78 protein-coding genes, 1 pseudogene and 1 riboswitch are annotated in these 81,867 nt (G+C 70.6%); of the genes and pseudogenes, 46 read left to right on the top strand and 33 right to left on the bottom strand.

All coding sequences use genetic code 11. The annotated features are described in order from the left end of the window. Positions 1-72 precede the first annotated feature (72 nt). On the bottom strand, positions 73-1,089 hold the full coding sequence (locus tag ACFE76_RS05220) for a glycerophosphodiester phosphodiesterase (protein ID WP_375430685.1): 1,017 nt from the start codon (positions 1,087-1,089) through the stop codon (positions 73-75). Between the two features lie 229 nt (positions 1,090-1,318). Here ACFE76_RS05220 and ACFE76_RS05215 point away from each other — a divergent pair, with 229 nt between their 5' ends. Beyond that, positions 1,319-1,708 (top strand): hypothetical protein, encoded by a 390-nt coding sequence (locus ACFE76_RS05215; protein WP_375430684.1) that lies wholly within the window; start codon positions 1,319-1,321, stop codon positions 1,706-1,708. 86 nt (positions 1,709-1,794) lie between these two features. On the opposite strand, the gene ACFE76_RS05210 is transcribed toward ACFE76_RS05215, so the two are convergent. Beyond that, positions 1,795-2,589, bottom strand: a complete 795-nt coding sequence (locus tag ACFE76_RS05210) for a putative protein N(5)-glutamine methyltransferase (RefSeq protein ID WP_375430683.1) — start codon at positions 2,587-2,589, stop codon at positions 1,795-1,797. Between the two features lie 186 nt (positions 2,590-2,775). On the opposite strand from ACFE76_RS05210, the gene ACFE76_RS05205 reads away from it, so the two are divergent. Genes ACFE76_RS05205 through ACFE76_RS05180 form a run of 6 tightly spaced genes read left to right on the top strand, consistent with a single transcriptional unit; the run spans position 2,776 to position 10,549 of the window. Next, positions 2,776-2,865 (top strand): potassium-transporting ATPase subunit F, encoded by a 90-nt coding sequence (locus tag ACFE76_RS05205; RefSeq protein ID WP_375430682.1) that lies wholly within the window; start codon positions 2,776-2,778, stop codon positions 2,863-2,865. Continuing rightward, positions 2,865-4,526 carry a potassium-transporting ATPase subunit KdpA gene (gene kdpA, locus ACFE76_RS05200; protein ID WP_375430681.1) on the top strand — a complete coding sequence of 554 codons (1,662 nt, stop codon included), beginning with the start codon at positions 2,865-2,867 and terminating at the stop codon, positions 4,524-4,526. Before ACFE76_RS05205 ends, kdpA begins: the two co-directional genes overlap by 1 nt. Then, positions 4,523-6,622: a potassium-transporting ATPase subunit KdpB gene (gene kdpB, locus ACFE76_RS05195; RefSeq protein WP_375430680.1), complete on the top strand. Its 2,100-nt coding sequence runs from the start codon at positions 4,523-4,525 to the stop codon at positions 6,620-6,622. The genes kdpA and kdpB overlap by 4 nt, the downstream gene beginning before the upstream one ends. A gap of 2 nt (positions 6,623-6,624) precedes the next feature. Beyond that, positions 6,625-7,194 (top strand): potassium-transporting ATPase subunit KdpC, encoded by a 570-nt coding sequence (gene kdpC / locus ACFE76_RS05190; protein ID WP_375430679.1) that lies wholly within the window; start codon positions 6,625-6,627, stop codon positions 7,192-7,194. A gap of 14 nt (positions 7,195-7,208) precedes the next feature. Further along, positions 7,209-9,872, top strand: coding sequence for a DUF4118 domain-containing protein (locus tag ACFE76_RS05185; RefSeq protein WP_375430678.1), 2,664 nt, complete (start codon positions 7,209-7,211; stop codon positions 9,870-9,872). Beyond that, entirely contained in the window at positions 9,869-10,549 is a 681-nt protein-coding gene (locus ACFE76_RS05180) for a response regulator (RefSeq protein ID WP_375430677.1), read from the top strand. Before ACFE76_RS05185 ends, ACFE76_RS05180 begins: the two co-directional genes overlap by 4 nt. A 258-nt stretch (positions 10,550-10,807) precedes the next feature. Here the strand turns inward: ACFE76_RS05180 and ACFE76_RS05175 are convergent, their stop codons facing one another. From ACFE76_RS05175 to ACFE76_RS05160, 4 genes are all read right to left on the bottom strand, one after another. After that, positions 10,808-11,464: a class I SAM-dependent methyltransferase gene (locus ACFE76_RS05175; protein ID WP_375430676.1), complete on the bottom strand. Its 657-nt coding sequence runs from the start codon at positions 11,462-11,464 to the stop codon at positions 10,808-10,810. Then, positions 11,461-12,183, bottom strand: coding sequence for an anti-sigma factor domain-containing protein (locus ACFE76_RS05170; RefSeq protein WP_375430675.1), 723 nt, complete (start codon positions 12,181-12,183; stop codon positions 11,461-11,463). The genes ACFE76_RS05175 and ACFE76_RS05170 overlap by 4 nt, the downstream gene beginning before the upstream one ends. Further along, on the bottom strand, positions 12,180-12,764 hold the full coding sequence (locus tag ACFE76_RS05165) for an RNA polymerase sigma factor (RefSeq protein ID WP_375430674.1): 585 nt from the start codon (positions 12,762-12,764) through the stop codon (positions 12,180-12,182). The genes ACFE76_RS05170 and ACFE76_RS05165 overlap by 4 nt, the downstream gene beginning before the upstream one ends. Before the next feature lie 146 nt (positions 12,765-12,910). Then, the gene (locus ACFE76_RS05160; RefSeq protein WP_375430673.1) at positions 12,911-13,561 is read right to left on the bottom strand and encodes a fasciclin domain-containing protein; all 651 of its coding nucleotides are present in this window, start codon (positions 13,559-13,561) and stop codon (positions 12,911-12,913) included. Positions 13,562-13,728: 167 nt separating this feature from the next. On the opposite strand from ACFE76_RS05160, the gene ACFE76_RS05155 reads away from it, so the two are divergent. Both ACFE76_RS05155 and ACFE76_RS05150 read left to right on the top strand, forming a co-directional pair. Beyond that, entirely contained in the window at positions 13,729-14,547 is an 819-nt protein-coding gene (locus ACFE76_RS05155; protein WP_375430672.1) for a DUF4397 domain-containing protein, read from the top strand. A 4-nt stretch (positions 14,548-14,551) separates the two neighbouring features. Continuing rightward, positions 14,552-15,304, top strand: coding sequence for a class F sortase (locus ACFE76_RS05150; RefSeq protein WP_375430671.1), 753 nt, complete (start codon positions 14,552-14,554; stop codon positions 15,302-15,304). Positions 15,305-15,330: 26 nt separating this feature from the next. Here the strand turns inward: ACFE76_RS05150 and ACFE76_RS05145 are convergent, their stop codons facing one another. After that, positions 15,331-16,323, bottom strand: a complete 993-nt coding sequence (locus ACFE76_RS05145; RefSeq protein WP_375430670.1) for an SDR family oxidoreductase — start codon at positions 16,321-16,323, stop codon at positions 15,331-15,333. Between the two features lie 142 nt (positions 16,324-16,465). Here ACFE76_RS05145 and ACFE76_RS05140 point away from each other — a divergent pair, with 142 nt between their 5' ends. Continuing rightward, a complete protein-coding gene (locus tag ACFE76_RS05140) occupies positions 16,466-16,924 on the top strand; it encodes a hypothetical protein (protein ID WP_375430669.1) in 459 nt (152 codons plus the stop codon). A 73-nt stretch (positions 16,925-16,997) separates the two neighbouring features. Here the strand turns inward: ACFE76_RS05140 and ACFE76_RS05135 are convergent, their stop codons facing one another. Beyond that, positions 16,998-17,165 carry an Rv0909 family putative TA system antitoxin gene (locus tag ACFE76_RS05135; protein ID WP_375430668.1) on the bottom strand — a complete coding sequence of 56 codons (168 nt, stop codon included), beginning with the start codon at positions 17,163-17,165 and terminating at the stop codon, positions 16,998-17,000. 194 nt (positions 17,166-17,359) lie between these two features. Between ACFE76_RS05135 and ACFE76_RS05130 the strand changes: the two genes are divergently transcribed. Both ACFE76_RS05130 and ACFE76_RS05125 read left to right on the top strand, forming a co-directional pair. Further along, positions 17,360-17,761: a hypothetical protein gene (locus tag ACFE76_RS05130; RefSeq protein ID WP_375430667.1), complete on the top strand. Its 402-nt coding sequence runs from the start codon at positions 17,360-17,362 to the stop codon at positions 17,759-17,761. A gap of 344 nt (positions 17,762-18,105) precedes the next feature. Then, on the top strand, positions 18,106-18,390 hold the full coding sequence (locus ACFE76_RS05125) for a DUF1540 domain-containing protein (protein ID WP_375430666.1): 285 nt from the start codon (positions 18,106-18,108) through the stop codon (positions 18,388-18,390). 28 nt (positions 18,391-18,418) lie between these two features. Here the strand turns inward: ACFE76_RS05125 and ACFE76_RS05120 are convergent, their stop codons facing one another. From ACFE76_RS05120 to ACFE76_RS05080, 9 genes are all read right to left on the bottom strand, one after another. Next, entirely contained in the window at positions 18,419-18,625 is a 207-nt protein-coding gene (locus ACFE76_RS05120; protein WP_375430665.1) for a hypothetical protein, read from the bottom strand. Between the two features lie 200 nt (positions 18,626-18,825). After that, positions 18,826-20,214: a mannitol dehydrogenase family protein gene (locus ACFE76_RS05115; protein WP_375430664.1), complete on the bottom strand. Its 1,389-nt coding sequence runs from the start codon at positions 20,212-20,214 to the stop codon at positions 18,826-18,828. Beyond that, complete coding sequence (locus ACFE76_RS05110; RefSeq protein WP_375430663.1) at positions 20,211-20,378, bottom strand: hypothetical protein; 168 nt, start codon at positions 20,376-20,378, stop codon at positions 20,211-20,213. Before ACFE76_RS05110 ends, ACFE76_RS05115 begins: the two co-directional genes overlap by 4 nt. Positions 20,379-20,582: 204 nt before the next feature. Continuing rightward, positions 20,583-21,911, bottom strand: a complete 1,329-nt coding sequence (locus tag ACFE76_RS05105; protein ID WP_375430662.1) for a lactate racemase domain-containing protein — start codon at positions 21,909-21,911, stop codon at positions 20,583-20,585. Between the two features lie 295 nt (positions 21,912-22,206). Continuing rightward, entirely contained in the window at positions 22,207-22,698 is a 492-nt protein-coding gene (locus tag ACFE76_RS05100) for a hypothetical protein (RefSeq protein ID WP_375430661.1), read from the bottom strand. Between the two features lie 119 nt (positions 22,699-22,817). Continuing rightward, a complete protein-coding gene (locus ACFE76_RS05095; protein ID WP_375430660.1) occupies positions 22,818-23,177 on the bottom strand; it encodes a universal stress protein in 360 nt (119 codons plus the stop codon). Between the two features lie 76 nt (positions 23,178-23,253). After that, positions 23,254-24,579 carry an MFS transporter gene (locus ACFE76_RS05090; RefSeq protein WP_375430659.1) on the bottom strand — a complete coding sequence of 442 codons (1,326 nt, stop codon included), beginning with the start codon at positions 24,577-24,579 and terminating at the stop codon, positions 23,254-23,256. Positions 24,580-24,884: 305 nt separating this feature from the next. Continuing rightward, complete coding sequence (locus ACFE76_RS05085; RefSeq protein WP_375430658.1) at positions 24,885-26,225, bottom strand: GAF domain-containing protein; 1,341 nt, start codon at positions 26,223-26,225, stop codon at positions 24,885-24,887. Positions 26,226-26,339: 114 nt separating this feature from the next. Further along, positions 26,340-26,798 (bottom strand): MarR family winged helix-turn-helix transcriptional regulator, encoded by a 459-nt coding sequence (locus ACFE76_RS05080; protein ID WP_375430657.1) that lies wholly within the window; start codon positions 26,796-26,798, stop codon positions 26,340-26,342. Between the two features lie 318 nt (positions 26,799-27,116). Between ACFE76_RS05080 and ACFE76_RS05075 the strand changes: the two genes are divergently transcribed. The 9 genes from ACFE76_RS05075 to ACFE76_RS05035 all read left to right on the top strand — a co-directional run bounded on the left by ACFE76_RS05075 (position 27,117) and on the right by ACFE76_RS05035 (position 36,536). Further along, on the top strand, positions 27,117-27,785 hold the full coding sequence (locus tag ACFE76_RS05075; RefSeq protein WP_375430656.1) for an RraA family protein: 669 nt from the start codon (positions 27,117-27,119) through the stop codon (positions 27,783-27,785). Further along, positions 27,782-28,978, top strand: coding sequence for a PLP-dependent aminotransferase family protein (locus ACFE76_RS05070; protein ID WP_375430655.1), 1,197 nt, complete (start codon positions 27,782-27,784; stop codon positions 28,976-28,978). Before ACFE76_RS05075 ends, ACFE76_RS05070 begins: the two co-directional genes overlap by 4 nt. Beyond that, entirely contained in the window at positions 28,975-29,916 is a 942-nt protein-coding gene (locus tag ACFE76_RS05065) for a DMT family transporter (RefSeq protein ID WP_375430689.1), read from the top strand. The genes ACFE76_RS05070 and ACFE76_RS05065 overlap by 4 nt, the downstream gene beginning before the upstream one ends. 87 nt (positions 29,917-30,003) lie before the next feature. Then, positions 30,004-30,279, top strand: coding sequence for a hypothetical protein (locus ACFE76_RS05060; RefSeq protein ID WP_375430654.1), 276 nt, complete (start codon positions 30,004-30,006; stop codon positions 30,277-30,279). Between the two features lie 72 nt (positions 30,280-30,351). Continuing rightward, on the top strand, positions 30,352-33,423 hold the full coding sequence (locus ACFE76_RS05055; protein ID WP_375430653.1) for a BTAD domain-containing putative transcriptional regulator: 3,072 nt from the start codon (positions 30,352-30,354) through the stop codon (positions 33,421-33,423). Between the two features lie 189 nt (positions 33,424-33,612). Beyond that, positions 33,613-34,386, top strand: a complete 774-nt coding sequence (locus ACFE76_RS05050; protein WP_375430652.1) for a hypothetical protein — start codon at positions 33,613-33,615, stop codon at positions 34,384-34,386. 128 nt (positions 34,387-34,514) lie between these two features. After that, positions 34,515-35,039, top strand: a complete 525-nt coding sequence (locus tag ACFE76_RS05045) for a hypothetical protein (protein ID WP_375430651.1) — start codon at positions 34,515-34,517, stop codon at positions 35,037-35,039. Beyond that, positions 35,032-35,784, top strand: coding sequence for a hypothetical protein (locus tag ACFE76_RS05040; protein ID WP_375430650.1), 753 nt, complete (start codon positions 35,032-35,034; stop codon positions 35,782-35,784). Before ACFE76_RS05045 ends, ACFE76_RS05040 begins: the two co-directional genes overlap by 8 nt. 458 nt (positions 35,785-36,242) lie before the next feature. Next, a complete protein-coding gene (locus ACFE76_RS05035; protein ID WP_375430649.1) occupies positions 36,243-36,536 on the top strand; it encodes a hypothetical protein in 294 nt (97 codons plus the stop codon). Between the two features lie 958 nt (positions 36,537-37,494). On the opposite strand, the gene ACFE76_RS05030 is transcribed toward ACFE76_RS05035, so the two are convergent. The 3 genes from ACFE76_RS05030 to ACFE76_RS05020 are packed head-to-tail and all read right to left on the bottom strand — an operon-like array spanning position 37,495 to position 42,016. Next, positions 37,495-38,610 (bottom strand): IPT/TIG domain-containing protein, encoded by a 1,116-nt coding sequence (locus ACFE76_RS05030; RefSeq protein WP_375430648.1) that lies wholly within the window; start codon positions 38,608-38,610, stop codon positions 37,495-37,497. A gap of 43 nt (positions 38,611-38,653) precedes the next feature. Continuing rightward, entirely contained in the window at positions 38,654-40,162 is a 1,509-nt protein-coding gene (locus ACFE76_RS05025; RefSeq protein ID WP_375430647.1) for a hypothetical protein, read from the bottom strand. A 12-nt stretch (positions 40,163-40,174) separates the two neighbouring features. Continuing rightward, complete coding sequence (locus ACFE76_RS05020) at positions 40,175-42,016, bottom strand: hypothetical protein (RefSeq protein ID WP_375430646.1); 1,842 nt, start codon at positions 42,014-42,016, stop codon at positions 40,175-40,177. A gap of 188 nt (positions 42,017-42,204) precedes the next feature. On the opposite strand from ACFE76_RS05020, the gene ACFE76_RS05015 reads away from it, so the two are divergent. From ACFE76_RS05015 to ACFE76_RS05005, 3 genes and pseudogenes are all read left to right on the top strand, one after another. Beyond that, positions 42,205-42,579 (top strand): hypothetical protein, encoded by a 375-nt coding sequence (locus ACFE76_RS05015; protein ID WP_375430645.1) that lies wholly within the window; start codon positions 42,205-42,207, stop codon positions 42,577-42,579. A gap of 99 nt (positions 42,580-42,678) precedes the next feature. Next, on the top strand, positions 42,679-42,996 hold the full coding sequence (locus ACFE76_RS05010) for a peptidoglycan-binding protein (protein WP_375430644.1): 318 nt from the start codon (positions 42,679-42,681) through the stop codon (positions 42,994-42,996). 28 nt (positions 42,997-43,024) lie between these two features. Continuing rightward, a pseudogene (locus ACFE76_RS05005) lies at positions 43,025-43,230 on the top strand (IS256 family transposase); the annotation flags it as partial. A gap of 115 nt (positions 43,231-43,345) precedes the next feature. Here ACFE76_RS05005 and ACFE76_RS05000 read toward each other — a convergent pair. From ACFE76_RS05000 to ACFE76_RS04965, 8 genes are all read right to left on the bottom strand, one after another. After that, positions 43,346-44,362, bottom strand: coding sequence for an alcohol dehydrogenase catalytic domain-containing protein (locus tag ACFE76_RS05000; protein WP_375430643.1), 1,017 nt, complete (start codon positions 44,360-44,362; stop codon positions 43,346-43,348). Beyond that, a complete protein-coding gene (locus ACFE76_RS04995) occupies positions 44,359-45,237 on the bottom strand; it encodes a carbohydrate ABC transporter permease (protein ID WP_375430642.1) in 879 nt (292 codons plus the stop codon). The genes ACFE76_RS05000 and ACFE76_RS04995 overlap by 4 nt, the downstream gene beginning before the upstream one ends. After that, a complete protein-coding gene (locus ACFE76_RS04990; RefSeq protein WP_375430641.1) occupies positions 45,234-46,199 on the bottom strand; it encodes a carbohydrate ABC transporter permease in 966 nt (321 codons plus the stop codon). Before ACFE76_RS04990 ends, ACFE76_RS04995 begins: the two co-directional genes overlap by 4 nt. A gap of 76 nt (positions 46,200-46,275) precedes the next feature. After that, positions 46,276-47,685, bottom strand: a complete 1,410-nt coding sequence (locus ACFE76_RS04985; RefSeq protein WP_375430640.1) for an ABC transporter substrate-binding protein — start codon at positions 47,683-47,685, stop codon at positions 46,276-46,278. 103 nt (positions 47,686-47,788) lie between these two features. Continuing rightward, positions 47,789-48,829 (bottom strand): tagatose 1,6-diphosphate aldolase, encoded by a 1,041-nt coding sequence (locus tag ACFE76_RS04980; RefSeq protein ID WP_375430639.1) that lies wholly within the window; start codon positions 48,827-48,829, stop codon positions 47,789-47,791. Next, positions 48,826-49,755 carry a PfkB family carbohydrate kinase gene (locus tag ACFE76_RS04975; protein WP_375430638.1) on the bottom strand — a complete coding sequence of 310 codons (930 nt, stop codon included), beginning with the start codon at positions 49,753-49,755 and terminating at the stop codon, positions 48,826-48,828. The genes ACFE76_RS04980 and ACFE76_RS04975 overlap by 4 nt, the downstream gene beginning before the upstream one ends. Positions 49,756-49,759: 4 nt before the next feature. Beyond that, positions 49,760-51,217 (bottom strand): aldehyde dehydrogenase family protein, encoded by a 1,458-nt coding sequence (locus ACFE76_RS04970; RefSeq protein WP_375430637.1) that lies wholly within the window; start codon positions 51,215-51,217, stop codon positions 49,760-49,762. Further along, positions 51,214-52,410, bottom strand: coding sequence for a mandelate racemase/muconate lactonizing enzyme family protein (locus ACFE76_RS04965; protein WP_375430636.1), 1,197 nt, complete (start codon positions 52,408-52,410; stop codon positions 51,214-51,216). The genes ACFE76_RS04970 and ACFE76_RS04965 overlap by 4 nt, the downstream gene beginning before the upstream one ends. 416 nt (positions 52,411-52,826) lie before the next feature. Between ACFE76_RS04965 and ACFE76_RS04960 the strand changes: the two genes are divergently transcribed. Beyond that, complete coding sequence (locus ACFE76_RS04960; RefSeq protein ID WP_375430635.1) at positions 52,827-53,525, top strand: FadR/GntR family transcriptional regulator; 699 nt, start codon at positions 52,827-52,829, stop codon at positions 53,523-53,525. 8 nt (positions 53,526-53,533) lie between these two features. Further along, a complete protein-coding gene (locus tag ACFE76_RS04955) occupies positions 53,534-54,238 on the top strand; it encodes an alpha/beta fold hydrolase (protein WP_375430634.1) in 705 nt (234 codons plus the stop codon). Positions 54,239-54,450: 212 nt separating this feature from the next. Here ACFE76_RS04955 and ACFE76_RS04950 read toward each other — a convergent pair whose 3' ends face one another. The 4 genes from ACFE76_RS04950 to ACFE76_RS04935 all read right to left on the bottom strand — a co-directional run bounded on the left by ACFE76_RS04950 (position 54,451) and on the right by ACFE76_RS04935 (position 58,146). Further along, positions 54,451-55,317 (bottom strand): TauD/TfdA dioxygenase family protein, encoded by an 867-nt coding sequence (locus ACFE76_RS04950; protein ID WP_375430633.1) that lies wholly within the window; start codon positions 55,315-55,317, stop codon positions 54,451-54,453. Between the two features lie 18 nt (positions 55,318-55,335). Then, on the bottom strand, positions 55,336-56,145 hold the full coding sequence (locus tag ACFE76_RS04945; RefSeq protein ID WP_375430632.1) for an ABC transporter ATP-binding protein: 810 nt from the start codon (positions 56,143-56,145) through the stop codon (positions 55,336-55,338). Then, positions 56,132-57,175 (bottom strand): ABC transporter substrate-binding protein, encoded by a 1,044-nt coding sequence (locus tag ACFE76_RS04940; protein ID WP_375430631.1) that lies wholly within the window; start codon positions 57,173-57,175, stop codon positions 56,132-56,134. Before ACFE76_RS04940 ends, ACFE76_RS04945 begins: the two co-directional genes overlap by 14 nt. A gap of 62 nt (positions 57,176-57,237) precedes the next feature. Continuing rightward, a complete protein-coding gene (locus ACFE76_RS04935; RefSeq protein ID WP_375430630.1) occupies positions 57,238-58,146 on the bottom strand; it encodes an ABC transporter permease in 909 nt (302 codons plus the stop codon). Positions 58,147-58,349: 203 nt separating this feature from the next. Continuing rightward, a riboswitch (SAM riboswitch) is annotated at positions 58,350-58,464 on the bottom strand. A gap of 120 nt (positions 58,465-58,584) precedes the next feature. Between ACFE76_RS04935 and ACFE76_RS04930 the strand changes: the two genes are divergently transcribed. The 11 genes from ACFE76_RS04930 to ACFE76_RS04880 all read left to right on the top strand — a co-directional run bounded on the left by ACFE76_RS04930 (position 58,585) and on the right by ACFE76_RS04880 (position 71,949). Then, positions 58,585-59,724 (top strand): LLM class flavin-dependent oxidoreductase, encoded by a 1,140-nt coding sequence (locus ACFE76_RS04930; RefSeq protein ID WP_375430629.1) that lies wholly within the window; start codon positions 58,585-58,587, stop codon positions 59,722-59,724. Positions 59,725-59,849: 125 nt separating this feature from the next. Continuing rightward, the gene (locus ACFE76_RS04925; protein WP_375430628.1) at positions 59,850-61,178 is read left to right on the top strand and encodes an MFS transporter; all 1,329 of its coding nucleotides are present in this window, start codon (positions 59,850-59,852) and stop codon (positions 61,176-61,178) included. Then, positions 61,175-62,623 carry a pyridoxal phosphate-dependent decarboxylase family protein gene (locus ACFE76_RS04920; protein WP_375430627.1) on the top strand — a complete coding sequence of 483 codons (1,449 nt, stop codon included), beginning with the start codon at positions 61,175-61,177 and terminating at the stop codon, positions 62,621-62,623. The genes ACFE76_RS04925 and ACFE76_RS04920 overlap by 4 nt, the downstream gene beginning before the upstream one ends. A 222-nt stretch (positions 62,624-62,845) precedes the next feature. Next, positions 62,846-63,739, top strand: a complete 894-nt coding sequence (locus tag ACFE76_RS04915) for a hypothetical protein (RefSeq protein ID WP_375430626.1) — start codon at positions 62,846-62,848, stop codon at positions 63,737-63,739. Between the two features lie 510 nt (positions 63,740-64,249). After that, on the top strand, positions 64,250-64,873 hold the full coding sequence (locus ACFE76_RS04910) for a GntR family transcriptional regulator (RefSeq protein ID WP_375430625.1): 624 nt from the start codon (positions 64,250-64,252) through the stop codon (positions 64,871-64,873). A 493-nt stretch (positions 64,874-65,366) separates the two neighbouring features. Continuing rightward, positions 65,367-67,049 carry an ABC transporter substrate-binding protein gene (locus ACFE76_RS04905; RefSeq protein ID WP_375430624.1) on the top strand — a complete coding sequence of 561 codons (1,683 nt, stop codon included), beginning with the start codon at positions 65,367-65,369 and terminating at the stop codon, positions 67,047-67,049. Continuing rightward, the gene (locus ACFE76_RS04900; protein ID WP_375430623.1) at positions 67,046-67,954 is read left to right on the top strand and encodes an ABC transporter permease; all 909 of its coding nucleotides are present in this window, start codon (positions 67,046-67,048) and stop codon (positions 67,952-67,954) included. Before ACFE76_RS04905 ends, ACFE76_RS04900 begins: the two co-directional genes overlap by 4 nt. Next, complete coding sequence (locus ACFE76_RS04895; RefSeq protein ID WP_375430622.1) at positions 67,951-68,949, top strand: ABC transporter permease; 999 nt, start codon at positions 67,951-67,953, stop codon at positions 68,947-68,949. The genes ACFE76_RS04900 and ACFE76_RS04895 overlap by 4 nt, the downstream gene beginning before the upstream one ends. Next, positions 68,946-70,025 (top strand): ABC transporter ATP-binding protein, encoded by a 1,080-nt coding sequence (locus ACFE76_RS04890; RefSeq protein ID WP_375430621.1) that lies wholly within the window; start codon positions 68,946-68,948, stop codon positions 70,023-70,025. Before ACFE76_RS04895 ends, ACFE76_RS04890 begins: the two co-directional genes overlap by 4 nt. Next, a complete protein-coding gene (locus tag ACFE76_RS04885; protein WP_375430620.1) occupies positions 70,025-71,026 on the top strand; it encodes an ABC transporter ATP-binding protein in 1,002 nt (333 codons plus the stop codon). The genes ACFE76_RS04890 and ACFE76_RS04885 overlap by 1 nt, the downstream gene beginning before the upstream one ends. Positions 71,027-71,139: 113 nt before the next feature. Continuing rightward, positions 71,140-71,949 (top strand): phytanoyl-CoA dioxygenase family protein, encoded by an 810-nt coding sequence (locus ACFE76_RS04880; RefSeq protein WP_375430619.1) that lies wholly within the window; start codon positions 71,140-71,142, stop codon positions 71,947-71,949. A 52-nt stretch (positions 71,950-72,001) separates the two neighbouring features. Here the strand turns inward: ACFE76_RS04880 and ACFE76_RS04875 are convergent, their stop codons facing one another. Further along, positions 72,002-74,209, bottom strand: a complete 2,208-nt coding sequence (locus ACFE76_RS04875) for a glycoside hydrolase family 36 protein (protein ID WP_375430618.1) — start codon at positions 74,207-74,209, stop codon at positions 72,002-72,004. Positions 74,210-74,332: 123 nt separating this feature from the next. Between ACFE76_RS04875 and ACFE76_RS04870 the strand changes: the two genes are divergently transcribed. From ACFE76_RS04870 to ACFE76_RS04830, 9 genes are all read left to right on the top strand, one after another. Then, on the top strand, positions 74,333-75,175 hold the full coding sequence (locus tag ACFE76_RS04870) for a helix-turn-helix domain-containing protein (RefSeq protein WP_375430617.1): 843 nt from the start codon (positions 74,333-74,335) through the stop codon (positions 75,173-75,175). 92 nt (positions 75,176-75,267) lie between these two features. Beyond that, complete coding sequence (locus ACFE76_RS04865; protein WP_375430616.1) at positions 75,268-75,480, top strand: hypothetical protein; 213 nt, start codon at positions 75,268-75,270, stop codon at positions 75,478-75,480. 88 nt (positions 75,481-75,568) lie between these two features. Beyond that, positions 75,569-76,615: a galactitol-1-phosphate 5-dehydrogenase gene (locus ACFE76_RS04860; protein ID WP_375430615.1), complete on the top strand. Its 1,047-nt coding sequence runs from the start codon at positions 75,569-75,571 to the stop codon at positions 76,613-76,615. A 2-nt stretch (positions 76,616-76,617) separates the two neighbouring features. Then, a complete protein-coding gene (locus tag ACFE76_RS04855) occupies positions 76,618-78,141 on the top strand; it encodes a ribulokinase (protein ID WP_375430614.1) in 1,524 nt (507 codons plus the stop codon). Between the two features lie 11 nt (positions 78,142-78,152). Continuing rightward, positions 78,153-79,091, top strand: coding sequence for a sugar-binding transcriptional regulator (locus ACFE76_RS04850; protein WP_375430613.1), 939 nt, complete (start codon positions 78,153-78,155; stop codon positions 79,089-79,091). Between the two features lie 52 nt (positions 79,092-79,143). After that, positions 79,144-79,836, top strand: coding sequence for a deoxyribose-phosphate aldolase (deoC, locus tag ACFE76_RS04845; RefSeq protein ID WP_375430612.1), 693 nt, complete (start codon positions 79,144-79,146; stop codon positions 79,834-79,836). Between the two features lie 122 nt (positions 79,837-79,958). Next, positions 79,959-80,159: a hypothetical protein gene (locus tag ACFE76_RS04840; protein WP_375430611.1), complete on the top strand. Its 201-nt coding sequence runs from the start codon at positions 79,959-79,961 to the stop codon at positions 80,157-80,159. After that, a complete protein-coding gene (locus ACFE76_RS04835) occupies positions 80,156-80,569 on the top strand; it encodes a type II toxin-antitoxin system VapC family toxin (protein WP_375430610.1) in 414 nt (137 codons plus the stop codon). Before ACFE76_RS04840 ends, ACFE76_RS04835 begins: the two co-directional genes overlap by 4 nt. Before the next feature lie 48 nt (positions 80,570-80,617). Then, on the top strand, positions 80,618-81,679 hold the full coding sequence (locus ACFE76_RS04830; RefSeq protein WP_375430609.1) for a Rieske 2Fe-2S domain-containing protein: 1,062 nt from the start codon (positions 80,618-80,620) through the stop codon (positions 81,677-81,679). Positions 81,680-81,867: the final 188 nt, after the last annotated feature.

Genomic DNA, 81,867 nt, shown 5'->3' with positions numbered 1-81,867 from the left:
CGGCAAAACCCGCCCGACCATGATCAACAACCACCCCATGAAAGATGCGGGCTAGTAGTAGCCGCGAGCGGCTCAGCCGACGAGGCGGAGAGCCGGCTGCCGGACGACGCGACCACGGGCGAGCTCGCCAAGGTCGGGGTTGTCGGTGAAGAAGGTGTCCATCCCCGCAGCCAGGTAGGCCGCCAGCTCACCGGGCAGGTCGCCCGCCGCGTACGGGTCGGTGCTGCTGCGGAACTGCGCCGGCAGGAACTGGTTCTCGCGCCGGAAGGTCCAGCCGCAGACCTCGAGCCCGACGAGGTGCGCCTGCCGGGTGAGCGGGGTCGGCGCCAGCAACCGGCCGGTCGCGTCACGGGGGATGATCAGGTCCTTGTCGACGCCGAGGATCTCGGCGTAGCCGGCGACCTGCCGCAGCCCGGCCGGGCTGACCAGGTCGGCGTAACGGCGCGGGTCGCCCGTGCTCTGCAGGTCGTACGGCGCCCCGGTGCTCTCGATCAGCTGGACGAGCGGGATCGAGGTCTGTCGGCTCAGCCAGCGCAGGTTGGTGGTCTCGAAGCTCTGGATCATGGCCGGGTCGTTCCGGTCGATGAAGCCGGCCGCCGCGAGCTCGTCGAGCAGCCCGGGCTCCAGCGACAGCCCGAGAGACGCGAAGTAGGACGGGTGCTTGGTCTCGGGGCAGATACCGACCCGGCGGCCGTCGGTGGTCCGCGACGTCGCCGCCAGTGCCGCCACCTCCCGCAGGGTCGGGATCTGGTGCACCCGGTCGTGCTCGGTGTTGGCCGGGCGGGCCAGCGGCAGCCGTTCGAGCGCCCGCAGCGTCCGCAGCTCGGCGAGGGTGAAGTCCTCGGTGAACCAGCCGGTCCGAGGCTCGCCGTCGATCAGCTTGGTGGCCCGGCGCGTGGCGAACTCCGGGTGCTCGGCGACGTCGGTGGTCGCGCTGATCTCGTTCTCGTGCCGGGCGACCAGCTCACCGTCGGCGGTGGCCACGATGTCGGGCTCGATGTAGTCGGCGCCCTGGGCGATCGCCAGCTCGTAGGCCGCGAGCGTGTGCTCAGGCCGATAGCCGCTGGCGCCACGGTGAGCGATGAGCACGGGAGGACGGACCAGTCCGGACCTGGCCGCCCAAGACGGGCGCGGGAAGAGCATGGCCCCATGGAAGGCGCTGCTGACGGCGTCGGGGTGGCTCGCGGCGCACCGTTCGGCGACCAGTGGGTGAACGTTTCACCTCGGCCGACGTCTCCTGCCGTTTACCTGTCTATGTCACGATTCGGTCATGAACGTTCAGCCTGACCGCCCGAGGCGGCGCTCCGCGCCGACTCGGGTGTTAGGACCGGCAGCGGTCCGCTGGAACGACTACATCGGGACGGCCGCGGCCGACGACGCCGACGCTCTGATAGAGCGGCCGAGCCTTTACGAGCTGGCCGGGGTCGACCGGGGACGGTTCACGATCGTGGGCATCGACCTGACCATCTGGGAGACCGCCACCACGGTGCAGGTGTACGCGGTCGACCGGGTCGCCCACCAGCTCGAGTCCCACGCCGACATCGAGGAGCTGGGCCGCAGCCAGGGCGAGATCCCGGTGGTCGAGTTCGGCATTCCCAGCCAGCAGGTCGAGGAGTTCCTGAGCGACGCCTTCAAGCGGATCTCGCTACGGCTGATCGCCCGCGGAGTCCGCGAGCACCAGCTCGTGGTCACCGACGAGAACGCCTGACCGGTTCGACCGGCCCGACGAGCCGAACGTGACCGCCGCCGCGGCTCCGCTGTTCACGGTCGTCGTCGCGATGGCGGTGCTGCTGGTCATCGCTCCGGGCCTGCGCCTCGGCTGAACCCGACCACGACGGTCGCCTCGAGCTCGTCGTCCCGGCGGACCTCGGGCTGCAGGCCCGCGAGCCGGACCGCCGACTCGGCCGCGTCGAGCTGACGTTCGCTGCACTCCAACAGCAGCGCGCCGGAGGGAGCCAGCCAGTCGGGCGCGCCGTTGATCACCCGGCGCAGCACGTCCAGCCCGTCGTCGCCTCCGTCCAGCGCGACCGTGGGTTCGTGGTCGCGGGCCTCGGCGGGCATCAGCGCGATGGCGCCACGGGGCACGTACGGAGCGTTGGCCACCAGCACGTCGACCCGGCCGCGCAGCCGGGCCGGTAGCGGGTCGTAGAGGTCGCCAGCCAGCACCGGGGCGCGACCCCGGAGGTTGTCCGCCGCGCACGCCACTGCCGCCGGCTCCAGCTCGGCCGCGGTCAGGTCGAGGTGGGGGAAGGCAGCCAGCAGCACCAGGCTGATCGCGCCCGAGCCGCAGCACAGCTCCACCACGGTGGACCCGGCCCGGGAGCAGGCCACGGCCTCGCGGGCGAGCAGCTCGGTCCGCCGCCGGGGCACGAAGACGCCGGGACTCAGCGGGACCCGCAGGCCACCGAACGCCGCCCAGCCCAGTACCTGCTCCAGCGGCAGTCCGTCGTCCGCCCGCTGCCGCACCAGCCGTTCGAGTGCTGCGGCCGAGTCGGCCGCCTCGGTCAGCAGCACCGCCTCCTCCTCCGCGTACACGCAGCCGGCCGCCCGCAGCCGGGCGACCAGCGCAGACTCGCGCGGGCTGGGCACCGGCTCACGATAGACCGCTGAGGGATGATCCGCCCGAGGGCCGTCCGACCCTGGGCGGCCCGTGACCGGGTGTGCGGAGCATCCCTCAGCGGTTCGACCTCGGTTCCCCGTCAAGACCCCGTCAAGACGCGGCAAGACGGTGTCAAGACCTCGCCTCAACCACTTCGCAGGATCTGTGATGGTCGCATGACTTTGCTGTCCGTCGGCCTGCTGATCGCAGTTGCCGTCCTCGTGGTCTACCTGCTGGTGACCCTCATCTATCCGGAGCGCTTCTGATGGGCGACACCGCCGCGGGGCTGTTGACCATCCTCGCCCTGCTCCTGCTGCTCGCCCTGGCGTACGTGCCGCTCGGTGACTACATGGCCTCCGTGCTCACCCCGACCCGGCACAACCGGGCCGAGCGTCTCACCTATCGGCTGATCGGGGTCAACCCGGACGGCCAGCAGAACGCCCGCAGCTACATCCTGGCTCTGCTCGCCTTCTCGGTCGTCTCGATCGTGGTGCTGTTCGCGATCCTGGTCGGCCAAGCGGCGCTGCCGTTCAGCCGCGGGCTGCCCGGGATGCCCTGGAGCATGGCTCTGAACACCGCGATCTCCTTCGTCACGAACACGAACTGGCAGTCATACTCCGGCGAGTCCACCCTTGGCTACACCGCTCAGATGGCCGGCCTGGCCGTGCAGAACTTCACCTCGGCGGCCGTCGGGATCGCCGTGGCTGCGGCCCTGATCCGGGGCTTTCTCGCCAAGCGGACCGGCGAGCTCGGCAACTTCTGGGTCGACCTGACCCGCATCACGTTCCGCATCCTGCTGCCGCTCTCGGTCGTCGCCGCCGTCATCCTGCTGGCCGGTGGGGTCATCCAGAACTTCGCCCCCGACCACACCTTCACCACCATCGCCGGCGGCAGCCAGACCCTGCCCGGCGGTCCGGTCGCGAGCCAGGAGGCGATCAAGGAGCTCGGAACCAACGGGGGTGGCTTCTTCAACGCCAACTCCGCGCACCCGTTCGAGAACCCCAACCCGGTCACCACCCTCCTGGAGATCTTTCTCCTGATGCTGATCCCGGTCTCCCTGACCCGGACGCTCGGCACCATGCTCGGCAACCGTCGTCAAGGCAGCGCGGTGCTCGCCGCGATGGCCGTGCTGTGGGGGGTGGCTCTCACCGTGACCACCTGGGCCGAGGTGGGCGGCCACGGTCAGTCCGCACAGGCAGCGGGTGCGGCGATGGAGGGTAAGGAGACCTCGATCGGCATCTGGGCCAGTACCCTGTTCGCGGTCAGCACCACCGGCACCTCGACTGGGGCCATCAACGCCCAGCACGACTCCCTCACCCCGGCGGGTGGGGGCACCGTGCTCGTGCACATGCTGCTCGGGGAGATCTCGCCCGGGGGGACGGGTTCGGGAATCTACGGAATCCTCGTGGTGGCGGTCCTGGCCACCTTCGTCGCCGGCCTGATGGTCGGTCGGACCCCGGAGATCCTGGGCAAGAAGATCGGTGCCCGGGAGATGACCTTCGTCGCCCTGTACGTGCTGGCCACACCGGCTCTGGTCCTGCTGGGGACCGGCGTCGCGATGGCGCTCTCGAGCACACCGGACGCGATGAACAACTCAGGCGCTCACGGCTTCAGCGAGGTCTTCTACGCCTACGCCTCGGCCGCCAACAACAACGGCAGCGCGTTCGCGGGAATCACTGTCACCTCGACCTTCTTCCAGCTCACCCTCGGGGCCGCCATCCTGTTCGGTCGGCTGCTGCCCATCGTGCTGGTGCTCGGCCTCGCCGGGTCACTGGCCAGGTCCGGCCAGGTGCCGGTGACGTCTGGGACCCTGCCGACCACCACACCGCTCTTCGTCACCTTGCTCGTGGGCGTCATCCTGCTCGTCACGGGTTTGACCTTCTTCCCCGGGCTCGCGCTCGGGCCGATCGCCGAGGCACTGTCATGACCCAACCCACCTCCACGCAGACCCCTTCCGAGCCGGTCACGACCGGTTCGTCGGCGCTGGACGCGCCGGCACGCCGCTCCGGGCGACCCGGCTCGGACGGGGTCTCCCTCCGCGGCCAGCTCAGTGCTGCCCTGCCGGAGGCGTTCCGCAAGCTCGCCCCCCAGCACCTCTACCGCAGCCCGGTGATGCTGATCGTCTGGGTCGGCTCGATCTTCACCACCATCGCCGCTGTCGTGGACCCGAGCGTCTTCGCGGTCGGCATCGCGATCTGGCTCTGGCTGACCGTGCTCTTCGCCAACCTGGCCGAAGCCGTAGCCGAACGTCGCGGTCGCGCTCAGGCCGCGTCGCTGCGCGCCACCCGGACCGACACCACGGCCCGCCGGCTCGATGAGGCAGGCGCCGAGACGGAGGTCCCGAGCACCCAGCTCAAGGTCGGTGACCGGGTCCGGGTCACGGCCGGGCAGCTGATCCCCGGCGACGGGGACGTGGTCGAGGGGGTCGCCAGCGTCGACGAGTCGGCGATCACCGGGGAGTCCGCCCCGGTCATCCGCGAGGCGGGAGGCGACCGGTCCGCGGTCACCGGTGGGACGACGGTCCTCTCCGACGAGATCGTCGTCCAGATCACCGCCGCAGCCGGTGAGAGCTTCCTGGACAAGATGATCGCCCTGGTCGAGGGTGCGGAGCGACGCAAGACCCCGAACGAGGTCGCCCTGTCGATCCTGCTGTCGAGCCTGACCATCATCTTCCTGCTCGCGGTAGCGACACTGCAGCCGATCGCGACCTACTCGGGGCAGCGGCAGTCCCTCGTGGTGCTGATCGCGCTGCTGGTCTGCCTGATCCCGACCACCATCGGCGCTCTCCTCAGCGCCATCGGCATCGCCGGCATGGACCGGCTGGTGCAGGCGAACGTCCTGGCCATGTCGGGTCGCGCCGTCGAGGCGGCCGGTGACGTGAGCACGTTGCTGCTGGACAAGACCGGGACCATCACCTACGGCAACCGCCGGGCGTCGGCCTTCGTGCCGATGGCGGGAGTCGACGCTGCCGTCCTCCGCGACGCCGCCCGCTGGTCGAGCCTGGCCGACCAGACCCCGGAGGGTCGGTCGGTCGTCGAGCTCGCGCTCGACCAAGGGTCTGACGACCACGAGCTGCCCAACGGAGCGACCTACATCGCCTTCAGCGCTCAGACCCGGATGTCGGGTATCGACGTGGGGGGGCGGCAGATCCGCAAGGGCGCCGGATCGGCCATCTCGGCCTGGGCCGGCGTCACGACGCCCGGCCTCGCCGAAGCGGTCGACGAGATCTCCCGCACCGGTGGCACCCCTCTCGTCGTCGCGGAGCGGCACGGTGAGGATTCCCGGGTGCTGGGAGTCATCCACCTCAAGGACGTCGTCAAGCCCGACATCAGGGAACGTTTCGCCGAGCTGCGGGCGATGGGGATCCGTACGGTGATGATCACCGGCGACAACCCTCGGACTGCGGCGGCCATCGCCGCCGAGGCCGGCGTGGACGACTTCCTCGCCGAGGCGACGCCGGAGGACAAGCTGGCGTTGATCAAGGCCGAGCAGAGCGGCGGCCGGATGGTCGCCATGACCGGCGACGGCACGAACGACGCACCGGCGCTCGCGGCGGCCGACGTCGGCGTGGCCATGAACTCCGGCACGGCCGCAGCCAAGGAGGCCGGCAACATGGTCGACCTCGACTCGGACCCGACGAAGCTGATCAAGGTCGTGGAGATCGGCAAGCAGCTGTTGATCACCCGCGGTGCGCTGACCACCTTCTCCATCGCCAACGACATCGCCAAGTACTTCGCGATCATCCCGGCCATGTTCGTCATGGTCTACCCCGGGCTGCAGACGTTGAACATCATGCGGCTGAGCTCGCCGTCCTCGGCGATTCTCTCGGCCGTGATCTTCAACGCCCTGGTCATCGTGGCCCTGATCCCGCTCGCCCTCCGCGGCGTCCGCTACCGGCCCGCGGCCGCTGGTGCGGTGCTCCGTCGGAACCTCTTGATCTACGGCGTCGGAGGCATCATCGTCCCCTTCATCGGCATCAAGATCATCGACCTGCTCATCTCTCTCATCCCTGGAATCGGCTGATCATGAACTTCTTTCGTCAGGCCCTCACCGGCCTCCGCGTCCTCGTCGTGATGACGGTGGTGGTCGGGATCGCCTACCCCGTCGTGATCTGGGGAGTCGGCCAGATCGCCTTCAAGCAGCAGGCCGAGGGCTCGCTGATCACCAACGGCGGCGCCGTCGTGGGGTCAACCCTGATCGGTCAGACCTTCGCCGAAGACCAGTGGTTCGCCTCCCGGCCCTCAGCGGGCGACTACGACGCCCTCGCCAGCGCCGGCACCAACGCCGGACCGTCCGACACCGACCTGCTGGCCGAGATCGACAAGCGCCGCCAGGACATCGCGGCCCGGGAGGGCGTCGCTCCCAGCGACGTCCCCCCGGACGCGGTGACCACGTCGGCGTCCGGGCTCGACGCGTACATCTCCCCCGAGTACGCGCGGATCCAGGAGGCGCGGGTGGCGCGGGTCCGCAAGCTCGACCCGGCGAAGGTGGCGTCGTTGGTCGCCGCAGCCAGCTCGGGCCGCTCGCTCGGCTTCCTGGGTGAACCCCGGGTCAACGTGGTGAAGCTCAACGCGTCGCTGGCTGCGGCTGGCTGAGGCACACTGTGGGCATGGCAGGTGGTCAGCTCCGGGTGTATTTGGGGGCCGCACCCGGGGTGGGCAAGACCTTTGCCATGCTCGACGAGGGCCACCGGCGGCTCAAGCGCGGTACAGACGTCGTGGTCGGGTTCGTCGAGACCCACGGCCGAGCCCGGACGGTCGAGGCCGTCCAAGACCTCGAGCTCCTCCCCCGTCAGCTGATCTCCTACCGCGGCGTCGAGACCACGGAGATGGATCTGGCGGCCCTGCTCGCCCGTCGGCCCGAGGTGGCCCTGGTCGACGAGCTCGCCCACACCAACGCCTACGACGAGGACTACCTCGCTCGTCATCCGGAGGCGAACCCCAAGCGCTGGCAGGACGTCCAGGCTCTGCTCGACGCCGGGATCGACGTCATCACGACCGTGAACGTGCAGCACCTGGAGTCGCTCAACGACGTGGTCGAGTCGATCACCGGCATCCGCCAGACCGAGACGGTGCCGGACGCGTTCGTCCGGGCCGCGACGACGGTCGAGCTGGTCGACATGAGCCCGCAGGCGTTGCAACGGCGGATGGCTCACGGCAACATCTACGCCGCGGACAAGATCGACCACGCCCTCACCCACTACTTCCGGGAGGGCAACCTCGCGGCGCTGCGTGAGCTCGCGCTGCTCTGGCTCGCAGACCGGGTCGACGAGGGCCTGGACCGCTACCGCGTGGCGCACGGGATCGACGCCACCTGGGCGACCCGCGAACGGGTGGTGGTGGCGGTGTCGGGCGCCGAGGAGTCGGTGGCCCTGATGCGCCGCGCCGCCCGGATCGCGTCCCGGACCGCAGGCGGTGAGTGGCAGGCGGTCTACGTGACCCGCCGCGACGGGCTGAGCGGGGTCACGGCCGTCCAGCTGGAAAAGCTGCGCGCCAAGACCGTCGAGCTGGGCGGTACCTTCCACGCCGTCGTCGCTGCCGACGTGGCTGAGGGGCTGCTGGACTTCGCCCGGGGGGTCAACGCGACCCAGGTGCTGCTCGGGGCCAGCCGCCGGAGCCGGGTCGCCACCTTGCTGCGACCCGGTGTGGGCGAGACCGTGATCGCCGACTCCGGCGACATCGACATCCACGTGGTCACCCACGCCTACGCCCGACGTGGGGCCGGGTCGGGCCGTCGTCGGGCGCGGGTGAGCCGCCGCCGGCTGCTGGCGGGCTACCTGCTGGCGGTGCTAGGTACCGTCGCCCTGGCCGGCGGGCTCGCACTGACCCGCGACCTGCACGGGCTACCGACCGAGTCGATGCTCTTCATGGCGCTGGTCGTCGCGACGGCGCTGGTCGGCGGACTGTGGCCGGCGGTGACCGCAGCGGTCTGCGGCGGGCTGGCCCTCAACTACTTCTTCGTCGACCCGACCGGCACGCTGAGCATCGCCGACCCCGAGAACGCGTTCGCCGTCGCGGTCTTCCTGCTGACCGGGGTGGCCGTGGCCACGGTCGTCGACCGGGCTGCGCGGCAGACCGCGCTGGCCACCCGCGCCCGAGCCGAGTCCAACGCGCTGGCCGTGCTCTCGCACACCCTGCTGCACACCGGTGACGACCAGCAGTCGCTGCTGGCGCGGGTGTGCGAGCTGTTCGTGATGTCCGGCGGGGCGGTGCTGCGGACGACCGGCGACGAGACGACCGTCGAAGCCACGTACGGGGATGCGCCCACCAGCGTCGCTGAGGGGGACGCGGACATCGTGGTCAGCCCGGACGTCACCGTGGTCTTCCGCGGCCACCCGCTCGACGCGGCCGACCGGCGGCTGATGTCGGCGTACGCGACGCACTTCCAGATCGTCCGGGAGCGGCGCGAGGCGCTGGCGGAGTCCCGGCTCGCCGCCGAGCTCGCCGAGGCCAACCGGACCCGGACCGCCTTGCTCGCCGCGGTCTCCCACGACCTGCGGACCCCGCTCGCCGCGATCAAGGCGGCGGTCAGCAGCCTGCGCGACGGCAGCGTGACCTGGTCCCCGGCCGATGAGGCCGAGCTGCTCGCCACGATCGAGAACGGCGCCGACCGGCTCGAGAACCTGATCGGCAACCTGCTCGACCTGAGCCGGCTGCAGATGGGCACGATCAACCCGCTGCTCGGCGAGGTCGACCTCGCCAGCGCGGTGGAGTGGGCGCTGGACCCGCTCACCGACGCCAGCCAGGTACGGGTCCGGCTCGGGGCCGACGCCCGGACGGCGCACGCGGACCCCGGGCTGCTGGACCGGGTGATCGCCAACCTGGTCGAGAACGCCCTCCGGCACACGCCGGCCGGGACGACGGTGGAGGTGACCAGCGAGCTCGACCTCGAGCCCGACGGCACCGAGGGCCCTCACCCCAACGGCCCAGGTCCGCGGGTGCTGCTGCGGGTCGTCGACCACGGTCCGGGCATCCCGGCGGAGTCCAAGGCGGATCTGTTCGCGCCGTTCCAGCGGCTCGGTGACGTGCCGAACGGCGACGGCCTCGGACTGGGACTGGCGGTCGCCCGCGGCCTCGCCGAGGCCATGAGCGGCCAGATCCGCGCCGAGGACACCCCGGGCGGCGGCCTCACCATGGTGATCGACCTGCCCGCGGGCGCACCGGTGGGTACGCGCCCTGAGCCTGGCGCCACGCGCCCTGAGCCGGTCGAGGGCCTCGAAGACGTTCCGCCTCCCCCGGGCACTGTCGACCCGGCCGAAGCCGTGACCGCGTGACCTTCATCCTGGCGGTGGACGACGACCCCGCGCTGCTGCGGACGCTGACCATCAACCTGCGCGCCCGCGGCTACGACGTGGAGACCGCCGGCGATGGCCGGTCGGCCCTGCAGGTGGTGGCCGAGCGGCTGCCGGACCTGGTGCTGCTCGACCTCGGGTTGCCCGACATCGACGGGGTCAGCGTGCTGACCCAGCTCAGGTCGTTCGCCGCCGTTCCGGTCCTGGTGCTGTCGGCCCGGCACGCGTCCGACGACAAGGTCGAGGCGCTGGACCTCGGCGCCGACGACTACGTGACCAAGCCGTTCGGGATGGAAGAGCTCTTGGCCCGGGTCCGGGCCGCGCTGCGGCGGAGTCCGCTGGGCGCCAGCACGCCGCCCCGGGTGGTCGAGACCCCCGATCTGCGGCTGGACCTCAACGACCAGACCGCCCTCCGCAAGGGTGAGCCGGTGCACCTCACGCCGACCGAGTGGCGGCTGGTCGAGGTGCTGACCCGCCAGCCGGGCCAGCTCGTCCGCCAGACCGAGCTGCTACGCGAGGTCTGGGGGCCCAGCTATCACCGCGAGACCAACTACCTGCGCGTCTACCTGGCCAACCTGCGCCGCAAGCTCGAAGCCGAACCCGGCCGTCCCCGCCACTTCCTCACCGAGCCCGGCGTCGGCTACCGTTTCGTCCCGTAGACCCTCCCGGCGGCTCTCCACCCCTCCGCCGCCGTCCGCCCCTCGGGACCGGCCCTCGCCACCGGGCGGAGCCCGGCCGGTCACTTCACACACTCAAGGGCGACCTCACACCCCCTGGAGCGGGCGCAAGGACGCCCTCGAGGCTGTGAAGTGACCGTGCAGGATGGGGCCAGGGGGCTGAGCCGAGGCCACGGGGCCGGGCCTGGCGTGGTGTGGTGTGGCGTGGCGTGGCGTGCGGAGCCCAGCGCGCGGGCGGACCTAGTCCGTGGGGAGGCGGCGGGCGACGACAGAGTACAGCGGGTCGCCGCGGTAGGTGCGGCGGCCGGGGGTGCGCAGGCTCACCTCGGGGGCGGTGAAGCCGCCGGCGCGGCGGACGTAGTCGGCGACGATGGCGCAGCGGCCGGGCTCGTCGGCGACGAGCCAGCCGTGGACGGCCTTGGTCGGGAAGCAGCGGTTCGAGAAGGTCAGGACCAGCGGGGCGCCGGGACGCAGCACCCGGGCCGCCTCGGCGAGCACGTCGACCGGCCGGACGAGGTAGTCCACCGAGACGCAGCAGAGCACAGCGTCGAAGGAAGCGTCGGCGAAGGGCAGTGCCGGGTCGACGTTCAGGTCCTGCACCACCCGTTCGGTCGCCATCGGGTTGGCGGCCAGCTCCGCAGCGTTCATCCCGAGGACGACCAGCTCGGCCGGGGCGCTCCGCAGGTGCGAGACCCACGACGACATCAGGTCGAGCACCCGACCGGAGGCATCGACTCCCAGCTCGGCGTAGAGCTCCCCGACCGCGGCGATCGCGCCGTCGTCGATGTGGGTGACCAACCGGGGCGGTGAGTAGAAGCGGTCGTCAGGCGTGGGGTCGTCCCGGTCGAAGAACCACGGCGGGTACGGCGCCGGACCGCCGGACGCTGGGTCGCTCACGGGTCCAGCGTGCCACGCAGGACGCTGTTACGACTGTGCGCGATGTTGCCGTCGTAGGGCTCGAGTGAGATGTCGACGATGGTGTAGCCGTCGAGGGCGCCGCCCGTCGTCGGCACGGGATAGCTGGCCCGACCGTCCGGCGGCACCACGCCGAGAGAGATCATCCGGCGGCCGTCGGTGTTGATCAGCCACAGCTCCTCGAACCGGTCCGCCGGCGCCGGCGCGGTCACCTCGATCCGCAGCTGGGACACCCCGTCCCGGCGGACCAGCTGAGCGACGCCTTGGCCGGACTTGTCGGGCAGGGGCGCCAGCGTCGCCCGCGCCACGACCACGTCGGCGACGTCCTGCCGGTACCAGAGGGCGCCTCCGGCAGCGACCACGAGGACGGCGGCGGCAGCGAGCAACCGGCGTCCGTACGCAGGCGTCCGCAGACGTGGGCCGCGGCCGCCCACCGCAGGCTGGACGCCGCCGACCGGCTCGGCCAGCCGGCCGCGCGGGTCGGCCGCGAGCTCGGCCTGGATGGCGGTGAGCAGTCCGGGACGCGGCGGCTGCCACGCGTACGCGGGCGCGGCCCGGCCGGTGGCGACCAGCCGACGCAGCTCGGCGAGACGGGCGCGACAGGATAGGCACAGCAGCAGGCGGGCGCGGTCCCGCAGCTCGAGCCGGTCGGGCTCGCCCAGGGCCAGCCCGGCGAGCAGCTCGTCGTCGAGGTGCCTCATGAGGTCATCAACCGCCGTCGCAGGTGGAGCAGGGCGCGGCGGGCATGACTCTTCACGGTACCGATCGGTAGGCCGAGACGTTCGGAGATCTCGGCGTGGGTGTAGCCGTCGTAGAAGGCGAGGGTGAGGATCGAGCGCCGCGGATCGGGCAGCAGACCGATCTCGTGGGCCAGCAGCAGTCGGTCGGTGACGACCTCGGGGGCCTCGTGCCGCCCGCGCTCGGCAGCATCATCCAACGCGGCCCGGACCAGCCGGACCTCGCGGGCCCGGCTGCGCTGCCGGTCGACGACCCGGTGCCGGGCGTTGCCGAGCAGCCAGGCCGGGACGCTGCCGAGCTCCGGAGCGAAGGTGTGCCGGCCGCGCCAGGCTGAGACGAACACCTGCTGGGTGATCTCCTCGGCCTCGCTCGCGTTGCCGAGCAGCCGCCAGGCAAAAGTGTTGACCAGCGGAGCCCACCGTCGGAAGCACTCCTCCAGGCTCCCCTCAGTGCCGGCCACGAAGGCGAGCCCGAGGTCGGCGTCACTCATCGCGGCCCAGTCGAAGGAGTCGACGGCACGGCGTGGCGGAGGCCCAACCCTCACGAGCTGACCCCTCCCCCACGTCGACGGGTGCGAGGCGGCGGACGGCCACCTCGTCGTGGCTGCGGCAGCCCGGTCGTCGTGACCCTGATCGGCCGATCCGCCGCTCGCCGCGCCTCACACCCTACTGCGACCGGGCCGTCCCTGCCTCAGAGGTCGACCGGACGGAGCACCCGGTCGACGCCGTGCCCGATCTGGAGGTTGCCCCTGTTCAGGTTCGGATCGACCACGAACGGGTTGCGGGCGTCCGGGTCGGCGTCGACGAGGGAGACGACGCGGCAGTAGACGACCTTGACCTCGAGGGTCGAGCCGGCGAGTGCGGTGGTCAGCACCGCCCCGTTCGCGGCCCGTGCCTGTCGATAGCTGATCGTCGACCCGGGCACCACGTGGTACAGCAGGACGTTCTCGATCGTGTCCACCCCGAGCTGGGTGGCCAGGACGCTGAAGACCTTGGCCTCGCTGCGGTAGCGGTGCCCCGTGAGGTCGTAGGCGAGCGTACGGAAGGCTTTGTCGTTCGGCAGGAACGCCGTCAGCGGTGTGCTGCCGTCAGCGAGCACCGCCACCGGGCTGTCCGGCTTGGCGGTCAGCACCGCGGTCACCGCGTTGTCGAGGATGTCGTAGTCGCGCGCGTTCGTGTCGAACCCCGAGCCGTCGGCGGAGAGCAGGGTCGCCAGGCTGGCGGTCCCCGTGGGTGCCGGCGTACTGCGGCGGTGAGCGCTGGCGGGAGCGACCCCGGCGAGCGTGGTCGCGGTGGCGAGCGCGAGCACCGCGCCCAACCTGGCGAGACGTCCAATGGTCATGTCAGACCTTCCTTGTTGACGTGGCCCCGGGCGGGGCGATCACCCCCTCTGCGTCCCTAGCCCGCCGCCGGATGCAGCGCGCCGAAGCAAACATCCGCACCCTGGAGCGCATCCGGACGCTCGTCGTGGTCGCAAAGACACCAAGAGACCTGCAACGAAGGAGCTTCATGCGCACTCGAGTCCTCACCCTCGCGGCCGCCGGCACGATCGTCCTGGCGGGCGCCGCCCTCAGCCCCACTCCCGCGCACGCCGCGGACGACGCGCAGCTGTCCGTGCTGCACGCCGTCCCCGGCCTGACCGTCGACGTGTACGTCAACGGCAAGCGGACCCTCAACGACTTCAAGCCCGGCATGATGGCCGGCCCGTTGAAGCTCGCCCCCGGCACCTACGAGGTGGCGATCACCAAGGGCGACGCCAAGGACGACTCCGACCCCGCGATCGGTCCTGTCGACCTGAAGCTGGGCGCGGGCGGCAACTACACCGCGGTCGCGCACCTGGAGGCCGGCGGTGACCCCACCGCCACGCTGTACAAGAACGACATCTCGCGGACCGCCGCCGGCCAGGGCCGGCTGACCGTCCGGCACGTCGCCGCCGCTCCGGCCGTCGACGTCAGGGTCGGTGGCAGCGCGGTGATCAGCAACCTCACCAACCCGGACGAGAAGGTCCTCGACCTCGGCGCCGGCACCCTGTCGGCCTCGGTCACGGCCACCGGGGAGACCAAGGCCCTGATCGGGCCCGCCGACGTCGCCGTGAAGGACGGCGTGAACACCATCGTCTACGCCTGGGGCAGCCTGGAGGACGACAACCTCGACCTGGCGGTGCAGACGATCTCCGGCCTGCACTCCGGTCCCGCCGGCGTCAACGCCGGAGAGGTCGGCCTGGCCGCCGACCCGGACCCGCTGCCGCTGCTGGCCGGCGGCGTGCTGCTGCTCGGTGCGGCGACGGTGCTGGGCGGCCGTCGCCGCCTTGCGGCCCGGCGGGCCTGACTCGGTGAGCGGCAGCACGAGGACGATACGGACCCGACAGGGCGACGCAGCCGTCGCCGCCCTGCCGCGGCTCGCCCTCCTGCTGCCGCTCGTCGTCCTGCTGCTGGGTTGCGCGTCGACCGGCGTTCGCGACGGCGTGGTGGGCGGGGACGGGGCTGGCCCGCCCACCCCGTCGGCCGGGGTCCCGGCGGTGAGCCCGCTCCCAGCGGCAGTTCCCTCAGGCTCGGCCACCCCCGCGCCCACCAGGGCTCGGGCCTCACGGGCGCCGGTCGTGCCGCAGTACCGGGCCACGGTGCCACCCGTGGCGCCAGAACGGCCGGTCCCGGCCCGGTTCGTGGCGAGCAGCATCGGCGTCGACCTGCCCGTGGTGAAGACCGGCGTGGCCGACGACGGCCGGATGCAGCTGCCGGAGACCAACCAAGAGGTGGCCTGGTACGCCTACGGCTCGCGTCCCGGGGACGCTGCCGGCACCACGGTGCTAGCAGCGCACGTCGACACCCGGACCGAGGGCCTCGGACCGTTCGCCCGGTTGCGCCAGCTTCGGCGAGGAGCCGAGCTGGCCGTGACCGACGCGGCCGGGCGAACCCGCCGCTACACCGTCACGGCAGTGGACGACGTGCCGAAGTCGCGGGTCTCGGTCGACCAGCTGTTCCGGCAGGACGGTCCGGCCACGCTCAGGGTGCTCACGTGCGGCGGACCCTTCAGTCGGCAGACCGGCTACCGCGACAACATCGTGGTCAGCGCCGAACCGCGCTGAGCCCACGCTGAGCGCACGACCCCGGCTCAGCCGAGGCGGTAGCGCGCGACCAGGTCGTCCATCGTGGCGTCCATGGCCGCGTCGACCTGCTGCCGAGCGGGGTCGCCGTCGAACCACGCCATGATCTCGCGTGCTCCCTGGCTGAACGGGACGCTGGCGACGTAGTCGGGCACCAGCCGCTTCACCTTGGCGTTGTCGAAGATCATCGAGTGCGCCTTGTCGCCGAGCAGGCCCGCGCCCCAGGCCGGGTCCGCGGCCGCGATGGCGTCGGACGGGACGTGCACCAGCCGCGGCTCGACCCCGGCTGCGTCAGCGACGGTTCTGAAGATCTCGTTCCAGGCCAACCACTCCTCGGAGGTGATGTGGAAGCTTTCGCCGAGCGCCGCCGGCTGGCCGAACAGCCCGACGAAAGCGTGCGCGAAGTCGGTGTGGTGAGTGAGCGTCCACAGCGAGGTGCCGTCGCCGGGGACCACGACCTGGGCGCCGCGGCGCATCCGGTCCACCACGGTCCAGCCGCCGTCGAAGGGCAGCAGCGTGCGGTCGTACGTGTGCGAAGGTCGGACGATCGTCATCGGCAGCGCACGTTCGCGATAGGCGTCGACCAGCAGGTCCTCGCAGGCGATCTTGTCCCGCGAGTACTGCCAGAACGGGTTGCGCAGCGGAGTCGACTCCCGCACCGGCAGCCGACCGGGCGGCGTCTGGTAGGCCGAGGCCGAGCTGATGAAGACGTACTGCCCCATCCGGCCCTCGAACAGCTCCAGCCGCGACGTCACGTCGGCCGGCACGAAGGCCCGGAAGTCCGCCACCACGTCGAACTCGCGTTCCCCGATCACCGCGCGGACGCTCGCCGGGTCGGCGAGGTCGCCGACGAGGCTCTCGCAGCCCGCGGGTAACGGCCGGGTCGAGGACGTGCCGCGGTTGAGCACGGATACCTCCATCCCGAGCGCGAGCGCGCGCACCGTGCAGGCGGAGCTGATGATGCCGGTACCACCGAGGAACAGGACGGAGAGCGAGGTCATGTCGCGATGCTAGGGACGGGAGCTGACGGTTTCTGCGGGGGCGGCTGGATCCGGAGGCCGAGGGCTAACCTGGCGATGAACGGGAGCTGGCGGCGAGAGACCCGTCCCTGCCCGGACCGGTCTTCGATGTCGAGGAGTGGCGGTGGACGGATATCACGACACGGTCGCCTGGGTGCTCCTCGCCGGCCTGCTGGTCGTGCTGTTCCTTCTCCAGGCCCCGGCTGCGACCCGGGCGCTGGGCCGACTGGGCGAGTGGGCCGGAGCTCGGCTCACCGCCGACCCCGAGCCCGACCAGGAAGCCGTCGACCTCTACCAGGCCCTGCGACGGGAGCGTCTGGTCGGTCACGTCGCGCGGTTACGGCGGATCCTGGCTGAGGACAGCCACCAGTCCGCGGTCCGGCAGATCGGCAACCGGATCGCCTACGGTCAGCTGCTGGCCGAGCTGGCCGAGATCGGCGACACCGTCCCGGCTGTCGTCGGTACGGTCGGGCCTGAGGAGCTCCGCGTCCCCGACGAGGTGGTCGCGGCGGCAGGTCGGCCCAGCGGGCGGTACGCGCCGCGGGTCGAGACGCTCGACCTCGGCGGCTGGCGCCGCCACTGACCGCCGACCCCGGCTTGCCGGACGCGGGCCGACCCAGAGGCCGACACGGGTCTGACAAGCCGGTCGGACGGTGCTACTCGCCGATCTTGGCGTCCAGGACGTCTTCGCCCTTGTCGATCTGCGCCTCGCCCTTACCGCCGGTCTTGGTCTCGACGACGTCGCCGGCCTTCTCGATGCCAGCGTCGCTGGCCTTCTCGACACCCTCGCCGGTCAGCTCGTTCTTCAGGTCATCCAGTCCCATGGGGTCCTCCTCGTCGTCGCGGCGGCCAGTCCGCCGTGCATCCCCTCCGATGCCCGTCCGCCACCGGCTCAAACAGCTGGCCGCTCGCGGACCACCGGCGCGCCGCACAGGTGATCGAGTTGGTCTTCGGGGCGCGGCCCGCAATGCTGGACGCGCACACGTCACCTGACCCCTTCCCCGCAGATAGGACCACCATGGCCCAGACCGCTGCCGCCACCGCGCCCACGACCGCACCGAGTCCGCTGCTGCGCGTCCTGCAGGTCTTCGCGGCCCTAGCCGTGCTCGACGTGCTCTTCCAGTTCGTCACCGCGGGCCAGCTCTTCCCCTCCGGTGGCCCCGACGGGCTGCACGCGGCCGGGGCGATCGCCCTCCACGTGGTCAGCGGCATCGCGGCCATCGCCGCCGTCCTGCTGTGGCGGCAGGGCCGCACCACCATCGGCGTCGCTGCCCTGGCTGTGGTCGTCTTCGGCTACGGCTTCGTGCAGGCAGCGATCGGCGGCTACGACACCCTCTACATCCACGTCCCAGGCGCGATGCTGCTCACGGCCGGCGTGGTCTGGCTGTTGCTGGCCGCCCTCCGCGGCCGCGCCCGCTAGGGGCTCGGCCGTCCGCCGCGGCCTCGACCACGACGTGAAGACCCAGCAGGACCGCGGCGTCGAGCAGGTCGCCACGCTGCCCGGCCTCGACACCGGATCGAGCTGGACGGGTGCCAGCGGATGCTGCAGACCTGCTCGTGCGGTCAGCCGTTGCGGGCCGCGTCCGCGACCCCGGAGCTCATCGCGCTGCTCAACCGCTGCTCCGGGGTCAGCTCGAGCGGTGATTTTCGTCATCTGGAAGCCTGCCGTGGACAAGTTAGCCGAGCCTCGCCTGGCTATCCCTGCACGCAGAAGAGGCTTACTTTCGTCAGCATCGACGTTCCGTCCCGACCGAGGAGACCCCCATGACCAGCATGCTCGAGATGCCGCAGGTGAGCGACTGCACGGCGACGGCCTGTGCGTACAACCACGACGGCTGTCACGCTTTCGCCGTCAACATCGACTCCGCCGCGGCCTGCGGGACGTTCCTGTCCCTGAACGAGAAGGGCGGCCTCGACGTCGTCGCCCAGGTCGGTGCCTGTCAGCGCCAGGACTGTGTCCACAACGCGTCGCTCGAGTGCCACGCCCCCTCGATCTCCGTCGGCTTCACCGCCGCCAACGCCGACTGCCTGTCCTACCAGGCCGGCTGAACCACAGCCGCCTGAACCGCCAGGCGGCTCAGAACCCGCTGCCCGCGTAGTCCTCCCCGGCCGGCGCGTCCCGCTGGGCGCCGTCCGGGGCGTTGGTGTCACCCTCGGCGTACTCGTCCTCGACGACCGGCGCGGAACCTTGGTCGGGATCGGCCGGCGGCGGCGGCACGGGCACCTCCGCGAGCTCCTCGTCGGTCATCGTGCGCGGGTCCTGCGGCATCTCGGCTTCGGTCATGAGAGTCCTCCTACCCGTTCTGCCCCAGGCTGCACCCGATCGCTGCGGGAATCCCCAGGGAGTCGCGCTGTCTGCGTGCTCTTCTCCTCCGGGTCGACTCGTGCGGGAGCGACAGCTGGCGGAGCCGCCGGGCGGCACGGGCGCCGAAGGCGTACCCGTCGAAGAACCACGGTCTGGACACCGTTCTTCGCGGCTGCCGGTCAGCCCTCGATCGCCCGTACCTGCCCGAGCACGGCGTCGACGAACGGGACGTCGACGCCTCGGCCCTCCTCGAGCAGGTCGAGCACGTCCCGGACCGCCGTCGGCAGGTCGGGCTGCGTCGCGGCGGCCAGGGCCTTGTGGCCTGCCCCCGGGTCCTGGACGGGAGCGCCGCGCCCACGCAGGTGCAGCACCCAGGCCGCCACCGTGGTGGCGCAGCCGACCGGCAGCTGGCCGGCGGCGCGTTCGGCGGCTAGAACGGGCACCGTACGGACGAGCAGCTTCTGCGAACCGTCCGCGGCGATCTGCGCGAGCCGGTGCCGGACCCGCGGGTTGGCGAACCGGTCCGCCAACGCGGCGCGGTAGGCGGCGACGTCGTCGGCGGAGACGGTGAGGTGCCGACCGGCCTCGTCCCAGAAGCTCTCCACCCAGGCCCGGCAGGACGGGTCGGCGATGGCCTCGTCGATCGTGGCGTGGCCCCGGATGCTGCCGACGTAGGCCAGCAGCGAGTGCGAGCCGTTCAGCAGCCAGAGCTTCCGCTGCTCGAACGGGGTGACGTCATCCACGAGCGTGACCCCGGCGTCCTCCCAGCGGGGCCGGCCCGCCGGGAAGGTACCGGCCACCACCCACGCGTGGTACGGCTCGGTGGGCACCGGCGCGGCGTCGATCCAGCCGCAGCGCTGGGCCACCAGCGCCCGGTCTTCGTCGGTGGTGGCCGGGGTGATCCGGTCCACCATCGAGGTGGCGAAGTCGACGTGGCCGTCCACCCAGCCGACCAGTGTGTGGTCGACGAGGGCGGCGAGGTCGCGGACGACGGTCTGGGTCACCGCGCCGTTGTCGGGCAGGTTGTCGCACGACAGCACGGTGATCGGACCGGCTCCGGCGGCTCGGCGGGCGAGCAGGCCCGCCACCAGGCGCGCGGGCAGCGAGGTGACGACCGCCCGAGGGTCGGACCGCAGCTTCGCGACGTCGTCACCGACCACGTCCCGGTCGGCGTCGAGGCGCCCGTCTGGGCCTTGGAGGTAGCCCGCCTCGGTGACGGTGATGGTGACGACGGCAACCTCGGGCCGGGCCAGGTAGCCGAGCAGCGCCTCGTGGTCACCCACCGGGTGCACGGCCGACAGCGACCCGACCAGCTCCACGGTGTCCTCGTCGCGACCGCGGGTGAGCAACGTGTAGAGGCCGTCCTGCGGCGCCAGCGCCTCGGCCGCCGCCGGGGACCGACCGGTGAAGGCCGCGATTCCCCACTCGGCGGAGTCCGAGGCGTGGGCGGTGTACCAGGCCTGGTGGGCACGGTGAAAGTTGCCGAGGCCGAGGTGCACCAGCCGGACGGGGGCGGCGGCGGAGGTGCCGGGTAGGGAGCGGGACAGCCGGGGGGCGGGCCCGGTCACAGCCGGAAGGCCCGTCGCGGGTGGGTGGCGAGGAGGTCGTGGAAGGTGGTCGGGCCGTCGTCGCAGACCATCCGGGCCGTCTCCGAGACCAGGTGCCGGCGCAGCACCGGGTCGGCGGGTAGCAGGCGATCGGGATGCAGGCAGAGCTTGGCTGGAGTGGGCACGTACGCCATCTTGCTGACCCGGGCCGATGGCCGGCCACCCCTTGCCGCTTGTTGCCGCTCAGCGCGGGCCCGAGTCTTTCCAGGAAGGACTGGCCAACGCGTCCCGAGCTCGTCGAGGGCGACCAGGCTGACCCGACGATGGATCTCGTGGCGGACGCCTCGAAGGCGTGTGAGCGGGGGCAGCCGTCAGCGGCGCCCTCTCGCTCAGGGCGCGCGGGGCCGGAGGCGGTAGAGGACCTCCCCGGCATGGGGCTCGACGAAGGTGTCCGGGTCGGCCTCGTACGTGGCGACGTCGACCGCGGCGGGGTCGAGGTAGTCCAGGTTGACGCTGCGGACGACGTCTTCGGGGATGCCGGTGGCGAGAGTGACCGTCACCCGGTTGCGCTCCCCGGCCTCGGGGCTCCAGGTGCCCTGGCCGCGGAGGTGGGTGGAGTGCGCGAGGTCGCCCCACGGCTGGTCGCGGAACCGCTCCCACTGGCCGAGGAAGTAGTCCCGGTTGTGGTAGCCGATCTCGGCGATGTGGGGGTGCATCACCGAGATCTGGGTGATGTGTGGGGCGTAGATGATCACCTCGCCGCCGTCGGCCACGATCGGCTCGAGCTTGTAGAACCCCTTGGCCGCGGTCCAGATGTCCTCGTACTTGGTCGGCATGATCGACAGCACCCGCCGAACCGGTGCGTCGCGGTAGGACACGTGCGTCTCGGCCGAGACGGCGGCGCAGGCGGCCCACGCGTCCTCGGGGGTGCCGAAGGCGGCCGCGTGCAAGGTGTCGGTGCCGGACGCGACCACGAGGCAGAGCGCCAGCCGCCGGGCCGGGATCATCGTCGCCGCTTCGTTGACCAGCGCCCGCACCGGGGTGACACCGCGGGTCCCGATCATCTCTGCGCTGGTGATCAGCGCGCCGACCCAGTGCGACAGGTCGATCAGCTCAGCAGCCGAGACGCCGGGGAAGAAGTACTTGTTGCCGCCGGAGAAGCCGACGACCTCGTGCGGAAAGACCGGCCCGACCACGATCGCCACGTCCGCCTCGGCGACGTGGCGGTTGATCCGGACGTCCACCGACAGGTCGTTCATCAGCCCGCCGGTCAGCTCGGCCATCCGTTCGGGCCCGATCGTGCCGAGCGTGGTGAACGTCTCGGGCAGCCAGGACTCGTGGTTCAGGATCCGCCAGCCGGGATACGTCGCCTCGCTGTCGCCTGGGTCGTAGCCGAGGTGCCGGGCGAGCTGGTCCTCGCTCATTCCCTGGTGGGTGCCGAGAGCGATCACCACGGTGACCTGCCGGGCGCGGCCTGCGAGTGCGTCCCGGGCGGCGGCCAGCAGCAGGGGCAGCGGACAGGTCCGGGTGCCGTCCGGCACGACCAGGCAGACCGACGCACCGTCGACGTCGGCGGCGGCCAGGGCGGAGGCGACGAAGCTGGTGACCTGCTCGGGGGTCAGCCGCTCGCCCGGCCCGCCGAGGAAGGCGGCCCGGTCAGGGTCACCCGGCTCGGTCCCGTACGCCGTGGCAGCTCCCGGTCTCGTGGTCAGCGTCATGCCCCCACCCAACTCGCGCTCGGGCCTCCCGACAACCCCTGGGCCGGCTGCGCGGGGTCGCCGGCGCGTGTCCCAGGCGCCGCACCACCGGTTCTGCCGACCCCACGCGTCCGGTTGGTCTCGTGAACTTGGTGCGCGCGCCGCACGACACCTGCCGGCTGTCGCAGTTCGCGGACGCCCGACCGCTACTGCTGGGACGTCAGCAGCGGCGACCTCGACGGCGCTGCAGCCACCTGGGAAGCCGCGCTGACCTGGGGTCGAGCTGTCGATGCCACGGGTGCAGTGTGGTGGAGGTTCAGTCTGAGTCCGTCAGGACCGCCGCCGCGGACGACGGACGCCGACGCAGCTGGCGATGTCTGAGCAGCGCGCGCAGCCGGTCCACGACCGCCGAACCACGCGGTCTCGGGGTCAGCACGCTGGTCAGGTCCTCGCTGAGCGCTTGGACCCGGGCGAGGAGGTCCTCGTGGGCAAGGTCCCACTCCTCGTAGCGGGGACCGGGGAGTCGGGCCACGTCGATGTCGGTACCGAGGACGACCACCCGGTCGGCGGTGTAGAGCGCTCCGGTGCTCAGCCGCTTCTCCTCGGCCGGGTTGAGGCCCATGGCCACCAACATCTCGTCCGAGCGTCCGCCGGGCTCGATGGGCTGCGTCGCCGCCGTATCGACCGTGACCCGGTCCCCCGCAGCATCGCGCAACAGGCTGGCGGCGATCTGGGGGGAGGTCGCGTCGTCGCCGACGAACAGCACCCGGCGTGGCGGAACAGCACTGGCGGACAAAGAGGTACTCATGGTCGGGCTCCTGGGAACGTTGCGGGTGAGGCAGCGTCGACTGTGGCGCACGAGGGCTCCCAGGATAGCGCGTCGGGCATCGCTGTCCGGCCTGCTCGGCGTCCGACGGTCCCCCACCCTCAGCCGTCAGTGGCCCTGACGCACAGCACGGGAAGGGTCGCCTCGAGGATGAGTCGCTGCGCGATGCTGCCCAGGACGGCCTTGCCGACGGGAGAACGCTTGCGCACCCCCACGACGAGCCGGGTGATCTCGGGGCGGTTGTCGAGCACCTGGAGCACCTGCTCCACCTCGTCGAGGCTCGAAGCAGCCGGTACGACGACCTCGAGCAGTACGTGCGCGGCGATGTCGGCGGTGTCGAGGTCGCCTGCGGTGAGGTTGACCGCCACCAGCGGGACGTTCAGCTGGGCCGCCTCCAGGCCCGCCGCTACGAGGGCGGCTTGGCCCTCCCTGTTGTCGGTCACGGCAACGCAGACACTCATGGCGTGGTGCTCCTGATCTGGTTCGATGTCTGGACGGACGGGACCCGCCGCTGCTGGTCGACCTCGGGCACGGCGGTCACCGGACCTTCTTGATCGGGAGCACGACCAGGGCACCGATCAGGGCGGCGGCGCCTGCTGTGTAGAGCAGGAGCTCGTAGTTCGTCGAGCCGGCACCCACCCCCAGCAGGATCGCACCGATGGCCGGCGCCACGCTCTGGGGCAGGGCGTTGGCGATGTTGAACACGCCGAGGTCCTTACCGGCGTCGTCGGGGTTGGGCAGGACGTCGATGACCAGGGCGAGGTCGACGCCGACGTAGATCCCGTACGCGAAGCCCAGGATCGCCTCGACCACGTAGAAACCGCTCAGCGTCGACACGTGCGCCAGCAGCACGATCCCGACGCCGAACAGCAGCGTCGAACCGGCGACCAGGAACTTGCGGCGACCGGTGCGGTCGGAGATCTTGCCGGCCACCCAGCCCGAAGCGACCAGGGCGATGGTGTAGATCAAGACGCCGAACGTGACCGCGGCGGGCGCGGCGCTCTCGGCCAGACCGAGCTCGTCGCGGAGGTAGAACAGCCGGAAGGTGGTGAACATGAAGGTGGCCAGCGTGATCAAGAACCGCGACCACCAGGCGAGGGCGAAGTCGGGAAACTTGACCGGGTTCAGCCAGAGCGTCTCGAGCCACTCCCGACCCGTCATCTTGGGCGGCTTCACCTTCAGCCTCTGGTCAGGCAGGATCACGGCGAAGAGCAGCATCGCCCCGATCGCGAAGATCGAGGGCACCACGAACAGGACCACCAGGTGGTCCTTGAACAGCTGGGCGAGGAACGTGCCGCCGAGGATGCCGACGTTCTGCGCGATCCCCAGCAGGGCGGACACGCTGCCCCGCTGGAACTTGGGCACCTGGTCGGAGATCGTGGCGACGAACGGAGCGAGCGTCGCGTTCGCGCCGAGCTGCGCCAGGCACCAGCCGGCCGTGATCACGGCGACGTTCTGGCCCAGCGCCATCACGACGAAGGCCAGTGTCATCACGACCGTACCGCCCACGATCCAGGGGCGACGCCGACCGAAGCGGGAGGCGGTCCGGTCCGAGAGCCGACCGAACAACACGTTGCCGATCACGGCGAACAGCGCGCCAAACCCGGCGATGATGCCCACGGCGGTGATCTGCTGTGCCGGCGGGATCGCCGACTGCACCTTCAGGCCGATACCGACGATCGCCGGCCCCAGCAGAGCGATGAAGAAGATCAGCTGGGCAAAGACCAGTCCGCCGACGTAGCGCGGTCCGACCTCCTTGGTGGGGACATCGAACCAGTGGTGCTGGTGCGGATCCTGGACGCCGACCCCGCCCTGCGTGTCAGATGTCGGGGGACGCTCGTCGTAGGGACCTGAGCTGCTCATGCGTACTCCTTCGGACGCTGTGGCACCGACTGAACTCGCCAGTGAAGCGCGCATCTGCGCGCGTACGTAATCTAAAGACGTTTTCTGGCCCCTGGCAAGGCTGACGGCCGAGTGCGAGCGCCCTCCGTCCGCGCGAACCGGGAGAATCGAGCGCTCGTCCCCGACGCCCCACACCGCCGCCGCCGAGCTCGGCTACCTGTCCTCAGCAGCGGCCCGGGCTCTCCGCAGCGGCCGATCCGAGGTCGTCCTGCTGCTGCCGGACTGGCCGATCGGCTCAGGGTCGAGCACTGCTGGAGAGTCTCTCGTCACCCCTCGTCCGGGTCCTTCTCCAGGTCGGTCCGGAGCGCGAAGATCGAGCGTCGAAGGGCGACGATGCTGGTGTCGATGAGCTGGACCGCCTCGTCGAGCTTGGCCCGTAGGCGGGCGGCCGGCACGAGCGAGCGCAGACCCTGCAGCGTGAGCCCGGCCGCGAAGAGGTCGGGGACCACGTCGTCACGCAGCCTGCTCGCGATCCGCTCACGGTCCTCGATCACGCTGTAGCGCTGCATGATCAGCCGCGCCTGCTGGAGCTCCAGCGCCGTCTGCATCTGAGCGGCGAAGGCGGTGGCCAGATCGAGGTCGAACTCGGAGAACGGCGTCCGCCCCCGCCGCCGGCCGATCACCATGAACCTCGTGCTGTCCCCCGCGGCCCAGCTGACGAGCAGGACCGGCCCAAGTCTCAGGCTGGCCAGGGTGCGGGTCAGCGGCGCGTGGGGATGCGCAGGGGCGGTCGTCACCAGCCCGCGGTGGCCACGCCGAGCCGCGGCCACCATCGGCTCTCGCGGCTCCAGCGGGACCTCCAGCTCGTGCGCGCTGGCCGCCTCAGACCCGGCGGCCAGGACCCGTTGCGTCGCCGTGTCGGGCCAGAGCAGGACCTGATTGGCGTCGGCGAGCCTGCAGATGCTCTCGGCGATGAGCCGCAGGCCACCCTCGATGCCGGCCGTCGCCAGCGGTCCGTTCACCAGATCCGTGGCCTCGGTCAACCAGTCCTGGCGCCGCCGTGACTGCTCGTACGTCCGGGCGTTCTCGATGGCGACAGCCGCGGTGACGGCATAGCTCGCCAGTGCCTCACGATCCACCGGGGTGAACCGGCGGCCGGCAGGAGCCTCCACCACCAAGACCCCGAGCAGCTCGCTGCGGTAGTGCAGGGGTACGACCATCGCTCCCGAGCGCCACGGCAGGGTCATGCCGGGCGTGGGGCGCGGCCAGGACAGTCGGCGGACCTGTTTTCCTTCGAGGGACCGGGCGAGCGCCGCCACGGCCCGCTCGTCGGCTGGGGTCAGCGGCACCGTCACCGCGGCCTCCCCACCGCTGGCCCGCAGGACCTCCAGCGGCTGCTCGGTCGTGCCGATCACGGCCAACGACGCGGTCGACGCGTCGACCAGCCACGCGCTGCGCTCGGTGACCCGCCGGTACAGCGCCGAAAGGGCGTACTCGTCGGCGATCGCACCGTTCGCGACCAGAAGCCGCTTGACCCGCTTCCGGCGCCCAGGAGCATCTTCGAGCCCGTCGACCAGTGCGTCGACTGGCCCCGCCACCACCGCCGCGGAGTCACCAGCCGCCGGCTCTTCTGGGTCCAGGCCGGCGGTGCCGGCCTCGTCGGCCATCAAAGCTCGCCGCGAGACCGGCAGCCTCGGTCGCCCTCAGCGACCGGGCGGCGCGGTCGCCGGTCAGTCGACCTCCTCGGCGCCACGGGAAGCCACCGACGCCGACGGATGAGCTCAGGCACGCCGGTACGACCAGCCGTCCGAGGCCTCGATCTCGCGGCAGCGGTCGCCCAGCCGGTCGGCGACCCCCCGCAGCAGGGGGGCGAGCCGCTCCAGCTCGTCCTCAGTGGCGTCGTTGAACAGCGCGCTCAGCCAGACTCGGCTCTCCTCGACGACCTGGTGCCCGCGCGCGGTCAGCCGGACGATGGTGCGCCGACGGTCCCAGGCGTGGGGGGAACGCTGCGCGATCCCCTGCTTCTCAAGTCGGTCGACGAGGGCCGTCGCGGCCCCACTGGTGAGTCCGAGGTCTACGGCAAGCTCCTTCTGGCCACGGCCGCCGTGCACGCTCAGCGAGCTCACCGCCTGGGCTTCGGTGACCCCGAGCCCCACGTGCGCGGCAAGAACCGCGCGGTAACGCTCGGCCGCCAGAATGAGAGACCGCAGGCTCTGCACCGCGTCGTCTGTCGTGTCCATCTCGATCTCTGCTCCCTCACGTGCGGCGTCACGCACATTACCTGATCTTCAGGTATCGGGAGGATTTCGGCGTCAGCCTCGCACAACCGCAATGTTACTTGATCGTCAAACCATTCAACCGTGTGGTTTCTCGACAATGCAGTAATCAGGGGGGCTGCTGCGGCAGCGAGCTGGCGGCGCGCGGGAGCCCCTGCGGACTTCAGTCCACGCTTCATCAGCTGGGGACGAGCTCGGCCCCTCGACGAAGCTGAAGCAACCAGCCGTGCTGGTGCTGCGGACGCTTGGCGTCGCCAGCCTCGACCGTGGCAGAGTCATGCCATGCCGTCGGAGACTGACCTGCTGGACCGGCTCGGCCGGATCGACACGACCTCGCTGGTCGACGCCGACAAACCGTCCGGGGGCCTGCGCGTGCTGCCGCCCACGCTGCGGCCCGTCCGGCCCGGGCTCACCATGACCGGGCCGGCGTTCACCGTCGAGGCGCGCGGCGACCTGCTGGGGATGCTGCTGGCCCTGCGGGAGGCCCGTCCCGGTGACGTCCTGGTCGTGGCCGCCGGCGGCGACGAGCACGCGGTGGCCGGGGAGCTCTTCGCCACCGAGGCCGTGCGCCGCCAGCTGGCCGGGATCTTGATCGACGGACGCTGCCGCGACAGCCGCACCCTGGCCCGGCTGGAGCTGCCGGTCTTCGCCCACGGGGTCGCCCCGTCGGCCTTCCCGGCCTCTGCGGTACCGGTGCTGCAGGTGCCGGTCATGATCGGCGACGTCGAGGTCCGGCCCGGCGACCTGGTCTTCGGTGACGACGACGGGATCGTCGTCGGGACGGTCGACGCGACTGCTGCCGTGATCGGGGCGGCCGAGGACATCCACCAGCGCGAGCAGACGTTGCGGTTCCAGATCGAGGCCGGAGAGTCCCTGCTCGACCACGTCAACCTCGACGAGCACCTGGCGGCGCTGCGCGCCGGTCAGCCGTCCAGCCTGGCGTTCTCGTGACCATCCCGTACGCGGCCCGGATGGCCCGGGTACAGCCGTCGGCGATCCGCGAGCTGCTGCGGCTCGGCACCGACCCCGAGGTGATCTCCTTCGGCGGCGGCTATCCCGACCCGTCGTTGTTCCCGGTGGCGGAGCTGGCCCAGGTGTACGCCGACCTGCTCACCCCCGAGCACGCGACGGCCCTTCAGTACACCGCGTCGGTGGGGCTGCCGGAGCTGCGCAGCGCGGTGGCGGCACGGCTCACCGCGGACGGGATGCCGGCCGGGCCGGACGACGTGTTGATCATCCAGGGCGGCCAGCAGGGGCTCGACCTGGCCGGCAAGCTGGTGATCGACGCCGGCGACGTAGTCGTCACCGACAACCCGACGTTCCTCGGGGCGCTGATCGCCTTCAACCCGTACGAACCGCGCTACGCACCGGTCCGGACCGACGTCGACGGGATGGACACCGACCACCTCCAGCAGGTGCTCGAGGCCAATCCGGACACGGTGATGATCTACGTGGTGCCCGACTTCGCCAACCCCAGCGGGGTCACCCTGAGCCTGCCCCGGCGACGGCGGCTGCTCGAGCTCGCCGAGGCGTACGGGGTGCTGGTGGTGGAGGACACCCCCTACCGGCCGCTGCGCTACTCCGGTGAGGAGCTGCCCACGCTGAAGAGCCTGGACACCGTCGGCCAGGTGCTGCACCTGGGCAGCTTCTCCAAGCTGCTGGCCCCGGGACTGCGGCTCGGCTGGGCCCACGCGAGCCCGGAGGTCCTGGAGCGGCTCGCGCTGCTCAAGCTCGCCGCCGACACCCAGAACAGCACGCTGAACATGGCGGCCACCGCCGGCTATCTCGGGCGCTACGACCTGGACGCCCACTTGGCCCGGGTCGTCCCCGTCTATCGGCACAAGCGGGACCTGATGCTCACCACACTCGCCAGCACGCTGCCGCCGGGTGTGCAGTTCACCGAACCGGACGGCGGGCTGTTCACCTGGCTGACCTTCCCGCCCGGCTTCGACGCCGCCGCGTTCATGGCCCAGACCCTGCTGCCCGAGGCCAAGGTGGCCTACGTGCCCGGCGCCACCTTCTTCCCGGTCGACCACGAGCCGAACCACGCCCGGCTGAGCTTCTCGGGCGTACCCGACGACCGGCTGGTGCACGGCGTCAGCGAGCTCGGCCGGCTGCTGACCCGAACCCTGGGCAGAACCTGAGCTCCAGCAGCCAGCGGACCGCGTCGACTGCGGGACGCGGACTGGTCCTGGTGATCACCGCCGGGGTCATCTGGGGCACCCTCGGCATCGCCGTCCGTCTGGTGCACGAGCGGTCGGGACTGTCCCCGCTGACGATCAGCGCCTACCGGACCCTGGCGGCCGTCCTCGTGCTGACCGGCGCCATCGCCGTCCGGCGGCGGCTCGCCATCTCCTGGGCCGCGGCCCGCAGCCACGGGCGGCGCATCGCGGCGGTCGGACTGCTCACCATCGCTTTCCAGGTGCTGTTCTTCGTCGCCGTCGTCGCGAGCGGGGTCAGCGTCGCGACCGTGATCTGCCTCGGCTTTGCCCCGGTCCTCCTGCTCGTCATCGATTCCGTCCGGCAACGACGGCTCCCCGCGGCGACCCACCTCCTGACGGTGGTGATGGCCATCGCCGGGCTGCTGCTGGTCAGCCTGCTCGGCAGCGGCCCGGGCGACCAGGCGTCGAGCCCGCTCATCGGCGTGGTCAGCGCCTTGGCGTCCGGGGCTGCGTTCGGCCTCTCCGCTGAGGTCGCCCGACCGCTGTCGCAGGCCCTCGACACCCTCACCATCACCGTGGCGACCCTGGCGGTGGCGGCCGCCGTCCTGGTGCCGGGCGTGCTCGCCGTCGCCTACGTCCGGGGCGACCCGCTGACGACGACCGACCTTCCCTCCTGGCTGCTCCTGGTCTATCTCGGCGTCGTCACGATGGCGCTCGCGTACGCGCTGCTCTACGCCGGACTTCGCAGCACGAGCAGCGGGGTCGCCATGATCGCCACCCTGGTCGAACCCGTCGTCGCGGTGCTGCTGGCCGTGCTGTTGCTGCACGAGCAGCTCACCCTCGCGGGTGCCGTCGGTTGCCTGTTGATCGTGGCGGCCATCGGGTCACTCGGCCGGCAGTCGGACCCGCCGCCCCAGTAGGGTCAGCCGCTGAGGCTGGGCCGTGACCACGGACCGGCGGGACGGGCGGTGCAAGTCCGCTGCAACCGCGATCGGGACAGTGGTCGGGTGGACTCCGCGACCGACCCGTCCGCGACTCCGAGCCGCGACCTCACGCTCGACCTGGGCAGGTGCGCCGAGACTGCCGGACACGACCAGCTGACCGCCGCGCTGCTCGGCTGCCCGGGAGTGACACGGGCCCACGTGGACCCGTACGTCACCTGGGCCCTCGCCACCTTCGACCCCGACCGCACGGATCCGGAGCAGATCGTGCAGCAGCTGGCGGCCGCCGGTCTCGAGGTCCGGATCGCGCGGCTGTTCGAGCCGGACGAACGCGAGGCCTGAGCCCTGCCGACACGTCCCTCGGTGCTCGCCAGACCTGGTCGGCCCCCGCGGCGTGGTGCCACACTGCTCGCTATGCAGGTGAGGCTACTGGGCCCGGTGACGTGCCGGCACGAGGGGCGATCCCTGCCGCTCGGCGGCGTCAAGCAGCGGGCCGTCTTCGCCCTGCTCGCGCTGGAAGCCGGCCGGGTCGTCAGCACGGACCGGCTGATCGACGAGCTCTGGCCCGACGGCCCACCGGCGCAGGCCGTCCTCACGCTGCGGGCGTACGTGTCCCGGCTGCGGCGGGTGCTGGAACCGACGCCTGCCCAGATCACCACTCAGCCACCCGGGTGGGTGCTGAGCCTGCCGGCGGAGGCGACGGACCTATCCCGGTTCAGCGCGCTGCTGGACCGGGGCCGCGCGGCCGCCCAGTCCGGGGAGCCGACCGCGCTGCGGTCAGCCGTCGCCGACCTCGACCAGGCGCTCGGCCTGTGGTCGGGCGAGGCGTTGGGCGACCTGGCCGACGTGCCGTTCGCCCGGACGGAGGCGACCCGGCTCAGTGACCTGCGTGACGCGGCCGTCGAGACGCTGCTGGAGGCCAGGCTCGCGGTCGGTGAGCCCGAGGTCGTCGTCGACCAGGCACGTCGCGTGGTCGCAGCCCGACCGTTCCGGGAGCGCGGCTGGCGCGCGTTGATGATCGCGCTCTACCGCACGGGTCGGCAGGCCGAGGCGCTGGACACGTACGGGCAGCTGCGCCGGACGCTCGCCGACGAGCTCGGCCTCGACCCGTCGCCCGCCCTGCGCGACCTCGAACGCCAGCTGCTGCAGCACGACCCGGTCCTGCGGGCCCCGCGACCGAGCGCCGACCGCAGCCTGGTCCAGGTGGAGCCGTCGCTGCCCGCTGCCGATCCAGACCGGCCCGACCCGGCCCGGACCACCGCAGGATGGCCGTTGGTCGGGCGCCGACCGGCGCTGGCCGCCCTGGCGAGCGTGGTGCGCGCCGCGTCCTCCGGGTCAGGAGGGCTGGTGGTCGTCCGCGGCCCGATGGGCGCCGGCAAGACCACCGTGTTCGACGCGCTCGAGGAGGTCGTGCGGCGGTCCGGCGGCCGGGTCGTGCACGGGCACGGGCTGCCTGACGGGGCGGCCCCGGCGCTCTGGCCCTGGGTCACCGTGCTGCGCGAGCTCACCGCCGCCACCCCCGGCCTGGCCGAGGGAACCCGCGGCGACGACGACCCGTCGGCGGCGGCTCTCGCCGCGCTGCAGCCCGTTCCACCGGAGGACCCGTCCGAGACGCGGCCGCCGCTCAGCCGGTCGCTGCTGTTCCGCGGGGTGCTCGACCTGCTCGAGCGGGCTCAGCGGTCGGGACCCGTGGCGGTGCTGGTCGACGACGCCCATTGGGTCGACCGCGACACGCTGACCCTGCTCCGGTTGGCGGTCGAGGAGCTCGCCCCCGACGGCCTCCTCGTGGCGGTCGCGGTGCGCTCGGACGAGCCCACCGCCGAGCTCGACCGGGCCCTCGGCTCGCTGCCCCGCGACCTGGTCACCCGGGTCGAGCTGGCGCCGCTGGCGGCCGAGGACGTCTCGGCGTTGATCCGCACCATCGACGGCCGCGAGCCCGAGCCGGGGGTCGTCGCGGCCGTCACCGAACGCACGGGTGGGAACGCGCTCTTCGTGACCGAGCTGGTCAAGCTGCTGAGCGCCGAGCGAGGACTCACCACCAGCGCGGCCCAGCAGGCTCTGCCCGCCGAGGTGCTGGACGTCCTGGGACGCCGGCTCGACCGGCTGCCGGCAGCCACGGTCTCGCTGCTCGGGGTGGCGGCCCTGCTGGGGTCCGGGCCTGTCACCCCCGACCTGCTGGCCCGGACGACGGGCCTGGACGAGGAACAGGTCCTCGACTCCTGCGAGGCCGCGCTGCTGGCCGGGCTGCTGGTCGAGACCGGCGACGGGACGGGCCGGTTCGCGCTCAGCCACGCGCTCGTCCGCGAGACGCTGGTCGCCCGCCTCTCGGTGGCCCGCCGCGTCCACCTGCACGCCAAGATCGCGGCCGCCCTGCAGCAGCGCAACCCCCAGCAGACCGACGAGGTGCTCGAGGTCGCCCGTCAGCTGGTGCTCGCGGCGCCGGCGGTCGGACCGGCCGCAGCTGTCCCCTATCTCGTGTCGGCGGCCGAGGACGCGTTACGCCGCTCCGCCACCGAAGCGGCCCACGACACGCTCGTCCAGGCCCTCCGGCTCGCGGCGGCGGTCCCCGACCCCGTCGTCCGCCAGTCCCTGCACGCCCTGGTGCAAGGCCATCTCGACGCCCTCTGGATGTGGGCCGCGAGCAGCGCCGAGGAACGACTGCCGACGCCGGCCCCGGCCGCGCCGACCGACGCCGCGTCGGCGGCCGCCTGGCTCGGCACCGTCGTCGCCACCGCCGTCCGTGGCCGCTACGCGGGGTCGATGGCCGCCGCGGCGGAGGTGCTGGCCGACCGACCGGCCCCGATCGCCGCCAGCACAGCCCGCTTCGTGCTCGGACACTTGGCGCTGCTGTCCGGCGACCTGAGGACCGCCCGGCGCGAGCTGGACGTCCTCCGCCAGCTGCTGGCCGACGGCGTCGACATCCAGCTGCCCGGTCGGCTGTTCCACATGGTCGAGGACGTCTACGCCTACCGCGCGATGCTCGAGCACGCGGTCGGGAACGAAGCCGCGGCCGACGAGGAGGTGGCTGGGCTGCTGCGTTCCTCGACGACGGCTGAGGACGTTCAGGTGAAGTGCGACTTCTACCTCGCCCTGCTGGCCACCATGCGCGGCGACGCCGACCAGGCCCGCCGCCGTGGCGAGCAGTGCCGCCGGCTCTCCGACCGGCTGGGGTTCGGCATCTTCGAGCTGCACGCCGACCAGGTGCAGGCGTGGGCCGACGCGATGAAGGGCGACCCGACCGGGCCGGAGCGGGCTGACGCCGCAGCCGCGGCCTACCGGAACAGCGGCATCAAGATCTTCGCGCCGACCTACCGGATGCTCGCCGCCGAGGCGTACGCGCGGCACGGTGACCTGGCGACGGCCCGGGAGCGGGCCCGCCAGTCGGCGGAGGTCGCCGCCGAGACCGGCGAATACTTCCTCGGCCCACGGCTCCGCGCGCTGGCCACCTCCCTGATCGGCGTCGTCGGGGCGGGGATCTCGCCTTAGGGCCCACGTCACAAGAGCCTGCGACATGGTGCCGCGTAGTCGCGGCACCATGTCGCAGGCTCTTCTTCGCGCGGTTTGCAGCCCGGTTGCAGAGCGGCGGTCCGGGGCCGGCCCACGAGCGCAAGCGGGCCGCAACCGATGCCCAGCACACTGTCGGGGTTCCCACCACCGCTCAGAAGGAGTACCGCCATGCATCACCTCACGCTGCAGCAGCGCACCCCGCGCCGCCTCGCCCTCTCACTCGCCGCTCTCGCCGTGGTCGGGACGGCGGCCACCGGACTGGCCGCGGCTCCGGCCCAGGCCGCACCGCCCCGGCCGGCCACCTTCCGGATCCAGGCCGCCCTCGCGCCGCGGGACCCCGTCGTCGTCGGAGTCAGCAAGACGAAGAAGGTCCCGTTGAGCATGGCCGTGACCGAGAGCAGCGCCAACGCCTCCGCCACCGACGTCGTGCTCGACGGCGGGCCGAAGATCTACCGGGTGCCGCTGGCCGAGGGTGAGAGCTTCGACGGCCTGACCTTCTTCGACGCCACCATCACCCTCAGGCCGTCCGCGCTGACCAACGACCAGGCCGGGCCGTGGCCGACGACGTTCCGGATCCTCGACGACCAGCCCGAAGCCGCCGTCACCAACGACCTCCAGGTCCTCCGCGCCACCCGACTGAAGGTCAACGCCAGCCCGGAGCCGGTCAGGGCGGGCGGCACCGTCACGGTGACGGGGCTGCTGGAGCGGGCGAACTGGGACAGGGGCCGCTACCTCCCCTACTCCGGCCGGCCCCTCGACCTGCAGTTCCGGACGACGAACGGCACGTACGCGACGATCAAGAGCCTGAAGACGAGCACCGCGGGTACCGTCCGCACCACGGTGACGTCCGGGACCCAGGACGGCTACTACCGTCTCGTCTTCGCCGGCACCGGGTCCAGCGGGTCCTCCCACACCGCTGGAGACTTCGTCGACGTCAGGTAGCCGGCGTGATCTCGTGACCGGAGTTCGTCGGACAACCCCTCCCCCGACGTCACCGGAGCGGGCATGGTGGTCCGATGTCGGCCAGCCGGAATATCGCGCAGCGATCCAGCGATTCGACGTTGCTGATCGTGACCCTGGTCTTTATCGTGATCGCTACGGGTACCGCCGTCCTGGGGTTGTGGGGCCTGATCCTGATCGACGCCCACGTGGTGCCGCTGACCCTGCTCAGCACGCTGCACGCACTGGTCGACCTGTATTCGGGAAACCGTCCAGAATGGCAGGGTGAAGGCGTTTCGCTGCCCCTGCCGTACCAGGTCGCCGAGGTGACCGTGGCCGAGCCGACCACGCCGACCGCGAGCGCGCCGCCGCCCAGCGCACCGCCGCCGATCTCTCCCTCACCCTCCCCGGACGCCGCGCTGGCGATCGAGCTGCACTGCCTCACCCGTCTCCCGGTCGGCAGTGCGCCGCAGCAGCTGGTGCCCAACGCGGTGGAGGTCTCGGCGCAGGGGGTCTGCCTGGCGAAGGGGTTCACCGACCTCGGCTGGAGCCCGGACGGCGACACCGTGGTGTGGCGAACCTCCATCGACGGCCGGTCGTGCCGGCCGATCCAGACCGACGGTCCGGTCGACCTGAGGTTCGTGAAGCATGGCTGAGGCACCCGTCCCGCGGCTGGTGGTGCTCCTCCGGGTGGCCGCGGCGTCCGCGCTGGGCTCGTTGGCTGCCGTGGTCACCATCGGCTTCGTCCTCGACCAGCAGATCCGCTTTCCCTGGGTGGTCAATTCCGGGGCGGTCCTCGTCGCAGCTCTGTGTGCGGTCGCGGTCGCCATGATCGCCGCCGACCAGGAATCGACGGCCCTCGCCGCACCGGTTCGGGCGACCGGCGGTGAGTCGAGCGACCCCGCCACCGGTCCTGCTCCCCGGCCGCAGACCCGGCCGCCAGCCCTGCCGCCGCTCTCGCCGGGGCCAGCGGCGCCCGCGGAGGCTGGGTTCACGTTGACCGGAGCCGCCGCCGGCAGGTCGACGGGTGGGCTCTCCTGGCACGAAGCCGCCGAACGCGGCGCGGCTGGCGCGGTGTCCGGGGCGGCGTCGCTGTCGGCCCCGCCCCCGCTGGTCGCCGAGCCGGACCCGGAGGCAGACCACGACCAGCCTGTTCCGCCCGCCTCGGAGGAGATCCGGCTGACCACGGCGGATCCCGAGCGGGCCGTACGCCGGGTGGTGCAGTGCCCTCGTTGCGGGTCGTTCGGGGTGCTCGCCGTGCAGGTCCGGGACGGCTGCTCGTTCGAGTGTCACGACTGCGGTCACCCGTGGCACTGGCGACCCGGGACGCCGGAGGTCGGACCAGACCGGGGTCTCGAATGTAACTTTCAGTACGGGCGGTGTCCACCTATGCGGCTTTGATCAAGCGCGAATCGTTGTTAACTCACCGGAGTATGTTGGTGAAGTGAACAGTATCAGCCGTGATGGTAATTGTGGATCGGGCAGGCCTCACGCTCGTCCAGCTGGATTTATTGGCGGCGCTTCGTCCGTTGTCAATCAAAACGGAACTGTATGTCTGTCTTCGGGTTGGCAGTATAATCCCGACACCACGTACTATTTCGTTGGCTCAACTGCCGTCGGCACCACAAGGACGATGATGCCCGCGTCTCACCGTACCTGAGCTACTGAGGAAGGAGCCTTCACTCATGCGTCCTCACCAATATCTTGTCGGCATAGCCGCTGTCCTGATAGTGGGCTACGGAATCGCCTCTGGAGTTGCCTCTCAGTCCCTGGTTGCCGCCCCGGCCCCACATCCGGTACCAGCGTCTGCTGTCGCGTCGGGTGTTACGAAGGACGGACGTCACTACGGTCCTGTGCCGATGCCTGCAGGAGAAGAGAACGGTGTTCCTGACGCTCTCACGCCGGATCTAGTCTCAGTGATGGGCAATCACGGAATCGAGGGTTATGCCGACAGCAAGCTTGTGTTCGGAGACGCCGACCAGCCGTCTAACCCGGAAGAGGCTGTCGCCTATCAGAAGGCTCGAACAGAGGCTTACAATAACGGAAAACGAGTTGCGTACGTAGTCCCTGTCTATAGCGCCGACGGAGCCACCCAGGTTGATACCTTCTCTGTCAAGCTCCCACCGCCTCCGCAGGAGGAGGGGAAGCGCTGACTTGTCATTTAGATGTGTGGGGCCTGAGGCTCGCCAAGGCAACTTCAAAGGAGAGCACGCCCCCAAGCCGCTTTGAACCTCAGCGACCAATGGGATGCCTCGCCACGTTTGGCATCAGCAACGAGCAGGGTCTGCCTCGAACGCAACGACACCAACCGTGACTGGTCGAGTCTTCGCCAGGCACTCGCCGCCCAGCCCCGGTCCTTTGATGAGGTCGGCGTCGGAGCCGCCTTTGATCGTGGTTGGGCTTGGAGTCATGGTTTCTGCTTTCGGGCAGGGGCGGACCGCCGGGTGCGCTCCGGGGCGGGTTCCGTGGGGTGGTGGTGGTCGGCCGGTTCGACCGGTCAGATGGGTGCCGGGATGGCGGTGATCCGAGTGAACGCGGCCGGCGATCTGAGTTGCCCAGGGCGAGCCGGGCGGTATCCGGAGGCGGCGTCGTCGGCCGCCGTGGCTGTAGCGGGCGGGCACGTGCAGGGTCCGGAACCGCAGCGTTTTCGGTCGAGCGCGGACCAGGTCGGAGGCCTCATGCAGGGCGAGCAGCTGGAGCCAGCCGGTCAGATCGGCCGCTATTGCGGCGATCTGGACCCACACCTGGTGGATGGCGACTCCCGCGACGGGAGCCGGCCCAGGCCGGTGTCTCTTGCGATCCGGATCCGGTCCTCGACCCGGGCGTGCGCGCGATGCCGGGCTTCGAGGAACCCGAGCCGACCCCTCCGGGTGTTGATGACGAACGCTTGGTAGCGCTACCCGTCGGCCTGCTCGAACAGGGTGAGCCCGGCGCCGACCGGCGTATTCAGACCCTGGCTACACCCTGCATTGTGAAGAGCCAAATATGTCCGTCGCAAGAAGAATTCTCCCTGGTCAGGAGCACTCTTCGCTTGATCAACTCGCGGACAGAACCGCCACCTCATGCATGATCCGGGCTCGTGCCCCCATTAGGATAGGGGGCACGAGACCGTCACTCCTCGTAGGCGAAAGAGATCGAGTCGCTCGTCGCGTCCGGCGAGCTCACCGAGACCCAGACCGAGCCGCTGGTGACCGGCTCGGGCACGGTGGCGGTGATCTGGCTGTCGTCGTCGATGGTCCAGGTGTCGACCCATACGTCACCGAACGACACCCCGTTCGCCGCCAGGAACCCGGACCCGGTGAGCACCACCTGGCTGCCGGCGGTGCTGGTGTCGGGACCGATGAAGGACAGGGTCAGTGATGACGTCGGCGGCGAGGGCGGCGTAGAGCTGTCGGCGTAGCTAAACCAGACCCCGTCGCTCGTCGCGTCGGGGGTGCTGACCGCCACCGAGACCGAGCCGCTGGCGTTCGGCTCGGGCACGGTCGCGGTGATCTGGCTGTCGCTGTCGATGGTCCACGTCTCGACCCAGACGCCGCCGAACGACACCCCGTCCGCCGGCGCGAACCCGGAGCCGGTGAGCACGACCTGGTCACCGGCGACACCGGCGTCCGGACTGATCGCGTCGAGGATGAGGGCCGTGGACACCGTCCCGGACCCGGAGCCCGACACCTGCGCCTGGACGCGCGGGATGATCGTGTCGACCAGCTGGGCGATCCGGACGTCGCCCGGGCAGACCTTGCCGTTGCTGTTCGACCACTTCTCACCGGCCGCCACCCGCCACGGGTCGATGCCCTGGCGGTGATAGCCGATGCCGCGCTGCCCGGCCGTGCTGTCGGCGATCAGCTCCGCCGGGATGTCGTAGGTCTGGCACGCCCAGACGATGATGCCGGTGATCGCGTCGAGCTGTGCGTCCGACCACGGGTTCTTCTCGTCGCCCCCGTCGCTGGTCTCGATGCTGATCAGACGGTGGTTGCCCTGCAGGTTGGCGTCGGCCTGGTCGTCGGTGTCGACCCACTGGTAGACCGTGCCGTCCAGGGCGCCGTCGGCGGGGCCGCCGACCCCGAGGTGCGACTCGGTGCCAGCCCAGCCGTTCTCGCGGAACATCGACTCGGTGCCGGCGAGGAAGCCGACCATCGTGTGGACGCAGACGATGTCGTGCGCGTCCATCGGGGCACCGGGGCTGCCGGCGGCGAGCGGCCGCCACTCGGCGTTGGGGTAGGTGGCCATGGTGAAACCTCGATCTTTCGTGGGTGTGAGCGTGGGTGGGGCTTTAGTGGGTGGCCGGGTCCGGCGCGGCGGCCGGGAGGCTCGGGTCGTCCGACGGCGGCAGGGCGGGCAGGACGGCACAGACGACCGCCACCACCTGCATGCTGGGCATGGTCAGCGTGGCCGTCTCCGAGGAGGCGTCGTAGGCCATCTGCGAGTCCTGCATCGACCAGGGGCCGAGACTGGTGTGGCTCTCGGCGGCCGTCCGGTCGGACTCGGTCCAGCGACCGCTCACCGAGACGTTGCGGGTCAGCACCATGGCGATCGGGACGCCGAGGGGCAGCCCGCCGACGGCGGTCCCTGAGCTGAACTCGCCCGCCTTCTGACCGGGGGCGTACCAGCGCGGCATCCGGAGCACCGCGTCGTTCCACCACCCGTCGCGGGAGATCTGCACGAAGCAGTACTCGAGGGAGAGGGTGAGCTCGTTGGTCTCCATCGACTGGGTCGAGGTGGTCTCGCGGTCGTCGTCGATCTCGGCCACCACGGCCGGCGACTGGGCCCGGATCAGGTGCGCCAGCGCCTGGGAGACCGCGAGGTCGCCGTCCCCGGCGATGACCGAGTTGTCCTGGGCGAGCGCGGCGACCAGCTGGCGCCGAGAGCCGGCGGCGAGGACGCGTACCGCTGCGTCATCGTCGACGGTCCGCGCCAGGGGCGTGGCGACGAACCCGGCGGCGAGCGTGGGCGCCCGCAGCTGGAGCCGGCCGGTCGAGGGCACCAGGAGGTCCGCCGACGAAGCCGAAAGCCTGGTCTGGAACACCCGGCCCTTGGTCCGGACGGAGGTCTCCGACAGGTCCACCCCGACGTGGTCACGGACGACCGGCTGGTGGCTCTTCACCAGCTGCTCCGCGACGACCACCGGAGGCTGGGTCACCTCGACCGCCACGGGCGGGTCGACGGTCGGCACGACCACCTCGGCGATCGCGGTCTCGTCGAGAGTGCGAAAGCGCCACATCTTCTCGAACCGGGTCTGGTCGATGATCGGCGGCGACTGGTGGGGGTCGGGCAAGGTGTCGGTAGGCGGCTCGCCCGTGCCGCTCGTGCTGCTCTGGCCCTCGCCCGACTGCTCGCTCGAGGTGGTGGTGTAGGTCGACCAGCCGCCGGTGCTGGTGGCGTCGTACCAGTTCAGCGGCACGGCCACCAGCTCCTTCGGCCCGTTGCCGCCGAAGGCCGACCGCGCGGTGTTGACCACCCGGAGGAAGGCGTCGGCCGCGGGGGTCCCGAGCGGGTCGAGAGGTGTCGCCATGTTGATCAACGCCCCGTACATTGTCGCGGCCGAGAGGAAGCCGGAGAAACGGCCGTCGACGACGGGTCCCATCAGGTTGGTCACGACGTTCAGGAAGGTCTGGACCGCCATCGGGTTGACGACGCCGGTCGGAGAGAAGGAGGACGGGTTGACGGCGACCCCGGGGACGAAGCCCAACGCCGTCTGGGTTCCTGGCGGCGGCGCGTACTCACTGCTCAGGTAGTCATCGAGTGCTTGGCCGAGAGCCAGGAGCCCAGTGGCGTCAGACATCTGCAGCTCCGTTCAGACGTTGGCGCCGGCGGGCGTCAGGATCGGGGCAACGGGGGTGCCGCTGCCGTCGGACGTCGGGGTGCCGTCAGTCGTCGGCGTGCTGTCGGCGGGCGCGGGGTCCGTCGTCGTGTCCGCCGGCTTGTCGACGTTCGGGTCGTCGAGCCGCGGGTTCGAGCCGACGATCTCGCCGATGTAGCCGGCGATCTGCGAGCCGTTGATGGTCAGCGTGCCCGTGTCGGTGAACGAGTCGTAGGAGAAGCCCCAGCTCGACGAGGCGTCGGAGGACTGGCTGCCGGCCCAGTCGCTCTCGGTGTGGCTGACGGAGCCGCCGAAGCCCATGAAGCCGACGCTGCCGCCCGCGTTCCAGGAGCTGCTGTCGGAGTGCGCCGCCTGGTTGGCCTGGTACTCCGACAGGGCCTGGCCCGCCGCGCCCCAGCCGGTGGCGGTGATCGTCACGTTGCGGATGACCAGCGCCTGGGTGGTGATCATCGGCAGCAGCTTCTTGTCGTCGCCGTCCTGGCCGGCGATCGTGCCGTCGCTCACGCAGCCGGCCTTCTCACCGGGTACGTACCAGCCACCGATGTGGAACAGCTCGGTCAACAACCAGGGCCGCTCGATCTTGATCACGCCGAACTCGCACGAGATCGACGCCGTGGTGGAGGAGTCGGCGTGCTGGCTGGAGGACTGACCGCCCTGGTGACCGGCGCTGTCACTCTCCGAGGACGAGCCGCCCCCCGAACCGCCGATGCTGATACCGAAGAAGCTCGCACCCGCACTGGCCTGGGTCGAGGAGCTCGTCCCCTTGTACCAGCTGTTGGCAAAGCTGCTGCTCTGCGCGCCGCCGCTGCTGTGGTAGCGGTCCGACGAGGCCGAGATCCCGGCGAAACCGATGTCATTGTTGGTGTGGTCGTACCAGCTGGCCGGGGTGACCTGGGTGTACGGGGTGCGGACCGCGACGGCGCCGGCCAGCGAGAGGTCCCACTTGTCGAGCAGCTCGCGGGCCTGGGAGACGAAGTGCGCGGCCGCCGAGCCGCCCTCGGAGTTCATCAGGTCGAGGGCCTTCTCGACGTCGTCGGCGCCCGAGCTGCGCCAGATCTGGTAGGCAGTGTCCACCTTCTGCTGCAGCGAGGCGCCGGTCGCGGGCCACACCGAACCGAGGATCGGGTCGGCCATGGCCTGGGCCTGCTGGGTGGCGAAGGTGGCCTTGGCGTCGGCGTAGCTCTGCGAGAACTTGATCCAGTTCTGGAACTTGATCGAGGGACCGGTGATGTTGCCGTCGGCGTCGTGGTTGTAGAGGACCTTCTCGGCATCCGCCAGGGCCTGCGCGACGTCGGCCGGCTGCGGCGGCGGGGGGACGGCCTGGACTGAGTGCACGAGACCCTCGTACGCCGAGCTGAGCTTGCGGGTGCTCGGGTAGGGCCGGTAGGTCCCGTCCCCGGTCACCATGGGCATCTCGTCGAAGAGCCAGGCCGTGTTCAGGGCGGCCTGCATCGACGCCATCAGGGCCTGGTCCTGGGTGGGCTTGACCGGCACCGGGGTGACCGGCGGCGTGCCGGCAGGGGCGGCCGGCTGCGGCACGGGCGGCGGCACCGGGTCGACCTTCGGCAGGGTGCCGTCGTTGTTCAGCTTCGCCAGGGTGGCTCCACCGGCCGGGGTCCAGGGGTTGGCGTACTGACGCGGGTCGACGGGCAGGCCGTTCGGCATGTGCATGTACGCGACCTGACGGAGCGGCTTGCCGCTCTTGTCCACCGTCTGCTGACCGAGGATGCGGTCAACCAGCTGGTCGAGGGTGTCGAGCAGCGCTTTGGTGATCCCGCCCGCCTGCTCGAGCTGTTCCTGCGGTGTTTCTGGCATGGTGCGCTCCATCCGAAAGGTGAGCGCCGTCGTGGCGCTCGGTGCCCAGACAGAGCGCCTCCACGGTGGCGTGATACCGGTCACCAAGCCGTCGACCAGCGGGTGGAAAAGGTCGTCCTGAACGGTATTTCCGACGTCGCCGTGACCTCTCACGTACGGGTCAGGGAACGTTTCTCGTGGAGGTCGGAATGAGCGTCACCGAAGAACAGATCGCCGCAGCCGGACAGTGGCTGACCAACGTCGAGGCGCTGGCCGCCGCCTGTGACCAGACAGGATTTCCCTTCTACCTCGGCTGCACCATCCTGCAGAAGGAGACGGGCGGCGCGAACATCTTCGGCCACGACCGGGGTGGCGCCTTTTCCGAGTCTGGTCACGACATCGAGGTGACCAAGGAGCGGTACCAGAAGTTCCGCGAGCTGATCCGGCACCAGTCGAGCAACGGCGTCGGTCCGATGCAGATCACGTTCCGGGGATTCTTTGACCAGATGGAGCAGCAGGGTCTGCAGCCCTGGGTGCCCGCCGACAACATCCGGTTCGGCATTTCCGTCCTGCACCGCACCTGAAGCTCGACCGGAAGCTTCTACCAGAGCGCCAAGGCCTACAACGGCGGTGACGCCTACGCCCAGGACGCGGTCGAGCGGGCCAAGACCTGGAAGCAGCGGGTGGGCACCGACGACGTCCAGCACAGCGTGACTGAGGACTGGAGCCGCGGTGACGTCTACGTGGCCAAGCTCTGCTTCGGGACCATGGCGTCAGACTCGGTACGGCGGCTGCAGCACGTCCTCAACCAGCGCGACGGGGCCACGGCACTGCCCACCACGGGCAACTACCTCGAGCTCACCGACGCGGCGGTCCGCTCCTGGCAGGCGAGCGTCCACGATCCCGTCGACGACGAGCACGCCTCCTCGGTCGGACCCCAGCAGGCCAACCTGCTGTTCTCGCAGCCGCCCTACCGGCTGCTGGTCCACAGCCACGCCTGAGCGGCGGAGGCGGGCCGCGGCGACCAGGGTGCTCACGGTAGGTCCCGAAGAAGCCTCGGCCAACGAGGCCGACAGGTCGTTGCTTGATGAGGTCGTGCGTGATGGTGCCCGCCGATGTTGGCGGCGGCCTTGCCGGCCGAGGTGGCCGCTGACAGCGAGGGCCATGCCGACCAGGTCGACGAGCTGGGTCGCCGGTGGGTGGTCCGCAACGGCCACCACGACGAGTGGGAGATGGACCACCCTGCTCCGCCCCACCCGAGCCGGGGAGACCAACCGACCCTGCGCCCACTTCTTCAAACCTCCACGCCAGATCATCGAATCCGTCAACGACCACTGACCGTGGAATCAATCATCCAGCCCATGTGGAGGGTGGTGTCACCATGATCTTTCGGCCCTCCTTGTTACGAAAGAGGTTGATCGCCGTCGGGTAGTCGTCGAGCCCGAGCTGGTGACTGACGATGACGTCAGCGTCCACGGCGCCCGAGGCCATCACGTCGACTGCCCGGCCGAAGCTGTTGAGGACCGCCATGCTCCCGACGATGGTGATCTCGTCGTGGTAGAGACGGAACGGTGAGATCCGCGCCAGCGCATCACCGCGGGCGACCCCGAACGCCTGAAAGGTCCCGCCGCGGTCGACTCGCGACAGTCCGTCCTCGATCGCTGCCACCGCTCCGGTGCAGTCGATGACGGTGCTCCAGCCGTACTCGCGCGACAGGTCGTCGGCCGAGTTCGCCACATGGTGTGCTCCGAGCATCCTGGCGGACTCGAGCCGGCCCGGGTTGGTGTCGATCACGCTCACGGACCGCGCTGACGAGGCCAGGGCGAGCTGCATCATCAGCAGGCCCATCGTGCCGGCACCGTAGATCAGGTACTCCTCGTCAATACCGCGGGGAAGAAGATCCATGCCGTGGATCGCGCAGGAGAGCGGCTCGACCAGGGCGCCGGCGTGCATCGGCATCTCCGCCGGAAGGGCGTAGCAGTTGGCCGCCGGAACGGCCGCGAACTCCGCTGCACCGCCGTTCCGGGAGATCCCGATCCCGCTGGCGTGCGGGCAGAGATTGGAACGCCCACGTCGACAGTATCGACAGACCCCGCAGGTGATCCCCGGGGAGACCGCCACCCGGTCCCCGAGAGCGACCGACCGGGCGTCCACGTCCGGGCCGAGCGCGACGACGGTGCCGGACAGCTCATGGCCCGGCACGACAGGCAGCGTGGCGAACTCGATCTCGCGGTCGATGATGTGGAGGTCCGTGCCGCAGATTCCTGCAGCGCCCACCGCGATCACCACCTCATCGCGGCCCGGCGCGGGGTCGGGCGTGGTCGAGACGTCGATCGAGCCGTCCTCGCGGATGAAGACCGCCTTCATTTCACCGCTCCGAGCGACAGGCCCTGGACCAGCTTGTCCTGAGCCGCGAACCCGGCGATCAGCACCGGGAGCGAGACGATGACCGACGCAGCACACAGGTGAGCGAGGAACAACCGCTGCCCGCTGAGGAAGCCGATCAGGTAGACCGGTGCGGTGTAGGCCTGGGTGGCGGTGAGGTTGAGGGCGAAGAGGAACTCGTTCCAGGAGAAGATGAACGAGATGAGCGCCGTGGCGGCAATACCGGGATAGGCCATCGGCAGGACGACGCGCCACAGGATCGTCCTGGTGTCGGCGCCGTCGAGCTCGGCGGCCTCGATCAGCTCCCGCGGGATCTCGCGGAAAAACTGCGCCATCATCCAGATGCCCAGCGGCAGGTTGGCGGACAGATACAGCACGACGAGCACCCACACGTTGTCGAGAAGCCCAAGGTTCTTCACGATCAGGTACATCGGCAGCAGGCCGGCCACGGCCGGCATCATCTTGGTGGACAGGAAGAAGAACATCACGTCGCGCCACTTGGGCACCTGCCGGATCGCCAGCGCGAACGCCGCCGGGATGGCCAGCGCGACCACGAGGATCGTCGGGACGATCGAAGCGATCAGCGAGTTGATCAAGGGTCCGAGGAGCTTGCCGGTCAGCAGCTCGCGGTAGTACTCGAGGGTGAGAGTGGCCGCGACAGCGGGTGGGTTCGCGACGGCGTCGACCTCCTGGTGAAATGAGGTCAGCACCATCCACAGCGTCGGCAGGACGAAGATCAGGGTCGCGAGCCAGGCGACGACGGTCAGCGCGAGCTTCCCACCGAGCCGGCGCCGAACCCGCTGACCCGTCCCGACCGAGGGGTGGAAGCGGGTGGGGCGAGCCAGTGTCGCGGTCATCGCGCGTCCTCCTTCAGCAGGCTCGAGATGACGCGGAGCGCCAAGGTGGCGACGAAGATCGAGAGGATGACCACGATCGTGCCGCCCGCCGCCGCCGCTCCGTAGTCGTACTTGCGGAAGACCATGATGTAGACCTGATAGGGCAGGTTGGTGGTTGCCGTCCCGGGCCCGCCCGAGGTGATCGTGTAGATGGCGTCGAAAGCCTGCGTGATGTAGATGACCCCCAGCAGGATCCCGAGCTCGAGGTACGGGCGAAGGTGCGGCAGAGTCAGGTACCGGAAGAGCTGCCAGGCGTTGGCGCCGTCGACCTTGGCAGCTTCGACCGCATCCGAGGACTGGCTCTGGAGCCCCGCGAGCAGGATCAGCATCTCGAACGGGACCCACTGCCAGGCCAGGGAGGCGACGATGGCCGCCATCGGGGTGTTCGACACCCAGTCTGGCTGGGGCGCGACGAAGTTGAACAGCTGCCCCAACCAGACGAGGATCCCGTTGAAGAGGCCGTAGGTCGGGTTGTAGAGCAGGTACTTCCAGATCAGCGCCGCGGCCACGGGTGTCACGAGGAACGGCGAGATCAGGAGAGTCCGTGCGAGGCCCCGGCCGAAGAACTTCTGGTTGAGCAGGAGCGCGAAGCCGAGCCCGAGGAGCAGCGCGATCAACACGGTGGCCACCGTCATCTCCACGCTGTGCACGATGGCGCCGAGGAAGCCGGAGTCGGTGACGACGTTTGCGTAGTTGCCCAGGCCGACGAAGCGGTGCGCACCGGGTTCAAGGACGTTCCACCGCACCACCGAGATGTAGAGCGTGACCAGGAAGGGCAGCTGGGTGAGCGCGAGGGTGAAGATGAAGGCTGGTAGGAGCGGGCCCCGCAGGCGCCAGAGCTTCCGACGGCTGTACTGGGGAAGAGGCTCCTTCGGCTGTCGGAGCCGCCGCTGTGAGGCTGGTGGCGCGGCAAAGGTGGTCATGTCTGCTCCTCGTCGCGAGGGACGCGAGCGGGACGGCGGCCTCGAGGACCGCCGCCCCGCACGGGCCCTGGGGGGACTACTGGTGGGCTGAGGACACCTTGTCAGCGGCGGCTGCGATCGTGTCGATCGCCTGGTCGACGCTCTTGGTGCCCGCGAGGACGGCCTGCAGCTGCTGGCCGGCCGTCGTCCCGAGGTCGGGCCACTCCGGGATGGTGAGGTACTGAATCCCGGCGTAGGGCCGCGGCTGGAGCCCGGGGTTGTTCGGGTCGGCGTGCTCCAGCGACCCGCTGGTGATCTTGGTGAAGGCGTCGTTCGCGGCGACGAAACCGGGGTCCTGGTCAACCGACTTGCGCATGTAGCCCGCGTAGTGCGACCAGCCGAGCTCCTGGGCCATGTCCTGCGGGTACTGCTTGCCGGTCACCCAGCTGATGTACTGCCAGGCCGCGTCCTTGTTCTTGGCCGCCTGAGGGATCGCCCAGCCCCAGCTCCACAACCACCCGGAGTACTCGGTCTTCACCACCGGCATGTACGCGTACCCGGTCTTGCCGGCGGCCTTGGACTCCTTCGGGTCCTCGATCGAGGGGCCAGCGGCGGAGGAGTCGATCCACATCGCGCTGGTGCCGGCGATGTAGTTGTTGTAGCAGTCCGAGACGCTCAGGCTGGCCTGTCCCTTGGGGCCGTACTTGGCGATCTCCTTGTAGAACTCCATGGTCTCGCGAAACGCAGGGTCCTTGACGCCGCTGCTCCAGTCCTGGTTGAACCAGGTCCCGCCGAAGGTGTTCAGCATGTCGGTGAACAACGCCATGTTCTGGCCCCAGCCGGCGAGGCCGCGTACGCAGACACCGGCCCGCTTCTTCGACGGGTCGTTCAGCTTCTTGGCCAGGTCGAGGATCTGCGGCCAGGTCGGGTTGTCCGGCATCGTGAGACCCTGCTCGTCGAACCAGTCCTTGCGGTAGGCGGTGAAGGTCGACTCGGTGGCGAATGGCGCCGAGTACAACGTGCCGTCGGAGCTCATGGCGTCGCGGACCGAGGGGACCAGGTCGTCGATGTCATAGCCAGGGTCCTTGGCGGCCAGCTCGCTCAGGTCGGTCAACCACTTGTTCTTGCTCCACACCGGCACCTCGTAGGGGCCCAGGTTCGTCACGTCGTACTGACCGGCGGAGTTCGCGACGTCCTGGGTGGCTTTGTCGCGCTCCTCGTTCTCCGGCAGCATCGTGTAGTTCACCGTGATCCCGGTCTTCTGTGTGAAGTACTTGTCGGTGATCTTCTGCGCGTCGAGCATCTGCGGGTTGTTGACGGCCAGCACGTTGATGGTCTTGCTCTCGCTTCCACCACCGCCTCCGCCGTCACCGCCGCTCCCGACGTTGCCGGCTCCGCCGCTGCACGCGGTGACGGCGGAGATGCTGAGCGCTGCCGTGACCAGCGTGACTGCGGTGCGGATCGTCCAGCCGCGGCGTCGCTGCCCGGCCGTGTGGAGAAGGGTCATGGGTTCCTCCTGATGAGGGGTGAGTGGGAACGTGGTGCAGGTGAGCGCGGACGACCGAGGACGGACGACCGGGTCATGCCAGATCCGAGGCTGACGGACGACCTCAGACCGTCACGGGTACCTCCGTGACGTAATGGACGGCGAAGTCCCGGTCCAGCGGATATCTCCGCTCGGGACCGCCGCCGATGGAAGGGTGCTGCGGCCAGGGAGTACCCGAGCGACGTGTCAGCTCGTTGAGCTCCCGCATGTAGGGCAGGCTCTCCTCGCGTAGGGAGGCGGTGATCGCGTCGGTGTCGGGGAACAGCTCCGGAGCCTGGGACCAGAGGGCCCGCCCGGCCAGGTAGCCGCTGGCCTGGCACCGGTAGGCGTACTCGAGGGACTGTTTGAAGTCCTGCTTGTTCATGCCGGCCGACAGCAACACCCACGGCGCCCGCAACCCGTCTGTCATCAGGTGGTAGCTCTCGAGCAGAGCCTGCCCGGCCTCGCTGTCGATCTTGGGAACACCGAACAGCGGCGCGGGCGGCTCCAACTTGTAGATGTCGACCTTGAACTTCGGGTCTCGGAACACCTGCATCGCCGCAAGGACCAGGTCCCGGCGCTCCGCCTGGTACTGCGCCGGGCTCTGGTCGGGCCGGGCGTAGACCAGGATCTCCAGCAGCATCGCGATGTCCAGCCGCTCGCACTCCTCGCCCGCGGCCTGGACGAAGTCCTCCTGGTGCTGTCGCACCTCGGGGGCGGCGTCGGCCCGGTAGAGGACGAGCACCTTGACCCCGTCTGCCCCGAGCGAGCGGGTCTTGGCTACCGACCAGCCCGGGATCGGCTCCATCATCACTCCACCAGGGGTGTGCGAGATGTCGAGGCTCTCGTAGCTGATCATCAGGCCCTTGTGCGGATCGAGCCGCTCGACCGCGTGGTAGTAGCCGTAGATCGGGTCGAGCAGGACGGCGGTCGCCTCGGACTGCAGCTCGGTGGCGAGCGAGGTCACCAGCTCGGCGACATCGGCGTATGGAGCCACGTCCACCCCCCGCCGGGCCGCGATCGACTCGGCCAGCAGCTCGCGCTGGTCGGTGGCGACGATCCGCCAGAAGCCGTCGTCGTCGGCCAGCCTGCGGAGGCCCCAGAGCTTTCCCGGAGAGATCTTCATGTCCATCCTTTCTCGATCAGGCGCGATGTATCTTCTCGGCTAGGCATCCCGTCCCAGCCGTTGCCTCGTTCGACCTTCACGGCAGCGGCGGCTGTCGCCAGCACCGCAGCGTCCTCGACACCCAGCCCCTCAGCCAGACCCAGGGCATAAGCGCCGTGGAAGACATCGCCTGCACCCGTGGTGTCGCGGGCCCGGACGGTGGGCGCCGACACGCTGCACGCACCCCCGCGGAGCCACCACAGGCTTCCGGCGGACCCGCGGGTGACCGCGACCGTGGCGTGGGGGAGCCGAGCTGCCGCCAGCTGGAGCGAAGCGACCGGGTCGGCGATCCCGGTATAGGCCCGCAGCCCGGCGTCGGCGAAGATGACGTGGTCGGACAGCGCCATCTGCTCGCCGGACCCGTTCCAGTCCGGCCGTTCGACGTCGAAGACCCGGGGGATCCCCCTCCGGCAGGCCGTAGCGAGCACCTCCAGGCTCAGCGCGGGTGACCACTGGTCGGTGAGCACAGCACCCGCGTCGCAGAGATCGGGTGGCTTCGGTGGGCCGTGCTGGCCCTCGAGCGGTACGTCACCGTAGAAGCCGATCCACCGTGCGCCGTCCGCGGCGACGAGCACGACCGCCTCCGGGGTCCGCGCGCCGGGCACCACCGCGTTGTCGCACAGCACGACCCCGGCTTCTTTCAACAGCCCGGCGAGGATGAGCCCGGTGTCGTCGTCTCCGAGGCAACCACACCAGACGCTACGTCCGCCAAGCCGGCTGATCGCCACCGCTGCGGTGGCGGCCAGACCGCCGCCGCTCACCCGGGCGCTGCGGGCCAGCTCCTTGCCCTCCGCGGTCGGTAACCGCTCGATCTCGAACACGTGGTCAAGGTTGACGCCGCCGACGCAGACCACCGCCGCGACCGCGGAGCTCCCGGTGCCGAGCACCGGGTCACGCCGTTCCGTAGCCGATGACGGCCTTGGTCTCGAGGAAGTCCTCCATCGCGATCCAGCCTTGCTCGCGACCGTTACCCGACTTCTTGTAGCCGCCGAACGGCGCGGTCGGGTCGCCGTCGGACTGGTTCAGGGTGACCTGGCCGGCTCGAAGTCGGAGTCCGACGCGACGGGCCCGGTCCGGGTCGCTGGAGGACACGTAGGCGGCCAGACCGTACTCGGTGTCGTTGGCGATCCGGATGGCCTCTTCCTCGGTGTCGTACGGCAGGATCGTCAGCACGGGGCCGAAGATCTCCTGCTGCGCGACCGCCATGTCGTTGGTGACGCCGGTGAAGACCGTCGGCCGGACGAACCAGCCTTCCCGGAAGCCGTCCGGTCGCCCCAGGCCTCCCTCGACGATCTGTGCGCCGGCCTCGATCCCGGCCTTGATCAGGGACTGGACCCGGAGGTACTGCGCCTCGCTGACCACCGGCCCGAGGTCGGTCTTCTCCGACGACGGGTCACCGGTGACGAAGCTGCGAGCGGCCGTGGCGGCCAGTCGGGCCGCCTCGTCCAGCTGAGCCCGGGCTACCAGCAAGCGGGTGGGAGCGTTGCACGACTGCCCGCTGTTCATGAAGCAGCCAGCGACTGCTGCGGGGATCACGGCGGCGAGGTCGACGTCGTCGAGCAGGATGTTCGGCGACTTGCCGCCCAGCTCCTGGGTCACCCGCTTGACCGACGGTGCGGCGGCTTCGGCCACCAGCACCCCGGCACGGGTCGAGCCGGTGAAGGAGATCATGTCGACGTCGGGATGCGCCGCCAACGCCGCGCCGACGGTGGCGCCGTAGCCCTGCAGGAGGTTGAAGACCCCGGCCGGCACCTCGGCCTCCTGCATCACCTCGGCGAACACGACCGCGTTCAGCGGGGCGACCTCGCTCGGCTTGAGCACCATCGTGCAGCCGGCCGCCAGGGCGGGGGCCACCTTGCAGAGGATCTGGTGCAGCGGCCAGTTCCAGGGGGTGATCAACCCGGTGACCCCGATGGGCTCCCGGACGATGAGGGTGCCGTCGCGGTCGACCTCGAAGGGGTAGTCACGCAGGTAGGTGATCGCGCTGGCCAGGTGTCCCCGGCCGGCCCCGACCTGCGGGCCGTGCGCCAGCCGGGTGGGCGCACCGACCTCGAGCGAGAGGACCTCAGCCAGGTCGTCGGCCCGGCGTTCGTAGGCTGCGGAGATCCGCTCCAGCACCTCGAGCCGGTCCTGCCGGCTGGTCCGGCTCCAGCCGTCGAAGGCGGCGCGCGCTGCCGCCACCGCTGCGTCGACGTCCTCCATGGCACCGGCACTGACCGAGGCGATGACCTGGTCGTCGGCCGGGTTGCGCACCTCGATGCGCTCTGTCGTGGCCGAAGGGCGCCACCGGCCGCCTACCAGCACCTGCTCGGCGTGGCAAAGCATGAACCTCTCGGACATGGCGGTCATCGCCACGGCACCTCACTCCTGGTCGACGGGGCATGTCTGCGGATGGCTTCTTCGTTCACCTCGACGCCCCAGCCAGGAGCGTCGGACAAGATCAGATGACCGTCCTCGATCACCGGCGGGGTGGTGAGCTCGTCGCGCCAGGTCGCGCCGTCGACGTCGATCTCCATGATGTGCAGGTTCGGCACCGCCGACGCAAAGCTGGCGCTGATCGCAGAAGCGAGGTGACCATAGAAGTTGTGCGGTGCCACCGCGACCGAGTAGGCCTCGGCCTGAGCGGCGATCTTGACCGACTCGAGCCAGCCGTTCCAGAGGACGTCGACGATGGCGACGTCGAAGGCTTGAGCCTCGAAGAACGGCCGGTAGCCGGCCCGCTCGTACAGCGCCTCGCCTGAGCCGATCGGGGTCGTGCCACCCCTGCGGACCGACGCCAGCCCCTCCGCGTCGAAGGTGTCGATCTCGAGCCAGGCCGGGCGGTAGGGAGCCAGGGCCCGCTCGAGCCGGGAGTAGCCCTCCAGCTCGAGGCAGAAGTTGATGTCGAAGAAGATGTCGGCGTCGTCGCCGGCACCCTGCCGCATGGCGGCCATCATCTTCTCGGCCTCGGCGATCATCCGGTTGTCGAAGGAGCGCCCGGTGGTCTGGGCAGCTCGGGCGTACGGGTTGGACCGCGACTGCACCTCCAGGTCGTCGAGGCCGGTGATGTTGGTCTTCATCGCGGTGAACCCGCGCTCGCGCACCAGCTTCCCGAGCAGGACCACGTCCTCGTAGGTGTGGAGCGCCCCGACCCCGAGATACTCGACGTAACGTCCGACCCGGTAAGTGCCACAGTGCGACCAGTACACCGGGACCCGGTCCCGGACGGTCCCGCCGAGCAGACCGGCAACCGGTACGCCCAGTGCCTTGCCCTTGATGTCGAGCAGCGCATTCTCGATGGCCGCGATGGCCTGCCGGTTCATCGCGCCCCGCGCCGGCCGCACCAGCGCGGACAGGTCGCAGGTGAGACGCTCGATGAGCAGCGGGTCCTGGCCGAGGACGTAGGGCGTCAGTGAGCTGATCACCGACCCGAGGCCCTGGTTGCCGAAGCTCTCGCTGTACTCCGACCACCCGACAATCCCGTCGTCGGTCGTGATCTTGAGAAAGGAGATGGTCCGCCACCCGAGATCACAGGCGATCGGTTCGACCTGACCTATCCGCACGTCGTCGTGTCCCTACTGCTCGATGAACGGGCATCGTTGCCGGCAATCGTTTGGCCCAGCGTCGGTCCGGCACCTGCCCGGAGACTGCCTCGCAGCCTCAAGACCCGAGGAGCCGGGACCCGCCGCGCTAGCCCGCCAGTCCATCCTCGAATCTTCTGACAGGATTTGTAGGATGTATTTTGCTTCGATGCTGACGACGATGTCAATGGCCAGTTCGCGAGGTGTGATGAGCCGGGTTCTGCGGTGCGCTGCCCGTGGTGCGCTGCCTCTGGGTGCGCTGCCTGTGTTGCGCTACCGACGCGGGCAGCGGCATGCTCGACTCAGCCAAACGGCGAAACGAGGACGTGGTGAGCACCAGACCCCACACGAGCACTACTAGGTCCACCGTGCGTCCGGCCGTCCCACCCGGGCAGTCGTTGTCGCGCTACGTCTCGGACGATCTGGTGGCCCGGATCGGCGGAGGCGAGTTCCCGCCCGGTTCGAAGCTGCCCGGGGAGAAGGAGCTGATGGCGCAGTACGGCGTCGGTCGCAACACGGTGCGTGAGGCCGTGCAGGGGCTCGTCGCGATGAAGATGCTCGACGTCCGGCCGCGGCTCGGTGCCACCGTGCTCTCGACCGCGCCTGAGCAGGCGCTGCCCCGACACCAGCTGATCTCACTGATGTCCAGCGAACTGACCGAGGATCTGTACGAGATGCGGCTGGTGCTCGAGACCGAAGCGGCTGCACTCTGCGCCCGTCGGGCCTCTTCGGAGGATCTGAGCGAGATCCGCCGCTGGCACCTCGTGCACGGGGGTGAGGTCGACTCGGGGCTGGCGCCCTGGAAGACCGATCTGGAGTTTCACAACGCGATCGCCCGCGGAACGGGCAACTCGGTCCTGCCGCTGATGCTCGGCGCCGCGGCCGACCTGCTCGCACGGGACCGGGCCGCCGCCTCCCTGCTTCCGGGCGAGGCCCGGACCGCTTTCGTGCAGCACGCGCTGGTGCTGGAGGCCATCGAGGCCGGTGATCCGGAGCTGGCGCGCGAACAGATGGCCGTTCACATCCGCACGGCAAGCGAGTACGTGAAGCGACTGCGCGAAGAGGGCCGGGGCGCCGACCTGGACGAGACTGGGTGAGGTGGACGATGAAGCTGCACATCGACGAGTTCGGTGACGGGGGCAAGACCCTCGTCCTGATCCACGGTGCCAGTGGTGATCGCGGCACGTGGCGCGACATCGTGTCGGTGTACGTCCAGCGCGGGTACCGGGTGTTGACGCCCGACCTTCGCGGGCACGGTCTCACCGGTCCAGGCCCCTCGTACGCGATCGACGACTTCGCCGGCGACCTCGTCGAGTCGCTGCCGACCGGTATCGACGTGATCGCCGGGCACTCGCTGGGCGGGCGTGTGCTAGCCCGGGCTGTGAGTGACCTCCGGCCAGGAAAGGCGGTCTACCTGGATCCGGCCTTCGGCCCGCTGGATCCCGACGCCATCGCTGACGGCACGTTCCCCCAGTTCGTCGACGGCACCCCGATGACCCGCGACGAGCTCTTCAGCTTCCACCCCGAGTGGACGCCGAGCGAGATCGACCAGTCACTGGCCTCGTACTCCCGCTGGTCGGCTGAGATGCTGCGCGCTCCCGGGATGCTCGATATCGACGTGATGCCGCCGTCGCCGCCCGTCGTGCCGTCGTTGATCGTGCTGGCCGACCCGTCCGACTTGGTCGGAGCTGATCAGCGGCGACAGCTCGAGGCCGCCGGGTATGAGTTCCGCGTCCTGGCGGGCGCCGGCCACGTGCTCCACGCCGACGACCCTGAAGGCTTCGTCGCCGTGCTCGACGGCTGGGTGTGAGCTGCTGTCCGCACGGCACGACTGCAGGTACGACTGGCCTTGACCCCGTCGGGTGGACACCTCGCCAGAGCCGCGGACCAGGGCGACCAGCGACGACGGCCCTGGCCACGCGCCTGACGGCGCGCCACCGCTGACGGATGCTCCGCAGTTGCGCTGAGCGGCCCGGAACCGCCTCACCGCTCGATCGCCGGAGCATTGGTCAGCGGCTGGCCTCAGCGGGCCGGCCCCCAGGGCCGGTCGCCGGCCAGGGTGATGCGCCGCATCACCCGCTGGGCGGTGTAGTCCCGGTTGGCGTAGTGCAGGGTGCTCCGGTTGTCCCACACCCCGAGGTCGCCGACGTGCCAGCGGTGCCGGACCGTGTTTTCGGGCTTGGTGAGGTGGGCGTAGAGCAGGTCGAGGATGCCTCGGCTCTCGGCCTCGGAGACTCCCACGATGTGGGAGGTGAATCCCGGGTTGACGAACAGCCCCTTGCGTCCGGACTCGGGGTGCACGCGGACCACCGGGTGCACGACCGGCGTCAGCTCGGTGACCGTCTTGCCGTCCCACTCGTTGCCCTGGCCACGGCGGCCGTGCTTGAGGTGGTGGCCCCACTCCCGGTTCCCGTCGTGCACGGCGTCGAGGGAGTCGACGAGCCGCTGGACCGGGGCCGACAGCGACTCGTACGCCAACTGGCTGTCGGCCCAGCTCGTGTCGCCCCCGGTGGGCGGCAGCTCCACCGCCCGCAGGATCGAGGCGAGCGGCGGGTGCTCCATGAACGTCACGTCCGTGTGCCAGACGTCGGAGAACGAGAAGTCCGGGTCGGCGCTGTCGATGGAGTAGACCTCCGGATGGGCCGCGTCCAGCGGGGCCGCCACCGGATGGGCGGCGGTCAGCTGGCCGAGCCGGCGACCGAACTCGACCTGTTCGTCGTCGGTCAGGTCCTGTCCCGGGAAGAACAAGACCTTGTGGGCGACGAGCGCTTGCCGGAGAGCGGCGACCTGGCCGTCGTCGATCGCGGCAAGGTCGAGGCCGTGGACCTCGGCGCCGAAGGACGGGCCGAGCGGCTCGAGGGTCGAGGCAGCGGGAGCGGTGAGAGTCATGCTGAGTCCTTCCGGTGGTCAGGCCGCCGCGGCACGGACGGCGTGAGCGACGGTGCTGCGCGCGGTGGCGTAGGCGGGCAGGGCCCGGATCTCGTCCGGAGTCGCCCCCGTCCGGGGCAGGTCGACCGGCAGGTCGAGGGCGATCTGGCCCGGCCGCTTGCTCAGCACGATGACGCGGCTGCCGAGGAACACCGCCTCGTCGACGCTGTGGGTCACGAAGACCGACGTCCGGTGAGTCTCGGCACTGACCTGGCGCAGGTCCTCCTGGAGACGCTCGCGGGTGAGGGCGTCGAGGGCGGCGAACGGCTCGTCCAGCAGCAGCAGCTGAGAATCCACCGCCAGGGCGCGGGCGATCGCGACCCGCTGCTGCTGACCACCGGAGATCTCCCAGATCCGCCGGTGGGCTATCCCGTCGAGACCGACCCGGTGCAGCAGGGCGTCCCGCCGCGCGACGCGCTCGGACGCCGCCAACCCGGCGTAGCGCAGGGCCAGGTCGACGTTGCTGCCGACGGTGCGCCAGGGCAGCAGCCGGGGCTGTTGGAAGACCAGCCCGGCTCCCCGTCCTGGCTCCGGCGCGGCGCCGGCGACGGTGACCCGTCCGGTCGACGGCTCCTCGAAGCCGGCGATCAGTCGCAGCAGGGTGGACTTGCCGCAGCCGGACGCCCCCACCAGCACGAGGAACTCTCCCGTGTCGATCCGCAGGTCGACGGGACCGAGGGCGGTCACGGCCTGGTCGCCGCGGCCGTACCGGCGCGTCACCTGCTCGACCTCGACGGCTGCAGCGGTCCCCGTCGTCGGGGCGGTCCCCGAGGTGCTAGTTGAGGTCACTGGACAGACCCTTCCGGTAGATGGCGTCGTCGAAGACCTTCTGGTCGGGCGCGGCCGGGATCTGCTTCTGCTCAGCCAGGAAGACCGCGGCGTCGTGCAGGTAGGTCGAGGCTTTGCCGACCGACTGCTCCGTGCCCAGCCAGGTGGGACTGGTCAGCTCCGCCGACGTCAGGTACACGCCCTGCTTCAGCTGCCCGGCGGCCTCCTCGGGGGTGATGCCGAGCTCGGCGGCCACAGCCTGGTTGGCCTGGTCGGGCTGGTCCTTGATCGTGGTCAGGGCCTGCGCCTCGGCCTTGCGCCAGGCGTCGACGGCCTCAGGGTGCGCGCTGATGAAGGCGTCCGACACCACGCCCAGGTCCAGCGTCGGCTTGCCGGCGGTGGCGAGGTCCTTGCTGGCCACCAGCGTCTTGCCGGTCTTGCGCAGCTCGTCCAGGTTGGGCAGCCAGGTGTACGCGGCGTCGATGTCCCCGCGCTTCCAGGCCGCGAGGATGTCCTGCGGCTCGAGGTCGACCAGCGTCACGTCCTGCTCAGTCAGCCCGGCCTGCTTCAGGGCGACGAGCAGGCTGTAGTGCGCGGTCGAGCTGAACGAGGTGGCGATCTTCTTGCCGCGCAGGTCGGCGACCTTGGTCACCCCGGAGGCGTTGGAGGCGACCAGCGCCTCGTTGTCGCCGGCCACGTCGAGGATGAACGCGACCTTGTAGGGCAGGTTCAGCGGCCCCGACAGACCGCGGGCGACCGGACTCGACCCGATGGCGGCGACGTCGACGGCCTTCGCCACGTACGCGGTGTTGATGCTGGCGCCGGAGTCGAAGACCTTCCACTCGATCTTGTAGTCGGGCAGCGCCTTCTCCAGCAGGCCCTGGTTCTTGACGATCAGGTCGCCGCTGGGGAACTTCTGGTAGGCGATGCGGATCGTCTTGTCCTCCGGGGCCGCAGCACCCCCTCCCCCGCCGCAGGCGGCGAGCGTGACCAGGGAGGTGGCGGCGAGACCGGCTCCGAGAGCACGGAGGAAACGGCGGCGAGGGTGCATGGGTGGTCCTTCGGATCGGTACGGGATTGCTGCAGAGGAAGAGAACGAGGGGGTGGTGGTCGTCATCGCCCGCGCCAGGGGGCCAGCCGGCGGCCGGCGGCGCTGAGCAGGCCGTCGATGACCAGGCCGGAGATGCCGATGGCGATGATGCCGACCAAGACCTCGGCGGTGTTGTTGTAGCGCTGGGCGTCGCGGACCATCCCGCCGATGCCCGGCAGGCCGTTGATCGTCTCGGCCGCCACCACCGAGGAGTAGGCGATGCCCACAGCGATCCGGATGCCGGTCAGGATCTCGGGCAGGGCGGCGGGCAGGATCACGTCGCGGATGGTGTCGATCCGCCGGGCTCCCAGGGCCCGGACCGACTCGACCAGGCTGATCGGCGCCGAGACCACCGCCGCAGCCGTGGCCACCGCGACCGGGGGCAGCGCCGCCACCGCCAGCAGCCAGATCTTCGGCGTCTCGTCGATCCCGAACCAGATGACGAACAGGCTGAAGTAGGCCAGCGGCGGTAGCGCCCGGACGAAGGTCACCAGCGGCTCAGCCATCACCCGTACCCAGCTCACCGTCCCCAGGACGACGCCGAGGACGAGCCCGCCGGCGATGCCGATGGCCGAACCGATCAGGATGCGGCGCAGGCTGACGGCCAGGTGCTCGATCAGCAGCTGGCCGTTGTAGCCGCGGACGCCGTCGTGGGTGGTGTTGAGCTGCACGAACGTGTCCCAGACCAGCCCCGGGGAGGGCCGGATGACCGGGTCGTCCTCACCCCAGGCCGCGACGGCCCACCAGACGCCGATCAGCAGCACCACGGCCAGCAGCCGCAGGCCGAGCCGTCGGCCCAGTCCGCCCCGAGCGCCCAGGACAGCCGACGTGTCGCCGGCGTCCAGGGAGCCGGACCGGGCAGGTGGTGCCGGCCGAGCTCGGGTGGCGTCGGCGGGCGTGGTGGGCGGAGGACGGTCGTCGACCAGAGTCATGGGTGTTCCTTGGACGGAGTGGATGCCGGGTACGACGGGGTCGTACCGCGCGGCTGAGGGGAAGTCGGGCTGAAGCCGGGTGGGGGGTCTGGAGCCTGGTTCGTGCTCTGCGGAGGTTGCTCTCAGGGGCTAGCAACACCGGTGGCGGCGACACATCATGACCATGGGGCGTACCTGTTCGGGTCGAGGCCCGTCGGAGACGAGACCAGCGCTTACAGGAGCGGGGTTCGGCTCCTGTCGGGTCCTCACCTGGGGCACCCCACCGCGAGCGAGGGTTGCCGATCAGCCAGCCAGGGCTTGAAGCTGATACTCATGACCTGGCCAGAACAGTAGAGATCCAGGCGCGGGGTGTCAATCCCTGCAGGGAATGTAGGGAGAGACCGGACAAGGCTAGTGTTTCGCCGTGCTCCTTGCCACAGCCGGCCCGAAAGGTGAGGGATGGCGCTGACCTTTGACTGGTTCCTGCCCACGACCGGTGACAGCCGTTCCCTCGTCGGCGGCGGGCACAGTGTCCCGACCGACCTCGGCCGCGCCGGCGGATCGATCGACACTGCCGGTCGCTTCCGGGAACCAGACCTGCGATATCTCGCCCACGTGGCCCGGACGGCCGAGGACCTGGGCTTCGACGCCGTGCTGACGCCGACGGGAACGCCGTGCGAGGACGCCTGGGTCGTCACGTCCGCGTTGATCACGCAGACCGAGCGGCTCAAGTTCCTGGTCGCACTGCGGCCCGGCCTCATCGCCCCGACGCTGCTCGCCCAGATGGCGTCGACCTTCCAGCGGCTCTCGGGCGACCGGCTGCTGCTCAACGTGGTGGTCGGTGGCGACCGCTCCGAACAGCTGCGCTTCGGCGACCGGATCGACAAGGACAGCCGGTACGCCCGGGCCGCGGAGTTCCTGCAGGTCTTCCGCGGCTCCTTCGGCAACGAGGGCACCGACTTCTCGGGCACCTTCTACGACGTCGAGGACGCCCGGACCCGCCAGCCGGCCACCGTGCCGCCGATCTACCTGGGCGGTTCCTCACCCGCCGCCGGGGTCGTGGTGGCGCACCACGTCGACGTCTACCTCACCTGGGGCGAGCCGCCTGCCGACGTGGCCGCCAAGGTCGACCGGATCCGGGCGCTGGCCGCCGAGGCCGGCAGAGGCGTCCGGTTCGGGGTCCGGCTGCACACGATCAGCCGGGACCGCTCCGAGGACGCGTGGACGGTTGCCGACGACATGCTCGCCCAGCTCGACCCGGCGGAGGTCCGGCGGACGCAGGCCGTGCTCGCCTCGAGTGAGTCCGAGGGGCAGCGGCGGATGCGCGCCCTGCACGGCGGCACGGCACCGTCGGACGCCCACGCCCTGGAGATCCATCCCGGCCTCTGGTCCGGTATCGGCCTGATGCGCAGCGGCGCCGGCACCGCGCTGGTCGGCAGCCACACCGAGGTGGCCGACCTGATCGCCGAGTACGCCGCCGTCGGTATCGACGAGTTCGTGATGTCGGGCTACCCCCACGTCGAGGAGGCCTACTGGTTCGCCGAAGGCGTCCTGCCGATCCTCCGTCGGCGGGAGCTCCTCTCCGACACTCCGCCCTGAGAATCGACCCCCAGACGCGCCAATCATGACCGCGGAGGCACTATTGCCCCTTCTCGGGGTCGATTTCCAGGGCGGGGGCCGCGACACCCGCCTACCCGCGGGGCCGGCTGGGACACAATGGGCGCGTGCGCGGGCTGTCGGGACGACTTCGGTTCGGGTACGCGCTAGGTGGGGTGGCGACCGGGTCGTTCGGTACGGTCCCCGGGTTGCTGCTGCTGCCCTACCTCACTGACACCCTCGGGATCGCCGCGCTCGCCGCCGGACTGATCGTCTTCCTCCCGAAAGCGGTGGACGTCGTCCTCAACCCGCTGACCGGACGGGTCAGCGACCGACTGGCCGACCGCTCGGGCCGGCGCCCGTTCCTGCTCGTCGGCGGGCTTGGCCTGGCCGTCGGCTTCGTGCTGCTCTTCTGGGGTCCGCAGGGTCCGGCCGCCTTCGCCGCCGGCTGGGTGGTGGTGGCGTTCACGCTCTGCGCCGTCGCGTACTCGGTCTTCCAGGTCCCCTACGTCGCCCTGCCCGCCGAGCTCACCGACGACCCGCGCGAGCGGACGGTCCTGCTCACCTGGCGGGTCGCGGTGCTGGCGGTCGCCATCCTGGCCAGCGGGGCGACCGCACCCGTGATCCGCGACGCCGTCGGCGGGGCGGCCGGCTACCGCGCGATGGCTCTCGCCGTGGCCGGGCTGATCGTCGTGGGCGCGCTCGGCGCCTGGTGGGGTACGGCGGGGGCGTCGGTCCGCAGCGTGCCCTCACCGGTCGGTGGTCTGGCCGTGCAGCTGCGGCTCGCGCTCGGGGTCGCCGACTTCCGCCGGCTGCTCGCCACCTTCGTGCTGCAGGCGCTGGCCATCGGCTGCATGCTCGCCGCCGTGGACTACCTCGCGCGGGAGGTGCTCGGCAGTCCCGGCGCCTCGGCGGTGCTCTTCGCCTGCTTCGTGGGTCCGGCCCTGCTGGTGACACCGCTGTGGCGGCAGGTGGCCGACCGGACCGGCAAGAAAGCCGGCTACCGCGCGTCGTCGCTGCTGCTGGCGGCCGCGGCGCTGGGGCTGCTGAGCGCCGGACACACCCCCGTGGCGGTGACCTTCGCGCTGACCGCCCTGGCCGGGGCCGGCTACGCGGGCTGCCAGCTGTTCCCGCTGGCCATGCTGCCCGACACCGCCGCCGACGACGCCACCCGGACCGGTGAGAACCGGGTGGGCGTGCTGACCGGCATCTGGACCGCCGGGGAGACGCTGGGGCTTGCGACGGGTCCGGCGGTGCTCGCCCTGCTGCTCGCGCTCGGCGGCTACGTCTCCTCGCGCAGCGACCAGGTCGTTCAGCCGGCGAGCGCGGGCACGGCGATCACGGTCGGCTTCTCGGCGGTCCCGGCGGCCCTCATCCTGCTCAGCCTGCTGGCCCTGCGCGGGTACGGGTCGCCCGCCCGGGTCCGCTCGACCACCGAGGACGTGGTGATGCCGTGATCTCCGACGGGAGCACCGCCGACGAGGTGCGCGCCGCCCTGGACGCACTGCGCCGCTCCGACCTGCCGACCACCGGGGGCCGGACGCTGGCCTACGTCTACGACTCCGGCCTCGCCGAGGCCGACGCGCTCGGCCGCGAGGCGCTCGCCGCGTACGGGGGGACGAACGGTCTCGACCCGACCGCGTTCCCCTCGCTGCGGGCGATGGAGCAGGACCTGGTCACGACCGCCGCCGACCTGTTGGACGGCCCGCCCGGCACGGTCGGCACCGTCACCTCCGGCGGCACCGAGTCGCTGCTGCTGGCCGTCCAGACTGCGCGCGACTCCCGGCCCGACGTCGCCCGGCCCGCCATGGTGCTGCCCACCTCCGCGCACGCGTCGTTCCACAAGGCCGGGCACTACTTCGGGGTCCGCTGCCACTTCGTGGACGTCGATCCCGAGACCGGACGGGCCGACGCGGCGGCGATGGCGGAGGCCATCAGCCCGGACACCGTGCTGGTCGTCGCCTCTGCCCCCTCGTACGCGCACGGGGTGGTCGACCCGGTGACCGAGATCGCCGCCGCCGCGGCCGCGCACGGCGTCCGCTGCCACGTCGACGCGTGTATCGGCGGCTGGCTGCTGCCCTACCTCCGCCGCGACGACCCGACGCTGCGGCCCTTCGCCTTCGACGTGCCCGGGGTGACCAGCGTCTCGGTCGACCTGCACAAGTACGCGTACGCCCCGAAGGGCACGTCGCTGCTGCTCTACCGCGACTCCGCGCTGCGCCGGCCCCAGCTCTTCGCCAGTGCCGCCTGGCCGGGCTACACGATGCTGAACTCGACCCTGCAGTCGACGAAGTCCGGCGGTCCGCTCGCCGCGGCGTGGGCGGTCACCCGCTACATCGGCGACAGCGGCTACGCCGAGCTGGCCCGGACGGTACGCCGCGGGGTCGAGGCGCTCGTCGCCGGCGTCGACCGGATCGACCACCTCCGGGTGCTGTGCACGCCCGAGTCGAGCCTGGTCGCGGTCACCGCCGACGCGTCGGTCGACGTGTTCAGCATCGCTGACGAGCTCTTGGCCCGCGGCTGGTACGCCCAGCCCCAGCTGCGCTTTGGGCCGTTCCCGGCCAGCCTGCACCTCTCGGTCAGCGCGGCGACCGTACCGCTGCTGCCGGAGTTCCTTGTCGCCTTGGGCCAGGCGGTCGACGCGGTGGTCGCGACCGGACCGATCGGGGTCGACCCGCAGGTGCGCGGAGCGCTCGCGGCGGTGGACCCGGCGACCCTGGACGACGCCGGCTTTGACGCGCTGCTGACCCTCGCCGGCCTCGGCGCAGCCGGCGGATCGGGCGGCCTCGCGCTGCCCGAGCGGATGGCGCCGGTCAACGCCCTGCTCGACCTCGCTCCCCCGCCGCTGCGCGAAGCCCTGCTGCGCGGCTTCCTCGACCGGATCAGCCGACCCGACCGCTGAGGCCCCGGCGGATCCCGTGCGCGCTCCAGCACCTCGTCCGCCCGATCTCCCCTGCTGGAGCGCGCCGTCGACCGAGCTCAGCGGTGTAACGTGTGAGGACGTCATCCAGCGGCCGCAGGTTTCTCGGCCTGCAGCTGGCCTCCAGCCGTACGGCCGCCACCCGGGAGTCGGCACCTTCCCCCACCGTCGCATCGCCGACTACGCAGGTCCTTGGAGACCACCATGACCGACTTCACGAAGTGGCAGGGGCCCGCTGTTGGCCGCCGCGCCGGCAACGTGGTCCTGACCATGACGCCCCACCGAGCGAGGGTACTGGCCACCGCGATCTGGCTGGCCGACCGCCCCGAGTGGCTCGACGCGCTGGCGGAGGACCTGTCCGTCGCCGCCGACGAGCCGGACACGATCACCGGCCAGGTGCCGCCCGCGAAGGCTGACCAGCAGGCGCCGACCCCGATCATCAAGCTGAGGGCGCTGCCCGGCCCCGACGACGTGAGCCAGCACGCGGACATGAGTACCGCCGAGGCCCTCGTCGCGGCGCTGGCCCGTGAGGCCGAGGTCGACATCCAGGTGGCGCTCGGACTCGAGGCCGCGGCCAGCCAAGCCGCGTTGCTGGCGCTCGATGCCGTCGCCGCTGCTGCCGAACGCACCGCGCTCGCGGCCGCGGCAGCCAGCGACGCTCAAGCCCTGGCCACGGCTCGCTCGGCAGCCGCTATCGCCGAGACCGTCCGAGCGACCGCGACCGCGGTGCGGCTGCGCGCCGACGAAGAAGCGGACCGGGTGGCCCACGCGGCGTCCGATCAGGCCACACGGGTCGCACTCTCCTCGACCGACCCGCACGACGTCGACGTCGCGGCCGAGGCCACCATGATCGCCGCGGGAGTATCGGCGGCCGCGGTCGTGATCGCCCACGACGTCGCTCTGCACGCCACGGAGGTGGCTCGGGCGGCGGCCACCGCAGCGATGGAGGCGGCCGCCGCCGCGGCCGATGCGGCCATGGCCCTGGAGCTCACCGTCCGGAGCACCGCGGCCGACGTGCAGACGGTGGCGACGCTCACGGCCCGCCGGGTCGCCAACGAGACGGCCAGAGCCGCCGACACCGTGCTGGCCTCGCGGTAGCGGGCTGGCCGCGCTTCGCCACGCCCGACCGAGACGTCTCGTGCCGCGAGCACGATAGATCGTGAGTACCCGACGCGTTGACCCGGGCCGCACCAACCGATGACCACCACCTTGGCTCCGGAGCAACGCGGGCTGTCGACCTCGAGCTCTCCCGGCGCCTCGTCGAGGGCTGTCAGGGCGAGGCACTCAGGTGAGCAAGGCGGCAACGCCGTCGATGCGGCGCTGGCTTCCCGAACGGCGATCTGCGTGCTGATGCCGCAGGCGCCGGAGCCAGCGCAGCGGATGCCCTTGCCGGTCAGGCCGAGACCGGCGCGAACTCGGTCGGCAACCCTGGGCTGGTGGCCCGACGACGACCTCAGATCGATACGGAACCCCGCAGGGTCCATATAGTGCAACCAACCGCTCTACACGTCCGGAGAAGCTGTGACCACCGAAGGCTCAGTCGCCACTAGCCGTAGCGACTTCACTGGTTCGCTGCCCCTGCTGTCAGGGTCCAGCACGCTGCCCTTGATGTTGTTCGACAACCTCGAGGAAGCAATCATCACCGGTGCACTCGAGCCGGGCGCCCGGATCCACGCCGACGACCTCGCCGCCCACTACGGTGTGAGCCGGATCCCGGTCCGGGAAGCGTTGCGATCGCTGCACGAGGCTGGCTGGGTCGACATCAAGCCCCGTTACGGCGTACGGGTGCGGGAGCGGACCGAGCAGGAGCTGACCGAGCTGTTCGAGTTCCGCGCTCTGGTCGAAGGTCAGGTGGCCCGGTGGGCAGCGGAACGCCGGACACCGGCGGAGCTGGCCACCCTCAAGCAGGCGGTGCAGGCCGGCGAGACCGCACATCGCGCGGTCGACCACGATGCTCTCAGCTCCTCGAACCACGCGTTCTACCTGGCTCTCAGTGACGCGGCCCACAACTCGGTACTCGGCAGCACCGCCGTGAGTCTGCGCAAGCGCGCCCGGTTCTATTTCTCCACCGTGGAGGACCAGCTCGGCCGCGACTGGGTCCAGGTGCACAAGACGGTCGCCCAAGCCGTTTCCGACGGCAACCCCGACCTGGCCAGCCGGACGTCGATCGAGCACATCGTGCACACCGGTGCCGCCGTCCGCGACCTCCTCTTCCCCCCAGCCGTCCCCTGAGCGGCATCGGCTCGAAGAAATGGCTGCTCAGCACGGCTCGCTGACCGCCGAACGAGTCGTCCCGGGCCGCGGTGGGCAGCTCCGCGCTCGAAGATCACGAAATACTGGACACCGCGACGCCGGAGGTTCGCTGCGGCCGCGATGCCACCGAAGCCCCACCGGTCAGGGCGCCGACGGCTTACCGTCGGCAGGGATGACACCGACTGCTCCTGACTCTGACAAACTGGCCACGAGATATACCTTATAAAGTTTGCTGGTTTCGAGGTTTCACCATTCCGCCGCTGCCCCTCCCCCACCCCGGCCTTATGACACCACGGACCGCGCTCACTACTCAAGCCCGCGGTCAAGCCATCAATTCCGTAACCTGACCGTAACAGAAGGTGCGTGGATTCGACATGTACCGCTGCTGTAGTTTCCATACTTTATAAACTATTGCGGTTCGGCTCTTTCTCTCGTCCCACTGTCCGTACGTCTGCATCCGACAGGACCCGCCATGAGCAGCAGCACCTCCGACTTGACCGCCACCGCGACCGCCGCGCTCGACGTGGCCGTGGCCCGCCGTACGTTCCTCCGCTCCGCCCTCGTCGGTGGCGGTGTGATCCTGACCCCCGGTCTGCTAGCGGCCTGCAGTCGACCCGGCACCTCCGGGTCGAACACTCCGGCCGAGACCCCGACCGGTCCGGCGAACACCGACGGCGAGCTGATCTTCGCCGTCGACCAGCTCACCGGCACCAGCGACCCCGGCTCCTTCGCCAGCTTTGGCAACTGGATGGTGATCGACTGCATCGCTCGCGGCCTCACGCACGTCGACTACGTGAGCAGCGAGCCCAAGCCGGCGCTGGCCGAGAGCTGGACGGTCTCCGACGACCAGCTCGTCTACACCTTCAAGATCCGCTCGGGAGTCAAGTTCCACGACGGCAACACCGTCAGCGCGAAGGACTTCGAGCGCTCCTGGCGCCGGCTCTTCGACGAGAGCGACCCCACCCGCGACCCCACGACCTATGCCTCCTCCGAGCTCGGCGGAGCCAACGTGAAGTCCTACCAGGCTCTCGATGACGCCACCTTCGAGGTCAAGCTGGCCGCGCCGGACGTCGCCTTCCTCGGCCGCTGCTCGAACCCCAACTCCGTCGCCCTGTCCTCGGCGGCCATCGAGGCGAAGGGTGCCAAGATCGGTCAGTCCCTGGTGGGATCGGGCCCCTACAAGTTCGTCAGCTTCACCGCCGGGCAGTCGGTGGTCCTGGAGCGCTTCGATGACTACTGGGAGGGCAAACCCACCCTGTCGAAGGTCGTGTTCCAGATCCTGCCCGACCCCTCCTCGTTGGTCAGCGCGCTCAGCAGCAACGCAGTGAACGCGACCTGCTTCGCGCCGGTCTCGAACGTCGCGCGACTGAAGAGCTCAGGTCTCGTGGTCGAGGAGGCGAAGCCCTACATCGACATCTATCTCGGGATGAACCTCAGCAAACCGACGCTCGCCGACCAGAAGGTCAGGCAGGCGATCAACCTCGCCATCGACCGGCAGGCCGTGGTCTCCTCGGTCTTCGCCGGTGCGGCCGCAGTTCCCGGCGGGATGGTGACCCCGGCCGAGCTCGGCTACGACGACAGCCTGAAGGCGTTGTCCACCCAGGATGTGGACAAGGCCAAGGCCTTGCTGACCGAAGCTGGAGCCGTCGGCAAGTCCATCAGCCTGATCACCCTCAACATCTTGTTCTGGCCCGCGCTCGGTCAGGTGATCGAGGCCAATCTGACCGCGATCGGGCTGAAGCCCAAGGTTGAGTACCTGGACTCGGCCACGTTCAGCGATCGCGCGGTGAAGAACCAGCACGAGGTGTTCCTCGAGCAGCGTTCGGCCTTCGTCGCCGACCCTGACAACAAGCTCACCCCGTTGCTGGCGGGGGACTCGAGCTACAACCAGCAGTGGCTGCGCGTGGAGTCCCTGCTGCCCGAGAAGCAGAAGCAGTTCGACCAACTGCTCACCGCTGCCCGCGGCGAACCGGACCAGGCCAAGCGCAAGGACCTCTACGTGCAGCTGCAGACCTACTGGACCGAAGAGATCCTGGCCACGGCGATGGTGGCCTACCGCTATCTCCCGACGGTCCAGCAGAGCAACGTCCAGAACCTCAACCCGGACGCACTCGGCACCTACCGCACCTTCTTCGAGAAGGCCACCGTCGGATGAGCGTGTTGCCGGTGGGTACGCCTGCGCTGCCCCCGGCCATCGGGGCGCATGGCCTTGGCGGGCTCCGGCAGGCCCTACGCCGGCCGTCCTCGGTCGTCGTCTGGGGCTTCCTGCTGCTGGTCGTCGTGCTGAGCCTGGCGGCGCCTCTGCTGTCGTCCTACGAACCGACCACCCAGGACTTTTCCTCGACCCTGCTGGCCCCCGGCTCACCAGGCCACCTGGCCGGCACCGACAACCTGGGTCGCGACCAGTTCACCCGGCTGCTCTACGGCGGGCGGCCGATCATGCTCACCGCGGTCTGCTCCGTGGTGATCTCGACCGTGGTGGGCACCCTGCTCGGGCTCTGGGCCGGTTATCGAGGTGGTTGGCTCGACGCCGTGGTCGCCCGCGGGATGGACGTCCTGCTGTCCTTCCCGCTCATCCTGCTGGCGATCATGATCGTCGCCGCGCTGGGCTCCGGGGTCCAGAACGTCATCTTGGCGATCTCCATCTCCCAGCTGCCCGTCTTCGCCCGGCTGTCACGGGCCCTCACCCTTCGCGAGCGCGAACGCGAGTACGTGCTGGCGGTCCGGGCGGCCGGCTTCGGCGCCCCCCGGATCTTGTTCCGCGAAATCCTCCCCAACCTGGTCGGACCCATCATCGTCCAAGCCACCTCGACCGTTGCGGTGGCGACGAGCCTGAGCGCCGCGCTGTCCTATCTCGGGCTGGGTGTCCAACCGCCCAACCCGGACTGGGGTCTGATGGTGAAGGAGGCGCAGGAGTTCCTCTTCGACGCTCCCGACCTGGCGATCGTGCCGGGCGTGTTGATCACGCTCTTCGTGCTGGCCTGCAACTTCGCCGGCGACGACCTGCGTGACGTGCTCGACCCCGGCAACGCCCTGAGCGGCAAGCGGGCCCGGGCATGAGGGCACTCGGACGCCGCTTGCTCGCCGTCCCCTTCGTGGTCTGGGGCGCCGTCACCCTGGTCTTCATCGTGCTGCGGGTCGTGCCGGGCGACGCGGTGGAGCAGTCGGTCCAGCCCACGGCCACACCCGAGCAGAAGGCCGAGATCCGGCGTCTGCTGGGCCTGGACGAGTCGTTGCTCGCGCAGTACTGGATCTACCTCAAGGGCCTCGTACACGCTGACCTCGGTAACTCCTTCACCGGGTCCACACCCGTGGTCGATCTGCTGCGCGAAGCCCTGCCGGTCACCATCGAGCTGTCCGTGGCCGCCGGCGTGGTCCTGGTCGTGGTCGGGCTGAGCACGGGCATGCTGGCCGCCGCGACCTCGGGCACCTGGCTGGACGGGTTGGCCAGAACCGTCGCCACCGTGCTGTTCTCGATGCCCTGGTTCTTCCTCGGCGTCGCCCTGATCGTCGTCTTCAGCGTCTATCTCGGCTGGTTGCCGAGCTTCGGCCGCTTCCCGCCCGGGACCAGCTACTCCCCCACCACCAACTTCGTGCTGGTCGATGCGGTGCTGCAGAACCGCTACGACCTGCTGCGGCCCTGGGCGGCGCACCTGATCCTGCCGGCGGTCACCGTGGGGCTGACCACCGCCGGCTTCTTGATGCGGATCACCCGGGCCAGCTTCGTGGAGACGATGAGCGAGGACTTCGTCCGGACGGCCCGGGCCAAGGGCATGGGGCGCTCGATGATCTTCTGGTCGGAGATCTTCCGCAACGCCTCGCTGCCGATCGTGACCATTCTCGGGCTGCAGGTCGCCGGGCTGCTCGGCGGTGCGGTGGTGACCGAGGCGGTGTTCTCCTATCCGGGTGTCGGCCGGTTGATGGTCTCGACCATCACCACCCGGGACTACCCGGTGGTCCAGGGCGCTGCCCTGGTGATCGCCTTGACGTACGTCCTGATCAACGTGCTGACCGACGCGTCGTACGCCCTGCTCGATCCGAGGTTGCGCCGATGAGTAGTCCGCTGATGCCGACCGACGAGACGACCCCGACCGAGGAGATACCGCCGACCAAGAGTCAGGCCGAGCCGGTGCTGAGCGTACGCAACCTGCAGGTCACCTTCGACGGACCGACCGGCCCGGTGCGTGCCGTCGACGGAGTCACCTTCGACCTCCGGCCGGCCGAGGTGCTCGCCGTGGTGGGTGAGTCCGGTTCCGGCAAGAGCGTCACGGCGATGACCCTGCTCGGGCTGACCCGTGGCCAGGCCCGCTCGATCGACGGTGAGATCTGGTACGGCGGGCGGGACCTCGTCAAGCTGTCCGACGCGGAGCTCCGACCGATCCGCGGCTCTCGGATCGCGATGGTCTTCCAGGACCCGATGACCTCGCTGAACCCGACCAAGACGGTGGGCCGGCAGATCGTCGACGTGCTGCGGCTGCACCTGGACCTGCGACCCAAGCAGGCGCGGGCCCGGGCCGTCGAGCTGTTGGCCGAGGTCGGCATCTCCTCCCCGGACCGCCGGGTGGAGGACTATCCGCACCAGTTCTCCGGGGGGATGCGGCAGCGGGTGATGATCGCGATGGCGCTGGCCTGCGAGCCGGAGATCCTGATCGCCGACGAACCGACCACCGCGCTGGACGTCACGATCCAGGCCCAAGTGCTGGCCCTGCTCCGCCAGCTCCGGGAGACCCGTGGCACCGCCATCGTGCTGATCACCCACGACCTGGGCATCGTCGCCGACGTCGCGGACCGGGTGGCGGTGATGTACGCCGGGAAGGTGGTCGAGCAGGCCGACCGGGACCGGGTCTTCTACCACCCCCAGCATCCCTACACCTGGGGCATCCTGGCGTCGGTGCCCCGGATCGATCTCGATCGCATCGACCGGCTCACCGCGATCCCCGGGTCGCCACCGCAGCTCGATCAACTGCCCACCGGCTGCGCCTTCCGACTCCGATGCACCGTCGAGATCGACCGCTGCACCGAGCAGCCGCCGCTGCTGCCCCGCAGCCAGCCCGGCCATGTCGACGCGTGCTGGCGCGAACCCGCCGAACGTCCTGCCCTGCGCCACCTGCTGTTGGGAGGGCGGGTCTGATGGGCACACTGCTCGAGGTCGAGTCCCTGGTCCAGCACTTCAACGTCCCGGGGCGCCGCGGGACGGTGGTGCACGCCGTGGACGACGTCTCCTTCGACGTACGCGAGGGCGAAACCCTCGGCCTCGTCGGGGAGTCCGGCTGTGGCAAGTCCACCCTCGGCCGCACCCTGATCCGTCTCAACACCCCGACCGCGGGTCGCCTGCGATTCGCCGGCACCGACATCAGCCAGCTGTCGGAACGGCAGCTCCGGCCGTACCGTCGGGACCTGCAGATGGTCTTCCAGGACCCGTTCGCCTCGCTCAACCCCCGGCGCCGGATCTCCGACATCATCGGCGACCCGCTGCTCGTGCACGGCGAGCGGGACCCGGCGGCCCGGCACCGCAAGGTCACCGAGATGCTGGACCGGGTGGGATTGCCGTCAAGTCTGGCCGGTCGCTATCCCCGTGGGTTGTCCGGCGGACAGCGGCAGCGGGTCGGGATCGCCCGAGCTCTGGTGATGCAGCCGCGGCTGGTCGTGGCCGACGAGCCGGTCTCTGGTCTCGACGTCTCCGTCCAGGCCCAGGTGGTCAACCTGCTCGAGGACGTCCAGGAGGAGCTCGGACTGACCTACCTCTTCATCAGCCACGACCTGGCCGTGGTGCGGCAGATCGCGGACCGGATCGGGGTGATGTACCTCGGCCGGCTGGTGGAGCTGTGTGACTCGGCCTCGCTCTACACCGCCCCGATGCATCCCTACACGGAGGCCCTGCTGTCGGCAGTGCCGATCCCCGACCCTCGCCTCAGTGCCGCCCGCGAGCAGATCGTGCTGCAGGGCGATGTGCCGAGCCCGATCAACCCGCCGTCGGGGTGCCGTTTCCGGACCCGGTGCCATCATGCTACGGACCTGTGCGTGGAGGTGGACCCGCCGCTGGCCGAGGCGGCCCCCGGTCGGCTGGTCGCGTGTCACTATCCGCGCTCGGTGAACCTGGAGCTGCTGGCTGGGCGTCCCGCCGGGGTGTGACCGGCGGCTGACCGGGCAGGAGCCGTGATCGGGTCCGCTGCGCAGCAGGAACTTCCATAGATCCGACCGTCGATTATCTGGTGACACAGCACGATTGTCGGAAGACTCGACCCATGACCCAGTTGATGACCGAACGTCAAGACATCACCGAGCGTTACCTGTCCGACGGAGTGATCCTGATCCCGCAGCTGCTTTCCCCGGCGGAGATCGCAGAGATTCGCACAGTCTTCACCGAGCAGGTTGAGGCCGACCGGTCACTAGGTTTCGACGACCACGTTCCCAGCGAGGACATCCTGGCGAGATTCCCCAGGTTTGTGCACCCGCACCGTCACCCGGAGGTCGAAGCCGGCCGTCTTGCTCGTCGACTGATGACGGACCGACGAATCTTCGGAGTGGTCACCGAGCTGATCGGGCCGGCCTACGGAGCCCAGTCGATGTTCTACTTCAAGCCCCCCACGGCCCGCGGCCAGGCCCTGCACCAGGACAACCTGTTCCTGCAGGCGCACCCCGAGACGTGCCTCGCCGCCTGGATCGCCATCGACGACTGCGACGCGGAGAACGGCGGACTCATGGTGATCCCGGGATCTCATCAGATCCAGATCCTGTGCCCAGAGGATGCCGATCCCGACGAGTCGTTCTCACGTGCCACCATTCCGGTGCCGGAGTCCGCGCCACGGGTCCAGACCGAGATGAAGGCAGGAGACGTCCTGTTCTTTCACGGCAGCCTGGTGCACGGGTCGCGGTCCAACACCAGCGCGGACCGGTTCCGGCGCTCGCTCATCTTCCACTACATCCCGCAGACCAGTGTCGAGGTGGCGCAGTTCTACATCCCGCTGCTTCATCCCGACGGCCATGAGGTGACGATCGCCGAGTCTGCCGAGGGCGGTCCGTGCGGTGAGGGCTGGGTGAACACCGGGCCCTGACCGGTTGTTCACCGGCTCAGAGGTCAACCGGGGCCCGTCACCGGGCCGCGGTTCAACCAGCCGTCGGACTCGGTGAGACTGACGTGATCCGGTACATCCGGGCCGCGGCAGCGTCACCGGCCACCTCGACCAGCAGACCCCCCTCCGTACGCCGCAGGTCCCACCGTGGCAACCGGTCCGTCGGCGGGTAGACCTGCTCGATGGCCAGCTCCGCCCCACCCAGGTGCGGCAGCTCGAGCCGCCCGGCCCGCGGCGCGTGGGACTGCCGCCAGACCAGCACGTACGTCTCCGGTCCGGCGTCGAAGGCCACCGAGAGCCAGGCCTGGTCCCAGCTCGGCAGCCCCGTCGGGAAGCGCGGCGTCGAACGGGCGATGGCGTGCCGGGTCAGCTTGTGGGCGGCGACGCCTGCGGCCACCAGGGCCAGCTGATCGGGGTCCATCCGGTCGAGCAGGCCGGACTGGTAGAGCCGCCCGGCCAGCCCGGTGCACATCGTGAACGCGATCTCCTCATCGGACATGCCGGCCTGCGGATAGGCCCACTGCGCCGCCTGCTCGGGCAGGATGTGGACGACCGAGCCGATCGCGATGGCGGGATAGAGCAGCGGGTCCTGCTGGTCGGAGGTCGACTGCAGCTGCAGCTGTCCGAGCATGGCGAAGTCCGAGCGCAGCGCTCCGGACCCGCAGTTCTCCAGCACCAGGTCCGGGTGCCGGTCCAGCACGCCGCCGAGCCACTCCAGCAGGGCCGCCTGATGCCGGCGCAAGCCCTCGCCGACGCTCTCGGCGTCGACGTCGGTGCCCGGTCCCGGAGTCACGTTGTAGTCGAGCTTGAGATAGCCGATGCCGAGGTCAGTGACCAGCCGGTCCACGGTCTGGTCGAGATGGGCCCGGGCCTGCGGGCTCCGCAGGTCCAGGAAATAGCGGTCTCGTTCACGGATCCGTACGCCTGACCGCTGCAGGAATGCCTCATCCGGCAAGGTGCCGGCCGCCCGGCTGCGCACCCCGACCACCTCCGGCTCCAGCCAGAGCCCGGGCACCAGTCCGTGGTGCCGGATCCGGTCGAGGACGAAGCCGATACCCCGCGGGAAGCGGACGGTCGAGGGAGTCCAGTCCCCGACCGAGGCCCACCAGCCGGCGGTGTCGTCGTACCACCCGGCGTCGATGCAGAAGTACTCACACCCGACGGCCGCGGCCGCGTCGATCAGCGGCAGCAGCTTCGCCTCGGTCGGATCGCCCTCCAGGGTGTCCATGTAGTCGTTGAAGACCACCGGGAGGGTGACGTTCTGCGGGTGCTCGCGGCGGGTGGCTCGTCGCTGCGCGGTCAGCCGGCCGAACGCGTCGTCGAGGGAGTCCGCTACCGCGAAGCTCACCGGCACCGTGGTGAACGAGCTGTCCTCGGTGAGGGTGAGGGACCAGGCGTGCCGGGTGTCGGTGGGTCCGAGCACCGCGACGTAGGCCCCGTCTCGACCCCGGTCCTCGGTGGGCGGACCAGCCGCTTCCTCGCTGGCCACCAGGGGACTCATGGCCCAGCCCCACCAGGGCCGCTCCCCCACCTCCCACAGCCAGGCCCCGTTGTGCTCGACCTGCCAGGCGAGCGTCCGCCCCGTCCGCCGGTTCTGCACGGCGCCCGCCGGCACGTGCGCCCCGGCGGACCAGCTGCTGCTGCTCGCCACGGCGATGGCACTCCCGGCGGTCTCACCCGGTGACCGCGGGCGGGTCGCGACGAGACCGGCGCCCCGCAGCGGCACTCGGGCCCAGCGGTGCTCCGCCATCCAGCCCGACTCGGCGCGCCACACGTCGAGCGCGTTGACCTCTTCGGACACGACCGCTCCCGTCGACCAGGCCGTCACCGCCCAGAGCGTGAGCGGCTCGGCACCCGCGACGAGCGACACCGTCGTGCTCGTGCGGACGGCCGGCACGCCGGGCCGGGCCTCGAAGGTGCTGCGCGCCCGGAGCCCGCTCTCGGGGTCCAGCTGGTCGACCACCAGGGTCTCGACACCGTCGCGGGTCATGCTCTGGTGCCCGGCGTAGCGCAGCGCGGCCCCCAGCCGGGTGCCGCTGTGCCGCAGCGCGGTACTGCCGTTGTTGTTCCCGAACCGCGGGGTCATCACCTCGACCAGCGGCTGGTGCGCCCGGTCGTAGGCCGCGGCCTCGAACGCCCCGCCGCTCGGGCCAGCGCCGATGTCGACCAGCCGCACCGGGGACTCGGGGGCAGCCACGAACCGCAGGCTGACCGCCGTCGCCACCCACTCGAACCTGATCATGGTGCTCCTCGGCTCGTGGCCTGCCAGCGCCGGAGCTGGGACCTGGATCACGCCCTAGCCTTGGTGATATCAGTGCATCCGACCATAGGCCCTGGCCCTGACTTCATGGGAGATCCTCCTTCGATGACCACCGAGTCCTTCGCCCCGGTCGTCCACCGGCTGCTCACCGGCGCTCTGTCGGAGGGCCCCGAGTACGCCACCTGGCGGACCCACGGGACCACCGACTGGCTGTTGGTCAACACCGTTGCCGGGCGTGGGCGGTTCGGTCTGCCCCAAGGCGGCGCGCTGATGACGACCGAGGGTGATCTCGTCCTCTACCGGCCGGGAATCCGGCACGACTACGGCACCGGCGACCGGGCCGCGGTCTGGTCCCTGCAGTTCGCGCACTTCAACCCCCGCCCGGAATGGCTGCCGCTGCTGGGCTGGCCCGAGGTCGCCCCCGGGCTCCGTCGGCTCAGGACGACGGGTGAGGCCCACCATCGGGTCACCCAGTCGCTGGCCCAGTCCGTCACTCTCGGGCGCGGCGGACTGGTCCGGGCGGAGCTGTTCGCGCAGAACGCCTTCGAGGCGGCTCTGCTTTGGGCATCCACCCAGACACCGGACACCCGGCCACTGGATCCCCGGCTGCTCAGCGTGCTGGACGAGATCGACGGCCACCTGGCCGAGCCCATCACCGTCGACTCGCTGGCCCGCAGCGCCGGGTTGTCCGCGTCGAGACTGAGCCATCTCTTCACCAACCAGCTCGGCACGGCGCCGATGCGCTTCGTCGAGCGCTCCCGGATGCTGGCGGCGGAGCAGCTGCTCGACTTCACCGGCCGCTCGATCGCCCAGGTCGCCCGCGCCGTCGGTTTCGACGACCCGCTCTACTTCTCCACGCGTTTCAAGCGCTGCACGGGGCTGAGCCCCTCGGCCTACCGGAACCGGACTCAGCGGTCGCAGCCACCGTCCTTGTCGGCGAGGTCGTAGGGCCGAGAGATCCGGCGTCATGGTTGGCGCCGTCCCTGCTCTCGCCGTGACGCCCGGAGCTCGCCAGTGGCCGACTCAGCCGGGTCAACTCGGTGACCCCCGGCCTGACCCTCAGCGACTTCCTCCGCCGACCCCTTGGCTCGGTCGACCTCGAGGCGTTCCGGCGCATCGGCGGCAGGACCGGGGAAGAGGCGGTCGCCGTGCTGGTCGAGATGGCCGCCCTCGGCCCGGACGGCCCCACCGGCACGTTCGTCGGTGACGACGGACCGTTGCCCTGGTGGTGCCGAGACTGGATGCTCAGATGAGCAAAGCCGTCCACAAACGTTGGTCGATGGCGCGCAACGCCCCTAACGTGGGTGTCCTGCCCCACCCGACGACCGAAACGAGAACACCATGACGCCCGCGACGATGACGGCCGCTGTGATGCACGCCCCTGGAGACATCCGGGTCACGGAGGTGCCGGTCGCGACGCCGGGGCCCGGTGAGGTGCTGCTCAAGGTGGCGGCGTGCGGGGTCTGCGGTTCCGACATCCCACGGATGCTGCGCAACGGCGGCTACGTGATGCCGATCATCTGCGGCCACGAGTTCTCGGGCTGGGTCGAGCAGCTCGGCGAAGGCGTGACCGGGTTCGCGGTCGGCGACCTGGTCTCCGTGCCCCCGCTGATTCCCTGCCAGCGTTGCGATTTCTGCCTGATGGGCGAGTTCGGCCTGTGCGAGGACTACGACTACTTCGGCAGCCGGAGCGACGGCGCGTACGCCCAGTACGTCGTCTCCCCGGTCGGCAACCTGCTGGCGATGCCCGCCGGGATCGACCCGCGCGCGGCGGCCATGCTCGACCCGGCCGCGATCGCCCTGCACGCGCTGTGGAAGACCGGACTGCGGACCGGGCACCGGGTGCTCGTGGTCGGCGCCGGCCCGATCGGGCTGTTCGCGGTGCAGTGGGCCAAGCTGGCGGGCGCCAGCCAGATCGTGACGATCGACCTCAGCGAGGAAAAGTCAGCGATGGCTCTCGAAGCCGGGGCCACCGCCGCGGTGCAGACCCACGCGGAGGCCAAGGCGCTGGCGGGACGCGGTTACGACGTCGTGCTGGAGTCGGCCGGCGTCCCGGTCACCGCCGACATGGCGGCCAACCTGACGGGACCGCTCGGACACGCCGTCTTCGTCGGCATCCCGCACGCCCCGGTCGAGCTCTCGAAGGAGACCTGGAACCGGTTCATGCGGCTCGAGATCACCCTGCACGGCTCCTGGAACTCGTTCTCGGCGCCCTTCCCCGGCGCCGAGTGGCGGACGTCGGCGGACAAGCTGGCCAGCGGGGAGCTGAAGTGGGAGTTCATGATCACCCACGAGCTGCCGCTGTCGAAGCTGCCCGCGATGATGACGACCCTCGGTGACCGCTCGGAGCACTCCTCCAAGGTGATCTTCGTCCCGAACGCCCACTGACGATGGGAATACTGCTCGGCCTCGACCTCGGGACCGAGGGTGCCCGCGTCGGTGCGTTCACGACCGACGGGACCGCGCTCGGGTCGGTGCACCGGCCCTACCGAACCGTGTTCCCGCGGGCGGGCTGGGCCGAGCAGGACCCTCAGGACTGGTGGGCAGCGGTCACCGACGCCAGTCAGGCCCTGCTGGCGACGCCCGCGTGCCGGGCGGCCGGTCCGGTCGTCTCGGTCGCCTCAGCCACCACCGCGTCGACGGTCGCCGTCCTCGACGCAGCGGGCACCCCGCTGCGGCCGGCCATCCTCTGGATGGACTCGCGCGCCACCGCCCAGGCCGAACGGACAGCCGGCTTCGCCGCCGACCACCCGATCCTCGCCTGGTCGGGTGGCTCGGACGCGTCGGAGTGGCTGCTGCCGAAGGCCATGTGGCTGAAGGAGCAGCAGCCGCAGACGTACGCCCGCGCCGCCCGCATCGTGGAGGCGGTCGACTACCTCACCTACCGGCTGACCGGACGCTGGGTCGGCTCACAGCTGAACGCGGTCTGCAAGTACAACTACGACAGCCTCCGCGGCCGGTTCGCCACCGAGCTCTACGCCGCGCTCGGCGTCGAGGACCTGGTGCCCAAGCTGCCGGACGAGATCCTGCCGGTCGGCTCGGTCGCCGGCCCGCTCAGCGCGGCGGCCGCAGCAGCGCTCGGCGTCACCGCCGGCGTCCCGGTCTGCGTCGGCGGCATCGACGCCCACGTCTCGCTGCTCGCGTGCGGCGGGTCGGCAGGCTCGGTGGTGTCGCTGGTCTCCGGCACCTCGTCGGCGATCGTCGCCGAGGTCGACGAGCCGGTGGCCACCGCCGAGGTCTGGGGGCCGTACCCGCACGCGTTGCGGACGTCCACGTGGCTGGTCGAGGGCGGCCAGGTCACCAGCGGCTCGGTGCTCACCTGGGCCGCGGAGAACATCATGGGCGTCGCGCGACAGGACCTGTCGGCTCTCGTCGCGGGCGCGGCGGCGGTGGACCCGGGAGCGCACGGCCTGCGGGCCCTGGACACCTTCATGGGTAACCGCACCCCGTACCGTGACGCCCGGCTGCGCGGCGCCATCGTCGGGCTCACCCTGGGCACCACCCGCGAGGAGCTGTACCGAGCCGCGGTCGAGGCCGTGGCCTGCGGCACCCGCGGCGTGATCGACTCCTTCGAACGGGCCGGCGTGGTCTGCGAGCGGCTCGTCTTTTCCGGCGGGATCGAGAAGAACCCTTTGTGGCAACAGATCAGCGTGGACGTGCTCGGCCGCGAAGCCGAGATCGTCTCGGGTGACAACCTCACGCTGCGCGCCTGCGCGGTGGTCGCCGCCACCGGTGCGGGCCTGGTCCGTGACCTCGACGAGGGCGCCGCGGCGTACGCTCCCCCGACCCGCACCCTGACGCCGGACCCGACGACCCAGAAGGTCTACCAGCAGACCTACGACGACTACGTCGGGCTGCTCGTCGCGCTGACGCCGCTGATGCACGAGTCGGTCGACCGGCTGGCCCACCGATGAAGGCCGGTCCGGTGCCGCCGGACCCGGCCGAGCTGTTGCTGCAGGTCGCCCAGCGCTACTGGGAGCAGGACCGGACGCAGGAGGACATCGGGCGCGAGCTGCACCTGACCCGGTGGAAGGTGGGTCGGCTGCTCGACCAGGCCCGCGCCGAGGGCATCGTCCAGATCACGGTCGTCCATCCGCAGACCCGGCGGCGCGAGCTCGAGGCCACCCTGATGACGCGGTACGGCCTGGCCGACTGCATCGTCGTCCCGACCCAAGAGCACGAGCAGGACACGACGACGCACGTGGTGCGGGCCGCAGCCCACTACCTCCGGACACGCGATCCCCAGCTGCGCACGCTCGGGGTCTCGTGGGGCAACACGCTGCAGGAGATCGCCGCCATCCTGCCGAGCGGCTGGGCGCACGGGCTCGAGGTCATCCAGGTCAACGGTGGCATCAGCCGCTCCGTCCGCCCCACCACCGCAGCCGACGTCGCGATGAGCATCGCCCGCAGCGGCCACGGCCGCGCCAGCCTGCTGCCGGTGCCCGCGATCGTCGAGCACGCCGGTACCCGGCAGGCGCTCTACACCGAGCAGTTCGTCCAGGAGACCCTCGCGAAGGCGCGCACCGCGGACGCGCTGCTCTTCTCCCTCGGTGTCCTCTCCCCGACCTCGGTGCTAGTCCGCAGCGGGGCCGTCACCGCCGACGAGCTGACCAGGCTGCGCGCCGCCGGGGCCTGCGGCGACGTCCTCGGGCACTATCTGAGGCCCGACGGGACGGTCGCCGACCCCGACCTCGAGAGCCGGACGATCGGGCTGAGTCTGGCTGATCTCACCGCGGCCGCGCAGGGGATCGCGGTAGCGTCAGGGCCGGCCAAGGCGCCCGTCATCAGGGCCGCGCTGACGAGCCGGCTCTGCTCGGTCCTGGTCACCGACGAGGCGGCCGCGCGCCTCGCCCTGGAGCCCTGACCCCCCGGTCCACTGCCGTTCCTGATCCGCACTACCCAGAGGAGTTACCACCATGACCGCCAGCGCAGCCGACCCGTCCAGTCCCGCGTCCATCGCCCGGCTGATCGACCACACCCTGCTCAAGCCCGAAGCCACCCCGGCCGACGTCACCGCCCTGGTCGCCGAAGCCGTCGCCCTCGACACGTACTCGGTCTGCGTCTCGCCGTCGATGCTGCCGCTGGAGATCCCCGCCGGGAGCGAGCTCAAGGTGGCGGTCGTCGCCGGGTTTCCCAGCGGCAAGCACACCTCGGCGATCAAGGCCGCCGAGGCGGCCGGCGCCGTCCTGCAGGGTGCGGACGAGATCGACATGGTGATCGACGTCGGCGCCGCCCGGTCCGGCGCGTACGAGGCCGTCGCCGCGGACATCGCTGCCGTCCGCGCGGCCGTCCCGGCGGCCGTGCTCAAGGTGATCATCGAGTCCGCCGCCCTGAGCGACGAGGCGATCGTCGCCGTTTGCCAGGCTGCGGTCACCGCCGGGGCCGACTTCGTCAAGACCTCGACCGGCTTCCACCCCAGCGGCGGGGCCACCGAGCACGCCGTCGCCCTGATGGCCCAGACCGTCGACGGCCGGCTCGGGGTCAAGGCCTCCGGCGGCGTCCGCACGCTCGAGGACGCCCGCCGGATGATCGCCGCCGGCGCCACCCGGCTCGGGGTGTCCGGCTCCCGGGCCCTGCTCGAGGGCGGCCAGGACAAGGGCCAGTACTAAATCCGCTGGAAGTCGATCGACGCACCAAATCCTACTGCGAGTAGCATTGCGGCGTGACGAGAAGCCGATCCACCACCACCTCGTCGTCCGCCCGTGTGACGGACGCGAGCGAGAAGCATTCCGTGTCGATGCCGGCGACGATCTCCGAGGGTGTGCGGGCCCGTGTGGGTGCTCGCGGCTTCTCCGCGTACGTCGCTGCTGCGGTGGCCCGCCAGCTCGAGCGCGACGCCCTCGACGACGCCCTGGCTCGGATGGAGGTTGAGCACGGACCGGTCGACGAGGCGGACGTCGACCGCGTCCTCGCCAAGCTCGCCGGCCGTTGATCCCGCTGCTGCGCTCCATCGTGCTGGACGCCGAAGCCCTGTCTGCCCTGGCTCAGACCGACAGGCGGATGCAGGTCTGGGCTGCGGTCGCGAAGCGGACCGGTGCCACCTTGGCTGCCTCGACCCTGACGCTCGCCGAGATCACGGACGGCTCCCCTCGAGACGCCAACGTCCGCCGAATCGTCAAGGCCGTCCGCTTCGAACCAGTCACCGATGCGTTGGGCTACCGAGCAGGTGAGCTCGGAGCGGCCGCCGGTCTCCTGCCTCGCAAGCCTCGCGACCTGACCGTGGACGCCGTCGTGGCGGCGACGGCGCTGGCCATGCCGCCACCGGTGGTCGTCCTCACGTCAGACCCAGACGATCTCAAGCTCCTCCTCACCGGCACGAAGGTCGACGTCCACGGCATCTGAGGTTGTCCTCGGTCCGCAGCCGTTGGCCTGGACCGGCATCATGGGCGCATGGATGTCGGGTCGCACTCGGTCGCGTTCCCACGGCGCTGGTGGTATCCGGTGGCCCGGTCGTCCGAGCTGGGCCGTAAACCGCTGGCGGTCACCCTGATGGACGTCCCGCTGGTGGTGTTCCGGGACGCGGCGGGCGTACCGGCCGTCGTGCTCGACCGGTGCGGGCACCGTAACTACCCGCTGTCTCTGGGCCGGGTCACCGACGACGGCCTGCTGCAGTGCGGCTACCACGGCTGGTCCTACGACGGTGGCGGGCAGTGCCTGCGGGTCCCGGGATTGCGCCAGGTCCGGACCCAGTCGACCTGGCACGTTCCCGCGCACGCCTGCGTCGAGCAGGACGGCTTCGTTTGGGCGTGGGGCGAGCCCGACGCCGAACCCACCCGCCCCCCGTACGCGCTGCCCGTGGTCGGCGGTCGCGGCGCGGGCGAGACCGTCTTCCGGTGCGACGTCGAGTCGACGTTGCGGGCCTCGCTGGAGAACGCGCTGGACGTCCCGCACACGGCTTTTCTGCACCGCGGGCTCTTCCGCGGCAACGCTCCCCGCAACACGATCACGGCGATCCGCCGGCCGATCGAGGGCGGCGTCGAGGTGCAGTACCTCGGCGAGCCGGTCGGGATGGGTCCGGTCCGGCTGCCCGAGAGCTCGGGCCGCACCTTCGACCACTGGGACCGCTTCCTGCTGCCGTCGATCGCCCAGATCGAGTACGCCGTCGAGGGCTGGTTCCGGATCGTCAACACCCTCGTCCAGCTGCCGCTGTCACCGTTCCGGACCCGCGCCTGGTTCGTGGTTCGCTTCTCTTCACCGCTACCGGCACCGCTCGTCCGGGCCGTCGTCAAGCAGCAGGGCCGGCGCATCCTGCGCCAGGACGCCGACGCCCTGGCGCGGCAGACCGAACGCACCCGCAGCCTCGGCGGCGAGCGGTACGCCTCCACCGAGCTCGACCTGCTCGGCACGGCTATCTGGCGGTTGCTGCACCAGGCCGAACGTGCCGAGCAGCCCGACGGCGAGGACCTGCCGCCGGCCACCATCAGCGAGCGCCAGGTCGTGTTCGACGCGTGAGCAGCGGCCGGGCAGCACGCAGGACCGGATCGCCTCGAGCGCGATCCGCGCCGGAGCGAAGCGGAGGCAAAGAATACGGATCGCGCGCCTGCGTCGAAAGGAGGAGACGGTGAACACGCTTTTCGTTCACCGACGACGACGTCGACGGAGGGTTCGAGCGCGATCCGCGCCGGAGCGAAGCGGAGGCA

It is taken from the genome of uncultured Friedmanniella sp., assembly GCF_964244005.1.
Lineage (GTDB): Bacteria > Actinomycetota > Actinomycetes > Propionibacteriales > Propionibacteriaceae > Microlunatus.
This window is presented reverse-complemented; position numbering and strand designations above follow the sequence as displayed.

Coding starts and splice junctions, on each gene's coding strand:
- ACFE76_RS05205 (WP_375430682.1), top strand. CDS start 2,776: ATGACTTTGCTGTCCGTCGGCCTGCTGATCGCAGTTGCCGTCCTCGTG.
- kdpA (WP_375430681.1), top strand. CDS start 2,865: ATGGGCGACACCGCCGCGGGGCTGTTGACCATCCTCGCCCTGCTCCTG.
- kdpB (WP_375430680.1), top strand. CDS start 4,523: ATGACCCAACCCACCTCCACGCAGACCCCTTCCGAGCCGGTCACGACC.
- kdpC (WP_375430679.1), top strand. CDS start 6,625: ATGAACTTCTTTCGTCAGGCCCTCACCGGCCTCCGCGTCCTCGTCGTG.
- ACFE76_RS05185 (WP_375430678.1), top strand. CDS start 7,209: ATGGCAGGTGGTCAGCTCCGGGTGTATTTGGGGGCCGCACCCGGGGTG.
- ACFE76_RS05170 (WP_375430675.1), bottom strand. CDS start 12,183: ATGAGGCACCTCGACGACGAGCTGCTCGCCGGGCTGGCCCTGGGCGAG.
- ACFE76_RS05160 (WP_375430673.1), bottom strand. CDS start 13,561: ATGACCATTGGACGTCTCGCCAGGTTGGGCGCGGTGCTCGCGCTCGCC.
- ACFE76_RS05155 (WP_375430672.1), top strand. CDS start 13,729: ATGCGCACTCGAGTCCTCACCCTCGCGGCCGCCGGCACGATCGTCCTG.
- ACFE76_RS05145 (WP_375430670.1), bottom strand. CDS start 16,323: ATGACCTCGCTCTCCGTCCTGTTCCTCGGTGGTACCGGCATCATCAGC.
- ACFE76_RS05135 (WP_375430668.1), bottom strand. CDS start 17,165: ATGGGACTGGATGACCTGAAGAACGAGCTGACCGGCGAGGGTGTCGAG.
- ACFE76_RS05130 (WP_375430667.1), top strand. CDS start 17,360: ATGGCCCAGACCGCTGCCGCCACCGCGCCCACGACCGCACCGAGTCCG.
- ACFE76_RS05125 (WP_375430666.1), top strand. CDS start 18,106: ATGACCAGCATGCTCGAGATGCCGCAGGTGAGCGACTGCACGGCGACG.
- ACFE76_RS05120 (WP_375430665.1), bottom strand. CDS start 18,625: ATGACCGAAGCCGAGATGCCGCAGGACCCGCGCACGATGACCGACGAG.
- ACFE76_RS05105 (WP_375430662.1), bottom strand. CDS start 21,911: ATGACGCTGACCACGAGACCGGGAGCTGCCACGGCGTACGGGACCGAG.
- ACFE76_RS05100 (WP_375430661.1), bottom strand. CDS start 22,698: ATGAGTACCTCTTTGTCCGCCAGTGCTGTTCCGCCACGCCGGGTGCTG.
- ACFE76_RS05095 (WP_375430660.1), bottom strand. CDS start 23,177: ATGAGTGTCTGCGTTGCCGTGACCGACAACAGGGAGGGCCAAGCCGCC.
- ACFE76_RS05090 (WP_375430659.1), bottom strand. CDS start 24,579: ATGAGCAGCTCAGGTCCCTACGACGAGCGTCCCCCGACATCTGACACG.
- ACFE76_RS05085 (WP_375430658.1), bottom strand. CDS start 26,225: ATGGCCGACGAGGCCGGCACCGCCGGCCTGGACCCAGAAGAGCCGGCG.
- ACFE76_RS05080 (WP_375430657.1), bottom strand. CDS start 26,798: ATGGACACGACAGACGACGCGGTGCAGAGCCTGCGGTCTCTCATTCTG.
- ACFE76_RS05075 (WP_375430656.1), top strand. CDS start 27,117: ATGCCGTCGGAGACTGACCTGCTGGACCGGCTCGGCCGGATCGACACG.
- ACFE76_RS05055 (WP_375430653.1), top strand. CDS start 30,352: ATGCAGGTGAGGCTACTGGGCCCGGTGACGTGCCGGCACGAGGGGCGA.
- ACFE76_RS05050 (WP_375430652.1), top strand. CDS start 33,613: ATGCATCACCTCACGCTGCAGCAGCGCACCCCGCGCCGCCTCGCCCTC.
- ACFE76_RS05040 (WP_375430650.1), top strand. CDS start 35,032: ATGGCTGAGGCACCCGTCCCGCGGCTGGTGGTGCTCCTCCGGGTGGCC.
- ACFE76_RS05035 (WP_375430649.1), top strand. CDS start 36,243: ATGCCTGCAGGAGAAGAGAACGGTGTTCCTGACGCTCTCACGCCGGAT.
- ACFE76_RS05030 (WP_375430648.1), bottom strand. CDS start 38,610: ATGGCCACCTACCCCAACGCCGAGTGGCGGCCGCTCGCCGCCGGCAGC.
- ACFE76_RS05025 (WP_375430647.1), bottom strand. CDS start 40,162: ATGTCTGACGCCACTGGGCTCCTGGCTCTCGGCCAAGCACTCGATGAC.
- ACFE76_RS05020 (WP_375430646.1), bottom strand. CDS start 42,016: ATGCCAGAAACACCGCAGGAACAGCTCGAGCAGGCGGGCGGGATCACC.
- ACFE76_RS05015 (WP_375430645.1), top strand. CDS start 42,205: ATGAGCGTCACCGAAGAACAGATCGCCGCAGCCGGACAGTGGCTGACC.
- ACFE76_RS05000 (WP_375430643.1), bottom strand. CDS start 44,362: ATGAAGGCGGTCTTCATCCGCGAGGACGGCTCGATCGACGTCTCGACC.
- ACFE76_RS04995 (WP_375430642.1), bottom strand. CDS start 45,237: ATGACCGCGACACTGGCTCGCCCCACCCGCTTCCACCCCTCGGTCGGG.
- ACFE76_RS04990 (WP_375430641.1), bottom strand. CDS start 46,199: ATGACCACCTTTGCCGCGCCACCAGCCTCACAGCGGCGGCTCCGACAG.
- ACFE76_RS04985 (WP_375430640.1), bottom strand. CDS start 47,685: ATGACCCTTCTCCACACGGCCGGGCAGCGACGCCGCGGCTGGACGATC.
- ACFE76_RS04980 (WP_375430639.1), bottom strand. CDS start 48,829: ATGAAGATCTCTCCGGGAAAGCTCTGGGGCCTCCGCAGGCTGGCCGAC.
- ACFE76_RS04970 (WP_375430637.1), bottom strand. CDS start 51,217: ATGACCGCCATGTCCGAGAGGTTCATGCTTTGCCACGCCGAGCAGGTG.
- ACFE76_RS04955 (WP_375430634.1), top strand. CDS start 53,534: ATGAAGCTGCACATCGACGAGTTCGGTGACGGGGGCAAGACCCTCGTC.
- ACFE76_RS04950 (WP_375430633.1), bottom strand. CDS start 55,317: ATGACTCTCACCGCTCCCGCTGCCTCGACCCTCGAGCCGCTCGGCCCG.
- ACFE76_RS04940 (WP_375430631.1), bottom strand. CDS start 57,175: ATGCACCCTCGCCGCCGTTTCCTCCGTGCTCTCGGAGCCGGTCTCGCC.
- ACFE76_RS04935 (WP_375430630.1), bottom strand. CDS start 58,146: ATGACTCTGGTCGACGACCGTCCTCCGCCCACCACGCCCGCCGACGCC.
- ACFE76_RS04930 (WP_375430629.1), top strand. CDS start 58,585: ATGGCGCTGACCTTTGACTGGTTCCTGCCCACGACCGGTGACAGCCGT.
- ACFE76_RS04915 (WP_375430626.1), top strand. CDS start 62,846: ATGACCGACTTCACGAAGTGGCAGGGGCCCGCTGTTGGCCGCCGCGCC.
- ACFE76_RS04910 (WP_375430625.1), top strand. CDS start 64,250: ATGTTGTTCGACAACCTCGAGGAAGCAATCATCACCGGTGCACTCGAG.
- ACFE76_RS04905 (WP_375430624.1), top strand. CDS start 65,367: ATGAGCAGCAGCACCTCCGACTTGACCGCCACCGCGACCGCCGCGCTC.
- ACFE76_RS04900 (WP_375430623.1), top strand. CDS start 67,046: ATGAGCGTGTTGCCGGTGGGTACGCCTGCGCTGCCCCCGGCCATCGGG.
- ACFE76_RS04895 (WP_375430622.1), top strand. CDS start 67,951: ATGAGGGCACTCGGACGCCGCTTGCTCGCCGTCCCCTTCGTGGTCTGG.
- ACFE76_RS04890 (WP_375430621.1), top strand. CDS start 68,946: ATGAGTAGTCCGCTGATGCCGACCGACGAGACGACCCCGACCGAGGAG.
- ACFE76_RS04885 (WP_375430620.1), top strand. CDS start 70,025: ATGGGCACACTGCTCGAGGTCGAGTCCCTGGTCCAGCACTTCAACGTC.
- ACFE76_RS04880 (WP_375430619.1), top strand. CDS start 71,140: ATGACCCAGTTGATGACCGAACGTCAAGACATCACCGAGCGTTACCTG.
- ACFE76_RS04875 (WP_375430618.1), bottom strand. CDS start 74,209: ATGATCAGGTTCGAGTGGGTGGCGACGGCGGTCAGCCTGCGGTTCGTG.
- ACFE76_RS04870 (WP_375430617.1), top strand. CDS start 74,333: ATGACCACCGAGTCCTTCGCCCCGGTCGTCCACCGGCTGCTCACCGGC.
- ACFE76_RS04860 (WP_375430615.1), top strand. CDS start 75,569: ATGACGCCCGCGACGATGACGGCCGCTGTGATGCACGCCCCTGGAGAC.
- ACFE76_RS04855 (WP_375430614.1), top strand. CDS start 76,618: ATGGGAATACTGCTCGGCCTCGACCTCGGGACCGAGGGTGCCCGCGTC.
- deoC (WP_375430612.1), top strand. CDS start 79,144: ATGACCGCCAGCGCAGCCGACCCGTCCAGTCCCGCGTCCATCGCCCGG.
- ACFE76_RS04830 (WP_375430609.1), top strand. CDS start 80,618: ATGGATGTCGGGTCGCACTCGGTCGCGTTCCCACGGCGCTGGTGGTAT.